The sequence below is a fragment of the Desulforegulaceae bacterium genome (assembly GCA_034006035.1).
Classification (GTDB): Bacteria; Desulfobacterota; Desulfobacteria; order Desulfobacterales; family JACKCP01; genus JACKCP01.
Window position 1 is genome coordinate 115,343 of sequence record JAVETN010000004.1, and the last position, 84,368, is coordinate 199,710.

Annotated in this window: 74 protein-coding genes (1 of these 74 cut by a window edge); 42 read left to right on the top strand and 32 right to left on the bottom strand. The window is 34.3% G+C overall.

Features of this window, described 5'->3' with window-relative positions:
• Positions 1-489, bottom strand: partial view of a serine--tRNA ligase gene (gene serS / locus RBR53_04860; protein ID MDY0131981.1) — the beginning only. The gene continues 795 nt to the left of window position 1, outside the view; only the first 489 of its 1,284 coding nucleotides appear in the window; it begins with the start codon at positions 487-489; the stop codon falls past the left edge of the window.
• 117 nt (positions 490-606) lie between these two features.
• Here serS and RBR53_04865 point away from each other — a divergent pair, with 117 nt between their 5' ends.
• The 3 genes from RBR53_04865 to RBR53_04875 all read left to right on the top strand — a co-directional run bounded on the left by RBR53_04865 (position 607) and on the right by RBR53_04875 (position 2,895).
• Positions 607-1,203 (top strand): 5-formyltetrahydrofolate cyclo-ligase, encoded by a 597-nt coding sequence (locus RBR53_04865; GenBank protein ID MDY0131982.1) that lies wholly within the window; start codon positions 607-609, stop codon positions 1,201-1,203.
• 462 nt (positions 1,204-1,665) lie between these two features.
• Positions 1,666-2,313 (top strand): protein-L-isoaspartate(D-aspartate) O-methyltransferase, encoded by a 648-nt coding sequence (locus RBR53_04870; protein MDY0131983.1) that lies wholly within the window; start codon positions 1,666-1,668, stop codon positions 2,311-2,313.
• 3 nt (positions 2,314-2,316) lie between these two features.
• Positions 2,317-2,895 carry a VTT domain-containing protein gene (locus RBR53_04875; GenBank protein MDY0131984.1) on the top strand — a complete coding sequence of 193 codons (579 nt, stop codon included), beginning with the start codon at positions 2,317-2,319 and terminating at the stop codon, positions 2,893-2,895.
• On the opposite strand, the gene RBR53_04880 is transcribed toward RBR53_04875, so the two are convergent.
• The 8 genes from RBR53_04880 to RBR53_04915 all read right to left on the bottom strand — a co-directional run bounded on the left by RBR53_04880 (position 2,892) and on the right by RBR53_04915 (position 10,793).
• Positions 2,892-3,782, bottom strand: a complete 891-nt coding sequence (locus RBR53_04880; protein ID MDY0131985.1) for a selenium metabolism-associated LysR family transcriptional regulator — start codon at positions 3,780-3,782, stop codon at positions 2,892-2,894. The genes RBR53_04875 and RBR53_04880 overlap by 4 nt on opposite strands.
• A gap of 3 nt (positions 3,783-3,785) precedes the next feature.
• The gene (gene coaD / locus RBR53_04885; protein ID MDY0131986.1) at positions 3,786-4,277 is read right to left on the bottom strand and encodes a pantetheine-phosphate adenylyltransferase; all 492 of its coding nucleotides are present in this window, start codon (positions 4,275-4,277) and stop codon (positions 3,786-3,788) included.
• A gap of 62 nt (positions 4,278-4,339) precedes the next feature.
• A complete protein-coding gene (gene rsmD, locus RBR53_04890; protein MDY0131987.1) occupies positions 4,340-4,885 on the bottom strand; it encodes a 16S rRNA (guanine(966)-N(2))-methyltransferase RsmD in 546 nt (181 codons plus the stop codon).
• Between the two features lie 2 nt (positions 4,886-4,887).
• Positions 4,888-6,228 (bottom strand): sigma-54 dependent transcriptional regulator, encoded by a 1,341-nt coding sequence (locus RBR53_04895; GenBank protein ID MDY0131988.1) that lies wholly within the window; start codon positions 6,226-6,228, stop codon positions 4,888-4,890.
• Positions 6,229-6,268: 40 nt separating this feature from the next.
• Positions 6,269-8,362 (bottom strand): ATP-binding protein, encoded by a 2,094-nt coding sequence (locus RBR53_04900; GenBank protein ID MDY0131989.1) that lies wholly within the window; start codon positions 8,360-8,362, stop codon positions 6,269-6,271.
• Positions 8,363-8,364: 2 nt separating this feature from the next.
• Complete coding sequence (locus RBR53_04905) at positions 8,365-8,931, bottom strand: DUF4390 domain-containing protein (GenBank protein ID MDY0131990.1); 567 nt, start codon at positions 8,929-8,931, stop codon at positions 8,365-8,367.
• Positions 8,932-8,937: 6 nt separating this feature from the next.
• On the bottom strand, positions 8,938-9,660 hold the full coding sequence (locus RBR53_04910) for an acyltransferase (protein MDY0131991.1): 723 nt from the start codon (positions 9,658-9,660) through the stop codon (positions 8,938-8,940).
• Between the two features lie 68 nt (positions 9,661-9,728).
• Entirely contained in the window at positions 9,729-10,793 is a 1,065-nt protein-coding gene (locus RBR53_04915) for a phenyltransferase domain-containing protein (GenBank protein MDY0131992.1), read from the bottom strand.
• Between the two features lie 377 nt (positions 10,794-11,170).
• Between RBR53_04915 and panC the strand changes: the two genes are divergently transcribed.
• Together panC and metK are read left to right on the top strand one after the other, a co-directional pair.
• A complete protein-coding gene (gene panC, locus RBR53_04920) occupies positions 11,171-12,025 on the top strand; it encodes a pantoate--beta-alanine ligase (GenBank protein MDY0131993.1) in 855 nt (284 codons plus the stop codon).
• Positions 12,026-12,062: 37 nt separating this feature from the next.
• Positions 12,063-13,229: a methionine adenosyltransferase gene (gene metK, locus RBR53_04925; GenBank protein MDY0131994.1), complete on the top strand. Its 1,167-nt coding sequence runs from the start codon at positions 12,063-12,065 to the stop codon at positions 13,227-13,229.
• Here metK and RBR53_04930 read toward each other — a convergent pair.
• Positions 13,212-14,759: a SpoIID/LytB domain-containing protein gene (locus tag RBR53_04930; protein ID MDY0131995.1), complete on the bottom strand. Its 1,548-nt coding sequence runs from the start codon at positions 14,757-14,759 to the stop codon at positions 13,212-13,214. The two genes, metK and RBR53_04930, sit on opposite strands and share 18 nt — an antisense overlap.
• Position 14,760: 1 nt before the next feature.
• Here RBR53_04930 and RBR53_04935 point away from each other — a divergent pair, with 1 nt between their 5' ends.
• Genes RBR53_04935 through RBR53_04945 form a run of 3 tightly spaced genes read left to right on the top strand, consistent with a single transcriptional unit; the run spans position 14,761 to position 17,251 of the window.
• Positions 14,761-15,552: an ABC transporter permease gene (locus RBR53_04935; GenBank protein MDY0131996.1), complete on the top strand. Its 792-nt coding sequence runs from the start codon at positions 14,761-14,763 to the stop codon at positions 15,550-15,552.
• A gap of 3 nt (positions 15,553-15,555) precedes the next feature.
• A complete protein-coding gene (locus tag RBR53_04940; protein MDY0131997.1) occupies positions 15,556-16,248 on the top strand; it encodes a hypothetical protein in 693 nt (230 codons plus the stop codon).
• Positions 16,232-17,251, top strand: coding sequence for an MlaD family protein (locus RBR53_04945; GenBank protein ID MDY0131998.1), 1,020 nt, complete (start codon positions 16,232-16,234; stop codon positions 17,249-17,251). The genes RBR53_04940 and RBR53_04945 overlap by 17 nt, the downstream gene beginning before the upstream one ends.
• Before the next feature lie 21 nt (positions 17,252-17,272).
• On the opposite strand, the gene RBR53_04950 is transcribed toward RBR53_04945, so the two are convergent.
• Positions 17,273-18,037, bottom strand: coding sequence for an HD domain-containing protein (locus tag RBR53_04950; protein MDY0131999.1), 765 nt, complete (start codon positions 18,035-18,037; stop codon positions 17,273-17,275).
• 237 nt (positions 18,038-18,274) lie between these two features.
• On the opposite strand from RBR53_04950, the gene RBR53_04955 reads away from it, so the two are divergent.
• The 7 genes from RBR53_04955 to RBR53_04985 all read left to right on the top strand — a co-directional run bounded on the left by RBR53_04955 (position 18,275) and on the right by RBR53_04985 (position 26,404).
• Positions 18,275-19,369, top strand: a complete 1,095-nt coding sequence (locus tag RBR53_04955) for a hypothetical protein (GenBank protein MDY0132000.1) — start codon at positions 18,275-18,277, stop codon at positions 19,367-19,369.
• A gap of 165 nt (positions 19,370-19,534) precedes the next feature.
• Entirely contained in the window at positions 19,535-20,107 is a 573-nt protein-coding gene (locus RBR53_04960) for a hypothetical protein (protein MDY0132001.1), read from the top strand.
• A 72-nt stretch (positions 20,108-20,179) separates the two neighbouring features.
• Complete coding sequence (locus RBR53_04965) at positions 20,180-21,394, top strand: murein transglycosylase domain-containing protein (GenBank protein ID MDY0132002.1); 1,215 nt, start codon at positions 20,180-20,182, stop codon at positions 21,392-21,394.
• A gap of 18 nt (positions 21,395-21,412) precedes the next feature.
• Positions 21,413-23,095: a hypothetical protein gene (locus tag RBR53_04970; GenBank protein ID MDY0132003.1), complete on the top strand. Its 1,683-nt coding sequence runs from the start codon at positions 21,413-21,415 to the stop codon at positions 23,093-23,095.
• A 13-nt stretch (positions 23,096-23,108) separates the two neighbouring features.
• The gene (locus RBR53_04975; protein ID MDY0132004.1) at positions 23,109-23,726 is read left to right on the top strand and encodes a penicillin-binding protein activator LpoB; all 618 of its coding nucleotides are present in this window, start codon (positions 23,109-23,111) and stop codon (positions 23,724-23,726) included.
• Positions 23,727-23,738: 12 nt separating this feature from the next.
• Positions 23,739-24,776 (top strand): LPP20 family lipoprotein, encoded by a 1,038-nt coding sequence (locus RBR53_04980; protein ID MDY0132005.1) that lies wholly within the window; start codon positions 23,739-23,741, stop codon positions 24,774-24,776.
• A 200-nt stretch (positions 24,777-24,976) separates the two neighbouring features.
• Positions 24,977-26,404, top strand: coding sequence for a hypothetical protein (locus RBR53_04985; protein ID MDY0132006.1), 1,428 nt, complete (start codon positions 24,977-24,979; stop codon positions 26,402-26,404).
• A gap of 130 nt (positions 26,405-26,534) precedes the next feature.
• Here RBR53_04985 and RBR53_04990 read toward each other — a convergent pair whose 3' ends face one another.
• Genes RBR53_04990 through RBR53_05000 form a run of 3 tightly spaced genes read right to left on the bottom strand, consistent with a single transcriptional unit; the run spans position 26,535 to position 33,034 of the window.
• The gene (locus RBR53_04990; GenBank protein ID MDY0132007.1) at positions 26,535-30,563 is read right to left on the bottom strand and encodes a hypothetical protein; all 4,029 of its coding nucleotides are present in this window, start codon (positions 30,561-30,563) and stop codon (positions 26,535-26,537) included.
• Positions 30,560-32,416: an amino acid permease gene (locus tag RBR53_04995; protein MDY0132008.1), complete on the bottom strand. Its 1,857-nt coding sequence runs from the start codon at positions 32,414-32,416 to the stop codon at positions 30,560-30,562. The genes RBR53_04990 and RBR53_04995 overlap by 4 nt, the downstream gene beginning before the upstream one ends.
• Positions 32,417-32,419: 3 nt before the next feature.
• Complete coding sequence (locus RBR53_05000; GenBank protein ID MDY0132009.1) at positions 32,420-33,034, bottom strand: hypothetical protein; 615 nt, start codon at positions 33,032-33,034, stop codon at positions 32,420-32,422.
• Positions 33,035-33,163: 129 nt separating this feature from the next.
• Here RBR53_05000 and RBR53_05005 point away from each other — a divergent pair, with 129 nt between their 5' ends.
• Positions 33,164-34,018, top strand: a complete 855-nt coding sequence (locus RBR53_05005) for an EFR1 family ferrodoxin (protein ID MDY0132010.1) — start codon at positions 33,164-33,166, stop codon at positions 34,016-34,018.
• 166 nt (positions 34,019-34,184) lie between these two features.
• Positions 34,185-34,355: a hypothetical protein gene (locus RBR53_05010; protein MDY0132011.1), complete on the top strand. Its 171-nt coding sequence runs from the start codon at positions 34,185-34,187 to the stop codon at positions 34,353-34,355.
• A 74-nt stretch (positions 34,356-34,429) separates the two neighbouring features.
• Here the strand turns inward: RBR53_05010 and RBR53_05015 are convergent, their stop codons facing one another.
• Positions 34,430-35,203 (bottom strand): TIGR02757 family protein, encoded by a 774-nt coding sequence (locus tag RBR53_05015; GenBank protein MDY0132012.1) that lies wholly within the window; start codon positions 35,201-35,203, stop codon positions 34,430-34,432.
• A gap of 75 nt (positions 35,204-35,278) precedes the next feature.
• Between RBR53_05015 and sfsA the strand changes: the two genes are divergently transcribed.
• A complete protein-coding gene (gene sfsA, locus RBR53_05020) occupies positions 35,279-35,995 on the top strand; it encodes a DNA/RNA nuclease SfsA (GenBank protein ID MDY0132013.1) in 717 nt (238 codons plus the stop codon).
• A gap of 49 nt (positions 35,996-36,044) precedes the next feature.
• Here sfsA and RBR53_05025 read toward each other — a convergent pair whose 3' ends face one another.
• The 3 genes from RBR53_05025 to RBR53_05035 form a co-directional block, all read right to left on the bottom strand.
• A complete protein-coding gene (locus tag RBR53_05025) occupies positions 36,045-36,263 on the bottom strand; it encodes a PLDc N-terminal domain-containing protein (protein MDY0132014.1) in 219 nt (72 codons plus the stop codon).
• Complete coding sequence (locus tag RBR53_05030; protein MDY0132015.1) at positions 36,263-37,126, bottom strand: lytic murein transglycosylase; 864 nt, start codon at positions 37,124-37,126, stop codon at positions 36,263-36,265. The genes RBR53_05025 and RBR53_05030 overlap by 1 nt, the downstream gene beginning before the upstream one ends.
• Before the next feature lie 70 nt (positions 37,127-37,196).
• On the bottom strand, positions 37,197-37,757 hold the full coding sequence (locus RBR53_05035) for a hypothetical protein (protein MDY0132016.1): 561 nt from the start codon (positions 37,755-37,757) through the stop codon (positions 37,197-37,199).
• A gap of 90 nt (positions 37,758-37,847) precedes the next feature.
• Between RBR53_05035 and radA the strand changes: the two genes are divergently transcribed.
• The 4 genes from radA (at position 37,848) to RBR53_05055 (ending at position 42,670) form a co-directional block, all read left to right on the top strand.
• Positions 37,848-39,224: a DNA repair protein RadA gene (gene radA / locus RBR53_05040; protein ID MDY0132017.1), complete on the top strand. Its 1,377-nt coding sequence runs from the start codon at positions 37,848-37,850 to the stop codon at positions 39,222-39,224.
• Between the two features lie 4 nt (positions 39,225-39,228).
• Positions 39,229-39,834 (top strand): RlmE family RNA methyltransferase, encoded by a 606-nt coding sequence (locus tag RBR53_05045; protein ID MDY0132018.1) that lies wholly within the window; start codon positions 39,229-39,231, stop codon positions 39,832-39,834.
• A gap of 175 nt (positions 39,835-40,009) precedes the next feature.
• Positions 40,010-40,747, top strand: a complete 738-nt coding sequence (locus tag RBR53_05050) for a YebC/PmpR family DNA-binding transcriptional regulator (GenBank protein ID MDY0132019.1) — start codon at positions 40,010-40,012, stop codon at positions 40,745-40,747.
• A 3-nt stretch (positions 40,748-40,750) separates the two neighbouring features.
• On the top strand, positions 40,751-42,670 hold the full coding sequence (locus tag RBR53_05055; GenBank protein ID MDY0132020.1) for a S8 family serine peptidase: 1,920 nt from the start codon (positions 40,751-40,753) through the stop codon (positions 42,668-42,670).
• Between the two features lie 43 nt (positions 42,671-42,713).
• Here the strand turns inward: RBR53_05055 and nadA are convergent, their stop codons facing one another.
• Together nadA and RBR53_05065 are read right to left on the bottom strand one after the other, a co-directional pair.
• Positions 42,714-43,607 (bottom strand): quinolinate synthase NadA, encoded by an 894-nt coding sequence (nadA, locus tag RBR53_05060; GenBank protein ID MDY0132021.1) that lies wholly within the window; start codon positions 43,605-43,607, stop codon positions 42,714-42,716.
• Positions 43,608-43,624: 17 nt separating this feature from the next.
• Positions 43,625-44,257, bottom strand: a complete 633-nt coding sequence (locus tag RBR53_05065; protein MDY0132022.1) for an outer membrane lipoprotein carrier protein LolA — start codon at positions 44,255-44,257, stop codon at positions 43,625-43,627.
• A 107-nt stretch (positions 44,258-44,364) separates the two neighbouring features.
• On the opposite strand from RBR53_05065, the gene RBR53_05070 reads away from it, so the two are divergent.
• Entirely contained in the window at positions 44,365-45,093 is a 729-nt protein-coding gene (locus tag RBR53_05070; GenBank protein ID MDY0132023.1) for a 4'-phosphopantetheinyl transferase superfamily protein, read from the top strand.
• 40 nt (positions 45,094-45,133) lie between these two features.
• Here the strand turns inward: RBR53_05070 and RBR53_05075 are convergent, their stop codons facing one another.
• The 4 genes from RBR53_05075 to RBR53_05090 all read right to left on the bottom strand — a co-directional run bounded on the left by RBR53_05075 (position 45,134) and on the right by RBR53_05090 (position 50,569).
• A complete protein-coding gene (locus RBR53_05075; protein ID MDY0132024.1) occupies positions 45,134-45,847 on the bottom strand; it encodes an enoyl-CoA hydratase in 714 nt (237 codons plus the stop codon).
• Positions 45,848-45,973: 126 nt separating this feature from the next.
• Positions 45,974-46,585, bottom strand: a complete 612-nt coding sequence (gene wrbA / locus RBR53_05080; protein ID MDY0132025.1) for an NAD(P)H:quinone oxidoreductase — start codon at positions 46,583-46,585, stop codon at positions 45,974-45,976.
• 310 nt (positions 46,586-46,895) lie between these two features.
• The gene (locus RBR53_05085; protein ID MDY0132026.1) at positions 46,896-48,392 is read right to left on the bottom strand and encodes an aldehyde dehydrogenase; all 1,497 of its coding nucleotides are present in this window, start codon (positions 48,390-48,392) and stop codon (positions 46,896-46,898) included.
• A 620-nt stretch (positions 48,393-49,012) separates the two neighbouring features.
• Positions 49,013-50,569, bottom strand: coding sequence for a sigma 54-interacting transcriptional regulator (locus tag RBR53_05090; protein ID MDY0132027.1), 1,557 nt, complete (start codon positions 50,567-50,569; stop codon positions 49,013-49,015).
• Between the two features lie 634 nt (positions 50,570-51,203).
• On the opposite strand from RBR53_05090, the gene RBR53_05095 reads away from it, so the two are divergent.
• The 7 genes from RBR53_05095 (at position 51,204) to RBR53_05125 (ending at position 60,279) form a co-directional block, all read left to right on the top strand.
• Entirely contained in the window at positions 51,204-52,586 is a 1,383-nt protein-coding gene (locus RBR53_05095) for a sodium/glutamate symporter (protein ID MDY0132028.1), read from the top strand.
• A gap of 298 nt (positions 52,587-52,884) precedes the next feature.
• Positions 52,885-54,036, top strand: a complete 1,152-nt coding sequence (locus tag RBR53_05100) for an epoxide hydrolase (GenBank protein ID MDY0132029.1) — start codon at positions 52,885-52,887, stop codon at positions 54,034-54,036.
• A gap of 92 nt (positions 54,037-54,128) precedes the next feature.
• A complete protein-coding gene (locus RBR53_05105; GenBank protein ID MDY0132030.1) occupies positions 54,129-55,343 on the top strand; it encodes an L-serine ammonia-lyase in 1,215 nt (404 codons plus the stop codon).
• Positions 55,344-55,498: 155 nt separating this feature from the next.
• Positions 55,499-56,005, top strand: coding sequence for a shikimate kinase (locus tag RBR53_05110; GenBank protein MDY0132031.1), 507 nt, complete (start codon positions 55,499-55,501; stop codon positions 56,003-56,005).
• 611 nt (positions 56,006-56,616) lie between these two features.
• Complete coding sequence (locus RBR53_05115; GenBank protein ID MDY0132032.1) at positions 56,617-58,092, top strand: acyl-CoA carboxylase subunit beta; 1,476 nt, start codon at positions 56,617-56,619, stop codon at positions 58,090-58,092.
• A 10-nt stretch (positions 58,093-58,102) separates the two neighbouring features.
• Positions 58,103-58,303 carry a hypothetical protein gene (locus RBR53_05120; protein MDY0132033.1) on the top strand — a complete coding sequence of 67 codons (201 nt, stop codon included), beginning with the start codon at positions 58,103-58,105 and terminating at the stop codon, positions 58,301-58,303.
• 32 nt (positions 58,304-58,335) lie between these two features.
• Entirely contained in the window at positions 58,336-60,279 is a 1,944-nt protein-coding gene (locus RBR53_05125) for a pyruvate carboxylase subunit B (protein MDY0132034.1), read from the top strand.
• 221 nt (positions 60,280-60,500) lie between these two features.
• Here the strand turns inward: RBR53_05125 and nifS are convergent, their stop codons facing one another.
• Positions 60,501-61,664: a cysteine desulfurase NifS gene (gene nifS, locus RBR53_05130; protein ID MDY0132035.1), complete on the bottom strand. Its 1,164-nt coding sequence runs from the start codon at positions 61,662-61,664 to the stop codon at positions 60,501-60,503.
• Positions 61,661-62,491, bottom strand: a complete 831-nt coding sequence (gene nifU / locus RBR53_05135; GenBank protein MDY0132036.1) for a Fe-S cluster assembly protein NifU — start codon at positions 62,489-62,491, stop codon at positions 61,661-61,663. Before nifU ends, nifS begins: the two co-directional genes overlap by 4 nt.
• 246 nt (positions 62,492-62,737) lie before the next feature.
• Between nifU and amrB the strand changes: the two genes are divergently transcribed.
• On the top strand, positions 62,738-63,577 hold the full coding sequence (gene amrB / locus RBR53_05140) for an AmmeMemoRadiSam system protein B (GenBank protein MDY0132037.1): 840 nt from the start codon (positions 62,738-62,740) through the stop codon (positions 63,575-63,577).
• 101 nt (positions 63,578-63,678) lie between these two features.
• On the opposite strand, the gene RBR53_05145 is transcribed toward amrB, so the two are convergent.
• The 3 genes from RBR53_05145 to RBR53_05155 all read right to left on the bottom strand — a co-directional run bounded on the left by RBR53_05145 (position 63,679) and on the right by RBR53_05155 (position 67,364).
• Positions 63,679-65,391, bottom strand: a complete 1,713-nt coding sequence (locus RBR53_05145) for an acyl-CoA dehydrogenase family protein (GenBank protein MDY0132038.1) — start codon at positions 65,389-65,391, stop codon at positions 63,679-63,681.
• Positions 65,392-65,596: 205 nt separating this feature from the next.
• Positions 65,597-66,676 carry a GGDEF domain-containing protein gene (locus RBR53_05150; protein ID MDY0132039.1) on the bottom strand — a complete coding sequence of 360 codons (1,080 nt, stop codon included), beginning with the start codon at positions 66,674-66,676 and terminating at the stop codon, positions 65,597-65,599.
• 16 nt (positions 66,677-66,692) lie between these two features.
• Positions 66,693-67,364 carry a CoA pyrophosphatase gene (locus tag RBR53_05155; protein ID MDY0132040.1) on the bottom strand — a complete coding sequence of 224 codons (672 nt, stop codon included), beginning with the start codon at positions 67,362-67,364 and terminating at the stop codon, positions 66,693-66,695.
• 138 nt (positions 67,365-67,502) lie between these two features.
• Between RBR53_05155 and RBR53_05160 the strand changes: the two genes are divergently transcribed.
• The 3 genes from RBR53_05160 (at position 67,503) to RBR53_05170 (ending at position 70,202) form a co-directional block, all read left to right on the top strand.
• On the top strand, positions 67,503-68,276 hold the full coding sequence (locus RBR53_05160) for a methyltransferase (GenBank protein ID MDY0132041.1): 774 nt from the start codon (positions 67,503-67,505) through the stop codon (positions 68,274-68,276).
• Between the two features lie 128 nt (positions 68,277-68,404).
• Positions 68,405-69,184, top strand: a complete 780-nt coding sequence (locus RBR53_05165) for a transporter substrate-binding domain-containing protein (protein ID MDY0132042.1) — start codon at positions 68,405-68,407, stop codon at positions 69,182-69,184.
• Positions 69,185-69,431: 247 nt separating this feature from the next.
• Positions 69,432-70,202 carry an NYN domain-containing protein gene (locus tag RBR53_05170; GenBank protein ID MDY0132043.1) on the top strand — a complete coding sequence of 257 codons (771 nt, stop codon included), beginning with the start codon at positions 69,432-69,434 and terminating at the stop codon, positions 70,200-70,202.
• Positions 70,203-70,311: 109 nt separating this feature from the next.
• Here RBR53_05170 and RBR53_05175 read toward each other — a convergent pair whose 3' ends face one another.
• Entirely contained in the window at positions 70,312-70,662 is a 351-nt protein-coding gene (locus RBR53_05175) for a hypothetical protein (protein ID MDY0132044.1), read from the bottom strand.
• A gap of 23 nt (positions 70,663-70,685) precedes the next feature.
• Positions 70,686-72,467 carry a putative sulfate exporter family transporter gene (locus RBR53_05180; GenBank protein MDY0132045.1) on the bottom strand — a complete coding sequence of 594 codons (1,782 nt, stop codon included), beginning with the start codon at positions 72,465-72,467 and terminating at the stop codon, positions 70,686-70,688.
• Positions 72,468-72,900: 433 nt separating this feature from the next.
• Between RBR53_05180 and RBR53_05185 the strand changes: the two genes are divergently transcribed.
• Together RBR53_05185 and RBR53_05190 are read left to right on the top strand one after the other, a co-directional pair.
• Entirely contained in the window at positions 72,901-75,297 is a 2,397-nt protein-coding gene (locus RBR53_05185) for a DUF3365 domain-containing protein (protein MDY0132046.1), read from the top strand.
• Complete coding sequence (locus RBR53_05190; GenBank protein MDY0132047.1) at positions 75,290-76,690, top strand: sigma-54 dependent transcriptional regulator; 1,401 nt, start codon at positions 75,290-75,292, stop codon at positions 76,688-76,690. The genes RBR53_05185 and RBR53_05190 overlap by 8 nt, the downstream gene beginning before the upstream one ends.
• A gap of 121 nt (positions 76,691-76,811) precedes the next feature.
• On the opposite strand, the gene RBR53_05195 is transcribed toward RBR53_05190, so the two are convergent.
• Positions 76,812-77,405 (bottom strand): tyrosine-type recombinase/integrase, encoded by a 594-nt coding sequence (locus RBR53_05195; GenBank protein MDY0132048.1) that lies wholly within the window; start codon positions 77,403-77,405, stop codon positions 76,812-76,814.
• A gap of 116 nt (positions 77,406-77,521) precedes the next feature.
• Between RBR53_05195 and RBR53_05200 the strand changes: the two genes are divergently transcribed.
• The 6 genes from RBR53_05200 to RBR53_05225 form a co-directional block, all read left to right on the top strand.
• A complete protein-coding gene (locus tag RBR53_05200; GenBank protein MDY0132049.1) occupies positions 77,522-77,671 on the top strand; it encodes a hypothetical protein in 150 nt (49 codons plus the stop codon).
• A gap of 320 nt (positions 77,672-77,991) precedes the next feature.
• Positions 77,992-78,177 carry a hypothetical protein gene (locus RBR53_05205; GenBank protein MDY0132050.1) on the top strand — a complete coding sequence of 62 codons (186 nt, stop codon included), beginning with the start codon at positions 77,992-77,994 and terminating at the stop codon, positions 78,175-78,177.
• Positions 78,178-78,186: 9 nt separating this feature from the next.
• Positions 78,187-78,906 carry an orotidine-5'-phosphate decarboxylase gene (pyrF, locus tag RBR53_05210; protein ID MDY0132051.1) on the top strand — a complete coding sequence of 240 codons (720 nt, stop codon included), beginning with the start codon at positions 78,187-78,189 and terminating at the stop codon, positions 78,904-78,906.
• A 6-nt stretch (positions 78,907-78,912) separates the two neighbouring features.
• Entirely contained in the window at positions 78,913-79,533 is a 621-nt protein-coding gene (locus RBR53_05215; GenBank protein ID MDY0132052.1) for a class I SAM-dependent methyltransferase, read from the top strand.
• A 2-nt stretch (positions 79,534-79,535) separates the two neighbouring features.
• Positions 79,536-79,841, top strand: coding sequence for a J domain-containing protein (locus RBR53_05220; protein MDY0132053.1), 306 nt, complete (start codon positions 79,536-79,538; stop codon positions 79,839-79,841).
• Between the two features lie 367 nt (positions 79,842-80,208).
• A partial coding sequence (locus RBR53_05225; GenBank protein ID MDY0132054.1) for an acyl-CoA dehydratase activase occupies positions 80,209-84,368 on the top strand: 4,160 nt, incomplete at its 3' end.

Here is an 84,368-nt window from a genome sequence, read left to right on the forward strand (position 1 = left end):
AAATCTTGCCCCTGTTATTTCAGCAGCTTTTTCAAAGTTGAAAATTTTAAGGTTTACTCCAAGATCCCAATGGGCAAGGGGAGTAAAGTCAAATTCTCTTGGGTTGCCGTGCTTTCTTAAAAAAACATTTTCGCTGTCATCTTTTCCAAAAGGAACAGACTCATGGGGGATATTTGGGATAGTCATTAATGCAGCTTCAATTTTTTCTTCAGCATCCCTTAAATCTTTTTCCATTAACTTAATTTTATCTGAAGTTTTTTTCATTTCTTCAATCATTGAAGATGCATCTTCTTTATTTCTTTTTTTTACTGCAATTTCTTCTGATACTGTATTTCTTTTGTTTCTTAATTCTTCTATTTCAAGAACAATTTTTTTTCTTATAATATCGTTTTCTTCAAATTGTTTTAAAATAGAAGAATCAGCCCCTCTTTTGTCAAGAGCTTCTTTAACAATTGATAAATTTTTCCTGATAAACTTGATTTCAAGCATTGGCGTACCTATATTAGTATTATTTTTGGTAAAGATATTAACAATCTCTTAGCTACCACGAGCTGAAAGATGCGTCAATCCTTATTCACAGAGTAAAAACAAGATTATGGAGGGATTATGCCTGCTGAAGACAATAAAGAGAAAAGACTACGCATGACTGGAGAGGTGGAAACTGCTGTTTTTTCTTTGCCTGAGGAAGATTTGAAGAAGAAAAAAGATGATGTTGTTAAAAGACTTTTTGGATTTGCAAATTACCTTGAGTCCAAAATAGCCATGCTTTATTATCCGGCTGCCGAGCTTGAATTTGATATAACTGCTGTTTTTAACGAATCTTTAAAACTTGATAAAGTTATTACCTTTCCTTTACTTAAGGACAAAAAGGAAAATATCAAATTTTATAAGGTTGACAATCTTAAGCAGCAGCTTGTGAAAAATGAAAACGGATTTATGGTTCCTAATATAAAAAAGTGTAGGGAAATTCCATGTGAATTTATAGATATTGCTATTATCCCAGGACTTGCTTTTGACGAAAAGGGCGGAAGAATAGCCTCAGATAGTGGTGAATACGATAGGATTATCACCATGCTTCCCATTACAACAAGAAAAATTGCCTTAGGCCTTGAAGAACAGATTGTTTCCCAGATCCCCATGGAATCAAGAAAAAAGTATGTTGATATAATAGTTACCGATGAAAGAATAATTTATAAAATCTAAACCATAAATATTTGAAAATTCAGGTCTAGTTAAGAATTAATTCAATTTTAATTAAGGGATTTATAGTTTTGACAGTTTATAAATCCCTTTTTTTAATTCCAGAGTTTTTTAGATCTAAGTTTAATTTTTTATTGTAAGACAATTAGTAAATACCTCAATTAAGCCAAAACTTTAAAGTTTTTAGTTGAAAAAAATAGAAAACAAATTAAACTGTGAACTTTAGTTGATCTAACAGCTTAATTTTTGATTTTTTTTCAAGGAATCATGAATTCCTTTATTGCCACTGCCTGAAACTCAAATTTTATTTCACCCTGAGTGAAAAGAGTGAAAAGTTCATTTGTAAAAGGTTGAAAAAGGAAATTTAAAGAAATTTAATTAATAAATAAATTTGATTTTGTTCGCTAAATCAGGTTAATCAAGGTCTTTGTATAAAAGCCTATTATAAATTGACAGGAGTAGTTAATGTCTCTGAAGTACAAGCGTTGGCGTGATCTTATGGTTGATAATCAATTGATCCCCAGGGGAATTGTAAATGATGATGTTTTAAGTGCTATGCGTGAAGTTCCAAGGCATTTGTTTGTAAGTGAAGCTTTTAAGGACCAGGCATATTCAGATCATCCTCTTCCCATTGGTGATCAGCAAACAATTTCACAGCCTTTTATGGTTGCAGAAATGACCCAGGCTTTAGAGCCCCATCCTGAGGATAGAGTACTTGAAGTGGGAACAGGTTCAGGTTATCAAGCGGCAATTTTGTCAAGGCTTGTATTCAAGGTTTACACAGTTGAAAGAATTTACAGGCTTTACAGGCAGTCACAGCAGCTTTTTGATAAATTAAGATACTTTAATATAGCCTCCAAATATACTGACGGAACCCTTGGCTGGAAGGACGAAGCCCCTTTTGATAAAATTATGATTACTGCGGGTTCACCAAATCCTCCTGTGAAATTATTTGATCAACTGGAAATTGGAGGTCTTTTGGTTGTTCCTGTGGGCAGTGAAACTTCCCAGGAGCTTATGAGATACAAAAAAACTGAAAAAGGTATAGAGGAAGAAAATCTTGGTGGATGCAGGTTTGTTAAGCTCATAGGCAAGCATGGCTGGGGGGGATAGTTTTTGAAAAGATTATATAATTGGGTTTTGAGCTGGTCTGATTCAAAATGGGGGACTTATGCTCTTTTTATTCTTTCATTTGCCGAGTCTTCTTTTTTTCCTATTCCTCCAGATGTTCTTTTAATTGCCCTTTGTGCAGGAAAACCTTTAAAATCATTTTTTTATTCACTTATTTGTTCCCTTGGTTCTGTTCTTGGAGGAGTGTTTGGATATTTTATCGGCTTGAGATTCATGGATTTTATTGGCTATAAAATAGTTGTCCTTTACGGGTTTCAGAAAAAAATGGATCAAATCGGAGTTCTTTATAACAATTATGATGCCTGGGCCGTAGCCATAGCAGGTTTTTCTCCCATTCCATATAAGGTTTTTACCATTGCTGCCGGTATTTTTGAAATAAGTCTTCCTGTTTTTATTGCGGCTTCATTTTTTTCAAGGTCACTTAGATTTTTTATTCAGGGAACTTTGCTATATTTTTACGGTGAAAGAATTAAATTTTTTGTGGACAAATATTTCAATGTTTTAGCTGTTGTTTTTACTGTTCTTCTGGTTGGCGGGTTTGTTTTAATTAAATATGCTTTTTAATTGTTGGTTAAAAGGAAAGTTTTAAAAGCAGCCATAATAGGAGAGGGAGTTCTTTCTTTATTAAAGCTAAGGTAAAAATTCCTTGAAAGATTTATTCCTTTAAGGGGAATAGCCTTAAGGCTTTTGGCTTCTAGCTCTTCAGAAACTGCTATTGGAGAAAGGATTGAAATTCCAATTTTTCCTTTAATTCCCTGAATTATTGCTGATGTGCTTCCAAGTTCTGCTATAATATTAAAATCATCAATTTGAATATTGTGTTGGTTTAGTCTTTTTATAAGGGATTCTTTTGTTCCAGATCCTTCTTCCCTCATTATAAAAGGTTGGTTTTTAAGCTCATTTATTTCTATTTCTTTTTTTGAAAACCACTGATGTCCTCTTGGAACTATAACGCGCATCTCATCTTTTGTAAGAGAAACCTGTTTAATCTTTTTATTTAGTGATTTTGCACCCACAATCCCTATTTCAACTTCAGCATTTATAATTTGCTGAATTATTTGAGAAGTGTCGTTTATTGACAGGGAGATTTTCACATCTTTGTTTTTTGAGATAAATTTTCCTATTAAGGGAGGCAAAATATAGTTCCCTGGAATTGTACTTCCGCCGATTTTGAGTTTTCCCTTAATTGAGCCCTGAAATTCGGCCATACTTGCTTCTGTTGCTTCTTTTAAAGCAAGAATTTCCTTTGCTCTGGAATATAAAAGAGCTCCTGCACTTGTGGGAACAGCTTCTTTGCCAAGTCTGTCAATGAGGCGGCAGTTAAAGTGGGATTCCAGATCTTTTATATGGCTGCTTATTGTTGGCTGTGAAAGATGAATTGCTTTTCCTGCCCTGGAAAAACTTTTAAGTTCAACTACTTTGGAAAAAATTTTAAGCTGCCAGAGATCCATGGATTAGTTTTGTCCTTTATTGAATTTTTTCAGTATTTCCTTGTGAACAAGGGGGGGAACCATTCCTGTGATGTCAGCTCCAAAAGCAGCAGCTTCTTTTATTCCTGATGAGCTTGTAAATATCCATCTTAAACCGGTCATAAAAAAAACTGTTTCTATATTTCTGTCAAGCCGTCTGTTCATCATTGCCATCTGAAATTCGTTTTCAAAGTCAGATAAGGCTCTCATTCCCCGAATAACAGCATGGATATTGTTTCTTTTTGCATAATCAATGAGAAGTCCATTGTAACTGTCAACCTCAACTCTTTCAAAATCTTTTAAGGATTTTTTTATAAGCTCTATTCTTTCTTCCACTGAAAAAAGTGATTTTTTTGCTGGATTGTACATTACGGTTACAATAACTTTGTCAAAAATTTTGATAGATCTTTCTATTATGTCAATATGACCGTTGGTGATGGGATCAAAAGAGCCCGGATAAATAGCTGAAATTGGCATTTATAAAAATATCCCCTTTGGAAATTATGATAAGAGTTATTTGAAAAACAAATACAATTTTTCTATATCATGGAGTTTAAAAAACTTACAAGGCTTTTGCCGTATTTTCTTGTGTCAATTAATTTAAAAATAGAAGGGTCAGGAGTTTCTTTTTTTGAATGTTCAACAATTATAGTGGTTTTTTCATTAATAAACCTGGCTGATTTTAAATTTTTAAGGGTTTGGTTTACCAAGCCTTTTGAATATGGAGGGTCAAGAAAAACAAGATCAAAGTTTTTATCTGAAAATAAGGTGTTAATATCTTCAGGCAGATTTTTTTTTAAGATTTTAGAGCTTTTTTCAAGGTCAAAGTTTTTAATATTAAACTTCAAGCACTCAAGGGGGTCTTTGTTGTTTTCAACAAAAATACAAAAGCCTGCTCCCCTGCTTAAAGCCTCTATTCCAAAGGAACCGCTTCCTGAGTAAAGATCAAGAATAAGTGAATTGTTTATTTTGTCCTTAAGAATATTAAAAATACTTTCCCTTGTGATTCCAGATGTGGGTCTTGTGTCCAATCCTTTTGGAGTTTTTAATTTTCTTCCTTTTAAAATTCCGGTGTTTATTTTCAATTTTAATCTTTCACTATTTTTTCAATTTCTTCTTTTGTCAGCCCTGTTTCTTTTGCTGTTTTTTCAATATCGTTTTCAAATTCTTCAAACTTTTGTTTTATGAATATTTTTTCAAATTCTTTCATTGCTAAATTGTAGTTGTTTGTTTTTATAAGATTTTCAGTTGTTTTCAATCTTGGAGTTTTGTCTGTTAAATATGAAAATTCCATGGGAAGATCTTCAGGTTCAATATTTCCTTTGTCTATCATCAAGGTGATACTGTTGATAAAGTTTTTAAGTTCCCTTACATTTCCGGGCCAGTCATGGTTTTCAAGGATTTCAAATGTTTTTTGACTCAGCTCTTTTTTTTCTGTGTTATAAGCAAAAGAAGCTTCTTTAAGAAAATGTTCGGCAATAATTTTTATATCCTCTTTTCTTTCTCTAAGAGGAGGTAAGTTAATATTTACAACATTAAGCCTGTAAAAAAGGTCTTTTCTAAAATCTTCTTTTTCAAGATGAACGCTTGTGCTGGAAATTATTCTTGTATTTATCTTTATTTCTCTGGATTCTCCAAGTCTTGTAATTTCTTTTGTTTCTATAAACTCAAGGAGCTGCTCCTGGGTTTTAAGGTCAAGAGCATTGATTTCATCAAGGTAAAGAGTGCTTGAATCTGCCAGCTCAAGCTTTCCTTTCACTCTTGGGGAATCAGGGGATAAAAAGCCTTTGGAGCAGCCAAAAAGAGTTTTTTCAGCCGATTCTTTTGGAAGGCAGGCACAATTAATAGTGACCATTTCAAACTCAGATCGTTTACTTAAAAAATGAATATTTCTTGCAGCAAGTTTTTTGCCTGTTCCGTTTTCCCCGTAAACAAGGATGTTTTCATCTGACATTGCAGCCTGAAAAAGTTTTCCTTTAAGTTCATTAATTACTTCTGAGTTCCCTGTGAAAGAATTTTTATCAAGGTTCTTTTTTTTAAGATACCTGTTTTCCTCTTCAAGTCTTTGGTATTCCAGGGCATTTTTTATGGCTACCAGGGTTTTGTCTATGGCCAGAGGTTTTTCTATAAAATCATAGGCTCCCAGCTTGGTTGCATACACAGCATTGTCAATATTACCGTAACTTGAAATAATAATAACAGGAATAGAGTTGTTTATTTTTTTTATTTCCTGCAAAGTTTCTATTCCGTTTATTCCAGGCAGGTAAATATCAAGAAGAACAAGATCTGGCTCTTCTTTTTCTATTTGTTTCAATGCTTCATATCCGTTTTGAGCAGATGAAACAACAAACCCTTCGTCTCTAAGCATTTCTGTTAAAAGTTTCAAGATTGCTTTTTCATCATCAACCACAAGAATATGGGGACTCATATCAATTTCCTTTATTTATACATGAGTTGAGCGTTTCTTTTTATACAGGAAGCTCCACAATAAAGCATGCTCCTCCTGTTTCACTCCCATCAAGGGTTATGGTTCCTTCATGGGAGCTTATTATTGAGTTTACAATTGTAAGACCAAGTCCTGTACCTGATTTTTTAGTGGAAAAATAGGGTTCAAAAAGTCTTGTACTTTTGTCTTTGTTAATTCCAGGCCCTGAATCGGAAAATTTTATGCTTAGAAGTTTTTTGCTTTTTTTAAGATGAGTTTCAATATTTAATACTCCTTTGCCGTTCATGGCAGCAGCGGCATTTTCCACAAGGTTGATTACTGCCTGACTTATTTGGCGTTTGTCCATAAAAATTTTAGGCAGTTTTTCAGGAAGTTTTATATTAAATTCTATTTCAGGGTATTTTTCTCTGTAAAGGGGAATTGTTGAGCTTAAAACATCATTAAAGTCAGCCAAGGTTTTTTGGGGTGATGGAAATTTTGCATAGGAGGCAAATTCATTTACAAGATTTCTCATAATTTCAACATGGTCAATTATTGTTTTTGTGCAGTCTTGAAAAATTGTGTCCTGACGAAGTTCAGGAAATTTTCTTTGAAGCCTTTGTGCTGCAAGGGAAATAGGTGTAAGAGGGTTTTTGACCTCATGGGCAATCTGTCTTGCAATTTCACGCCAGGCGGCCATTCTCTGGGCTTTTTCAAGCTCTGTTACATCTTCTGAAACAGTAACTATACCTATGTTTTTTCCTATTTCATCATGAAGAGAGGAAAATCTGAGTAAAAGATTTCTTTTGTCATTTTCAATTGGAAGCTGGACAGGAATTTCCTCTTCAATTATTCTTTTGTCTGATTTAATATATCTTTTTGCAAGTTCACAATATTTTTTGGGAAGAACATCCTCGTAATATTTGCCTATTATAAGGGAATAGTCAGTTTTAAAAATATTTCCAAAAGCCATATTTGCAGCTGTTATTGTTCCGTTAGAGTCAATTGCTATCACCCCTGTGGAAATATTTCTCAATATGGTTTCAATATATCTTGTCCTGCTTGCAAATTTTTCATTTTGCCTTTGAACAGTTGTTTTTGCAGTTTTAAGCTCGGTTGTCATTTCATTGAAAGAATTTACCAGGGTTCCTATTTCATCGTCTGTTTTGGATTTAAGTTTAAGATCAAGATTTCCCCTGGAAATTATTCTTGTGGCATTTACAAGATCCATTATTGGATCAGTTATTGTTTTGGAAAAATAAAAGGCAAACCAGATGGCTGAAAAAAGCACAAGAAAGCTCACCATAAAAAGAGCTATAATATAAGTTGTCTGAACTGAGCTTTTCATAAGCTTTATTTGCTGATATTCTTCATAGCCTTCAGAGATTTTGTCAAAGTTTATTAAAATTCTTGGCTCCGCTTTAATCCCTGTGGAAATATAAAGGTCATTTGTTTTAATTATGGTCTTAATTATTTTTATATTTCCGCTGTCAATTGTAATGGTTATAGGAAATTTTTCAATATTTTGAATTCTGGTTTCAGCTATTTGAGCTTCAGGGCCAAGACTTTGTTTCATGGCAAAATAAAGTCTTTCCCCTGATTTTGAATATACCTCAACAAAATCATAAAGAGATGGCTCTATTAACGCCTGAAGTTCTTTTTGTTTAGAATTTTTAAAATTGCTTAGGTTTTGTTCTATAAAGTATGAGTGGTTTTTTTCCAGGTATTTATAATATTCATGGCCTGCATCAATGGAGTTTTTAAGAGCTTGCTCTACAGGAGCATTAAACCAGTATTCAATACTTGAATTTATAAAGTTTACAGAAGATATGAAAAGCAGGGCATTGGGAATTAGAGTAATCAAAATAAATGCCATTAAAAGCCTTGTTTTGATTTTTGATCCTGGAATCTCTGTTTTTCTTTCATAGTAGAGTTTTATCAGGTTCCTAAGAACAAGAAAAATAAGAAGGAGAAGTAAAATCAGATTCAAGTTCATTATAAAAAAGACTAAAGCGGCATTGAGTTGAAAGCCTGAGTCATTTTTAAGAAACTTGATCTCAAAGAAGGCAAGAATTCCAAGAATTGCCACAATGACAATTATGAGTTTAAGCTCTTTTTTTTTCTGGTCTTTTTCCATTTTCAGATTTCTATGTTCTGGTTTGCCCAATCAGTTTTAAAATCCCAGGCAGATAAAAAGAAAAACACCTTGTGCATATAAAAAGGTAAAATAACTTCCTGAAGTCTTGCCCTTGCATAAACCAGGTGGTTTCCTTTTGATTTTAGGGGAAGTTCAACTTCAAAGTCTGTTATTGTTGTCATTTCAGATTTTACCCTTGTTTTTGAATTTATCACATAGGGTTCCTCGGAAATATAGGGTTTTATAATGAAAAATGTTTTTGTAAGACTGCTGTATTTGATTTTGTGAATTATCTCTTTTTTATATATTGTTTTGTTAGGAAAAAATCTTCTTTGTTTTTCAACTTTAATATCAAAGGAAAAGGTAACAGGGGTTCCACTTTGAATTAAGTTTGTAATGCTTTTTGAAAATGCATTTTCCGTTGAAAATGATATAAAAATTTTATTTTCTTTTTTGTTTACAATAAAGTTTGTTATTTTTGTTTCCTGGGCAGACAAAGAAACTGAAAAAAAAGAAAAAACAATAAGAAAAAGTATAAAAATATTAAATTTTTTAAAATTTAAGCTCATAATATTTTAATCCGAGTTGGAGGGGAAAAAAAGACTTTTTATCCATCCAAGAGTTGTGTTACCCAATAAAAGATCCTTTTGAAGAATGTCAAACCCTTCAATAAGTTTGCCCGGGTTTGAGTACCAGTCCCCTCTTGTGATTATTTTTTTGTCGGGATCAAGCTCTTTGATTATTCTGGCAGGATTTCCTCCTGCTATTGTGTTTTCAGGTATGTCAGAAACCACAACCGAGCCTGCTCCGATAATTGCATTTTTGCCTATGGTTACTCCTTTGCATACAATAACACTGTCTCCAAGCCACACATTGTCTCCTATTGAAACAGGCCTGGTTTTTCCTATGGACTTGCTTCTGTCGTATATTTCATGCCAATCAGCATCTGTAATATATACTCCGCTTGCAAGCATGCAATTGTTTCCTATGGACACTGAAGTTGCAGAAGAAATTCTTACACCCGGGCAGACAAGGACATAATCGCCAAGTTCAATCCCTTTGGTGTCTGGAAGATCTGTCCATACTGTGAGTCTGATTTTTTTATCGGGAGCTGCTATGAAGTTAACGTATTTTCCCCCTTTTATAGGTGAACCGAAAAGTTCAATATGCCATGGCTTTATTGCATAAGATCCTTTGCCTATACTTTCAAAACCAGGTTTTACAAATTGCCTGAAATATTTATCCTGGATGTTCTCATGGAGTTTTTTCATCCAGTAGGGTCTTCTGTCTTTTCTCAATTAGAACTCGCTTTTAAAACTTTATATTTTAATTTAAGTGAAGTAAATTGTTTAAAATTTTCAATAGTTTAATTTAAATACCGCCAGGTGCTTTTTTGTTCCCAGAAAGCATGGGAAAAAAGATTTGAGGCAGGAGTTAAATCATAAAGGGCATCAGCTGCCATTATTGCCACTCCATTTGTCCATGTGTATTTTTCTTCGGGCCAGATAACCATATCTGGAAATGTAAATCCGCACCAAAATGATCCATCGTCTTCAAATCGTCTGTCAAGAATCCAGTTGAAAACAATTTCAGCTTTTCTTTTCTTTCCCATTGAGTTAAGGGCAAGAACAAGTTCGCAGGTTTCAGCCATTGTAATCCATGGGTTTTCTGAAACGCACCTGACTCCCATTCCTTCAACAATGAATTTTTTCCAGTATTTTTCCAGTCTTTTTTCGCATTCGTTTTTTGTCAGGGCCCCGCATAAAATTGGATAAAACCAGTCCATTGAATATCTTGATTTTGTAACATCAAAAACATGGCGTCTTTTTCTCAGTGCATTTTCAAGCTTAATTGCTGCAGTTTTCCAATGAGGATAATCAAACCCCAGTTTTTCTCCAAGGTAAATTCCACATTTAAGGCTGGTGTAAATTGAGCTTGATCCTGTAAGAAGGCACATTTTGTCTATATTTCCTTTAGGGCTTTTTGCCCAGTAGATTTCCCCTCCTTCTGCCTGGAGTGAAATTACAAAATTAAGTCCTTTTTCTACAGTAGGCCAGATATAGCGTGTAAAATCCAAATCTTTTGTAATTATAAGGTATTGAAGCAGTCCCACTGCAATATAAGAAGACATATTTGTATCTTTTGTCATGTCTTCAGGTGAGCCGTTCATATATGATGCATAAAAACTCCCGTCGGAATTCTGGGTCTTTTTAAGCCATTCAAAACCTTTTTTAGACTCTTGGAAATAGCCGCAGATATTAAGTCCCATTATTGCTTCCACCATATCCCAGGAGTCTGTTTTCTCTCCTATAGCCCAGGGTATTTCACCAGTGCCTTTTTGGGCATTGATTATGCTTTTAGCACAATCTTCAATTATTGTTGTTAAAGGTGAATTTGTTATTGCCGCCTTGTCCTGTGATTTTATATTCAAATCTAAATCTCCGGAAAATTTAATTTTATTGTACAAAGTTTAACAGCCCAAACCAATATATTTAATTTAATCAGATAAATTAACAATTTGCTCTCCATCATAAAATAACCATTATAAAATACAATGCAGAACAAATTTTTTTATCAGATAAGCTGTATAATTACAATAATTATTAGGGGATTATCTATCAAAGGAGCTGCTCAAATCTTGAGGGTTGTTGAAACAAATTTGAATTAAGTTAAAATTTAAGGATTGATAAGTTGACTTTTTATAAGACATCAATTAATCAATAAGTCTTGATATCTCGGGTGGGGTTTTAGTTTTGATCAATTAAGATTACTTTACTGCCCGGCTGTACTTAATTTTCAGGAAGGATTATGGGACAAATTAAAGTTTTTGAAAATATAGCAAATGTAAATGCCTGGTCAACAAATTGTAAAAAAGATGGTTTCAGTGTTGGATTAGTACCCACAATGGGGTTTTTACATGAAGGCCATCTTTCACTTATTGACAGGGCAAAAGAAAAATGTACCAGGGTAGTTGTAAGTGTTTTTGTAAATCCTGCCCAGTTTGGTGAGGGTGAAGATTTTGAAAGTTATCCCAGAAATTTTGACAAAGATTTTGAGCTGGCTTCCAAAAGAGGGGCTGATGCTGTTTTTTTTCCATCAGCTAAGGAAATTTATCCTGAGAATTATCAAACCTATGTGGATCTTGAAAAACTCCCTGATCATTTATGCGGTAAATCAAGGGTTGGTCATTTTAAAGGAGTTGCAACCGTTGTTTCAAAGCTTTTTAATATTGTTCAGCCTGATTTTGCTTTTTTCGGAGAAAAGGATTTTCAGCAGCTGGCAATTATAAAGCAGATGGTAAAAGATCTTAATTTTCCTGTAACAATTGAAGGGGTTCCTATTGTAAGGGAAAGCAGCGGACTTGCACTGAGTTCAAGAAATAGTTATTTGTCGGAAGAAGAGCGTAAAAACGCAATTCTTTTATATAAAAGCATTCTTGAAGCAGAAAAAATAATCAAGGCCGGAGAAAAAAAATCTTCAAAAGTTATAGAGGTTATCAAGGGTGTTATTGGTCAGTATGAAAAATCAAAAATTGATTATATAAATATCTGCGATCCTGAAACCCTTGAAGATTTAGAGTTTATAGATAGGAAAGTTGTTCTTGCAATGGCTGTTTTTATTGGGAAAACAAGGCTTATAGACAACAAGGTAATAATTCCCTGATCAAAAGGGAAACAAAATCATAGAATCGGGAGGTAACATGGCCAAAGAAAGTGTGTTGTTTACTTCAGAATCTGTTACTGAAGGTCATCCTGACAAGGTGGCTGATGCAATTTCAGATTCAATTTTAGACGCCATTATTGAACAGGATAAAAAAGCAAGGGTAGCTTGTGAAACTCTTGTAACCACGGGTCTTGCTTTTATTGCGGGTGAAATTTCAACTGAATGTTATGTTGATATTCCTCAGATAGTAAGAAATACAATCAGGGAAATAGGTTATAATTCTTCAGATATGGGTTTTGACTGGCAGACATGCTCTGTACTTACAAGCATTGATCATCAGTCTCCTGATATTGCAGCCGGAGTTAATGAAGGTGAAGGTCTTTTCAAAGAGCAGGGTGCCGGAGATCAGGGGTTGATGTTTGGGTTTGCCTCAAGTGAAACTCCTGAGCTTATGCCAATGCCTATAGTGATGGCACATAAGCTTACAAAAAGACTTGCAGACGTTAGAAAAAACAAGATAGTGGATATATTCAGACCCGATGGCAAGGCACAGGTTACAATTGAATATGAAAATTGTGTTCCAAAAAGAATAGATGCAGTTGTTGTTTCAACTCAGCACACAGAAGATTCAACCTATGATCAGGTAAAAGAAGCAGTGATGGAAGAAGTTATCAAAAAAATTATTCCAGCTGAAATGCTTGATTCAAATACCAGATATTATATAAATCCCACAGGCAAATTTGTTGTGGGAGGCCCCATGGGAGACTGCGGACTTACAGGAAGAAAAATAATCGTTGATACCTATGGAGGTCAGGGAAGTCACGGAGGAGGATGTTTTTCAGGAAAAGATCCTTCCAAGGTGGATAGAAGTGCATCGTACATGGGAAGATATATTGCAAAAAACATTGTTGCTTCAGGCCTGGCAACAAAGTGCGAGGTTCAGCTTGCTTATGCAATAGGCTATTCTGACCCGCTTTCTGTTCTTGTTGATACCTTTGGTACAGGAAAGGTTTCAAATTCTGAATTATCTTCTGCAATAAGAGAAATTTTCAGCCTTACTCCATCTGGAATTATTAAAGAACTTGACCTTTTAAGACCGATTTATAAAAAAACAGCAGCATACGGTCATTTTGGAAGGGAAGATGAAGACTTTATTTGGGAAAAAACAGATAAAGCCAAAATTCTTTTAGAAAAGCTTGGTTAAAAACAAATCTCCCTGGTCATTATAAAATGACCGGGGAAGTTTTTTTTCAATTTTTATTTTGTCAGAATAATAATATCTGACAATTTCTTTGTATGTATATCCTTTTTCAGCCATTTTTTTTGCTCCCCATTGGCTCATTCCTATTCCATGTCCAAAACCTTTTCCTCTTAATTCTATTCCGTTGCTAAGGCTGGTGATTTGAAAAAGAGTGCTTTTTACTGTATAATATCCTGTCTTTTCCCTGAATTTCTCTCCATTAAAAGAAACTTTACCTTTATTTGTTTTTAAAGTGATTTCAGAAACTCTTCCAGAGGGAGTTGTTTGGGAGATATAAACTTTGTTAATCTTGGTGGGACTGCTGAACAATAAATTGGAAAGCTGATCATAAGAAAAAAAAGCCTTCCATTCATTGGCAGGACTGAAATTATCAGTTTTTTGTTTTAAATATGAAAAGTTCTTTTTCCAAAAATATACAGGATCTTCTGTAAAACCTCCGCTGTTTGAATGAAAAGCAGCTAGAACTGGTTTTTCATTAAGCAAAATAAACTCTGAATCTGTTAGTTCTACAGCTTGGGAGGATTTTTCACATATGTTTTCAATCCCTTTGTAAACTTGTGATAAAATTCCTGATTCAAGATGATAGCTGTTTTTTTGGTTTTGTTTAATCATGAAAAGAGCATAGGTTCTTGAGGCTACAGCCTGAGCTTTGAGGGCTTCATCATGCCAGGAGCCGGGCATTTCTGAGGGTACAACAGATTTTAAATAGGACCCAAGTTCCAAAATATTTATTATTTCAATTTTTCCATTTTTTTGATTAAGAATTAATTTACCTTTGTATCTTTTGCTTTTAAAATTTATAGGAATGTCCTCTGAAGAAATAATTGTATTGTTTTTTAAAGTGTCGATCCCGTTTATTTTAATTGTATTTTCAGGGGAAAGGGAGGCAGATATTTTTTTTGAATTCAGGGGAACTAAATCTATATAAAAAAAGGTTTCAGATGAAAAAGAGCATTGTTTCAGGTTGCCTAAAAGGACTCTTACAGGAATTTTATCTGTTTTAAATGAGTTTTTTGAAACTTCAAGAAGCTCCATTGCTTTTTTTACTCTTATATGGCCGGGGAATTTGGAAACAAAGTTTTCAAGATAATCAAAGCTTTTTTTAAAATTTTGGGTTTCTGCTTCAATTGCTGCAAGGGAAAACATGGCATCTCCTGCAGCTTCGGTTTCAGGGAAAGATTTTAAAATATTTTCCAAGGCAGCTTTTGATTTGTGAATATCTGCGTCTTTTTTCCATAGGATCATTGAGTATAAAAAAAGAGCATTGGCCTGTTTTTCCTTGTGAAAGTGGTTGTTTGCAGTTATCGAAAGGTATTTTTCCCTTGCTTTTACCACCTCATTTTCAAGGATATATTTTCTGGCGTCTTCCATGGATTGAATATATAATGGTTGAGAAAAAATCCCAGTTGAAATAAGTATAAAATACAAGAAAATAAAAACTACTTTTAAACTCAAAATTATTTTAGTCGACATAATGAAATATTTATTTTCCCTTTCAAGTAAAATAGGACGAAGTTTTTTAAATTACCTGGACTATATTTTTTCTTTATCCGGATTACTATACTGTATTTTAAAAATATTTGTAAAAGGAAATTATTCAGGAAAGAAGCTTGTACGGCTTGGAATAATTGAGCAGATTTATTTTACCGCTGTCCAGGCCTTAAGAATCATTATTCCCATAGCCCTTGTAATTGGGACTGCTTTTTTTCTTCAGTTTTCAAAAATTGCAGATCAATATGATTTGGGTAAGCTTGCCGCTGTTATTCTTTTAAGGGAGTTAGGACCTATGATTGCTGCTGTGGTGGTTATTTTAAGATCTGCCACAGCTGTTACAACCGAAATTGGATATATGAATGTTCAAGGCGAAATGGATGCTATCCAGATGGCCGGGGTTGATCCTTTAGCACTTATCTGCCTTCCAAGGCTTATTGGAATTACAACCGCAATTTTATGCCTTTTTATAGTTTTCAGCCTTGTATCAGTTCTTGGGGGTTTTGCTTCTGCCTGGATACTTTCAGATATTTCACTTCATAGATTTCTTTTAACCATTGGAAAATCAATTTCATTTTCAGATGTATTTGCTGTTTTATTTAAAGCCATGGGTTTTGGAGTTATAATAAGCATTATTTGTCTTTACAGGGGGTTTGAAGCAAAGAACTCAATAACAGAAGTCCCTGTACGGACAGCAAAGGCAGCTGTTGAATGTTTTTTTTATTGTTTGATTTTCAATGTTCTTATTTCTGTTATATTTATGCTAAGAGGTTAAAAAATGGAACAGAAAAAAACAATAATAGAATATAAAGACTGTATTATTTCAAATAAAAACCTGACTCTTCCAAGATTTACAATGAGTTTTGAAGAAAGTGAACTTGTTGAAATAAAGTCTTTAGGCGATGAAATATCTTCTCTTTTTATAAGAGGGATTTCAACCCTTGCTCCCTTGGAGGGGAAAATTTTTTTCAATGGAAATTCCTACGATCCAATGGATCAAGAAAAAATTTTGAAACTAAAAAGAAATCTTGCTTATTTAGGGCCTTTATGTGCTCTTTTAAGCAATCGTAGCCTTTTAGAAAATATTTTATTGTTTAGATTATGGGAAGAAGATTTAAGAAAAATAAACCCTGATAAAAACTTTATCGCTGATTGTGAAAAGGCAGGAATTTCGGGTTTTCTTTATAAAAGACCTGAGAAGACTACAGAGGAAATAAAATGCGGAGCATTTCTTGTAAGGGAGTTTTTAAAAAATCCCAAAATTGTTTTTATGGAAAGGCCCTATCTTTTCACAAGGGGAAGGCTTGACAGATTTTTACTTGAAAAGCTTGAAAAAGTTTCACAGACAAAAGTACCTATTGTTTATTTTTCAAATTCCGGATTTGTTCCTTCTTTAAAGGTTACCCATAAAATAATAATTGAAAAAGAAAAAATTGAAAAAATTAAGGTGAGTAATGGATCTGATGTTTAAAGACAAAGATAAGATTGTAGGTTTTTTTATTCTGATGATAAGCACTTTGCTTTTACTTTCTCTAGTTCTAATAGGAAGGGGAAAAGGGCTTTTTAAAAACTATATTGAATACCATGCTATTTTTGAAGAAACTTACAACCTTAAGGAAGGGGCTCCTGTAAAGCTTTTCAATGCAGAAATAGGAAAAGTTAAAGATGTAAAACTTGTTGATGATGATGTAAGGGTTCAAATTCTTATTGTTGATGAATATTCAAACCGGGTAAGAGAGTCTTCTTATGTTACAGTTACCAGTCCTACTTTTATAGGTTCTGAATATATAGCCTTGACAAGTCAGGATAAAAGCTCCGAGCTTATTCCAGAAGGAGGGCAGATACCTTCAATAGAAAAAACTTCATTTTCAGATCTTATGGACGAGTTTCAAGTTGAGAAAACTGCCAAAAAATTTGTTGAGACAGTTTATGATCTGTCTGAGATGGCCAAGAAATTAAATTCAGATCAAGGGCCTGTTTTTTCTATTTTGTCTGATATTGAAACAATTGTTCATGATATAGAAAGCGGCAAAGGAAACCTAGGTGAAATTCTAAGAACTTCTAAAATAACAGATCAATTGGAAGCTAGGCTTGTGCAGATTGAAAAAATACTTGGAGATGTAAAAATTGCTGTTTCTAAAACTCCCTATACAATGGATCTTGTAAATGAAAATCTTGAAAGGGTGGGTAAAATAGGAAAAAATATTGAATTGAGTTCTGAAAATATCAATCTTATGGTTAATGAACTCAGGGTTAAGCTCAATGAAATTAGTACAATAATTTCAAATATAGAAAAAGGAAGTGAAACTGTTCCTGCTATTACTGCAACAGCTCTAAATGGTCTTCAGGAAGTAAGAGAGGGAGTAAGAAAAATAGACAATACAATAGAAGCCCTCCAAAAAACCTTCATAATTAGAAATAAACTGCCTGAAAGACAAGAACCTGAACAATATAAGTTAGATTTAAGGCCTTGATTATCAGGATGAATTGATAATTTAAAAAGGTTTTAAAAACTCCATAATTTTCTTAAAGCAGATTTCCGATTTTTTTGAAGGGGTAATTGTTGAAAAAATTATTTCTGGGATCTGCTTTTTTTTTACCTGCTCAATGGAAAATTTGAAATTCAAGTCAAAAACCCAGCTCATTTGGGAAAGTTTAAGATCGGTCAGAGATTTTACTGCTGTTATTGAAGCAGGTTTGTGATTTAAAATATCTGAAATAATTTTTGGAGAAATCTCACCTGAATCTTCAAAATTCATTGAAATTATTTTTGAGTTTTTATTGGTTCCAAGGTAATTTTGGCAAACAACCCTGTATATATCAAGTTTATCAGCATCCCTTAAAATTTTTAGGAAAAAAGATTTTATATGTTTTTTTGATTGTTTAAATTCAGGCATCTTTTTTTTGTTATGGAAAAAAAGAGAGCTTAAAAACACGTCTCTTTTTTCCTTCTCAATTTTAAAAACAAGATTTGTTCTTATTGCTTCCAGTACAGATTTTTTTCCATGATCACAGGAGATAAGATCATTAAATGTTTTAAATTCTGCAAATTGGGGGAATCTTCCCATATCATGAAAAAGTCCTATTAATTCACAAAACTTAAGCTCTTCGCTTGTCAGACAAAGTTTTTCCCCAATTTTTACTGCTTCAACAGCAACATTTTTACAATGAATTTCCTTAAGGTGGAAAGCTTCATAAAATTGAGGAAATCTGGTTTTAAATTCAAGTGAATAGTTTGTAAAAAATTTTATATAGTCCATAAATTTACTCTTGTTCTTTGTTGATCTTTTTTTATTTCAAGCTTATCTATAGTACATATTTCAAGTAAATCCAAATATACTTAAGCTTGAATTCATTGATTTTCAAGGTGACTGACTTTTGGGAAGGACTGGAAGTGTTATGAATGTGATTATCAGAACAAATTGACAGATAATATTGCTTTTTTTAAAGAAGTAAGATAAATTTTTACTTATCCAAAAATATCTAATGGGCTTAATATGCTTAAAAAATTTCTTTTTGTCTTTATACTGGTTGTTTTCACATCATGTGTTTTTTCTGATAAAAGGTCGGAAGACATCCTAAGGTTTGATTATACCTTTGAAGAGTTAAGGGATAGTGCCCTTCTTCCATCTTGGTTTTTAAACCCTTCGCCTGGAAAACTAGTAGGATCTATTGGAATGGCAAGAACTGTTTCTGTTGGAGGCGATCCTGAGTATTATTCAAGAAAATATGCCTTAGACGGGATCCTTGATTATTATGGTGTAAAAGTGGACAATGATAATCAAAACTATAAAGATATTTTAAGTGGAGAAAAAAACACTGCAATTTTAGGCGGTCGAAGTTTTTCCATTCCAAACACTTTAAAATCAAGAGATTATATAATAACAAGGGCTGTTTCAGGAACTTCCGGGAGCTTTCAAAAAGATTCTTTAAGCCATAACTTTTCCCCCTATGATTGTAAACCCGGCTGGATTTGTTCGCCGGGCTCAGGGGAGTTGGGAGGAGTTCTTGGAGTAAGCTATCGTGCAACCTCTCCCCAGCGTCAGTATGAACTTGCCATAGAAAATGGTCTTCTTTTGCTTAAATATTCTTATGGTGTCGATGTTTCAGGAACCGAGGAAATAAGAAGGATCAGGAGCGGAACAGGGGTTTTAAGGCTTAGGAAGAATGCCTTAAGTGTTAAGATGATTGATAATAAAGATAGAATAAGACTTTATGTAAAAGAAATCAGGTATTTAGGGGAAACAATCTACCTTCGGCTGGTATCTCCGGATCTTCCAGCTTTTGAGGAAGATAATTCCTGGATATATGGAGATTTGAAAGGCGGTTCCATAGGTCAAAGCGGGAGAACAGCATCAAATCTTCTTTCATATCAGATTTACAATGCAGTTGATAAAGCAGTTATGAGTATGGCAAAAAACAAGGAACTTGGGATTGAGGTAGTAGAAACATTAGCCAAGACTTCAAACTCATCTTTTTTTGATCAATTGATAAAAAGCGATGTTGATACAAGGGTTTTTCCTTCTTTGAGAGGGTTTTATCTTGATCGAAATGACAGGGTTATGGTGTGGCTTATGCCAAACAGCTTATAATTTTAGTTTTGTGCTTTGAGCTTAAATAAAGCGGTAAAGGATCGAAAACAAAAGCTCTTTTTGCCCAGTTCATTTAAAAATTTAAGTTTTGGAACTTAATCTGGAATGGTCAAAAAAGGCAAGTTTTATTCATTAATAAATTAATTAATTTAAGGAGGATTTCTCATGATTAAAAAGCTGATTGTTTGTTCCCTTGTTTTGTTTGCAGGAGCATTTTTTCTTTCAAGCTGCGGTGGAAAAAAAGTTGAAAAAGCTGGTATAAACCTTCCGGATTGGGTTATTAATCCAACAATTGAAGGCGGAATAGCTTCCACTGAATGTGTTGTCTATACAGGCGACATAAGTCTTGACAAAGCTGAAGCCACTGCACTTGGGCGAGCTGATATTGCTAAGCAGATAGACATTAAAGTTAAGGCAATGGATAAAACTTACCAGAGCAAAGTCAGAACAAAAGATGGTGTATCAGCTGGCGGAGTTTTTGAAAGTGTTTCAAAGCAGATTGCTCAGCAGCAGCTTAAAGGTGCAAGAGCAATTAAAATGGACCTTATTGAAATTGATGGTAAAAAACAATGGTGTGTAATGGTTGCTCTTGATCCAACTCTTACAGAAAGACTTTTTAAAGAAATAGTAAAAGAAAGTGCTGTAAATCTTGATCCTCAGGATGAAAGCGTTCTTTATCAGGAATTCAAGGCTTATAAAGCAGGCCAGGAACTTGATGCAGAAATAGATAAATTGTAAGATTCTTTATATTATTTCCCGGCAGAATTTTGCCGGGATTTTATATTAATACAAAATCCAGAGGGCACTCCAATGAGAAAAACATTGATAATCAGCCTTTTTTTTATATTTTTAACTCCGGTTTTAATTCCTGCCCAGACAAGCTTTGACGACTTCAAAAAAATTCAGAAATCAGAATACAAAGGCTATAAAGATACAATTACTGAAGATTTTGAAAGTTATAAAAAAGAGCTGAAAGAATCCTTTTTAGATTACAAGAAAAAAGCATCTCAAGTCTGGGGTCAAAAAAATGCTGTAATGCCTGATAAAAAAATATGGGTACAATACAGAGATAATATGAAAGAACGAAATATTGTTGATTTTGAATCAGGGAAGGCCATAGTTGAAATTGCAGCTGAACCAGATGATGCAAAAGATAAAAAAAAGCTTCTTGAAAAGGTGACAAAAGCTATTGAAAAAGCTGTAACTTCAAAGCCTGATGAAAGGTCAATAATTGAAATAGCCAAAAATCCCGGAGCTGTTGAAGAAGATCCTAAAAAAGATGCTGTTTTAAAGGATCAGATAAAGAATAAAAAAGGGGAAATTGTTACAGAAAAAAATGCAGGGGAATTTGCAAAAGAACTTGTAAAAGATAAAAAAGTCAAAGTGAAAAATCTCAAAGGAGATGATGGAAAATCAAGACTTGTGGTAAGTGTGGATTTTCCTCTTGTTCCAGATCACCTTAAGAAAAGAGTTGATAAGTACAAGGCTCTTGTATTTAAGGAATCAAAAAGACGCTCCATTGAATCCAAACTTGTTTTTGCTTTAATGGAAACAGAAAGTGCTTTTAATCCCACAGCTAAATCTCCAGTTCCTGCCTTTGGGCTGATGCAGCTTGTTCCTGTAAGCGGAGGAAGGGATGCCTATAAATTTGTTCATGGAAAAGATCAGGCTCCAACTGATCGGTTTTTATACCAGCCTCCAAATAATGTTGAGCTTGGAACAGCTTATCTTTATATTTTGTATTACAGGTATCTGGCTCAAATAAAAGATCAGGAATCCAGACTTTGGTGTGCAATAGCTTCATACAACACAGGAGTTGGTAATCTCTTAAATACTTTTGCAGGTAAGTATTCCAGAAATAAATTCAAAAACAGAAGTGAATGGAGAAATAAAGGTTTTGGGAAAATAAATACAATGAATTCTGAAGAAGTTTTTAATTACCTTAAAAAGAATCTTCCATACGAGGAAACAAGAAATTATGTGGTAAAAGTAAGGGAAAGAATGCCTAAATACAGTTCCAATTAATGATTTTAGGGAGAGGAAATGCAAGCTGAAAAAAGCTTTAAATTTCAATTGCTTATATTGTTTTTTTGTATTGTTGTTGCTGGTTCAGGCTGTGCTACTTATGGTCAGGGCGTTAAAAAAACCTTGGATTTGGTTAAGCAGGAGAATTTCTGCCTTGCTGAAGAAGAGCTTAAAAAAGCTTTAAAGCCTGATGGAGACGACAGATTTTTGTACCATGTGGAGCTTGGTTCAATAACAAGGCTTGGCAGACAATACTCAGTCAGTAATGAATATTTTGAAACAGCAGAAAGAATTGCTGAAGATCTTTATACAAAAAGAAGCAAAGATGTCTTAAGTTCAATGCTTTTAAATCCAAGACAGAGCCCTTATCAGGGCAATGACCATGAACATATTTATATTAATTATTTTAAAGCATTAAACCATATGGATTTGGGGCTTTCAGGTCTTCTTGAGCCAAACACCAGTTTTGAAAATGCAAGAATTGAGCTGAGACGATTGGATTACAAGCTTAAGTCTTATGAATTTGACAAAGGCAATTATAAGGAAGTTGAAGATAAAAAGAAAAAAACTTTTGTAAGGCTTTTGGATATTTTCAGCAAGCTCCAGGGGAATTGGCTGGACAAAGACTGGCTTAAGTTCAGAGAAGATGCTTTTGCAAGATATGTTTCAGGTATTATTTATGAGATCAGCGGAATGTATGATGATGCAAGAATAAGCTATAACAATGCTGCTCAACTTTATGAAGAAGGGTATGTTAAACAATATTCTCTTGACCCTCAAATCATTGAAAGAGCCTGGTTTGATACTGTAAGAATGATGATTAAGTCAAGAAGCTATAGCAAGAGTGAATGGAAAAGTTTTGCATCAAAAAAGCTTTGTCCTGAAAAAATAAAAGCACTGGAAGAATATTGTCTGTCAAATGGGGAGATAGTTGTAATTGAGCATTTGGGGCTTTCTCCTGAAAGAAAAGAGCTTAATCTTCATCTTAATGTAGATTTAGACTCAAAATCAATTTATATGTATCCGGTTTTAATGGGTTCACCTTCGGATAAAAACGATCAAAGGGCCTGGTTTTTTCTTTTGTATGCAGACAAAGGTATCCTCAGCATGGTGAACAACTATTCTTCAGGAGGCCTTTCTAGCACAGTAAAAGGACTTCAAAGGAAAACCATAGGGATTGCTCCCCTCTGGTCTGTGGCAGAAAACATAGGCCTTATAGGGGCGTTGAGCAGCGGAGGAGTAAGAGTTACGGTTCCTTATTATTCTCCTCTTAAAACAAAGTTTGGAATGAGTAAAATGGTTGTGAATGGAGAGTTTAAGTTTCTTGTAAAGGGAGAAGATCTAGGACAGATTTCACTTCAAAATCAGCTTCTTAATTCAGGAAAAGACCTTAATGAAGCTCTTGCCAGGGAAACCTTGAAGAATCTGGTTGCATACCAGTCAGGAAGCGAGTTTGGAGACTTTGCTGTTCTTGGCGGGAAACTTTTTTCTGCAATCACAAGTGCTGCTGAAACAAGAAACTGGTTAATGCTTCCATCTGAAATAAGAGTTAATAGAATAGATGTTCCACCAGGAGAGCACAGTGTTGAAATTACCACCTATGATGTTTCAGGGCAGGTTATTTCCACTTTAAAAGAAAATATAAATATAAATCCCGGGGAAGTTAAAGTTTTGTTTAAACGAACTCTGGGTAATTATTAATTAAGGAGGATGAATGACTGTTTTTAAGATGAAAAAAATATTTCTACTTGTTTTTCTTGCACTTTTCATTTCAGGGTGTATGGGCGGCTCAAAGGTTTCAAGGGTTTCAACTGACGAAGTTACAGATATTTCAGATCGCTGGAATGACACAGACTCAAGGCTTGTTGCAGAAGAAATGATAGGGGATATGCTGACTTTTCCCTGGATCACCAGATTTCAGCAGAAAAAAACCGGAAAAATACCCACAGTTCTTATCCAGTCTGTAAGAAATAGATCCCATGAGCATATTGCAATAGACACTTTTGTAAATGATATAAAAAGAGCTGGAATAAGAGCTGGTAAAGTTGATTTTGTTGTTGGCGGGGAAGAAAGAATTGATATTCGGGATGAAAGAAAAGATCAAGATATTTATGCCAGTGATGAAACCAGGGCTGAAATGGGCCAGGAAATCGGGGCAGACTTTGTTTTAACAGGTTCAATTAACTCAATGGTGGATCAGGTGGGCTCGGAAAGAGTTACTTTTTATCAGATTGATTTAAAGCTGGTTGATATGACAACCAATAGAGAAGTTTGGAATGGTCAGAAAAAGATAAAAAAAGTAATGAAAAGAAGTTCGTTTTCACTTTTTTAATCAGGAGAAAAAATGTTGAGATTTAAAATATTAACTATCTTTATTCTTGGGCTTTTTATCACAGGATGTATGTCTTCTTCTGCTACAGGGGGAAAAAACTCCAAATTTGCCAAGGAAGAAAACTCCACTCCTTCATGGGTATATTCACCGCCTGAAGTTGGAGGATATGTTTATGGAGTGGGAATGGCCTCTATTTATTCTACCCCGGCTGAAGCAATGCAAAGAGCCAGGGAAAATTCTAGAGTTGAGCTTGTAAAGCAGCTTAGGGTAAAGGTTTCCGGGACAACCGAAGCTTCTGTTAAAAGAGAAATAGATCAGGGGAAAAGTAAAATAACCAGGTCTGTTTTTAATTATGCCAAATCATCAATTGAAGAAACAGAACTTCCAGGTATCAAGATTATTAAAACAGCAGTATCAAAAAAAGATAATCAGACTTTTGCCCTGGCTGAGCTTAACAGGTTAGAGGCTGAAATGGATCTTTCAGACAAGCTTGAATCAACTGAAAAAAAGATTGACCTGATTGCAAGTCAGCCCCTTTCAGGTGATAAGATAAAGGATATAAAAAAACTTATGCCTGCAATTGAGCTCATAGAAAAAAGAAATAAAATTGTTTCAGATTTAAGGCTTGTAGGCACAATGGTTGATGAAGAACTTGAAAAAGAAAGTCATATCAAATTAAAATCAGAAATTGCAGAGCTTTTAGACAGTCTTGTGATTGTTCTTAAACCTGGTTCTTCAGGAAAAAATCTTTCTTCAGGAATCAGAAAGGCTTTAGGAGATCAAAGCGTAAGAGTTCGAATGAGCGGTGAAGGGGATCTTTATCTTAAGTTTTCAGCAGATTTGAATACGGTTTTTAGAGACGGTATTTATTTTACTTTTGCAACTGGCCAGGCTTCTTTGATGGATAAAAACAATGATATAATAAGTGAGTTTTCCACAAAAGTTAAAGACGGATCAGGAGACAAGAATCTTTCTGTTAAAAGAACTGTTGAAAAGCTTGCTGATTCTTTAGGCAATTCAGTGGCAAAGGGGATTTTTGATTCTATTTAATAAATCTAAGGTTAGATCAATTAAATTTAGATTGCGATGGCAACCGGGGCCTTAAAGCTCCTTTTGCTGTCAGTTTAAAGTAGCAAATGTGCAGATATAAGCTTTAACCCTTAAATCAGGCTTGTTTTAAGGGTTAAATTTTTAATCTGGATAAAGAAAAGCCCGGCTTTTTCTAAATTGTAAATATGGGAGGCACTATAATGAAACGGTTAAACTGGCTTTTAGCTTTTTTGACAATTTGTTTTTTTGTTACCCAGACTTATGCTGAAGTGGATTTTAAGTCTTGGGTTACCCAGCAAAAAAAAGAATATAAAAAGTTTTTGGAGGAAAGGGACAAGGAATTTTACTCCTTTTTAAAAGGAGAATGGAAAAACTTTGAAATAGAAGAGGGAAAGATAGAGGATACAAAACCTAAGCCAAAACTGCCTCCTATTGCAGAACCTGATTTGGAAAAGATTTCAAAACCTCTTAAAACTGAAGAAATAGTGGAAAAAAAACAAGAACCGGTTCTGGTTGAAGAAGAAAAACCAGTATTGGAAGTTAAGGCAAAAAATCTTTTTGGGTTGGAGTTTTACGGAGAAATTCTTGAGTTTCCAAAGATTGATGATTTCTACAATCTCAAGCTTAAAAACACAGATAAAGACTCAATTGCAGAATTTTTTGCAGATTTTGCAGCCATTGATTCCTCACCAATTATTAACCAGCTTAAATTTTACAAATCTAAAAAAAGATTAAATGACTGGGGATATTTAATTCTTGCTCAGACATTTTCAGACAAGATTTTGGATGATAAAAACTCTTCAACTCTTTTTTTATGGGCAATTCTTCTTAAATCCGGATTTGATTCAAGGATAGGGTTTTATGAAGATGAAGTAAAACTTCTTTTTGCTTCAGAAGAAGACCTTTTTTCCATGCCTTTTTTTACCCTTAACTCAAAAAGATACTATCTTCATAACGGCAATCTGAAAACTTTAAGATCCTATGATGCCAAATATGAAGGAGCAGATAAAAAATTCAGGGTGGCATTATCTAATAGGCCTATTTTTCTCACAGAAAGGATTGGATTTAAGGAATATGGATTTGAATATAAAGGCAAAGAGTATTTTTTTGAAGGGTATTTTAACCCCCATCTTATTGAATATATGCAGTCCCTTCCTCAGCTTTCAGTAGAATCTTATTTTCTGGGGGAAATTGATCCTCTTATTTCAAAATATCTTGCAGTTTCAATTAAGGAAGAAATTAAAGATTTTTCAGATTATGAAAAAGTGAATTTTATTTTAAGATTTGTTCAAAAAAGCTTTCCTTATAAAACTGATGATGAGCAGTTTGGTTATGAAAAGTATTTTTTCCCTGAAGAAGTGATTTATTATCCTTATTCAGACTGCGAGGACAGATCTGCACTTTTTGCAGCTCTTGTAAAAGAAATCACAGGTTTTGGTGTTTTAATCCTGGATTATCCCGGGCATATTGCCACAGCAATTAATATTCCAGGTGATGTGAAAGGAGATTATATTTCTGTAAAGGGAAAAAAATACTATGTTTCAGATCCCACATATATCAATGCAGATGTGGGAATGATAATGCCTGGCTATGAAAATAAAAGGCCCAGTGTTACTATTCTTAACTGACAAAGAAGTTAAAAAGTAAATTTTGTTTACTTAAGATTTAATCCTTAAAATGTTAAATTTAGAAATAAAATTTTTAAATGATTAGCTTTTAAAAACTAAAAGGTTACCGGGATTAGCGGTAACCTTTTTTTTATTCTTTATTTTTTTTTCGAATAAATTTTGTTTTTTTCCAAAAACCTTCATGTTTAAGAGAATCAATAATATAAGGTGTTTTGTTTATAAGAAAAGCTGAAATCCAGATTGACCATAAAAACAGAACAAGTCTCCACAAGTTTATGGGAGCAAGAATTATAAAAACAGAGGGAATAAAATTGTCAGCCTTGTCTGAAAACCATTTTAGATTTCCTGAGTATGAGCCGTTTCCTGTTACCTGCATCTCAGGTATTCCAAGAAGACCAGATGAAACCGCATTATAAATTATTATTGCAGAGATAACTAAAAGAAAAACAAGCCCTGTTTGAATAAGATTGAAAAACTTTGTTTCTGCCGGAATAAGATTTTTTCTATACTCAATGGCAAGGAAAAATCCAAATACAATTATTATTTCAAGGAGGGCTGAAATAGAAAGTCCTGCTGCAAGAAGAATAAACTGATGGGGTTTTAAAAAAGATTTACCAAGTTTTGTTAAAAATATTGCAACAAGAATTACTCCTGCAAAATATCCCCAGAACAAAACAGCAGGGCCTTTTTTAGGGCCGTAAGTTCCTATTATCCATGATTTTGAAGGATATTTTATTTCCTGATTTATATTTGTTGATTCTGAATTTAAATTAATTTCAGGAAAATTTGTTTTTTGGGGAAGAAAAAAACTTTGGTTTTTATTCTTTTCTTTAAAAATAATATTTACCTCATTTGTTCCTGGAGAAAGGGGAAGGATAAGCTCTCCATTAAGTTCAGGAATTTGATTTTTAATATTGTTGATTATCAGTTCTTCAGGATAAATTTTTGAATTGTCATAGGTTATTTTATGATTAAATCCTTTTCCAGCTCGAATGGATGAATTGATTTTTAAGGTGTTTTTTGTTTGTCTTAAATCATAAATAAGCTCTGTTTTATCTATTGTAAAAAATCTGCCTTTAATAGGCTTAAGTTTTTCAGGAAGAATAAATCCTTTTGTTCCGGGTTGAAGGACAAAAACAGTATTATTATTGTAATTATATTTTACAGGAAGAAGCCCTTTTACTTCAAAATCTCTTAAAGAATCAGAATCAATCCTCCATTCTTCAAGATGAGTCATTTCTTTTTCTGAAATTATTTCAATATTTTGTCCAACTGGAATTTCAGATTCAAATTCCCAGGAGTTTACTTTGGGCAAAAGAGTGATTTCCAGTTTATTGTTTTTTATCTCCCCGGTTTTTTTGAGTATTTTTTCGTTTTCAATTAAATTAATTGAAACTTCAGCTTTTTTGTCATTGTTTTGGGGGTAAAATCTTTTAATTTTTGTTTTAATCTTCCATTCTCTGCCAAGGAAGAGGCTTCTTTCAACCACAGGAAAGGGTAAAGCTCCTTCTATCCCTTTTAAAGTGTTTTTTTCATTTTCATTTTTTGGAATAAATATTTTTATTAAAGGAGAAAAACCCCTATTTTCAATTCCTTTTGAGCTTACTCCTTCTGAATTAAAAGAAAGCTTTAAGGGAACCATGTCAAATTTAAGCTCAATTTCATCTTTTTTTGAAACAGAAAAAACTTTTAGTTCATGGATTCCTTTTGGAATAAAAGAAAGAGTTTTGCCCTTATTGTTTAAAATATAATGCTGTTCTTTGGAGTTTAGATAAAGATTTTCATATTCTAAATCTTTGGTTTGAGGAAGATAAACAGCACAGTCTTTAGTTGAATCAATATTAAAAATCATTTCAAGACGAATTTTATCTCCTGATTTTGAAGCATTCAAAGAGCAGTTTTTTATTATTGCAAGCTGATGTTCAAAGTTTTTTGTATTTAACAGTCTTTGTTTATATTCTTTTAAAAGATACTCAGGAGGATATTGAGATGAAAATCCTTTTTCAGGTAAAACCAGGCTTAGTGACAACCCAAGAACAAAAACTAAGGCTGTGTTTGTTTTGGATAAAGGCTTGAGTTTGCTGAAAATATTTTTAAAAGGAATAAGCTTGAAAAGAAGAATAAAAAGGAAAAAAATATTGGATAAATAAATGGCTCTTACTCCAATTGGAGGAATTAAATAAATTTTCATTTGATTATCCCATGCATTTTCAAATCTTATTTTTTTATTTTTCCACAAAGGAAGCCCAACTCCTGTCTGGGTAAATTCCTGGTCATTTATTAATTGATAAACTGGTTTTTCAATTTCTCTATCAATTGCCATTGTCCTTGTGTCTAGTCTTTGTTTTAAATTTGCAGAGCTTTTACGCATAAAATTATCAGTTGGAGTCAGCTGTTTTTGCTGGATAATCTCAGGCGGGTAGGTTTTATATGATGGCAAATGGGTATCAAGGGAAGGATATACAAAATATTTTATGTTTTGAGCAGAAAATACAATTGCTGCAGAAAAAACAGTTAAAAGGCATGAAAAATAAATTAAATTAAATGAAACTTTAAAAAATTGTTTTTGAAAGAAAAATGTTTTAAGTGAATTGGAGTTTAAAATTCCTGAAAAAATAACAAGCAGGATCCAAATATAGGGAGGCACATAAAACTTATGGTAAACAGCTCCTGCACAAATAAAGAAAAGAATTCCCCACTTGATATTCCAGATTTTATAGGCCGAAATAAAAAGAATGCACAAAACAAAAATATCAAGAAGAGTCCACTTTGAAATAAAACTGTGATTTCCTGAAAGTTTTGCACCTGAAACTGATAAAATCTCATATCCAGGAGGAATATTTATATAGCCTGAAATATTAGAAAAATCCAATTCCCATCCTGGCGGAAAAATATTTTTTGAGTTGTTTTTTCTTGAAACTGATTCCATTGAAAAACTGCCTTCATTTACACAAATTCCAGATAAGTTTCCTTTTTTTGTAATTATTTTGTCTTGGTTGTTTATAGAAATTTTTCCGGGAATGATTTCTGATTTATCCAGGATTCCAATAAAGGTTCTTTGGTGAAGCTTTCCTTTTATTTGATCTTTTATTGTTGACCCCTTTCCATTAAAGTCAATCCAGATTTCCCTTTCAAGTTTGAGATCTGGCTGGCTTGGCAATACACCCCTTATTGTTTCTTCAAAAAGTATTTTTTTTTCAGGTGAAAGAATGAAAGTGAGAAGATTTTTCCATAAATCAGGAATATCAGTGTTTTTAGGATCTATGGTTTTAAGGTTTTTTATATTTGAGATTCTTACTCCGGGTTCTTTTTCAAGTGCAATTATTTCCTGGTTGTATCCTGAATTAAAAGGGCCTAGTTCTAAAGGCAGTTGGGGAAGAATGTTTTTTATTGAAATTTCATATTCTCCGGGTTTTACCTGAACATAAAAACAACCGTTTTTTCCAATTTTTAAGGGAAGAGGACTTTTTACAAAGGTAATTTGGCCAGGGATATTTCCTGTGGATATTTTTTCCTGCCTGCTGCTGCCTGAAACATTTATTTTGTAGACTGATTCAATTTCGCATGGAAAGGAATCTTTTATTTTTCTAAAAACATTCACTCTTAAATGTTCTTTTTCATTATCTTTTTCACTAAGAGTTTTTTTAAGCCAGAGTATGTTTTTTAAATCAGTATAGGGTGAACTTATTTTATCTGTTTTTAAATCAAGTTTATACCCTCCTGAAAATTCAGGTAAATTTATAAAATCAGGAATTTCATCAAAGGGCAGTTCACCTGAGATTTCAAACTCTCCTTTTCCAGGAAAGCATACAGGGAATTTGTTTTTAACTGAAACAGGAATTGGTTTATTGTTTTTTTGCACATTCACAGGGAAAATTTCAAGATTTCCAGGAAGTTTTATATATGAATCTGTAAAAAGATTTATTTTTTGTGAAAAAAGGATTTTATTTTCATAAATTTCAAGTTTTAAAATTCCAGGCCATTTACAGTGAAATTTATTGTCATCATTAAACTCAGGCACGCAATGAAATTTATCTTCGCCATAAACAAGAAACTCTTTCCATTTATAAAGTTCCTCAGGATTGGCAGCAGGACTGATTTGCGAAGTAGTTGAGATAAAAACAATTGTCAGGATAATAAAGCTAAGAAGATATTTCATTTTTCCTCCTTTTTGCAGTGGAATCTTTTTCCAAGCAGAACAATGTCACGAAGTGATTCCTTGTTTTTTGCCATAAGCCAGTCATTTACAAAGTTTTTGTTTCTTATAATCTGAGCGATTGCAGCCAAAGCCTTTAAGTGGAGGTTTCTTTGATCTTTGGTCCCAAAAAGAACAAAAACTGCTTTTACGCTTGAATCATCAAAAGGGAATTTTATTCCATCTTTGGATCTTGCAAAAAGGACTCTGAATTTGTTTTCTCCTTTAATTATAATATGGGGGATTGCAACATCAGGAGTGATTATTGTAGAACTTGAAGCTTCACGTTCAAGAAGGAGATTGTAAATTTCTTGGGGGGTCATACCAAGAGGCCGGCCCATTTTGTTTGCAGTCATTTTAAAAAAAGTTTTATATTCAATTTCAGTGTGAATATCAAGAATTTCAGCTTCTTCTGCAAGTTCGTAGAATTTATCTTTTACAATAGAATCTCTTTGATGGATAATTTCTTTTAATTCTGTTTCAAGGTTTCTTGAATAAAGCTCCTTGGCAGTGATCCTTGCAATAAGATGTAAAAGTGCGTGATCTTGATCTATGTCCATATTTTTTCTTCCATAGAAAAAATAAATTAAAAATCCAAGGAGCATCAGCCCAAGTGTGATGGAAAAGGCAACAATTCCAAGACTGAAAAGAAGAATTGAAAGTCCTCCTATTCCAATTATTTGAAGCCAGGGGTAAAGGGGAGATTTAAAATCAGGTTTGTAATTTTGAATTTTTGATTCTCTTAAAATAATTACAGCTAAACAGGTAACTATATAGGTTAAAATTAAAATACAAGAGGCAGCTTTTACAAGAAGGGTTATATCAAGAAGAATGGCTCCTGACATAAGGGTGGCTGTAAGAATTATTCCTGCTACAGGAGTTCCAAATTTGAGGTTGATATATCCGAACAAAGGGGGAAGAAGTTTGTCCCGGCTTAATGCAAAAGGAAATCTTGAAGCTCCCATTATTCCAGTATTTGCCGTTGCAGAAAACCCTAAAATTGCAATTATTGCCATGAAATTTCCAAAATATTTTATTCCTGTGGCATTGGCAGCATCAGCTATTGGAGTCAGGCTTGAAACAAGGAGATCTTTTTCAACAAGGCCAAATATGATTATTAAAGTTATTACATATACGAAAACAACACAAAACAATCCCATGATCATTCCAAGGGGAAGGTTTTTTGATGGATCTTTTACTTCTTCTCCAATACTTGCAACTTTTAAAAGCCCTCCAAATGAAATGAATACAAATGCAGTGGTTTTAATGAATTCAGCTTGACTTGAAATAAAAAAAGGGTCAAATTTTGCAAATTTAATTTTTGGAAAACAAATATAGGCAAAAATACCAAGGCCTAATAAAACTATAACTATTAAAATCGCCTGGATTGTACCGGCATTTTTAGCACCCATTATATTTATGGCAGCAAAGATTATAATCAGGCCAAAGGCTATTATTCTTATGTCAAAGGAAGCAAAAAGATTTGTAAATGCAGCCATTCCTATGAGTTGAAAAGCACTTTTCAATGCAAGGGCAAAGAAAATTATAAGTCCGTAAACTGTTCCCACTGCGGGACCCATGGTTCTTTTTATATAAAAATACGCTCCTCCTGCTTTTGGCATTGCAGTTGTAAGTTCAGCCTGTGACAAAAGTCCTGCAAAAGCAAGGAAAGCCGCAAGAATATAGGCAAAAACAGAAGCAGGCCCGCTTTGAGCAAAGGCAAATCCAGGCAGAATAAAAATTCCTGAGCTTATAATAGCTCCGGTTGATATTACCCATACATCCCAAAGGCCCAGTTCTTTTTTAAGATCGCTCATAAATTATCCCCTAAATATAAGTTTAGAGTGTTTTGGCACTTTACCCTTAAAAAAATATTTTCTCTGGCTTAAGCTTTCAAGAGTCATTTCAAAGGTTTTCCATCTTTTTGTAAAATCTTTTATTGCTGCAAATCTTTTACCTGTAATTGAAAATGGGTAGTCCCATAAAACAAGATCTCCTGATTCATTGGTAAATCCTTCTCCAAAAAACTGAAATATTCCTCTTGAATAAACCCAGGCTTCTCTTTGAATAAGAGTTAAAATTTCAAAGTCTTTTTCTGTTCTAAAATCAAAAAGCGGAATAAATTCATAAATATATTTTGATTTTGAAATATATTTTTTTACCCATTTCATGTTTTTTCCAGGAAGTTTAGTTTTGGAATACTCAATGATATTTTTAAGCTTTAATTTGTCCTCTTGGTTTTCCTGGGGTAAAAGTTCAATTATTATAAGTAGTTCTAAATTTTTTTTTCTTATAATTATTTGATTGTTGGTGTTGGTTTTTTCATCTTCAAAATTCAAGAGTTTACCTAAAGGTTCATTTGCAATCCCTTTTTTTAAGGCTTGGGCTGAAATTCTTTTTTTGCCTGGACAAAAAAGTCTTGTCAGATAACTCATGGTTTTGACCTGCTTTCAGTTTCAGGTAAAATTAAGTTTAAAAGAAAATCCTTTCTTTTTTTTTGAAAAAGGGCGAAATTTTATAGTTATAATTACAATAAATAATAAAAAAATAATAGAGGTGAAATCATGTTCAGGTTTAAAAAAGCAGTAATTGCCTACATTTCTCCAGGAGGTTCAACCAACGAGGTTGCTTTAACTTTAAAAGAAAATTTAAGCTTAAAAAATATTGATGTTTCAGTTTTTGAAGTAGGAAGGAAAAATAGCTTCACCAGTGTAAAAAAGGCTTTGAAGGAAGAGGGGGTTGTTTTTTTTCCGGGTTCACCAGTTTATGTAAGTAAAGTCCTTCCCACAATAACAAAGCTTATCAAAGAAGCAAAAACAGATAAAAATATACCTGCTGTTCCTTTTGTAACCTGGGGATGTGTTACAAGCGGGATTGCCCTTTATGATGTAGGTAGAAGCTTGAAGGAAAATGGATTTAAAATTGCTGGAGCGCTCAAAGTTCCAGGACCTCACACAATGATGACTCCTGCTGAAGACGGACTTGGAGTTGGGCATCCCGACAATAAGGATAAAGAAATTATAGCTGAATTTGTTGATAAGCTTTTATTTTTATTAGAATCAGATGATTATAGCTCAAAATGTTTGACTCCAGACGATATTCAGTATCAGCCTGAAGATAAAAAAGCTGAAATGGAAAAAGGCAATGTTTACAAGGCAAGGGAAAATATGCCTCAAAAGATAGTGAGTGAATCTCTTTGCACCCTGTGTGGAGTTTGTGTTGAGCTTTGTCCTGTGGAAGCAATCACTCTTGAGCCTTACCCTGTTTTCCATGATAATTGTATAAGCTGTTTTAACTGCCATAGAAAATGTCCTGAGGAAGCTGTTTTATGCGATCTTGCACCTGTTGCCGAAAAAATCAAACAAAGGAAAAAAATGTTTGATGAAGCTGACCAAGCTGGATATTTCATTAATTCCTGAGCTTAGTTTTCAGGCTGTTCTTATATTCTAAAGCTGTTTATAATGTCTGGAACAATGTTCAATTTGAATTGAAAGCTGACTGGAAATTTCTGATTTAATTATTGAAAAAATGAAGTTAAGAGCAGGAAATCCACCTTGAATCAATATATAAAAAGAGGAAAAAATTATGCTGAAATTTGTAAGAAAAGCACGTAGAATTGCTTGGAATTCTCAGAGAAGACTAGGCACTTTAACAATGCTGCTTGAATTTTTTACTGGGAAATGGAAACGAGGCGGAAAGAAACTGGCGAATAAATTTATTGGTAGAAATGCCGTCAATCGCATGTTTTTTAAATAAAATTTGACTAAGAGCCAGTTTAGTTTTGAATTGGAAAACATCTATTTCAATGAATTGAATCTTGTTTAAATTGTTTAGTCAAAAAGCCCTGAAGTCTTTCTAATTCCCTGACGGGTAAGTGCAAAATCATACTTTACAGGATCTTCAGGGCAAAACTTTTTAAAACCCTTGGTAATTTCTATTGCAGTATTCATTGAACCTGATTTTTTTTCAGTAAGTCCATATTCAATTGCTATCTTATGCATATGAGTATCAAGGGGAATTATAAGCGTGGATTTGTCGATTTTCCACCAACCAGGATCAACCTCATCATTTCTTATCATCCATCTTAAATAAAGATTCAGTCTTTTGCAGGCACTTTTTTTTTCTGCAAGAGGCATTAGATGTTTTGGTTCATAGGGATATGCGGCTTCATGGATAATTTTTGTAAAATTACAGGCAGCATTTAAAATAGTTTCATCGTTTTTGTCAAATCCTGATAAAAAACAGTTTTCAATACTTTTATATTTTTTTCTTATTTCTCTTATACTTATTAAAAGCCCTGTAATATTTTCAGATTTTGCAAATCTGTGAACAAATCCTGAAGTGTTTTTTTTTATCCAGGAATCAGATTTTGAGTCAAGGGTTTTGGTTGGCTCATCCCCAAGAAGACTTAAGATTGTTTTAACAGATCTCATTATTATTTTAATATTTCCATAGGCAAGGCTTGAGGCAATCAGTCCTGCTGTTTCAATATCTTCTTTTTTGGTGTACTTGTATAAAAACCAGAGTGGGTCAGGATAAATAAATTCTTTTTTATTAAAGTTGTTATAAATTGCGTTTAGTTGGTTTTTTGTAAATTTTTTCATTTGTTCAGACATTTTTAGGTTAAAAAAAGAAGTATAAGAGTTTTTAATAATTTTTTAAATAGATGAAAGAAAAATATGGAAATAAAAAACGGAAAAGTATTGTTTGGTAATTTATTAAAAGGAAAGCTTGTAAAAAGATATAAAAGATTTCTTGCTGATATTGAGCTTGATTCAGGAGAGCTTATTACAGCCCATTGTGCAAATTCAGGAAGCATGAAAGCCTGCCTTGAAAAGGGAGCAGAGGTTTTTGTTTCCCCTCAGAACAGGCCTGAAAGAAAGCTGAAGTTTACCTGGGAACTGATAAAAATGCCAGATTCCCTTGTGGGAGTTAATACTTCAGTTCCAAATAAATTAACAGCATCTGCAATAGAATCAGGGAAAATACAGGAATTCAAACAATATTCAAAGCTAATTTCTGAAGTAAAAACAAGTGCCCATACAAGACTTGATCTTATGCTTGAGGATAATTCATCAAACAAATGTTATGTGGAAATAAAAAACTGCACACTTGTTGAAAATAAAAAAGCAATGTTTCCTGATGCTGTAACAACAAGGGGGCAAAAACATTTAAAAGAACTCATGGATTTAAAAGAAGATGGACATTTTGCTGTTATTTTTTTTCTTGTCCAGAGAATGGACGCAGAATACTTTTCTCCTGCGGATTACATAGATCCTGAATATGGAAAACTTTTAAGACAGGCTTTTGAAAAAGGAGTTGAAGTTATTGTTTATGACACTGTACTCAGTGAGAAATCAATTGAAATCAATCAAAGCCTTGAATTTGTTTTGTAAATTTAAATAAATCCAGTTTGAAAAACCGGGAAGCTTTCTGTTTTCTATATTAATCAATATTTCCCGGCTGAGAAAGTTTTCCTTTTCTAGCTCCAATTAAAAAATAAAATATAAATCCAACAAAGGGAATAAGGGAAATAATTGCCCAAAAAATTTTTTGACCCCTGGTTTTAAACTCTCTTTTTATACAATGGGCAAAGCTGATATTTGTTAAAATTAAAAAGAAAAATCCAATAAAAATCCAGACAATCAGAGTTTTTAAATCCATTAATTGTTTTCTCCTATAAGCTGGGAAAGTTTTAAAACAGTTTGAGCGTATGGCATACTTTTATTATATCTTAGAATTACTGGTATAAGTTTTTTTTCATCTTGATTCTCAGGCCAGCCGTGCATTTTAAGATAGTTTCCAACACTTGCAATTGCATCTTTATGATTTAAAAGGTCTATTTTTCCGTCCATGTCTCCGTCCCTTGCATAAACTGGAATATTTGAAGGCATGAATTGGGGGATTCCTACTGCACCTGCATAAGAACCTATGATTTCTGAAGTATCATGATCAAATTCTTTTGCAAAATCAATAAACTTTTTCAATTCTTTATATCCAAAATCAGCCCTGTTTTCTGCTCTTTTTACAAAATCATCTCCAGAATATCTGTTTTTTTGGGAAGGGATTGATTTTTGTACCATTTTTTGAATTTTTGAGTTTTCAAGGGAGGCAATTGAAGAAAGGGATGAAAGAACAGGTCTGTTTCCAATAAAACCGCCAAGCTTTGTTTCCACAGTTAAAATGGCAGTTATTATTTCAGGGGGAACCTTGTACTTTTCTTTTACCATGGAAAATGTTTCTTCATATTTGTTGATATATTCTTTTCCTTTTTTTACAAAATCAGGCCCAAGAAATCTATCATAATCAAGTTTATATTCGCTTACTGTAAAAAAAAGTGTGGTTGATCCAAATTCAAATTTAATTGATTCTGGAGAATAAATTTTTTCTATATATTCCTTGTCAAACCCATCGTTTATAAGTTTTTGCTTTATATAGTCAAAATAAGAGTGATCTGCCATCAGACCTGGGGGCAGAAGATAAAAGGCTGCTAAAAAAATTAAAAAAAATTTATAAGTAAATTTCATATCTATTTCTCTTTTCATATTCAGCTGTTTTTTTAAAGTTTCATACACTTTATTGAAGTTTATTCCTGCCTCATTTGATGAATGAGCGTTTGAACCAATAGTTACACTGATTCCTTGTCTTAAGACATAACTTTAATAATTTTTTTGAAGGATACTGTCTTTTCAAAGGATTTGCAAAGCCTGAAGTGTTTATTTCCATTGATATTTTTTTTTGATTCATTTTACCAAGGATTTTATTTGTTTTTTCTTTGGTTTTATTGGTTATGGATGGATTTTCATAGAACTTGTATATAAGATCAAAATGAACAAAAGATCCAATCATGTCAAAGTCAAAAATTGAACAGATATTTTCAGTGTGATTAAAATAGTCGGGATGAAAATCAGTTTCAAGGTCGCATTTGACAATTAATTTGTCTTTATATTTTTGTCCTGGTTTTTTTATTGTATAAAGATAAACAAAAACTTTTTGTATTGTTGTTGAGTTTTTAAAGTCTTTTTCAAAAAGTGCTAAGAGATCAAGAAAAAGGGTTTTTAAAAGTTTTTCATCTCTTGGTCTTAATCCAAAAGACTCAATGCTTCCTTTTGCATGGTTGCAAAATTTTGTATCTATATGATAATTAGTTTTTATCAATGGTTTAGTCTTAAATAAGGTTTGTATATGTTTTTGAAAATTTATTATCATTTTTTTTATTTAAATAAAATATAAATCAGAGTGTGAAATTTGGCTCCTAAAAAAGAAAAAATACTTTATATTTGTTCAAACTGTGGCAGCAGATCTTTAAAATGGCTGGGCAAATGCCCTGACTGCGGAAGCTGGGACAGTTTTGTTGAAGAAGTTGAAAAAAAATTAAGACCCGGAACTAAAAACAGGCTTAAAACAAGAAAACCTATTGTTCTTTCTTCAGTTGAATCTGACAGTGAGTCAAGAATTGGAACAAGAATTGAAGAGTTTGACAGGGTTCTTGGCGGCGGAGTGGTGCCTGGAAGCCTTGTTCTTATTGGAGGGGATCCTGGAATAGGCAAATCAACCCTTATGCTTCAAATGGCCTCTTCTCTTGCTTCTCTTGGAAAAAAGGTACTTTATGTTTCAGGTGAGGAATCAGCCAGCCAGATAAAATTAAGAAGCGAACGGCTTGAATCATCAAATAAAATTTTGGTATTAACAGAAACAGGGCTTGAAATTGTTGTTGCCTGTGCCGTTGAAATGAAACCCGATGTATTGATAATTGACTCTGTTCAAACCCTTTATTCTGAAGATCTTGGTTCAGCTCCGGGAAGCGTTTCCCAGGTAAGAGAGGCTGCAGTAAGATTTATGGGTTTTGCAAAAAAAGAAGGAATTCCTACTTTTCTTGTAGGTCATGTTACAAAGGAAGGAACAATTGCAGGGCCAAGAGTTTTGGAACATATGGTTGATACTGTTTTATATTTTGAAGGTGATTCTGGAAATGTATATAGAATTTTAAGGGCTGTAAAAAACAGGTTTGGGTCAACAAATGAAATCGGGCTTTTTGAAATGAAGGAAAGAGGGCTTTTTGGAATTTCCAACCCTTCAGGAGTTTTTCTTTCAGAACGGCCTGTAAATACTGCAGGTTCATCTGTGACTGCGACCATGGAAGGAACAAGGCCTATTTTAATTGAAATTCAAGGTCTTGTGTCAAACTCAGGTTTTGGGGGGCCTCCAAGAAGAACTGTTGTTGGTGTGGAGCAAAATCGACTTGCTTTAATAATTGCTGTAATGGAAAAAAAAGTGGGGATTCATTTTTCAGATCATGATGTTTTTGTAAATGCAGCAGGTGGGGTAAGGGTTTCAGAACCTGCTTCAGATCTTGCTGTGGCTTCAGCTGTGGCTTCAAGTTTTTTTGATCTTCCAATTCCAGAAGATATGATAGTTCTTGGAGAAATAGGGCTTACAGGAGAGCTTAGGGGAGTTACCAACCTTGAAAAAAGAATTATTGAGGCAAAAAAACTTGGATTTAAAAAATTTGTTGTTCCTGAAAACAGCCTTTCGTCAAAGGGCTTTAAGGGGATAGAAATATTTTCGGTTCCAAACCTTACAAAAGCAATGGATTTGATTTTTTCTTCAGAGCAGGGAAACTAAACAAATGGCAAAAAAAAAGAAAAAGACAAATAAGTGGGATGATGATTTTTATACTCAGCTTGCAAAAAAGGAAAATTATCCTGCAAGGTCTGTATATAAATTAAAAGAAATTAATGAAAAATTTAAATTTTTTAAAAAAGGGCAAAATATCTTGGATCTTGGCTGTGCTCCAGGATCCTGGCTTAAGTTTGCAGCTGAAAAGACAGGAAAAAGCGGGAGTGTTCTAGGGGTTGATTTAAAAGAGATTGAAATTTTGCTTCCTGAAAATGTAAAGTTTTTTCAAGGAGATATTTTTGAAAAAGAAACCATAGATTTTTTAAGTTCTTTTGGGCCTTATAATGTTTTGATGAGTGATATGGCTCCTGACACAACAGGTGTTAAATTCGCTGATTCTGTAAAATCAGCTGCTCTTTGCGAATCGGCTTTGTATCTTTGCCAGTCCCTTTTAGAGCAGGGAGGGGTTTTTATTACAAAAATTTTTCAGGGCCCTGATTTTGATAATTTTGCAAGGCAAGTTCTTCAGGAGTTTGATAAAAGGAAAATTTTTAAACCCAAGGCCTGCAGAAAAAATTCAAAGGAAGTTTATATAGTTGGAATGGGCAGAAAATAAAATTTGATTACAAAATATTCAGGGTTAATTTTAACCTTTATTTAAATGTATAAAAAGGTTGTTTTATGAGTTAAAATAAATCTTTACTATAATTTATAATAAGAGTAAGTTGATTCGTTTTTTTGAATTCAAAACTTAAAAAGAAATATAATTATTATTTGAAAGGATAGAAGATATGGCAGGCCATAGTAAATGGGCAAATATCAAGCACAAAAAAGGAAGAGAAGATGCTAAAAGAGGTAAGATTTTTACCAAGCTTATCAAAGAAATAACTGTAGCCGCTAAAATCGGCGGAGGAGAACTTGAGTCAAACCCCAGGCTTCGTACTGCTGTTGATGCTGCAAAAGCGGCTAATATGCCTAAAGACAATATAGAAAGAGCTGTAAAAAAAGGCACAGGAGATCTTGAGGGAGTTAATTATGAAGATATAAGGTACGAAGGCTACGGACCTGGTGGTGCTGCTGTGCTTGTTGAATGCCTTACAGACAATAAAAATCGTTCAGTTGCTGAAGTAAGGCATCTGTTTGCAAAGTTTGGAGGAAATTTAGGTGAAAACGGTTGTGTGGACTGGATATTTGAAAAAAAAGGCTTTATAATTATGGCCAAAGAAGGAATAGATGAAGAAAAACTTATGGAAATTGCTCTTGAAGCAGGTGCTGAAGATATTGAAGAGCAGGATGATTCTTTTGAAATTTATTCCCAGGCCCAGGATTTTGAATCTGTAAAAAATGCAATTGATCAAGCTGAAATTAAATATGAATTGGCTGAAATAACCATGATACCCCAAAATGAAATAGAACTAGACGGCAGTGATGCTGAAAATATGATCAAGCTTATTGACGGACTTGAAGACTGTGATGATGTTCAAAACGTTTATAATAACGCAGATATACCGGACTCTTTTTATGAGTAGATTATGAAAAAAAACTATCTTTTCTTAATCTTTTTAATTTTTTTTTATTCTTGTTCCAACTCAGGAAGCTCAGATAAAAACAACAATTCTGAAACAGAAAAATATATCAAAGGCATTGTCAAACTTTCAGGCAATGCCTTTGTTGATTTTGACTTGAAAGATTCTGGACAAGGACTTAACAATTCATCTAATAGAGCCCAGTATATCACTCCTGATTCAACCTTATCAGGCTATGTGGATTCGTCTGATAAAGAAGACTGGTTTGTTTTTTATTCTGATAAAGAGCTAAGTTTAAGCATAAATTCAGAGCAAAATTTTGATGCTCTTATTGGAAAAGACCCTCTCAATCTTTGTAGTTTCGATTCTTTTAAATTTTTAGGCCCAGGCAAATATTATATTCAGGTCAGAGCAAAGAACAGCTCGGGAAATTATTTTATTAAAATTAAAAAAACCGGAAAGAACAGATTATCAGCAGATTTTGATTTTGTTCCAGGGGAAGTGATTGTAAAATTTAAAAATGATTCAAAAACAATTCTTGGCCGTTCAACTGATGTTTTTGATAATCTTCAGCTTAAAAAAGATTACCAATCTTTTAGTGTATATAAAATTTGGGGTAAAAAACCATTGGCACTGTCTTCTAAAACTGATTTGAAAGAGGAAACTATCAATTTTATAAACCAGCTTAATGAAAACCCTGATATTGAATATTCAGAGCCAAATTTTATAAGAAAGCCCAATTATATTCCCAATGATTATAATTATTATAATTTGTGGAATCTTGATCTTATAAACGCTCCTGATGCCTGGGATATTTCAAGGGGTGGCGAAATTGTGGTTGCGGTTTTGGATACAGGAATTGTTCAGCATGAAGAGATCCCAGCTTCAAGACTTATAAAAGGATATAATTTTTTAGACGGGGATGAAAACACTTTAGATCCAGGTGTTGCAATAGAAGGGATTGGATATCATGGAACCCATGTTGCCGGCATAATTGGAGCTTCCATGGACAATTATAAAGGAGGTTGCGGAGTAAGCCCTGAAGTTTTTATAATGCCTGTAAGAATTGTTGATAAAGAAGTAACTTCAGAAAACATTGCCAATGGAATAATATTTGCTGCAGGACTTCCAAATTCCAGCGAAAAACTTCCTTCCAAAAATGCAGATATAATCAATATGAGTTTTGGAGGAGAGGGGTATTCAAAAACTGAAAAAAACGCCTGCGATGCTGCAGTAGAAGAGGGTGTAATTCTTCTAAGTGCTTCAGGAAATGAAGGTAAGAAAATTGTCTATTATCCAGGTGGTTATTCAAATGTTATTTGTGTTTCTGCAGTGGATTCTAAGAAGGAAATAGCCTCGTATTCAAATTATGGAAGTTTTGTAACCCTTGCTGCTCCAGGAGGTGATTCTTTGTCAATTAAAGGCCCGGTGGGTCCAGAACCTCATGACTATGCTGGAATGACAGGAACTTCAATGGCAACTCCCCATGTTTCAGGTGTGATTGCTCTTATGAAATCAATAAATAAAAATCTTGATTCAGAAGATATTTTCAACATGATTTCTCAAGGAAAGATGACTGATGATTTGGGAGAGCCAGTCTTTGATAATAAATATGGCTATGGTTTGATAGATGCAAAAAAGTCTGTTTATGCTTTGAATGATTTTACATCATATTCCTCAGTAAAAGTGTTACTTAAAGACTCTTCAAATAATATTATCAGACCTTTGAGTTTGGCTAAAATTGCTGCTGGAACTTTTTCATATATGTTTAAAGTTTCAGCTTCAGGCAGTTACATAATAGAGGCAGGTATAGATCTGAATAACGACAATAAATTTAACGGGATTGGGGAAATTAGTAAAACAATAGAAGTTGTTTATGAAAATTCTCAGGTTCAGGCAGAAATCATTGACTTGTCGTATCCATAATAAAAAAAGGGAAACCTTTAAAGGTTTCCCGGTTATTGTAAATTTATTTTGCATTAAGCATTTTTTCAACACTTCCAAGAGCTTTTATTCTTATATCTTCAGGAACATCAATTTCACCAAAACCTGTTTCAAGAGATTTTAAAACCATTTCAGGAGTTATTTTTTTCATATCAGGACAATAGATTTTTTCAGATCCAATATGAAAGATTTTGTCAGGACAAGCTTTTTGCAAGGGATAAATATGTCCTGTTTCAGTTGCTATTATAAATTCTTTTTTATCTGAATTTTTTGCAATTTTTATCATTCCTGAAGTACTTGCAATTTCATCTGCGACTTCAAGGGTTTCAGGAGGACATTCGGGATGGGCAATGAAAAGAGCTTCTGGATATTTTTTCTTGACCTTTAAGGCATCATCTTTTTTCATTTCATTGTGAAAAGGACAATATCCTTCCCAAAGATGGATTTTTTTATCTGTGTATTTTGCTGCATACAGGGCAAGATTTTTGTCAGGTGTCATTAAAACTTCTTTTGAATCAAGGTTTTGTACAATTTTAACTACGTTTGCAGAAGTACAGCAAACATCTGAAATTGCTTTTACAGCTGCGGAAGAATTTACATAAGTAACAACAGGAATTCCGGAAAGTTCTTCTTTTCTTTTAAGAAGAGCTTCAGGAGTTATCATGTCTGCCATTGGGCATCCTGATTGAGGATTTGGAAGAAATACTTTTTTCTTGGGAGAAAGGATTTTTGCAGTTTCAGCCATAAAATGAACTCCGCAAAATATTATTATGTCTGCATCTGTTTTTGATGCCCTGATGCTCAGCTCAAGTGAGTCTCCGCAAAGATCTGCAAGATCCTGGATTTCAGGAGGTTGATAATTGTGTGCAAGGATGATTGCATTTTTCTCTTTAGCAAGTTTTTTAATTTTTTCCTTCATTTTAATTTTTCCTGTATTTAAAAATTTGTAATGCTTGCGTTTTCAGGAGGGGTAAACTTGAAAATAGTTTCATCAATTTCAGTTAAAAACTTTTCGTTTTTAAAAATAAGAACAGTTTCATCACTGCTTTGGTTTGTTGTTTTTACAGAAATAATTTTTCCATTTTCCTTTAATACTATAATTTCAATTTCAGCAATTGCCCTTTTATTAAAAGGTGTAAGAACTAACAATTGTTTTTCTGTTTCTTCCAGCTCCTTTGTTTTTATATCATAGTTTTTGTCCATGGAATTTATATTTGAAAGAAATGAGCCTCCGTTTCCTTCCTTAAAATAATCTCCTGCCAGAGCTTTTGTAACCTGATTGTCCTCGTGGGAATAAATCCACACTGTTTTAGAATCTGTTATTATCTCTTGGCTGTCTGGGAAATTATATTTCCAGTACATTTTGCCTGGATGGGAAAAAATTACATATCCTCCGGCAGCTTGTTTGATATCAAGTGCTTTTAAAATTGACTGCTGGAAAAAATCAGCCTGAAAGGATTTGTTAGCATACCTTTGTTCAATTTTTTTTATAAGCAGATCTTTAGACTGGGCAAGACAGATTGAGGGAATTAAAAAAACTATAAAAAAAATATATTTAAATTTATTCATTCTTTATCTCCGTTTTTTTATGGCTTTTTGGTTAAACTCTCATTAAACTGAAAATCAAACCTGTTATGTTATAAAAATTAAAATAATGTGTAAACGTATTCTTTGAGATGAGCCATAAATTAATTATAAAAAACGAATTTCCAAAAATAAATTGTTTAAGGTTTGAAAAATCAGGAGAGTCTGTTCCAGATTTGAACGGGATTCATCTTTGGCAGATTAATATAACCTCTTTAAAACCCCATCTTAATTTTTATGAAAAAATTCTTTCAAAGGATGAACTGGAAAAGTCATTAAAGTTTAAATTTGAAGCTGACAGGTTAAGGGCCTGTTTCTCAAGAGCCTGTTTAAGGATTCTTTGCGGGGCTTATTTGTTAAAATCTCCTGGGGATTTAAATTTTGAATACAATCCAAAGGGAAAGCCTTTTCTTGGTTCAAGGGATTTGTCTTTTAATCTTTCCCACTCAAACGAGCTTATCTTAATAGGCTTTTCAAAGCGGGAAAGCATAGGGGTTGATCTTGAATATAATTTTAAAACTGAAAATTATATGGCCATAGGAGAAAAATATTTTCACCCTAAAGAATCAGCTGTTTTAAAAACTCTTCCAAAAGAGATGAGAAAAGGTGGCTTTTTCAAATACTGGACTGCTAAGGAAGCATATGTGAAAGCTTTGGGGGATGGAATTGGGAAAAAAATTCAGTCTTTTTATATAAAAGAGAGTTTAGCTGAAAATAAGTTTTTAGAAATTTCTGGGCCGTTAGAAAATGGGAACCCAAAAGGTTTTGTATATTTGTTTTCTCCCCAAAAAAATTATTTTGCTGCTGTTTGTATAACCTGAATTTAAAGTATATTCAGGCTATACATTTTATAAAATCAAATTATGAAAACAAGGCAAGGAAGTTTTCAAATCCTTTTTCTTCTTCTTTTAAACATTGTTCAAAGGACAAAGAATTTCTTTTTTCAAAAAGTTCTTTTATCTGAAGCATTATATTCTGATTTACTCCGGCTATCATTTCGGCAATTTCTACTGCCCTTTTCATAAGATCGTTTTTTGAAACAACTTCGTTGACAAGTCCGCATTCAAGAGCTTTTTGTGCTGATACAGGCTCACAGGTCATTGATATTTGTTTTGCCATTCTTATTCCAACAGCCTGGGGAAGCAGCTGGCTCATTCCCCATCCAGGGTGAATTCCAACCAGTGAATGGCTGTCTTTGAAAAAAGCATTTTCAGAAGCAATGAGAAAGTCACAATTAAGTGCTATTTCAAATCCTCCGGTTATTGCATATCCGTTTACAGCTCCTATAACAGGCTTTTTGCAGGCATTGAAAATTTCAACCATTCCCTTTTTATCTCCAAGGGGATCAAAAAGGTTTTCTCCCTGCTCTAGAGCTTTAAGATCTATTCCAGAACAGAAAGAATCTCCGTTTCCTGTAATAATCCCAACTTTTATTTCATCATCTTGAGCAATTTTGTTTATGCTCTTATAAAGCTCTGTTAAAAGGCTTTGATTGATTGCATTTTTTCTCTCGGGCCTGTTAAGCGTAATTGTTCCTATATTGTTATTTACCGAAAATTTTACAGTTTCTTGCATAATTTCCTTTCTTGAGGTTGAAAAGCTCATTAAAAATGGCTGGCTTGCTCAACAAAAGAACTGAAGAGATCTTTGGTTGGTTTTTTATAAGGATCTGTCCAGATTCGTTTGTTGGAGCAATTTTACTTATGCTGTGAGTTTTTTTGTTATCCTTGCAACGTGTTCACCCTGGAAACGTGCTCCAGAAAGCTCGTTTTCGCTGGGAGTACGACTTCCATCAGCACCGGCTATGGTAGAAGCACCGTATGGAGAGCAACCGCTTATTTCGTCTGTTGTCATCTGTCCTTTGAAAGTATAGGGCAGGCCGACAATCACCATTCCATGGTGTAATAGGGTTGTGTGAAAACTAAGAATTGTTGATTCCTGTCCCCCGTGCTGGGTATTTGAGCTGGTGAACACACTTCCCACCTTCCCGACCAAGGTTCCATTGGCCCATAATTGTCCAGTGCTATCAAGAAACTGCCTCATCTGTCCGCACATATTACCAAAGCGGGTTGGAGTTCCAAAAATAATTGCATCGGCTTCTCCTAGCTCATCAACAGTGCATACAGGTATATCTGCCTGTGGTTTCTGGGCTTCAATCGCTCCCATTGATTCTAACACCTCTTTAGGCAAAGTTTCTGGAACTCTTCTGAGTGCTACTTCCACATTTTCTATAGAACCTGCCCCTTCAGCTACTGCGTTTGCCAATTTATGGATGTGGTCATACATTGAATAGTAAACAATTAATACTTTCATTTTTTTCTCCTTAGAGTTGAGTTGACAAAAACTGTATATATAAATCTAAGTTTAGTATAGAGAAGTTTACCATAATGTCCTCTTTTTTACCAGAATACCGAGGGCTTGCTTAAAGTTAAGTTTAGTTTTATTTATTCCAAATGCCTGGCTTATTGAAATTTGGCTTATTTCTACAATAGAGAATGGAAATCTTTTTTGCGGTTTTGTTTTGAGTAAGTGGGCTGGGTTTTTAAGTATATTTAGTTTTTTACGCTGAGAAGATTTTTTTCTCAGCGTAATTAGGTAATTGAAGGGATAGGTTAATCAAACACTAATTGGCATACCAGATTGTCTTTGTGGAAACATATTGTTCAAATGCTTCTAAGCCTTTATCTTGACCACCAAACCCAGATTCCTTATGGCCTCCAAACGGTGTGCTCTGGTCACCTTCAGAGAAACAGTTCACTGAAACGGTTCCTGCTTTTATTGCTTTTGATACACGGTGGGCACGGCGTATATCTGAGGTGTAAATCGAGGCTGCCAGACCGTAGTTGGTGTTGTTGGCCAGGGCAATTGCCTCCTCTTCGGTGTCAAAGGTTGTTATGGCGAGTACTGGGCCAAATATCTCTTCTTTAAAAAGGGTCATTTCAGGTGTGACATCGTCAAATATGGTAGGTTCTATGCATTTACCTGCACCAAGAGGCAATGCTTTCCCTCCATAGATAAGATTGGCACCTTCTGCTTTGGCCTTTTCAATGTGAGACATGACTTTTTGGAAATGTGCTTCTTCTATCATGGGCCCTAAGAATACAGACATATCGCTTGGATCACCGACTTTCCATTCAGGCAATTTGTCTATCATTGCTTTTAAAAGTTTTTCTTTAATGCTTTTGTGAACAATAAGTCTAGATCCGCAACTACAGTTTTCCCCCATGTTGTAAAAAGCGGCATTAAGTACTTCATTGACAATTTCATCGATGGAATAAGTGTCTGGGAAAATGATTTGAGGGCTTTTTCCACCACATTCAAGAACGATCTCCTTTAGATTGCTTTGTGCTGAATATTTAAGGAAATAACGACCTACTTCGGTTGATCCAGTAAAGGACACCACATCAATATCATTATGTAAACCAATTGGCTTGCCTGTTTCTAGGCCTAAGCCGGTAACCAGCAGCAAAGCTCCCTCAGGGATGCCTGCTTGATGAGCTAACTGAACTAAGCGGTAAGCACCAAATGAAGTTTGTTCGGCTGGTTTTACAACTACAGAGTTGCCTGCGGCCAAAGCTGGAGCAACTTTCCAGGAAAATGTTGCAGATGGAAAATTCCAAGGGAGAACTGCCCCAACAACTCCGATGGGTTCTTTAACAACCAATCCTAGGTGTTCTCCGGAAGTGGGTGATACTTTTCCAAATATTTTATCTGCTGCTTCGCCGTACCAAGCTATTGTATTAATGGCATCGGTGATGTCTGCAGCCAAGCATTCTTTGATTGGTTTACCAACATCAACACAATCCAATGCAGCCAACTCATATTTATGTACTTCAATTAAGGCAGCCCATTTCTGCATCACTGTTTTACGTTCACTTGGTGACAATGATGACCAGACCCCAGATTCAAATGTTTCCCGGGCAACAGCAACTGCCTCGTTTACGATTTCATTGTTACAGCTCTCTACATAGCCTATTATGCTATTATCAAAAGGGTTTAGAGCTGTTAGAAAGTTGCTTTCAGCACTAACTCTGTTAGGAATAAGTGCTTTAGCGATGAGATTTTTCGATTTGGCTTGGGCAAAAACAGTCTCTTTTGAGAGAGGATCAGCGTAAGTCATTGTAGTCTCCTGTAATAGTTTGATTGTTTAGTGGATATAGTCTTGAAAAATTATGTGGACTAAATACCAAAAAATTATACATTAACAATTGTTTTGCAATAAATATGCCATGACTTGTTGGGAGCTTGAAGTTTTCATAAAGTGTTGATTTTAATGGCTTAATAGGTGGACGAGTCGTAACTGCTGATTTGCCGTGAATGTTTAAAAAATGCACTCATGCATCTGCGGTGTTGAATAATTGAGTTGTTTCAAGGGTTTAGCTTGTAGTGCGGAAGTGCACATGTGCAAAGTTACTCGAAAGTCTGCTGGTATAATACTTAAGGGAATATGCTTATGGTCTTGTTGTTGATATTAATATTTTGTATCAAAATGGCATCTTGTGCTGGAAGAACTCCCAGTTTAATTTTGTATATATAAAATAGTCAGCATTAAAATTCATTTAGCACAAAAAAAATTTAAATACAAAAGCTTTGCAAGGGCTGGCCATTTAAAAGGCAAGCTGGTAAAAAAAGGGAAGTGGAAAAAAATCATTGGTTTAACTCAGGGTTGTGCCTCTATATTGTGTATTTTTCTAAAAATTGTTGTATTAATCATTGTCTCAATTGTTTTAAAAGATCTCTTTAGCTATTTTTGCTGTTGAGTTTTTTTCTGCCCTTGAGTTTGCGTGAAATGGTTGTCCTGTGCACCTGAAAAAACTGAGCAACTTTTTCGGTTGATTTGTGTTTTTTCATAGCCTGGTGGAGAATTTCTAACTCAATGTCTTCCATGATCTGCTTAAGTGGTTTTTCTGGTTGATTTTTAGTCAGCGAGTATGATCCTGGAAAAGATCTGGTTTTATGGGGCATTATTCTTGGTAGATCCATAGGGGTTATGATTTCTTTTTCCTGGGTAATTACTATTCCCTGGATCATGTTTTGCAGCTCACGGACATTCCCTGGCCAGGAGTGTTTTAAAAGAAGTTCCATGGCCTCGTCTGAAAAATAAAATTGTTTGTGGTATTTGAGATTGTACAATTGGAGGAAATGATGAGCAAGGGGTTGAATATCTTCTTTTCTTTCTTTTAAAGATGGGATTTCTAGTACACTTATTTGGAGGCGATAATAGAGATCTTTACGAAACTTGCCTTTGGCAACGGCTTCTTCAAGATCGATATTGGTTGCTGCAATGATCCTTGTATCAATTTTTTTTGGTTCAACCCCTCCTATTTGCATGACTTCCTGATCCTGAAGTACCCTAAGAAATTTGGCCTGCATGGTTAAGGGTAATTCTCCGATTTCATCCAGAAAGATTGTTCCACCAACAGCAATGTCAAAATATCCGGGTTTTCCCTCCCGCTTTGCACCTGAAAATGCCCCCGGGGCATATCCGAAAAGTTCCGACTCAATAAGGTTTTCCGGAATGCTTGTGCAATCAACGCAAAAAAAAGTGTTCTCAGAACGATTGCTTTGGGCGTGTATTTGCCTTGCCATTTCCCCTTTGCCTACCCCAGTATCTCCTAAAATTAAAATAGGAGCCTCGGTTTTAGCAACTTTTTGGAGCCGATTCATTAGTTTCTTCATGACCGGGCTTTCAATAATAATAGCTTCTGGTGCAGAATTCTCGGAGCTGTTGTTTCGTAGGTTTGACCAGAATTTTTTGAAGATGTCTTTGTGATACTCAAGCTGTTCTTTGAAAAGCGTTAAGTGGCTGATATCCCGGATAAAGGTGATAACAAGTTCAACATTCCCCTTAGCATCAAGAATTGGGTATCCGTGTAATAGATTCTTTCTTCCACCGCTGGTCTGCTGAATGGAGCTTGCCGGTCGTTTTGCTTTAAGGATCACAGGGCTGACAGCCCCTTTGAAAATTCCTTTTTTTTGTTCCACCAGCCAGGCATGGGGCTCAGCCGAATCAAAAACTCCATCTTTACCGTTTAGAAAGCTTACTTTTTTCCCGAGTAGCTTTTCAGGCGATAAACCTGATAGTCGCTCGTACATAGGGTTCATCTTCAGGATTGTTCCCTTGGCATCACTAATACATATTCCCTCATGCAATACGTTTAAAATCGGATCTATTCCATTGAAAAGATGGCCGTAATTTTTTTGAAAATAATCGACCTCGTATTTTTTTTTGTTCACTTCAGTTGAAGCTGCATTTGGAGTTGTTTGGGCTTGGTCGGAAATAGTTTGTATTGGCATTGTTTGATGTGACAATCCTATATTTATAAAATTTTAGCTTAATTGTAAATTGTTATTTTAATTAGATTAACAGGCATTAAGTGTGTTGTCAATAAACTATGAGGCTCTGAAAAAAGCAATTTTTGGTTTTGTGATTTTGAAAGTTGCAGTTTAACAAGGCATGTCTCCTTATATATGGGGATTAGGCGATGGGTTGAATTTTCAATCCTGGCTCCAGAAGTATAATGAGTTTGCCCTGGGATGATTTTGATAGATCTCCATTTTTGTTTAATTTTGCATTTTGTGCAAGTTTGCACAGCAACTTAACATGCTAAAATAAGTATGTTTTTTTTTAAAAGCAAGTGCGGCTTTGCACTTGCTTGGCTATAAATCAGTTGTGTGAAATTTTAAAGTTTGGTTGTTGGTATCAGTTAATCGTTAAAAAACAAGGGGTTATTTAACAAGAAAGCTTTTAAGAAGTTTTGGCCTCCTTTTTGCTACTGTCTATATTGTCAAAGCATTATGAAAAGCCTGCTGCCTTATTTTTAAGGTTTGAGGCACTGGTTAAATTAGTTTTTATTAAATCAAAAAGTTAAAGGCAAGTAAATCAAAAATCAAAGGCAAGTAATACCTTTGAACTGAAAAGGAGGTTGTTTTGTCAGCTACATTTTACCCCTACGTGGGGGCATTGATATGGATTAGTATTTTGCTTGTTTGTGGTGCTTTCCTGAGAAGCAAGATTTCTTTTCTTCAAAAGGCATTGGTTCCCTCATCTTTGATAGGTGGGCTTGTGGGGTTTGTTCTGTTAAATACAGGGCTTATAGGCATGCCGACACCCGAAGGTTGGATGCCCATTCCTTCAAAGGTTTTTGGCGTAATGGTTTATCATTTGTTTGCCTTTGGTTTTGTTGGTGTAGGTTTGATGCAACAGAGCAAAATTACGGGTGGAACAAAATCCAAGTGGATACGAAACGGTGCACTCTGGATGGCATTTATGTATTGCTTGGTTTATGCAGTGCAGGGGATAGCAGGAAAAAGTATCTTTGAGTTAGCAAAGGCTGTTAAGGGAGGAGAGTTTTTTACTGGATTTGGCTATCTTGTGTCTTCGGGGTTTTCTCAGTCACCCGGAGCTGCCCAGGCTTTTGGTAGTATTTGGGAAAGCACCTATGGTATCCAAGGTTCTGGCAGCGTTGGGCTTGCATTTGGTGCCATGGGCTTTTTGTGTGCCATTTGTCTTGGGATTCCTCTTGCCAACTTGGGAGTTAAGAAAGGCTGGATTACTGAGCCAACTTCCAAGGAAATTTCCCCTAGTTTTCTGAAAGGAATGATGGGCAAAGGAGAGGCTGTCGAATGTGCCAGGACAACAACTCATCCATCAAATATTGATAGCTTTGCCTTTCATCTTGCAGTTATGGGTGCTCTTTATGCGATGGGCTATATGTTTGCCCTAGGTTGGTCGGTCCAGCTGCCTAAAGGGATAAATGGACTTGGTTTTGGTCTTTTATATACCTGGGGAATGATTGCAGGATTACTTACCCGGAAGGTGCTTGCTAAAATTGACAAGATTCATGTTATTGATAATTCAACTATTAGGCGGATTACCAGCAGTACCATAGATTATATGATTTGTGCTGTGTTCATGGGCATTTCCATGAGTGATATCAATGCTATTTTGCTACCCTTTCTTGTAACAGTTGTAGTGGCTGCTCTTTTGACTTATTTTCTTATTTTGTGGTTTTCCCGCCGTATGCCCGAGTATGGGTTTGAAAGGGGTCTTGCTATTCTAGGATGTTACACAGGGACTGTTGCTTCAGGTTTATTGCTTCTTCGTATAGTTGATCCTCACTTTAAGTCACCGGCCGCTGTTGAGCTTGCAATAATGAACGTGTTTATTTTGCCAATGATTCAGTTTGTTTATCTGAGTCTGCCCTTTGTTCCTACAGAAGGCTCTTTGATGTTGCCAATTTTTCTTGCCTATCTTGTCATCATGCCTATTGCTTTGTTTGCTTTTAAATTTGTGGGTAAGCGGCAATGGTAGCTTGCTATTTGCTTCCATTAGGCGGTGTACTTTTAATTAATTTTTCTTAACGTTAATTTTTGCAGGCTGATTCCTTCCAGTGGACTGTCAGCCTGCAACTTTATAAACATTTAATAGTTCGTACGGCTTTTGGGATACAGAGTTAAAGTTTACTCCTATATAAATGATAGATGTAGATCTTTGTTGATTTGCTAAAACACCAGCTTTATCTGGTATTTTTAGTTGATTATGGAAAAGGTGAGTTAGTGTTGGATTTGCTTTTAATCTGAGACCAAAATGCCGTCAAAGGAAGTGCTTTATGGTGAAGACTTTTAAAATTAATGTCCCAAATGAAATTATTGAATCAATTCGTCAGCGCGTTGCAGATTTTCCCTGGCATGAAATGATAGATGACGGTGGCTGGGATTATGGTACAAACCTCAACTATATGAAAGAATTATCTTCCTATTGGGTTGAGAGTTATGATTGGAAAAAACATGAAGAACAGATGAATAGGTTTGAGCATTTTAAAGCCCAGGTTGATGGTATTGAGATGCATTATATTTTGGAAAAGGGAAGCGGCGATAATCCTATGCCTTTACTGATCAGCCACGGATGGCCGGGGTCTTTTGTTGAAAGCCTTGGAATTATTGAGAAATTGGCCCACCCTGAACGGTTTGGAGGCAAAGTAGAAGATGCTTTTGATGTAATTGTTCCATCTTTACCAGGTTTTGGTTTTTCCGGCCGTCCTCCCAGGCCTTATGGTCCTAGGGCCATGGCTAGGGTCTTAAATGAACTAATGGTAGATGTTCTAAATTATGACTCCTATTATGCTTGTGGTGGTGATTGGGGTAGTGCTATTTCTAGCTGGCTGGGCTATGATCATTTTAAACATTGCAAAGCCATTCATATCAATTTTCCTACCATGAGACACGTTGATGGTCCTCAAACTCCTGAGGAAGAGGCCTGGGTAAAATCCTGTGAAACCCTTCCTAGAATAGTTCTCCAAGATGGTTATAGGATTCAGCAGGCCACCAAGCCCCAGACCTTGAGTTATGCAATGATGGATAGTCCAGTTGGGGTGGCAGCTTGGATAGTTGAAAAGTTTCACGCCTGGTCTGATATTGATGGGGATAATTTGGAGAGCGTCCACTCTAAAGATAGTATATTGACAAATATCATGGTTTACCTTGTGACTAAGACTTTTAATACTTCAATCTGGATATATTATGGACGTAGGGAAGAGGGGGGACGAATTCTGGGGACCAAAGAGCGGCCCAGGGTAGATGTTCCCACGGCCGCAGCTATATTCCCGGCGGAAAGCTTTCCTTGGCCTCCTCGCTCATATTTTGAACGCCTTTATAATATTCAGCGTTGGACTTGTTTTTCCAGTGGTGGGCATTTTGCTTTCTTGGAGGAATCTGAAAAAATGGTTAATGACATTGTTGAATTTGCCCGCTCTTTTCGATAATTTTTTTGTAAAGGGTTGATTAAAATGACATATAAAACCAATATGTTTTCTGTGAATTTTTTAGGAGAAGGATTCTAATGGAGAGCCTTAAAATGCTTTATCGTATAGGGCTTGGTCCTTCATCAAGCCATACCATGGGGCCAAGATTTGCCGGAGAACGGTTTTTAGACTGCTACCCTAGAGCTTATCGTTATCGTGTGACCTTGTATGGCAGCCTTGCAGCAACCGGTAAAGGCCACTTGACGGATGTGGCTTTATATGAAGTTTTTGGCCGGGAAAAAATGAGCCTTGTATGGCGGCCTGATTTTAGCTTGCCAGAGCATCCTAATGGGATGAAATTTGAAGCTTTTTCCTTGTCTGGGGCTTTGTTAGGATCACAGGTCTATTTCAGTGTGGGCGGAGGCAGTGTTCGAGTTCCCGAGGACATTGGTTTAACAACAAAGTCGTTTTATCCCCATGAAAACCTCCTGGATATAATGGAGCATTGTGCTCAAAGAGGAATCACCTATTGGGAATATGTAGCAGAACATGATAATGAGGTGTTTTTTTTTCACTTGGAGTCCGTTTGGAATGCTATGAAAGCTTCTGTTAAAAAAGGATTGAGTTCTCACGGAGTTTTACCAGGTTCCTTGGGATTAGGGCGAAGGGCTTGGCTTTTTCACCAAAGAACTCGGTCTTCTGCGGAAGATATGCAGGAAACTGGTTTAATAACCTCTTATGCTCTGGCTGTTTCCGAGGAAAATGCAGGCGGGGGGACGATTGTGACTGCACCCACCTGTGGTTCCTGCGGGATACTCCCTGCTGTTTTGTATTATATGCAGAATAAAAGGAAGTTTACAGATTTGGATATTATCAAGGCACTTGCTACAGCAGGGGTCTTTGGCAATGTCATCAAAAAAAATGCTTCGATTTCAGGTGCTGAGGTGGGCTGTCAAGGTGAGGTAGGTTCGGCCTGTGCCATGGCTGCTGCTGCTGCATGTCAGCTTTTAGGAGGTTCTCTTAACCAGATTGAGTATGCTGCTGAAATGGGCCTTGAACACCATTTGGGATTGACTTGTGATCCAGTTAAGGGCCTTGTTCAGATTCCCTGCATTGAAAGAAATGCTTGTGCCGCTACTCGAGCATTATCTATTGCTAAAATGTCCATTTTGTCGGATGGAACCCATCTGATTTCTTTTGATGAAGTTGTCTCAGTTATGAAGAAGACTGGTCATGATTTGCCAAGTTTATACAGGGAGACATCAGTAGGCGGGCTTGCCGGGATGTATAAAAAACGAAAAAACAAAGATAGATCTGGAACCACCTAAATTATGAACAGGTTTTATTTTGGAACTGAATCAGCAGGCACTTTGTAAGTGATAAAAGAAAACATTAAATATTATATTTTTTAGATTTTTCATAATCAATTATAATCTTTTATAGTTACTAGGCAGTTGGAAAGACTGAAATGAAAGGTAATTAAATGGAAAACAATATTTCTCTTATAGGGATGCCTGCTGCAGGGAAAAGTAGTGTAGGTGTTATTCTTGCAAAACATATGAATATGAATTTTTTGGATACAGATATTCTTATTCAGCAGAAAAAAGGGAAAATGCTTTTTGAGCTTATAAATGAATTTGGGCTTGAAGGTTTTTGTAGGATAGAAGAAGAGGTTGTTTCAAGCATAAACTTAAATGGTTGTGTGATTGCTACAGGGGGAAGTGTGGTTTTGAGTACAAAGGCGATGAAACATCTAAAATCCACTGGTAAAATAGTTTATCTTGAAACTTCAATGGATGTGGTTTCCAAAAGGCTTTCAGATCTTAACCAAAGGGGAGTGGTTTATAAAAAAGGGCAGACAATAAAAGATATTTATGAAGAAAGGGTCTCTTTGTATGAAAAATGGGCAGATTTTAAAATTGATTCATCTTTGGGAAGGCCAGAAGATGTTATGAATTCGATCATCAGCACAATTTGTATTGATAAATAATCTTGTTTTAATAGATAAAAAACCTTTCTTCCAGTCCCAGTGCTGGTTAACTTATCTTTAGTAAAATTTGTTTTTTATGAGAAATTTCCAAGACAATGGTAAATAAGAAGTTTTAAGTCTGTGAAATTTTTTTCTAGAGTTTTAATCATTCCACCAAAAATATCTAAAAGGGTCTATGGTGTTGACCCAAATCCTTTGGAAACCTATCCAGACATTAATGCTAACAACTTTTAAATATAATATTTATTGAGACCTTAAAAACAACAATCTGGATTTCAATGGATTTTTTTAAGAAAAATAAAATATCTTAATGATATTATTGATTCAATTTTTAAAAAGATTAGAAATTATGTTATTGTTTGTTTTGTCTGGGATAGAACTTAGAATTATTCCTGGTAAAGTTGAGTTGAAATTATATATTAGCTGGTTTTAATAGCATCTGTGTTTTATTTGTAAAAAAATTGTTATAAGAATAAAAAAACTGACAACTTAATAAATGCTCTGAAATTATTAATGGTTTTTATCTTTATTAAAGATAAATGAGAGTAACTCTTTTAAAAATACAAGCAATTGGTTTAGATAGAAAAAAGTTTGTAATGGAAAGAATTATAATGAGTGATAACTCCCAAAAATTAAAACTTACAGCAATTCAGCGTTTGGATTGTTTTTTTGACAAGGGAACTTTTAGAGAAATTGATGTTTATGTATCCCATAGGTGCACAAACTTTGGAATGGAAAAAGAGTCCATACCCTATGATGGAGTTCTTACAGGTTTTGGTCTTGTAAACGGGAAAAAAGTTTTTGCCTATGCCCAGGATTTTAAATCAAAGGGCGGTTCTCTTGGAGAAATGCATGCAAAAAAAATATGCAAAGTCCTTGATCTTGCTGTTTCAACTGGCAATCCTGTGGTGGGGTTTCATGATTCAGGCGGTGCAAGAATCCAGGAAGGTGTTGATGCACTAGCAGGATATGGTGAGATTTTTTACAGAAATACCAGAGCATCAGGAGTTATTCCACAAATTTGCGCCATTATGGGTCCCACTGCAGGGGGGGCTGTTTACTCTCCAGCACTTATGGACTTTATATTTATGGTTAAAAAATCATCATATATGTTTATTACAGGCCCTGATGTAATTAAGTCTGTTACCGGAGAAGTTATAAGTGCTGAAGAGCTTGGAGGAGCAGATACCCATACAAGAGTGTCAGGAGTATCTCATTTTGCCTGTGACTCTGATATTGAATGTATTGAGGAAATAAAAAAACTTCTTGATTATCTTCCTCCAAACAATTTTTCAGGAGCTCCTTTAAACGAGATAATTGATGATCCTTTCAGAGAAACAATTTCACTTGAGTCAATTATTCCTGACAACGATTCCTTTCCCTATGATATGAAAAAAATTATTAAAGAAATTGCTGACAGAGATAGTTTTTTTGAAGTTTCAAAGGATTTTGCAAGAAATATTATCATTGGTTTTTTGAGAATTGGAGGAAATTGTGTTGGTGTAGTTGCCAATCAGCCAGACTATCTTGCCGGGTGTCTTGATATAGATGCTTCAGACAAAGCTTCAAGGTTTATCCGTTTTTGCGATGCATTTAATATTCCTATTTTAACAATTGCAGATGTTCCAGGTTTTCTTCCGGGTAAAGATCAGGAATTTGGAGGGATAATTCGTCATGGGGCAAAAATTTTGTGGAGTTACTCAGAGGCAAGTGTAGGAAAAATTTTGCTTATAACAAGAAAAGCCTATGGGGGAGCATATATAGCAATGTCTTCAAGGCATCTTGGAGCAGATTTGGTGTTTTCTTGGCCAAAAGCTGAAATTGCAGTTATGGGCGCTTCAGGTGCAGTTGAAATCATCCATAGAAAAGCCCTTGAAAATTCTCAAGATCGGGATTTGCTTAAAAAAAGACTGGTTGAAGATTATAGGGAGAAATTCTCAAATCCCTATACAGCAGCTTCAAGAGGATATATAGATTCAGTGATAAGGCCTTTTGAAACAAGGGCTGTAATTTATGAATCCTTGACTTTTATTTCCTCAAAAAAAGCAGAGTTTCCAGATAAAAAACATGGAAATATGCCTTTATAGGAGAAAAAAAATGAAGAAAAGTGAAAAAGTTGCCATAGCAGCTGTTATTGCATATATGGATTGGCAAAATCAAGCTGCCGATTTTATGAAGATGAAAAAAAAAGCCTATGAAAATTATTTTTCAAAAGCCAGCCCAGCCTGGAATGAAAATGGAATTAGAAATATAATCACCGGCAGAAAAATTCTTGATGCCAAAACCAGACTTGACTGATTTAAAATATTGTAAAAACAGGTGAATTAACCATGAATCATATTGAAATTTGCGATTCAACTTTAACTGACGGATTTCAGCTTTTATTTTCTGCAATGGGAAGAACTCCAGATCTTGTTTTAATGGCAAGGCTCCTTGATGAAGCAGGTTATAGCAGTGTTGAAATATCTGGATATGCCTCCTTTGATGTTCCCCACAGGCATTTAAATGAAGACCCTTGGGAAAGAATAAGGCTTCTTGGAAGAGCACTTAGAAAAACCAAAGTTTCAATGGTTTTAAGAGGAAGGGGGCTTGTTGGTTATTATCCCTGCCCTGATGATGTTATCAATGCTTTCCTTGAAAGGGTGTCTGCCAATAAAATAAAAATTGTTAAACTTTTTGATCCCATTAATGACACTGATAATCTTACCTCAATGTCTAAAAAAATAAAATCGGAAGGAATGAAGCTTCAAGGAGGGATCCATTACAGCCTGACTTCTTCAGGCGGGCTTTTAAATGAAACTGTTTACAATTTTGACTATTATCTTGAAAAGGCAAAGCAATTTGAGGCAATGGGAGCAGATAGTTTATGTGTTAAAGACAGTATGGGGATAATGACTCCTTTTGACTGTTTTGAGCTTGTTTCAAGATTAAAAGATAAAACTTTTCTTCCTATTTTTATCCATACAAGATCCAGTGGGGGAATGGGGCAGATGACTCTTCTTAAAGCATGTGAAGCAGGTGCTAGAGGAGTTGATACCTGTATGTCTGTTTTTGGAGGAAGAAACTCACTTCCTGCTGCAGAACCTTTGGTAAAAGCTTTGTCCAGCCAATTTGGCCAGATAACTCCTGATCTTGCAAAGCTTGATGAAACAGCAGAGTTTGTTGAAGAAGAAATTATACCAAAATATAGATTTTTTCTTAATGAGTCTAAGGTTTCACTTGTTGATTCAAAGCTTCTTGCCGGAGGAATTCCAGGGAAAATAGCAGAGTTTTTAAATACCAGGCTTAAAGAGGTTTCTAATGGAAAAAGATTTTGGGAAGCAGTTGAAAAAATTCCTTTTATAAGAAAAGATTTAGGCCAGATACCTTTTGTAAGCCCCGGGTCATATGTGATTGCACTTCAGGCTTTGAACAATACAATCCATGATGCGTTTAAAGGTGAATACAAGGTAATTATAGAGCAGATTTCTGAGCTTGTACAAGGCAAGTTTGGAAAGACTCCCAGGGATATTTCTCCTGAACTTAAAAATAAAATTGAAGAACTTTATCCTGAAAAAAATGATGATTTTGATACTAAAGTTCTAACTTTGACAGAAGCTGCTAAAAACATTAAAGGACTGGCCGCTGATATTGAAGATGAGCTTATTTATGCAATTTTTCCCAAAACAGGGAAAAAATTTTTAAAATGGAAATATCATAGAGAAGATCCGCCAAGGGACTCAAAACCTATCTCCCTTGAAGAAGCAAAAGAAAGGCTGGATAAAGTAAGGAAAATCCGGGAAGGACGTACTTTTGATGAAGAAATAGCAGAGATTCCGGAAAAGGGACCGGGAACAAGAGTGTTTAATGTGTTTGTGGGAGATGAATATTTTGAAGTTGCAGTTGATCCGGGCAGCCAGCCTTTTATTTCCTATTCTTCATCTGAAGAAACTGAATATTTTTCAGAAAGAGAAAAAAAATCAGCTTTTGTTCTTGAAAAACCAGTTAAAGAAATTCAGATTAAAGATGTTCCACGAAAAACTTCTAAGGATTTAAAAGAGTTCCAAGATTTTGTTTTTGTTAAGGCACCAATGCCGGGTTCCATAGAATCTTTGAGAAAAAAGCCGGGGGAAGAAGTAAGGGAAGGGGAAATTATTCTTGTTCTTGAAGCCATGAAAATGGAAAATCCTCTAACTTCTCCTGTTGACGGTGTGATTACTGAAATAAGATGCCAGGGTGGAGATCAGGTGCCAAAGGATTTTATTCTCTGTGTAATTGATAAAAGCAATATCTGACAAAATTCAATTTTATCATTCTTACTAAGAAGTCCACTTTCTGAGTAATCTAAAGTGGGGGATGAATACGCTTTAAACCTAGGTTTGATAAAAACCCCTTTTGAGTATTTTATTCAGGAGGGGAGTATCTTCACGAAGAACCTAAACAAAAAACAGGTTTTTTTGATAATAAGGATAGACTCAAGAACTCTCATTTAAACACTGAGAGTTCTTGTGTGTTTTTAACCCTTCCAGAACGGGGACATTTCTCTTAACCTGCTTATAATAGAAGGCATTTTTTCAATAACAAAATCAATTTCTTCTTCAGTATTATAAATAGAGAGGCTGAATCTCACTGTTCCATGGGCTGCTTCATAGGGTACTCCCATTGATCTGAGAACATGGGAGGGTTCAAGCGAGCCTGAGGTGCATGCAGAGCCTGAAGAAGCACATATATTAAATTGATCCATCATTAGAAGAATGGCTTCGCCTTCAATATATTCAAAGCTTATACTTGAGGTATTTGGAAGTCTGTTTTCAATGTCACCGTTTACAAAAGAATGGGTAATTTTTTCAAGGAGATTTTTTTCAAGCTTATCTCTTAATCTCTTAACTTCTTTTTGTTCCTTTTCCATATTCATTCTTGCAAGTTCACATGCTTTGCCAAGGGCAATGATTGAAGCTGTGTTTTCAGTACCTGCTCTTTTGCCCCATTCCTGATGTCCTCCCACAAGGAAAGGATGAAAAGGAGCGCCTTTTCTTATGTACAAAGCGGCTATCCCTTTTGGAGCGTGGAGTTTATGTCCTGAAATGGAAAGCAGATCAACTTTTACATCACTAAGGTCGGTGACTATTTTGCCTGCTGCTTGAACAGCATCTGTATGAAAAAGAATTCCTTTTGCATTTGCTTTGGCTGCTAGCTCTTTAATTGGAAAAATTGTTCCTGTTTCATTATTTGCCCACATTATGCTTACCAAAGCAGTATCTTCAGTTAAGTTTTCATTATAAAAGTCAAGATCAAGTCTTCCTTTTGAGTCAACAGGTATAAAAGAAATTCTATATCCCTGTTTTTTGAGATTCTCATAAAGATTTTTAACAGCAGGGTGTTCAACAGAAGATGTCATTATATGTTTTCTGTCTGGGAAACTTTTTATTGCAGAAAATATTGCAGCACTATCACTTTCTGTTCCGCAGCTTGTAAATATGAATTCGTCTGGAGAAGCATTGAAAAGTTTTGCTGTATGAATCCTTGCTTTTTTTATTTCTTTTGCAACCTGCCCCCCAAATGAGTGCATGCTTGAAGGGTTGCCGTAAAATGTTCCAAGGTATGGAAGCATTGCCTCAATTACTTCTGGAGCTGTTTTGGTAGTTGCATTGTTGTCAAGATAAATTGGGTTGTCAATCATAGGAGCGACTCCTCAACTATAAGATCATGGGCAACCTTTTGTCTTAGTTTTGCCTCAACATGATTTTTTAGTGTTTCTTTTGATTTAATACAGGTGGCACAGGCACCTTGAAGCCTTACAACAACTTTGTTTCCGTCAACATCAACAAGTTCAATATTGCCCCCGTCTTTTTTAAGAGCAGGTTTTATATCTTCTTCAAGGGTTTGTTCTATTTTTTTTATTTTCTGAAGATTTGTAAGTTTTGAGGCACTTTTTTTCTTTTTACCCAGGTCTCCTTTTATTTCATCAATTATTTCCTGGATATTTTCATGACATTGTCCGCAACCGCCTCCGGCTTTAAGAAAGCCTGTAACATCATCAATTGAAGCAAGGCCGTGATCACTTACAGCGTGACGGATTTCATCTTCTGTAATATTAAAGCAATGGCAGACAACATTTCCTTCTTTTTCAATAATTTGAATTCCTTTGAAGTCTGCAATTGCTTTTTCAAGAGCTTCTTGGCCCATTACTGAGCAATGGATTTTTTCCTTTGGAAGACCGCCAAGGTAAGCAACAATGTCGTCATTTGTAAGTTTTTCTGCTTCTTCTACTGATTTTCCTATTATCATTTCAGTAAGTGCTGATGATGATGCTATTGCACTTGCACACCCGTATGTTTTGAATTTGGCGTCTTTTATAATATTATTTTCATCTATCTCAAGGGTTAATTTTAAAGCATCGCCGCAGGTAATGGAACCTACATCACCGGTACCGCTAGGTTTTTCCAATTCACCTACATTCCTTGGATTAATAAAATGCTCTCTTACTTTATCTGTATATTCCCACATATCATGCTCCTTGTTAGGGCTATTTGTCGTGCCCAATTTTGATTGAACACTTTATATTTTTTCAATCAGCGTTATAATATTAGATTCTTTAATGCGGATTGATTAAACTACCTTAATCACTATTTAATAAAAAAAAAGACCCTGACTCAAAAAGTTTGGCTTTGATAAAAAAAATTTACCAAGACTTTTGTTTTTAATCACATGCATAGGTTGTTGAAAAGAGAAATCTTTAAATAAGGAGGATTTATGGATAAGCGAAAGGGAGTTTTGAGGGGAACCTGGTATCCTGACACAAAAGAAGAGTGTGAAGAATTTATTTCTTCTTTTAAAAAGCGTGCTCAAATTTCAGAAAAAATATATGGAGGGATTGTTCCCCATGCAGGTTGGTATTTTTCCGGAGAAACTGCTGCCATGATAATTGAGGCACTTTCGTTGATGAAGCCAGATCTTGTGATTGTTTTTGGAATGCATTTGCCTAAAAACAGTAAAATAAGAATAATGACAAAGGCTGGCTATGAAACCCCATTTGGGGATTTACCTGTGTGTGAAAGCCTTGTAAAATCCATTGGTGATAAGTTTGATTTTATAGCCGAAACTCCCCATGATTTTCAACCAGACAATACAATTGAGGTTCAGCTTCCCTTTATAAGACATTTTATGGGAGAAGTTGAAGTGTTTTGCTGCGGGCTTCCTCCTGAAAAATCGAGCTATGAATTTGGCAGGTTTATAGGAGAAAAAGCAGTTGAACTTGGTAAAAATCCTATTGTTATAGGAAGTACAGATCTTACCCATTATGGGCCTTCATACGGATATATGCCCTATGGAAAAGCAGAAAAAGCATACGAAAAAGTAAAAAACGAAAATGATAAAAGAATGATTAATCTGATTGAAGAAATGGACTATTCAGGAGTTCTTCTTGATTCAGAAAAAAATATGAATGCCTGCTGCAGCGGTGCTGTTGCCGGTGCCATAGGATGTGCTGAGGTACTTGGAGCAAAAAAAGGTTATTGTCTTGATTATTCAAACAGCTATGAAAAAACAAAATCAGATAGCTTTGTGGGTTATGCGGGGATTTGTTTTAAATAGTGATTAGCCTAAAACCTGAGCTTTATTTCTAAGATCAGATAGAACAAAAAAAGCCTGCCCTTATTCAGAGCAGGCTTTTTTTAATAAGTGTTAAATCAATATTATGGATTCATTGTATAAGCATCAATCAATGTATAGATATGATCGTTGATTACTTTGTCAAATTCTTTGGAATCAGTTTCAGGTTTTCTGATTATTTTTTCAGCACTTTTAATCTGCTCATCTGTTGTTGAAGGCTTCATAAGGAAATCAACAGCATATTTTGACATGTCTCTTACAAATACGTCAAAAATTGAATTTAGGACTTCTTCTTTTATACCTTCTCTTTTTGCAGACTCAACAATAAGTTGTGCATATGGAACAACAGAAAAAATTTCTCCAAGTGAAAAAAGGAAATCAAAATTTTGCATCTGCTCCATGATTCCAGCACCGGAAACCATGAGAACTTCCTGGAAAGCTTTAACCTGATCAATGAAAATTTTAACATTGCTCAAGTGTGAAATCGAGTCAAATTCAGGCATATAATCATGGAACTGAATTTTACCATAACCTCTTGTTGGTCCCTGGTTGAAAAGAAAATCATCATTTTCATTTCCATTCATCAGAGGAACTTCAGGATATTCTTTTGGATTGAACATATAGTTTGGAATAAGCTTGGCAATAAGAGCCATATTTACATGCTTTGTACCTTCAAGTTTTGGCATTCCCTTGATTTCCATGGCTGCCTGCTCAAAGTAAGTATCTTTTTCAAAGCCCTTGGCTGCAATTATATCCCAAAGATCTTCCATAACCTGCTCACCTTGGGTGGCAACTTTCATTTTCATAAGCGGGTTGAAAAGAAGATATCTTCTGTCTTCAGGGTTTGCAGCTCTTAAATAGTCAGTTGCTCTTAAACCAAATAGTTTCATTGCAACAATTCTTATGTATGAATCAAAGAAAAGCTGTCTTATGTGGGCAAACTCTGTAACATTTTTACCGAAAATATTTCTATGGGCTGCGTGATTAAGAGATTCATAAAAGCTGTGCTCGCAAATTCCTATTGAAGCAGAACCAATATTGAATTTACAGATATTAATTGTGTTAAGCATATCGTACCATGCTTTTTTGCCTTTTGAGAGAATTTCCGCTTCAGTAATTGGATAATCATGAAGGGCAAATTCAGCAACAAACATCTGGTCGCAGGCGATTATGTTTTTTATGCACTCATATTTTTCATGTTTGGAATCCACAACAAAGAAAACATATTCATCTGAGTCTGCAAATTTACCGAAAACAGTAATAGTTGATGCTTCGTTTCCGTTCCCAATATAATATTTTGAGCCATTTGCAAGGTAGGTTCCGTCAGGCTGGGGATAAAGTTTCATTTCACTTGAATAAATATCAGCTCCATGCTTCTTTTCAGAAAGGCCAAAGGCACAAAGAGGATTTTCCTTTAGGGTGGCAGCAGCTTTTTGTTTTGCTTCTTCGTTGTCGCCAAGGAAAACAGGATCAAGGCCAAGGGTTGATACATGAAACATATACCAGTATGAAGAGCCGTAAAAACCCAGGATTTCTGAAAATTCAAACATTCTGTAAGTGCTGTAGTACTGGTCTGGATCGTCACCATAGCCTTTTGGAAGAAAAAGAGTTTCAAATATTTTTTCTTCTTTTACAAACTCTGCAAAATCTGAGTTAAAAGTTCTATTGTGAAAGTCTTCTTTCATTTTTTCAAGACCTTTATTTTCAAACCAGTCTATGGTCTTGAGCATGATTTCTTTTGATCTTTCGTCAGGATATTTTCTATCCTTGTATTTTTTTGGATTAAGTAAAACCATTTTTAATTTCCTCCGTAATTTTTTTAGTTTAAAGTCTTTCGTATACAAAGTAATTGTATACTTAGCATTAAAAATTTTGAGGTGCAATAATATTTAAAAATAATTGTTTTGGTTTTTGACTGGTAATAAATCTGAGATTGTTTTTGTAAAAAAAAAGGGCGGGAGTTGGTTTTGTTCAGTATTGGAAATCAAGAATTGGCCGGGTTTAGAATTGCTTGAGTTCCTTATTTGTAAAATCCAGGGCTACCACAGTATTTTTACCTCTTTCTTTTGCCATATAAAGAGCTTTGTCCGCCCTTGCAAGAGTTGTGTCAAGAGATTCATCAGGGAGGTAAACAGTAACTCCAGTTGAAATAGTAACTTTGATTTTTTTATTTTTAAACTCAGTTTCAAGGTTTTCAACCACTTCTTTTATTCGATTAGCACATAAAAGAGCATTTTCAGGGGTGGGATTGGTTAGAACTGCTAAAAACTCTTCTCCTCCGTACCTTCCCAAATAGTCTTCAGTTCTCAAGGCTATTTTTATGGCTTTGGCAACATTTGTTAAGATCAAATCCCCTGCAAGATGTCCGTAACTATCGTTTATCTTTTTAAAATCGTCAATATCTATCATAAGGAGCCCAAAATGATAGAGTTGTCTTTTTGAAAGTTCAACTTCACGTTCAAGAACTTCAAAAATTTTTCTTCTGTTAAATACTTTTGTAAGTCCGTCTTTTGTTGCAAGTTCTTCAACCTTTTCTCTGAGACGGTTTATATAGCCTCCTATAAATGAAAACCAGGTAAAAACAACAGAGAGAATAAGAAGTCTTAGCAGCTCTACCGTCATATTCAGCGTCTCAGGGTGATAAATTTTTAAAAGAGAAAGGTTTACTGAATAACCTGTAATTACAATTAAAGTTAGAAAAAGAAACTGCCTTACCTTAAGTCTGAAGACCCCAAAGGAAAAAGTTACCATATAAAGAAGGAGGAAAGCTCCTCTTGCCTCGTTTGCATAGTAAATTGCTATCATTATAACAATAGTGCCTACTGTTATCTGAGCAATGGTAAGGCTTTTTTCTTTAAAATAAAGATTTATGTCAAAAAGAAACACCAGGTAGAATCCCAGGTTGATTAAAGCTATCATTCCTATAATTATAGAGAATTTAGCTAAGGGCAGCCTGAACAATCCAAGCCAATGGCAAATTATAAAGGTGAGAATAAATATAATATATGAAGATGTACCTATTAAAAACCTTTTGATTCTTAGCTGTTGGTCTAAGCTTTTTTTAGGAATAAGTTCAATCACTTAATTCATCTCCTTTTTATGGTTTTTTTGAGTTTTTCAAAAGTCTTGTAAACTCACTGACCATTTCAGCTGTAAGTCCCCAGATAACCTCATCATTGAATCTGTAAAGCAAAACCCTTTGTTTTATATTTCCCCATGGTTTTTTATATTTTTCTGGCAGCCCTAGTTCTTCTGATGGGAGGAGAACTTTTTTTTCACCTTTTTTTTCATAAGAAGGCTTTATTTGAAGCATCACAGAGTATGTTTCAGGTTTGTTTTTTAAAAACCATGACACAGGAATAAAAAAAACTTCTTCAACTTCAGATTTTTGAATGTTTATATCTTTAGGTGAAATATTGTGAAGAATCCCTGCAAAAGGTTCGATTACAAATCCCATTGCACCGACAATTGTGTGCATTCGACCAAAAACTTTTATATTTTCAATTGGGACTCCAAGTTCTTCAGATGTTTCCCTTATTGCTGCATTGGCACAGGAGCTATCGTTTTCAGGATCATATCCTCCTCCTGGAAAGCAGATTTCTCCTTCCTGTCTTATTCCTTTTGCTCTTTTTTCAAAAACAAAATTATACTCTCCGTCAATCTCTATAAGAGTAATCATTACAGCATAATTAAAAAGTTTATGTCTTCCGTAAATTCCGGGTTTTTTCGGCATGAATTTTTCAAGCTGAATTAAATCTGTTTCATTCATTTGATTTCACTATTATTAATGAGTATTAAAAGATTGAGATTAAACTCTATTTATAATTGAAATTGATTCAGGGCAAGAGAAAAATAATAGTAGTTAATGCTGTTTGTTTGTTAAATCTGCCTGAAAGGAGTTGTTGTGATGGAATCAGAAGCATTTGAGCTTATGGAAAAAAGTTTTGCAAAATTCATGGATAATATTTTTGAAGAAGAAAAAATTCTCAGAATAGAAGAAGTACTTATAAAATTGTCTTTTGAGGAATCTGTTTTCAGTAAAATAAAGGAGGCACAGGAGATTGGATTTGAACTTATCAAAGCTCAAAAAGCAAAAGATATAGAAAAAAGAGAAATGCTTTTAATAAATCTATATCTTCTTTTTCATAAATACGGTGCTGGATACAGTTTTGAAGAAGAAAAGTTCATGGAAAAGTCAAAAGGGCTCAAATGGCTCCCCGGAGGCTTGATGCCTCTTGTGTTGGGTTCTTACCTTATGAAGCCAGAGTATGAATTTTGTGACCTTGGCTGTGGTAACGGTTTTCAGGGTATTTTAATGCAGGCTTTGTCTCCCCATTCAAAAACAAGGCAAGTTGAAATTTCAAAAAATTACCTTGAAGCTGGTAGGATTTTTCTTAAACCCCTTAAAATTGATAAAGAGAAGATTTCTTTTGAAAATACTGATATAAGCAATTTTAAAATGAAAGAAACTGATTTTGTTTATATGTACAGACCTTCAAGGCCAATGGGGGAAGGTGCCCAATTATATAGAAATCTTTCCAATAGATTTTATTTGAATAAAAAAAGTTTTTATCTTCTTTCTGTTGCAGATTGTTTTGAACCGTTTATAAAAGGAGATTATGAAAAAATTTATCAAAATGAATATTTAAGTATTTTTTATTTTAACCGGAACTTTGTTTAAGTTATAATGCCTAATGATTTATTGATACAAAACAAATGTCAATTTAAGGGTTTTACAACCTGGTTTGTTTTTATTTTATTCAGGTTAATTAAGATGAGTTTTTATAAAAAAATAAGGAGAATTTTAAAATGAAGAAAAACATTATGAAGTTTGCTGTATCTGCTCTTGTAATTGCAGGAGTTTTATTTGCCGGCTGTTCCAAAAAAGAAGAAGATAAAAAAGAATTGACCCAGTTTGATAAGATTAAGAAAAAAGGTCAGATAACCATAGGAACCAGTCCTGATTATCCTCCTTTTGAAAGTATTGACGATGACGGAAATATTGTTGGTTTTGACATTGATTTGGCAAAAGAGATTGCAAAAGAGCTTGGTGTTGAGGCCAAATTTGTAAGCATGGGTTTTGATAGTATAATAACAGCAGTTAAAAATGGTCAGACAGATATGGGAATGTCAAGTTTTTCAGTTAATGAAGAAAGAAAAATGAGCATTGATTTTTCAAAGCCTTATATTTCAACTGCCCAAGTTATTCTTGTAAACAAAGATTCTGCAATCACCAAAGCCGAAGACCTTGAAAAATCTTCAGTTGCTGTACAAATGGGAACCACAGGAGCAGAAGCTGCAAAAGAGCTTAAGGATGTGGATGTTAAAACTGTTGAAGACTATAATGTTGCTACCATGATGCTTGATAATGGGGTTGTAAGAGCAGTTATTCTTGATATAGCCATTGCAAAGGAACTTGCCTCAAGACATAGTTTCAGAGTTCTTGAAACTCCTCTTAACCAGGAGGAAACTGCAATTGTTATCCGGAAGGGTAATGATGATTTAAAACAAAGTGTTGATAATGCCATAGATAAAATCATGGCTGATGGAAGATATGATCAGATCAAGACAAAATGGGATGTGAAATAAACATTAAATCTTGTTTTTTGACCTGAATCTGATTTTTTAATGCCGGATTTTTATATCCGGCATTTTAATTTCTAAAAACTCCAATCTTAAACTTTTTAAAAACAATTTCTGATTCGTTAAATTGCATCTTTTTAAAAAGTTTAGTATTGTTTGCTTTATGCATCTTAATTGTGTCGGGTGAAAGTCAGGTTTTTTGCTCATTAATTAATCAGATTTTAGAATAAAACAAAAACATTATAGAGGAAGTATGACAACTATAGCCAGACCGCAGAATATGCTAGCAGTTCTTATTGATGCGGACAATGCTCAACCTTCTGTGACAGAAGCCCTTCTTGCAGAGATAGCAAAATTTGGAACTGCAAGTGTAAAAAGAATTTATGGAGACTGGACAAGGCCGGAGCTTACCTCCTGGAAAGCAATCTTGCTTGATCAATCCATTCAGCCTATTCAGCAGTTTGCATATACAAGAGGAAAAAATTCAACAGACTCTGCAATGATAATTGATGCCATGGATCTTTTGTATACAAAAAGATTTGATGGGTTTTGCATAGTTTCAAGTGATAGCGATTTTACAAGGCTTGCCTCAAGAATAAGGGAAGAAGGCCTTTCTGTTTATGGGTTTGGGGAGCAGAAAACTCCCAAATCATTTGTATCTGCCTGTGACAGGTTTATATTTACCGAGGTTTTAAGAACAGAAGAAGATCTTGAGCCAGTGGTTAAAAAAATGAATACCAATGAGCTTAAAAGTAATACAAGGCTTTTGAACCTTTTAAGAACTGTTATTGAAACAGCTTCAGATGATGATGGATGGGCAAATCTTGGTCTTGTAGGAAGTTACATTGCAAAGCAGTCTCCTGAATTTGACCCCAGAAACTATGGATACAAAAAATTAGGGGAGCTTGTAAAAGCTGTAAAGCTTTTTGAAATTGATGAAAGGTTTGCTGAAAACAAGCAGTCAAAAGTGGTTTATATAAGAGATAAGCGGAAGCATTTTACCAATAAAAACAATGGTGTTTGAATTGAGTGAATTTATAAATTGATTGAGTTGTGATTTTTAAAAAGAAATTTTTGGTTTGATTTATATAAGGGTGCAAAGTTTGCACCCTTATTTATTTAGATGGCTAGTCTTATTTATCGTTGTCGTTCATGGGGAGATATTTAAATGCCAAGGCAAGTATTATAAAACAGCAAACTATTCCGCTTATAAAAACAGCCGTGAAACCAAAGTCGTCTGGTAATTCATGTTCCATGGCGGCAAGAAGGTGTTTTTGTCCCGAGTATGAACCTTCTATTTCAGTGTACATATAAGCACCTGAGTCAATATTGTTTTCTTCTATTACCTTGGTGATATCATTGAATACAGGAATATGTTTTTCTCCCCAGGGTCCAACTACAAAAGCAAAGAGCCAAAGGAGGAAAAAGGTTGAAAATAGTATTTTCAAAGATTCCTTTAGTGGTTTTTTATCTTTTATTTCCATAACTCCTCCTTTGTCATCTTCTATTAGATTGCAGCTGTTATTTCAGGGAACACAATATAAAATACTAAGTACGCCATAATAAGTGTAAGTACAAGGTTGAAAGACTGTCCAAATACATAAAGGATAAGCGGTTTTCCACCTTTAAAATGATGCTTTAGTTCTCTGAAGTTTGTTGCAAGACCAATACTTACAAAAGAAAGAGCGAAAAACCATTTTCTTACAAGGTCACTTGCACCTTTAATAACACCCTGATCTATCATTGAAGGTCCAAGACCGCCCTGGGCAGCCTGGAAAGATGAATAGAAAAGAGAGAAAATAATTGACGCTCCAATAAAGCCAATAACAAATTTTGGGAATCTGTACCAGATTTCCATGGGGCTTACTTTTTGTCCGGTTTCAGCTGCTTCAACTTTTGTTGTAAAATAGATTGCAACAAAAAAGGCCATTACACCAATCATAACGTTTTGAATCATTTTGATTGTTGCTGCAACATATAGTGCTTTTTCACCAAGGAATGCTCCGGCAGCCGCAACAGCACCTGTTGAGTCAATTGTACCGCCCATCCATGCACCACCTAAAACAAGCTGTTTGTCTTCAGGGAAAAAAGCATGAATAATAGCAGGCATTACTATCATCATTATCGCTGTAAAAACAAGTGAAAGACCAACTGAAAGGGTAAGCTCTTCTTTTTTTGCCTTACAGGCAGCAGCTGTTGCAATGGCGGCAGAAACACCGCAAACTGACATGTCTGAACAAATTACCGCATTAAGTCTTTTTGAAGGTATTTTAATTATTTTCTGACCAAACCAATAGGTTACAATCCATACTGTAGGCGTTACAACCCAGGCTACAAAAATACCTGCGGTTCCTATTGTGATGATTTTTTCAAAAAGAATAGTTGCACCAAGAAGAACAAGACCTGTTTTAATATAGTATTCTGTCTGAACCGCCGGCATTGCCCATTTTGGAGTTCCTACTGTGTTACTTATAAGCATACCAAGAAAAATAGCCCAGGCTGCATATCCAACTCCGTAATTCTTCATTGTAGCCTGGTGTGAGGCAAACCATGCTACCATGGTAATCAGATAAACAAAGGAAAAACCTATTAAAAATTCTTTAAAGGATTTCCCCATGAATTTCATTCCAATACCAAAAAATACAGCAAAAAACACACCAAGTGCAAGAAGATTGAAAATCTGATTGTATGGCTTGGCTGCCGATACTTTTTTCTTTAAATTTCCTTCTCTGAGCTTAGTGTTTCTCCAGTCCATTATGGCTTCTTTTGCTTTTTCATTTAAAGCCTCATTCTGGAATCCTGCTTCTTGTGCGAGAAGTTCTGCTGTTTGTGCTTTTGCATAAGCTGCTGCAGTAGCAACTTTTGCAGTTTCGTATTTTCCAATTACTTTATCATATTTAACTTGAGCTTTTGCTTCAGTCATAAAAAGACTGTCAAGGGGGTTTGCTACCCATCCCTTTGGATAACTGGTAAATTTTGAAAACCATTTACCTATATTATTATCGTTGGCTTTTACTTTTGCTTTGGTATCATTTAGCTCATACCAGCCAATTGTTTTGAATTCATGAGTTTTTGTAGCTTCAGCACTATACTTTGCTTCAATTGCAGAAAGCTTTTGTTTTATTTCTCCTGTTCTTGGAAAGTAGGCGATCATTCCAACAATAAGAATAATAAATCCAAGCCAAATAGCCCACCAGTCCTCGGTTTTCCACATTTCCGACCATTCCCATTTGCCCACATCTTGTACAACATCAGAGTCTTGTACAATATCAGAAGCATTGTCAGACATAAAAAAATCCTCCCGTTAAAATATTGTTTAAAAGTTTAATTTTAGTTCCTATCTCTAATGATTAGCAAAATGCATGCCTGAAAGTTATTTATTTTAAATGCTTGTAATTAATAGCTAAAATTTATTATAAATCATGAATGTGTAAACTTGAGTTTGCATAGGTGTAGATTTGGGTTAGCAGTGTTTTGTTTCTAATTGTTAAAATCTGAATTGAGGGTTTTATGTTTTTAAATTAAAAAGTTTATAATGAATTTAGTCTGTTATATTATATTCAAAAACATGGAACTCTTCAGGTTTTCTAAACTTATCGCAGCTACTGAGTTAAGTGTATCAGGGATAGATCTACTATAGTCTGATGTAATTTGCTGTTATCTGCGGCAAACTTGAAAATCCTTTATTCAGGTAAAAACAAAACTTTAAGGTGTTTGAACTAATGAAAATATTTGAGGGACTTAATTTAAGACTTAAATTTATTGTAGGTCTTGTAATGTCAGCTTTTGTTCTTGGGGTTTTTTTATTTTTGATTATTTATTATCATTTTAATTCAGTTATGCAAAAAGAAATAAGTCAAAGGTCAAAAATGCTTTTGGTTCAGGCAAATTCTGTTCAGGAGTATGTTCAGGCTGACTTAAGGCCTCAAATGTATGAAATTGTTGGTGAAGATGATTTTATACTTAAGGCCATGTCTTCTTCCTATATTTCAAGAAGAGTAATGGAAAAGCTTGAAAGTGAAGGCAGGGAAAAAATTTATTATAGAAGGGTGGCAATCAATGCAAGAAACCCTTCATATGAGCCAACAGAGTTTGAAAAAAAAATTATATTAAAGTTTAAGGAAAACCAGGAGCTTAATTTTTATGAGGAAGACTCGGTTTTTAAAGGAGTTAAGTATCATCTTGTTTCAAGACCTGTAAGATTTACAAAATCATGTATGCCCTGTCATGGAAGTCCTGAAAATGCACCTAAGTCTTTAGTTGAAGTTTATGGAGACAAAAAAGGTTTTTTTCGCATAGAAAATGAAATTGCAGGTGCGGTTGTGGCTGGGTTTCCAGTTCAGATGATAAAAGATCCTGTAAAGGAGATAACCTTACAATATTTGAGTTTTTATGTTTTATGGCTTCTTATTTTTACATGTATCATAGGTGTTTTTTTTGACAGACTTGTAATGACAAACTTAAAAAAGCTTGGCCGTGTTTTTGAGGTGAGATTTTCCGGTGAAAAGGAAAAAAAGATAATTGAAAAAATAGCAAACAAAGATGAAATCGAAGGTCTTATTGAAGGAGTGGATGAACTTGCAGCAGTTCTTTTTGATGCGAACCGCAAACTTGAAATCCATAGCATAACCCTGGAAGAAAAAATAAGTGAAAGAACAAGAGAGCTTGAATTGGCTGCTAAAAAACATTTAAATGATCTTGGCCTTTTTTCAAAGCTTATTGGAAGGTTTACGGACACTTTTGACCCTGAAGTTTTAATAAGAGAAGCTCTTGAAAGCATAGGTTCAAGGTATAATGCCCGTCAGGTTATTTATTACTGCACTGTTCTTTCGGAAAAATATTATGCTTGGTATGAAAGTCTTAGTATTGAAAGTCTGGATTTAGAAATAAAAAATATTTTGTGGGACGCTGAAGTATTTAAAAAGGGAAATAAGGTTTATATTCCCATTTCATCCCATGAAAGTCATTGGGGAATTTTATGCATTTGTTTTGAAGAAACTGCTGAAGAAGAATTTGATGAGGCAGTTCTTTTATCCCTTGGTCTTCAGCTTGGAACTTCTCTTGAAAATATTCACGCTGTTTCTGAAATGAAATATCAAAATGATCTTCTTGAATCTGTTTTTGAAGGAATTACCGACCCTTTAATTCTTGCAGACATGAATCTAAGGGTAATTTTTGGGAATAAGGGAAGTATGGCTCTTTTTGAAAAACATAAAGCAAAGGATTTTAGATCCCTTGTAAAAAACAGTTCAGGACTTTTGCAAACCATTAAAATTGGAAATGAGCCTGCTGTAACAGAAATAGAAACAAAAAAAGGCAGATTTTTTAAAGTTTTTCTTTACCCCCTTCCAAAACATGAAAAACGGGATTTGAGGGTGGTTATCTATGCAAGAGATGTAACCAGAGAAAAAAAACTTCTTGAAGAAATCAGGCAGGCTGAAAGGCTTAGTTCCATTGGCAAAATGGCTGCGGGGATAGCCCATGAAATAAACAATCCCCTTGGAGTGATCAGGTGTTATGCTGATCTTTTGTCCGATTCACTGGAAACAAAGAAAAACATTTCCGATTTAAAAATTATAATAAACCAGACAAAAAAGGTTCAAAAAATTGTTTTAAATCTTTTAAATTTTTCAAGGGCAAGGGATATTGCCAAGGGAAAGACTTCCCTTAATGAAGGAGTTTCTAAAGTTATAGAAGTTTTAAGTTTTCAGGCATCTCAAAAAAAAATCAATCTGAAATTTTTTCCGGAAAACAATATTTTACCTATCCAATGCATTCCTTCTGTTTTAGATCAAATAATCACCAATATAGTGCTCAATGCAATTGATGCCTCAGGGGATAATGGAGGAAATGTGATCATAAGAACTTTTGGTCTTGAAAAAGAAGCACTCCTTGAAATAAGTGATGATGGAGAGGGAATAAATCAGGAGCTAATTGAAAGTATTTTTGATCCTTTTTTTACAACAAAGGAAATTGGCAAGGGTACAGGACTTGGTCTTTCTGTGGTTTACGGATTTATGAGCGAACTTGGAGGAAGAATTGAAGCTTTTTCAGAAGGCAGGACAGTATTTAAACTTTATTTTCCTTATTTTGATGAGAAAGGAGAGTTAAATGCCTGATTTGCCATTGATAGTTGCAGCAGATGATGATCCTGATTTTTTAAATGGAATTGTAAGAACTCTTGAATCAAAATTTAAGAACTTTCAAGTTATGGGTGCAAGTTCAGGGGCTGAAGTTTTAAAAATTACCAATTCAGGAGACGTTGGGGTTTTGATTTCGGATTTGAAAATGCCGGAAATGTCAGGAATGGAGCTTCTAGAAAATGTTTTGGAAATTAATCCTGACACCTGTGTTATCATGCTTACAGGCTATGCTACTATTGAGTCAGCAGTGGAAGCTTTAAAAAAAGGGGCCTGGGATTTTATTCCAAAGCCTGTTGAAAGAGAACAGCTTTTTCATTCAGTGGAAAAGGCTTTTGAACATTATAGGCTTGCCTGCGAAAACAGGAAACTTAAAACCCTGGTGGATTTTTATGATGAAGATAAAAGCTTACCCTTTGTAAGTAATGCAATGAAGGCCCTTAGAGAAAAGGCAAAAGCTGTTGCTAAAGCAGAATATACTGTGCTTATCACAGGGGAATCAGGTAGTGGCAAGGAATATGTTGCAAGAGAAATCCATAGGATGTCTAAAAGAAGAGATCGTATTTTAAATTCAATAAATTGTACTGCAATTCCAGAACAGCTTTTGGAAAGTGAACTTTTCGGTCATCTAAAAGGGGCTTTTACAGGAGCTGAAAAAAACAGAAGAGGTATTTTTCAGGCATCTGAGAAAGGAGCCATAATTCTTGATGAAATTGGAGATATTTCCCTGTCAACCCAGGTTAAATTGTTGAAGTTTCTTCAGGATAAAGAAGTTAAACCCCTGGGAAGCAGTGAGTCCAAAAAAGTTGATCTCAGAATTATTGCACTCACAAATCAAAATCTAGAAGAACTTATTCAAAAAGGTAAATTTAGAGAAGATCTTTATTATAGGCTCAATGTTTTATCTCTTGAAATTCCCCCATTAAGAAAAAGAAAGGAAGACATTCCTTTTCTTGCAAAAAAATTTCTTGACCAGACATCAAAAGAACTTGGAATGGAAAAAATCGAAATAGATCATGAAGCAATTAAGAAAATAACTTCAATGCCTTGGTTTGGGAATGTGCGGGAGTTGCAGAATTTCATGAGAAGACTTGTTGTATTTTCAGGAGGAGGCAAAGTAGACTTAAAGCTCATTGATATTGTTGAAGGAAATGACAATATCAATCTGGAAACAGAAGATAATGGAATTAAAAATTATAAAGAAGCAAAAAAAGAGGTTCTTGATTCATTTTCAAGGAAATATCTTACAAATCTTCTAGAAAAAACATCGGGAAATGTTTCCCATGTTTCAAGGCTGAGCGGACTTGAAAGAGTGTCTGTTCAGAAAATAATAAAAAGACTTGATATAGATGTGTCAAAATTCAGACCTTGATTTAATTGTCAGGCTATTTTTAAAGGTTTGAAATAAAAAGCCGGCATTATTAGCCGGCTTAATTTTAAAAGCTTTGTATTTTGTTTAATCTTTATTTAGAAGAGACTAAGAGTTTTTAAATTTACAATTCATTTAAATAAAAGTTAAAGTCGTTTTTTTCCTCCAGACAAAGATAGTCTTTGGTCTGTTTTTGGGAGCTGTGATTAAATGCTTTTACAAGTTTGGAAATATCTGTTCCATAGGTATGGTATTGATGATATCCCCAGGTTTTTCTTAGAGTGTGGGAACCGTAATTTCCGGTTAAGCCTATGGCATCACACCACTTGTTTACAAGTCTATGAAGGGAGGGTACAATTAATTTGCCCCTTTGGGATTTGAAGAGATAATCATCATCTTCATATTTTTCTGATTTAAGCAGACCTTTTATAGATCTGTATGAAATTCGGTTTATGGTTATTTCTTTTGGTTTTTCAGATTCTTGATTTATTATAAAAATTGAGTTTTCTTTAATATCTTTTACCTGATGAACCTTAAGATGCAAAAGTTCATTGGGCATAAGAGTTGTGTTGATTCCAAGGGTGAACAAAGTAGAGTTTCTCGGGTTGTCTATAAGGAGCTTTTTTATTTCCATTATTTCTTTGGTGCTTCTTATGGGTTCCGATTTTTGTGACTCTGACTGCTCGCCCTGTTCTGTGTTGTTTTCTTCTGCTGTCATAGACCCTCCAGATGTTAAGGTTGCTAAGTTTTACCAATAATAAGACTAAAACTTAGCTGAAAGCAAGTGAAAAATGATGTTTTTGTAAAATTTTTTTAAAATCGGATTTTATAAAAATGGAAGCTAAAAATTACCCAAAAGATATTTTTGAATTTATAAAACAAAATTTGTCTGACGCTAAATCAGATATAAAAAATCCTTATTTAGAGGGCTTAATTAAAATTGTTTTTTCAGATTTAAAAGAGGCTGAAAAAAAAGAATTTTAACTGAAAAAAGAAAGGATTTTGTTTTAAAATACTGCTTTTCTATTCCTCTTCCTTTTATAATTGATCTTATTAAAGATTTTTCTCCAATAATAGAACTTGGAGCAGGAACAGGGTATTATGCCTGGTGTCTGAGGCAGTCAAAAGTTAAAATAGAAGTTTTTGATCTTTATCCCCCTGATGAAATAGCTCCCTTTGATTTTTTTTCACAAAATTATTGGTTTGAAGATACATGGGTAAATGTTTTAAAAGCCGACGAAGAAGTAGTCAAAGCTTATAGTGAGCATAGTCTTTTTTTATGCTGGCCTTCTCTTGAGTCAAAAATGGCTTTTAACGCTTTGAAAAAATACAGAAATTCCGGTGGAAAAATTCTTATTTATATTGGAGACCCTTTATCAAGTGCAGATGAAAGCTTTTTTAATGAGCTTAAGCAAGATAAACTTATACATGAGCTAAATATTCCTTCATGGAGTTTTATTAATGAAAAACTAATGATTTATTCCCTTTAAGGAGAATTTATGGATCCAAAAAACAAAATTATCTTTGCCCTTGATTTCTCATCTTTTGAAGAAGCCAGGCTTTTTATTGATCTTTTAAAAAATAAAATTGGAGTTTTTAAAGTAGGTCTGGAGCTTTTTATAAAAGAAGGACAAAAGATTCTTGATTATATAAACCAAAATACTGGAAATGAAATTTTCCTTGATTTAAAGCTTTTAGATATTCCAAAAACTGTTGAAAGAAGTGTGGCAATTGTAAAGGATTTTAATGTTCGTTTTTTGACAGTTCATGCCCAGGACAGAAAAACTTTAGAAGCTGCTGTAAAAGGATCTGGCGGAAAAGTCGATATTTTAGGAGTTACTGTTCTTACTTCTCTTGGCAAACAAGACCTGAAAGAGCAGGGAATAGCAGAACCATATCTTAATAATTCCAGGGAACTTGTGGAAAAAAGAGCAAAATTTGCTTTTGATTCAGGAATTAAGGGAGTAATCTGTTCTCCTCTTGAGGCTTCTTTAATTAAAAACAAATTTGGTCCGGATTTTTTTGCTGTAACTCCTGGAATAAGAATGGCTCATAATGTAAATGATGATCAGTCAAGAACAGCCACTCCTTTTGAAGCAATAAAAAACGGAGCAGATTATATTGTTGTTGGCCGTCCTATAAAAAATGCCCAAAACCCTGAAAAAGAAGCAGAACAAATTGCTTTTGAAATTGAAAGGGGTTTAAAGGAAAAGGTGTAAAAATTTATGGCAGGAGAAGAAGCTTTTAAAAAAAATTATCAAAGATATGATAAATGGTTTGAGGATAATCCTTCTCTTTATGAAACAGAACTTGAGGCTTTAAAAAGATTTGTCCCAAAATCAGGAAAAGGTTTTGAATCAGGAGTTGGAACAGGAAAATTTGCTCTGCCTTTAAATATTGAGTTTGGAATTGATCCTGTAAAAGAAATGTTTGAAGAAGCCATAAAAAACGGGATTAAAACTGTTTGTGCCAAAGGTGAAAATCTTCCTTTTAAAGACAATTGCTTTGACTTTGGTCTTGCTGTAACAACTATTTGTTTTTATGATGATATTCTTTTGTCCTTTAAAGAGGCAAAAAGAGTTATTAAAAAAGGAGGATGCCTTGTTTTAGGTTTTGTTGACAATGGCTCCTGGATGGGTAAAGTTTACAGAGAAAAAAAACACAAAAACCCTTTTTATAAAGATGCTGTTTTTTATACTGTTGATGAAGTCAAAGAACTACTTGAAACAGCCGGGTTTGAAAAAATTGAAATTATTCAGGCAATTTTTGAGGATAATTTAAAAAAAATTGCCCAAGGTTACGGAAAAGGCGGTTTTGCTGTAATCAAAGGAGTAAAAGGTAGATAGTCATGGCATCATTTGAAAAAATTGAAGAGGCAAGAAAATTTTTAGGACTTTTTGACAGTGCAAGTATTCCTGAAGTTGAAAAAAAATATAAGGAGCTTTTAAATAAATGGCATCCTGATAAGAATTTGGATAATCAGGACAAGGCCAATGAAATGACAATTAAAATAATTGAAGCCCATAAAATTATAATGGAATATTTTATGAACTATAAAATTCCTTTTACAAAAGAAGATGTAATGAAATATTGCTCTCTTGATGAATGGTGGCTCAATAAATTCGGAGCTGATCCCCTCTGGTCAAACAAATAGGGGTTAAATTTTTTTAATTATTTTCTCTGGGTTTCCCTTAAACCTGATTCCCTAGGCATGCCATTGTCTGAAAAAACCTTGTTTCCCCAAAATCAAAAAGTTTGAGTTTATCGTCAGTTTTTATTCTATCCTTTATCTTCTAGAAGGTTAATATTTAACAGATACTCATTTTAGAAAAAAATTTAAAGAATCAAACAAATTTACAAACAAAAAACTTTTATTTTGAAAATGAATTGTGTTTTTTTGTTTATATCTTGTTTCTTTTTCCTTTATAATTCAATTAATTGACAATTAATCTGAGAGGACTTAATATGGTAATGTAAAACTTTTGTAAAAGTTAAATTAATCTAAAAAAGAGGTTAAAAAAATGACTTCAAATATACTTGGAATTGACATAGGCTCCACCGCTATTTCCCTTGCCCTCACAGATAAAAATAAAAACATTTTAAAAACCTCATATTCTTTTCATAAAGGAGAAATTGAAAAAAACCTTGAAAAAGCACTTGAAGATTTTGATTTAAGCCTTGTTTCAAATATTGTTGCAACAAGTTCAACTCCAACAACCATACAAAGAGATTTTGAATTTGATAATCAATCGGCTTTAATTACAGCTGCAAAAGAACTTAATCATTCTTTTGATTCAATTCTTTTTGTGGGTGGAGAAAAATTTGGACTCATTGATTTTGATGAAAACGGGAATTATAAAAATTTAAAAACCAATACCTCCTGTGCTGCAGGGACAGGAAGTTTTCTTGATCAACAGGCTGGAAGGCTTAATTTTTCAGGAACAGAAGAATTAAGTGAAACTGCATTTAAAAACAAGGGTAATTTCCCATTAATTGCCTCAAGATGTGCTGTTTTTGCAAAAACAGACCTTATCCATGCCCAGCAGGAAGGCCATACCTTTGACGAAATAAGTGATGGGCTTTGTTATGGGCTTGCAAAAAATCTTACAGATACTCTTTTTTCAGGGGAAAAAAAATACTCAAAAGTTCTTTTTTGCGGAGGAGTTTCATTAAACAAAGCTGTAAAAAAACATATTGAAAATATAATTGGAGTAAAACTTTATTCAGATAAATATTCCAATCTTTATTCTGCAATTGGTGCCTGTTTTATGCTTTGTGATGAAATTAGAAACAAAAGTATTGAAAAATCAAAAATAAATAAAGATAAAATTTTTATAAAATGTGAAAAAGAGAAAAAACTTTATTATCAGCCTTTGGAGCTTAAACTTTCAAAATATCCTGATTTTTCAAGTTTGGAAAAATTTGAGTTTGAATCCTTAAATTCAAAGAAAAATAAAGTTGAAACAGATATTTATGAAGAAATAAATAAAAATTCAGCTTTAGAGGCCTTTCTTGGAATAGATATTGGCTCAACAAGCACAAAAGCGGCTTTAGTCAACAACAATAAAAAAACAATAGCAGGATTTTATACAAGAACTGCTGGAAACCCTTTAAGGGCAGTTCAATCAATTCTTGAATGTATAGATTTTGTTTTTAAGAAAAAAAATTTTGAAATAAAAATAAAAGGATGTTCCACCACAGGTTCAGGAAGAAAATTCATTGGAAAAATTCTTGGAGCAGATCTTTGTGTTGATGAAATTACAGCCCATGCAAAAGCTGCAACAAAAATAAATCCAGATGTTGATACAATAATTGAAATCGGAGGACAGGACGCAAAATTTACCATCTTGAAAAATGGAATTGTAACTTTTTCTGTAATGAACAATGTCTGTGCAGCAGGAACAGGAAGTTTTATTGAAGAGCAGGCAAAAAAACTTGGAGTAAATATTACAAAATATTCAGAGCGTACAGACATGGTAAAAGCTCCGCTTTCAAGTGATAGATGCACAGTTTTTATGGAAAGAGATATAAATCATTATCTTGCAGAAGGTTATAGCGTAAATGAGGTGTTAGCTTCTGTCCTTCATTCTGTCCGGGAAAATTATCTTCTAAAAGTTGCTTCTGAAAGCCTGATTGGAGAGCATATTTATTTTCAGGGAGCAACAGCCAAAAACAAATCACTTGTTTCTGCGTTTGAGCAAAGACTTAAAAAGCCAATTAATGTATCCCGTTTTTGTCATTTAACAGGAGCCATTGGAGCAGGGCTTATTTTAAAAGAAGAGCAAAAAGGAAAAACCTCATTTAGGGGAATTGATCTTTATAAAAAAGAAATCCCCTTAAAGTCTGAAATATGTGGTCTTTGTAATAATAATTGTAAAATTACCATTGCAGAAATCAATGGAGAAAAGGCAGCGTATGGATTTTTGTGTGGAAGAGATTATGATACAAAAAAATATGTAAATAAAAACATTTCAGGTTTTGATCTTTTAAAGGAAAGAAAAAAGATTGAGACAAAAGCTTTTACAAATGTTGAAAAAATAGAAAATTCACCTGTAATAGGAATCCCTTTTGCTCTTCATTTAGCTGAAGATCATTCAAGGTGGAAAGAGTTTTTTTCTCTTCTTGGAATAAAAACCATTTCAAGTGAAAACTTTAAAGATGGTGTAACTAAAGGTAAAAAGATTTCTGAAACCGAGTTTTGTGCTCCTGCTTCATCAATGTTTGGTCATGTTGATTATTTGCTTGGAAAAGCTGATTATGTTTTTGTTCCTTTTTATCTTGAAGAAAAGGTTAAAAGCGGACAAAGTCAATATTGCTATTATACCCAGTATCTTCCCTCTCTTTTAAAAAGAATTGATACAAAACGAGTACTTAATCCTTTAATAAACTATCTTTATACTGGATTTCATTCAAAAATCGAGCTTTATAAAATGATTGAATCAATTCATCTTAAAAAAAGTTTTTTTGAAATAAGTGCAGCATTTGACAAGGCTTTGGAAATGAAGGAATCAAATGTTGAAAAGTTTAAAAAACTTTATGACGACCAGATAAAAGAAAATGATGATATAAATGTTGTTCTTCTTGGAAGACCCTATACTGTTCTATCAGATAAAATGAACAATAAAATTCCTGAAATTTTTGGAAATCTTGGAGTCAAAACTTTTTACCAGGATATGATTTCTGTTTTAGATGAAGATAATTTAGAAATCGAACCTCTTTTAAAAGATATCCACTGGAAATATGTTTCAAAAATTCTTCAAACAGCACAAAAAGCTGCTAAAACAAATAATTTATATCCTGTTTATATTACTTCATTTAAATGTTCGCCTGATTCCTTTGGGCTGAGATTTTTCAAGGAACTTATGGCAAAACATGAAAAGCCATATCTTGTTCTTGAACTTGACGAGCATGATTCAAGTGTTGGATATGAAACAAGAATTGAAGCAGCTGTAAGGGCTTTTAGAAATCATAGTGAAGCTGAAAATAAAAAAGAAAGTTTAAAAGATTATGATGATATGTTTTTCAAGCCTGAAAGAAATTTAAAAAACAAGCATCTTATTTTGCCTAACTGGGACAATCTAACCTGTAATTTTCTTATTAAGGTTTTAAAGCGTGAAGGAATAAGCACCTATCTTATTGAAGAAACAGACTCAACAATTTCAAAAAGTATGAAATTTAATACAGGGCAGTGTATTCCAGCAAATTCCATTGCCCAGGGATTTGTTGAAACAATTGAAAAATACAATCTCAATCCCAAAGATTGTGTTTTATGGATGAGCAAGGCAAATTTTTGCAATTTAAAGCTTTATCCCAATTTTATTCAAAGTATTTTAAAATCCTATGGAAATGGAATGGAAAAGGCAAAAATTTTCCACGGGGAGCTTACGCTTAAAGACATTTCCATTCGTGCATCGTTTAATACTTATTTTGCACATATGTTTGGTGGAATGATAAGAAAAATGGGGTGTAAAACAAGGCCTTATGAAATAACCAAAGGTGAAACAGATTTAGTTATAGAAAAAAGTAAAATAATAATGGAGCAGGCATTTCTTGGGAATATGTCAAAGGAAAATGCTGTTAAGCAAGTGGTTGAAGATTTTAAAAAAATAAAAATTAAACCCCGACAAAGGCCTAAGGTTGCCATTTTTGGGGATATTTATGTAAGAGACAATGATGTTATGAACCAAAATCTTGTTAAATTTATTGAAGAAAACGGAGGAGAGGTTTTAACAACTCCCTATACTGAACTTGCAAAGGTTATTGCTCCTTTGTATTTTAAAAAATGGTTCAATGAAAGGTTATTTGTAAACCTTTTGGGTGTAAAAATTCTTGCTGCAAACATGAAGCAGTTTGAAAAAAAATATATGAGATATTTTAATGAAATTTTAAAAGAACCTGAGCATTCCTATGATGAAAATCCTGAAAAAATTCTTGGAGAATTTGAAATAAGACCTGAAAATGCAGGTGAATCCATGGAAAATATTTTAAAGATTTTCTATCTTTCAAAGCATCACCCTGATTTAAGCCTTTTTGTTCAGGCAAACCCTGCTTTTTGCTGTCCATCCCTTGTAACAGAATCAATGAAAACTTTAATTGAAGAAAAAACTTCTATTCCTGTTGTTACAATTACTTATGATGGAACAGGTGGAGTTAAAAACCAAAGCATTGTTCCCTATCTTAA

What these genes read in the sequence shown, in the direction of transcription:
- RBR53_04865 (MDY0131982.1), top strand. Translation starts at nt 607, where the DNA reads ATGCCTGCTGAAGACAATAAAGAGAAAAGACTACGCATGACTGGAGAG.
- RBR53_04870 (MDY0131983.1), top strand. Translation starts at nt 1,666, where the DNA reads ATGTCTCTGAAGTACAAGCGTTGGCGTGATCTTATGGTTGATAATCAA.
- RBR53_04880 (MDY0131985.1), bottom strand. Translation starts at nt 3,782, where the DNA reads ATGGATCTCTGGCAGCTTAAAATTTTTTCCAAAGTAGTTGAACTTAAA.
- coaD (MDY0131986.1), bottom strand. Translation starts at nt 4,277, where the DNA reads ATGCCAATTTCAGCTATTTATCCGGGCTCTTTTGATCCCATCACCAAC.
- RBR53_04895 (MDY0131988.1), bottom strand. Translation starts at nt 6,228, where the DNA reads ATGAGTCCCCATATTCTTGTGGTTGATGATGAAAAAGCAATCTTGAAA.
- RBR53_04900 (MDY0131989.1), bottom strand. Translation starts at nt 8,362, where the DNA reads ATGGAAAAAGACCAGAAAAAAAAAGAGCTTAAACTCATAATTGTCATT.
- RBR53_04905 (MDY0131990.1), bottom strand. Translation starts at nt 8,931, where the DNA reads ATGAGCTTAAATTTTAAAAAATTTAATATTTTTATACTTTTTCTTATT.
- panC (MDY0131993.1), top strand. Translation starts at nt 11,171, where the DNA reads ATGGGACAAATTAAAGTTTTTGAAAATATAGCAAATGTAAATGCCTGG.
- metK (MDY0131994.1), top strand. Translation starts at nt 12,063, where the DNA reads ATGGCCAAAGAAAGTGTGTTGTTTACTTCAGAATCTGTTACTGAAGGT.
- RBR53_04930 (MDY0131995.1), bottom strand. Translation starts at nt 14,759, where the DNA reads ATGTCGACTAAAATAATTTTGAGTTTAAAAGTAGTTTTTATTTTCTTG.
- RBR53_04935 (MDY0131996.1), top strand. Translation starts at nt 14,761, where the DNA reads ATGAAATATTTATTTTCCCTTTCAAGTAAAATAGGACGAAGTTTTTTA.
- RBR53_04940 (MDY0131997.1), top strand. Translation starts at nt 15,556, where the DNA reads ATGGAACAGAAAAAAACAATAATAGAATATAAAGACTGTATTATTTCA.
- RBR53_04945 (MDY0131998.1), top strand. Translation starts at nt 16,232, where the DNA reads ATGGATCTGATGTTTAAAGACAAAGATAAGATTGTAGGTTTTTTTATT.
- RBR53_04950 (MDY0131999.1), bottom strand. Translation starts at nt 18,037, where the DNA reads ATGGACTATATAAAATTTTTTACAAACTATTCACTTGAATTTAAAACC.
- RBR53_04955 (MDY0132000.1), top strand. Translation starts at nt 18,275, where the DNA reads ATGCTTAAAAAATTTCTTTTTGTCTTTATACTGGTTGTTTTCACATCA.
- RBR53_04960 (MDY0132001.1), top strand. Translation starts at nt 19,535, where the DNA reads ATGATTAAAAAGCTGATTGTTTGTTCCCTTGTTTTGTTTGCAGGAGCA.
- RBR53_04965 (MDY0132002.1), top strand. Translation starts at nt 20,180, where the DNA reads ATGAGAAAAACATTGATAATCAGCCTTTTTTTTATATTTTTAACTCCG.
- RBR53_04970 (MDY0132003.1), top strand. Translation starts at nt 21,413, where the DNA reads ATGCAAGCTGAAAAAAGCTTTAAATTTCAATTGCTTATATTGTTTTTT.
- RBR53_04975 (MDY0132004.1), top strand. Translation starts at nt 23,109, where the DNA reads ATGACTGTTTTTAAGATGAAAAAAATATTTCTACTTGTTTTTCTTGCA.
- RBR53_04980 (MDY0132005.1), top strand. Translation starts at nt 23,739, where the DNA reads ATGTTGAGATTTAAAATATTAACTATCTTTATTCTTGGGCTTTTTATC.
- RBR53_04985 (MDY0132006.1), top strand. Translation starts at nt 24,977, where the DNA reads ATGAAACGGTTAAACTGGCTTTTAGCTTTTTTGACAATTTGTTTTTTT.
- RBR53_04990 (MDY0132007.1), bottom strand. Translation starts at nt 30,563, where the DNA reads ATGAAATATCTTCTTAGCTTTATTATCCTGACAATTGTTTTTATCTCA.
- RBR53_04995 (MDY0132008.1), bottom strand. Translation starts at nt 32,416, where the DNA reads ATGAGCGATCTTAAAAAAGAACTGGGCCTTTGGGATGTATGGGTAATA.
- RBR53_05000 (MDY0132009.1), bottom strand. Translation starts at nt 33,034, where the DNA reads ATGAGTTATCTGACAAGACTTTTTTGTCCAGGCAAAAAAAGAATTTCA.
- RBR53_05005 (MDY0132010.1), top strand. Translation starts at nt 33,164, where the DNA reads ATGTTCAGGTTTAAAAAAGCAGTAATTGCCTACATTTCTCCAGGAGGT.
- RBR53_05010 (MDY0132011.1), top strand. Translation starts at nt 34,185, where the DNA reads ATGCTGAAATTTGTAAGAAAAGCACGTAGAATTGCTTGGAATTCTCAG.
- RBR53_05015 (MDY0132012.1), bottom strand. Translation starts at nt 35,203, where the DNA reads ATGAAAAAATTTACAAAAAACCAACTAAACGCAATTTATAACAACTTT.
- sfsA (MDY0132013.1), top strand. Translation starts at nt 35,279, where the DNA reads ATGGAAATAAAAAACGGAAAAGTATTGTTTGGTAATTTATTAAAAGGA.
- RBR53_05025 (MDY0132014.1), bottom strand. Translation starts at nt 36,263, where the DNA reads ATGGATTTAAAAACTCTGATTGTCTGGATTTTTATTGGATTTTTCTTT.
- RBR53_05030 (MDY0132015.1), bottom strand. Translation starts at nt 37,126, where the DNA reads ATGAAATTTACTTATAAATTTTTTTTAATTTTTTTAGCAGCCTTTTAT.
- RBR53_05045 (MDY0132018.1), top strand. Translation starts at nt 39,229, where the DNA reads ATGGCAAAAAAAAAGAAAAAGACAAATAAGTGGGATGATGATTTTTAT.
- RBR53_05050 (MDY0132019.1), top strand. Translation starts at nt 40,010, where the DNA reads ATGGCAGGCCATAGTAAATGGGCAAATATCAAGCACAAAAAAGGAAGA.
- RBR53_05055 (MDY0132020.1), top strand. Translation starts at nt 40,751, where the DNA reads ATGAAAAAAAACTATCTTTTCTTAATCTTTTTAATTTTTTTTTATTCT.
- nadA (MDY0132021.1), bottom strand. Translation starts at nt 43,607, where the DNA reads ATGAAGGAAAAAATTAAAAAACTTGCTAAAGAGAAAAATGCAATCATC.
- RBR53_05065 (MDY0132022.1), bottom strand. Translation starts at nt 44,257, where the DNA reads ATGAATAAATTTAAATATATTTTTTTTATAGTTTTTTTAATTCCCTCA.
- RBR53_05070 (MDY0132023.1), top strand. Translation starts at nt 44,365, where the DNA reads ATGAGCCATAAATTAATTATAAAAAACGAATTTCCAAAAATAAATTGT.
- RBR53_05075 (MDY0132024.1), bottom strand. Translation starts at nt 45,847, where the DNA reads ATGCAAGAAACTGTAAAATTTTCGGTAAATAACAATATAGGAACAATT.
- wrbA (MDY0132025.1), bottom strand. Translation starts at nt 46,585, where the DNA reads ATGAAAGTATTAATTGTTTACTATTCAATGTATGACCACATCCATAAA.
- RBR53_05085 (MDY0132026.1), bottom strand. Translation starts at nt 48,392, where the DNA reads ATGACTTACGCTGATCCTCTCTCAAAAGAGACTGTTTTTGCCCAAGCC.
- RBR53_05090 (MDY0132027.1), bottom strand. Translation starts at nt 50,569, where the DNA reads ATGCCAATACAAACTATTTCCGACCAAGCCCAAACAACTCCAAATGCA.
- RBR53_05100 (MDY0132029.1), top strand. Translation starts at nt 52,885, where the DNA reads ATGGTGAAGACTTTTAAAATTAATGTCCCAAATGAAATTATTGAATCA.
- RBR53_05105 (MDY0132030.1), top strand. Translation starts at nt 54,129, where the DNA reads ATGCTTTATCGTATAGGGCTTGGTCCTTCATCAAGCCATACCATGGGG.
- RBR53_05110 (MDY0132031.1), top strand. Translation starts at nt 55,499, where the DNA reads ATGGAAAACAATATTTCTCTTATAGGGATGCCTGCTGCAGGGAAAAGT.
- RBR53_05115 (MDY0132032.1), top strand. Translation starts at nt 56,617, where the DNA reads ATGAGTGATAACTCCCAAAAATTAAAACTTACAGCAATTCAGCGTTTG.
- RBR53_05120 (MDY0132033.1), top strand. Translation starts at nt 58,103, where the DNA reads ATGAAGAAAAGTGAAAAAGTTGCCATAGCAGCTGTTATTGCATATATG.
- RBR53_05125 (MDY0132034.1), top strand. Translation starts at nt 58,336, where the DNA reads ATGAATCATATTGAAATTTGCGATTCAACTTTAACTGACGGATTTCAG.
- nifS (MDY0132035.1), bottom strand. Translation starts at nt 61,664, where the DNA reads ATGATTGACAACCCAATTTATCTTGACAACAATGCAACTACCAAAACA.
- nifU (MDY0132036.1), bottom strand. Translation starts at nt 62,491, where the DNA reads ATGTGGGAATATACAGATAAAGTAAGAGAGCATTTTATTAATCCAAGG.
- amrB (MDY0132037.1), top strand. Translation starts at nt 62,738, where the DNA reads ATGGATAAGCGAAAGGGAGTTTTGAGGGGAACCTGGTATCCTGACACA.
- RBR53_05145 (MDY0132038.1), bottom strand. Translation starts at nt 65,391, where the DNA reads ATGGTTTTACTTAATCCAAAAAAATACAAGGATAGAAAATATCCTGAC.
- RBR53_05155 (MDY0132040.1), bottom strand. Translation starts at nt 67,364, where the DNA reads ATGAATGAAACAGATTTAATTCAGCTTGAAAAATTCATGCCGAAAAAA.
- RBR53_05160 (MDY0132041.1), top strand. Translation starts at nt 67,503, where the DNA reads ATGGAATCAGAAGCATTTGAGCTTATGGAAAAAAGTTTTGCAAAATTC.
- RBR53_05165 (MDY0132042.1), top strand. Translation starts at nt 68,405, where the DNA reads ATGAAGAAAAACATTATGAAGTTTGCTGTATCTGCTCTTGTAATTGCA.
- RBR53_05170 (MDY0132043.1), top strand. Translation starts at nt 69,432, where the DNA reads ATGACAACTATAGCCAGACCGCAGAATATGCTAGCAGTTCTTATTGAT.
- RBR53_05175 (MDY0132044.1), bottom strand. Translation starts at nt 70,662, where the DNA reads ATGGAAATAAAAGATAAAAAACCACTAAAGGAATCTTTGAAAATACTA.
- RBR53_05180 (MDY0132045.1), bottom strand. Translation starts at nt 72,467, where the DNA reads ATGTCTGACAATGCTTCTGATATTGTACAAGACTCTGATGTTGTACAA.
- RBR53_05185 (MDY0132046.1), top strand. Translation starts at nt 72,901, where the DNA reads ATGAAAATATTTGAGGGACTTAATTTAAGACTTAAATTTATTGTAGGT.
- RBR53_05190 (MDY0132047.1), top strand. Translation starts at nt 75,290, where the DNA reads ATGCCTGATTTGCCATTGATAGTTGCAGCAGATGATGATCCTGATTTT.
- RBR53_05195 (MDY0132048.1), bottom strand. Translation starts at nt 77,405, where the DNA reads ATGACAGCAGAAGAAAACAACACAGAACAGGGCGAGCAGTCAGAGTCA.
- RBR53_05200 (MDY0132049.1), top strand. Translation starts at nt 77,522, where the DNA reads ATGGAAGCTAAAAATTACCCAAAAGATATTTTTGAATTTATAAAACAA.
- RBR53_05205 (MDY0132050.1), top strand. Translation starts at nt 77,992, where the DNA reads ATGGCTTTTAACGCTTTGAAAAAATACAGAAATTCCGGTGGAAAAATT.
- pyrF (MDY0132051.1), top strand. Translation starts at nt 78,187, where the DNA reads ATGGATCCAAAAAACAAAATTATCTTTGCCCTTGATTTCTCATCTTTT.
- RBR53_05215 (MDY0132052.1), top strand. Translation starts at nt 78,913, where the DNA reads ATGGCAGGAGAAGAAGCTTTTAAAAAAAATTATCAAAGATATGATAAA.
- RBR53_05220 (MDY0132053.1), top strand. Translation starts at nt 79,536, where the DNA reads ATGGCATCATTTGAAAAAATTGAAGAGGCAAGAAAATTTTTAGGACTT.